This window comes from Bacteroides muris (ex Fokt et al. 2023), assembly GCF_024704895.1.
Taxonomy (GTDB): domain Bacteria; phylum Bacteroidota; class Bacteroidia; order Bacteroidales; family Bacteroidaceae; genus Bacteroides; species Bacteroides muris.
The window spans coordinates 57672-173014 of record NZ_JAMZEE010000001.1; the positions used below are offsets into that span (position 1 = coordinate 57672).

A 115343-nucleotide genomic window follows, 5' to 3' on the forward strand; every position below is an offset into this window, starting at 1 on the left:
AACGGACTGGGCATCCCAGATTAATCCCGCGAATGTGTTGCCCGAATATCCTCGTCCCATCATGGAACGGAGTGACTGGAAGAACTTGAACGGACTGTGGAATTATGCCGTTATAAATAAAGGTGAGCATCTTCCGGCAGAGTTTGAAGGACAGATACTTGTTCCTTTCGCCATCGAATCCTCCTTGTCCGGAGTCGGAAAAAGAATCAATCAAAATCAGGAACTGGTCTACCAGCGCAGTTTTGAAGTTCCTTCCTCCTGGAAAGGAAAACAAGTACTGCTGCACTTTGGCGCTGTCGACTGGAAAACGGACGTGTGGGTGAATGATGTGAAAGTAGGCAGCCATACGGGTGGATTTACCCCGTTCTCCTTCGACATTACTGCCGCCCTTTCCGCCAAAGGTGCCAATCAGTTGGTTGTAAAGGTTTGGGACCCGACGGACAAGGGACCTCAACCCCGTGGAAAGCAAGTCAACAATCCGGAAGGTATCTGGTACACTCCGGTAAGCGGTATCTGGCAGACGGTATGGATGGAGCCGGTTGCCGGAAAGCATATCGAGAACCTCCGTATCACTCCCGATATTGACCGTAACATGCTGACGGTGAAAGCTGAACTGAATGCCGGATGTCCATCAGACCTTCTGGAAGTGAATGTGTATGACGGCAGTCAACTGGTAGCTACCGGCAAAAGTATCAATGCAGAGCCGGTGGAGGTGGCTATGCCCGGGAATGCCAAGTTGTGGAGTCCGGATTCTCCCTTCCTCTATACACTGAAAGTGACGCTGAAAAGCGGAGGCAAGGTAGTGGACAAAGTGGATAGCTATGCTGCCATGCGTAAGTACTCCACCCGTCGTGACGCGGATGGTATCGTACGCCTGGAACTGAATAACGAGGCTTTGTTCCAGTTTGGACCGCTGGACCAGGGTTGGTGGCCCGACGGACTGTATACAGCTCCCACAGACGAGGCTTTGCTGTATGATGTACAGAAGACGAAAGATTTCGGTTTCAATATGATTCGCAAGCATATCAAGGTGGAACCGGCACGTTGGTACACACATTGTGACCGTTTGGGTATCATCGTATGGCAGGATATGCCGAGCGGTGACCGTAATCCGGAATGGCAGAACCGTAAGTACTTCGACGGAACGGAACTGAAACGCTCTGTCGAGTCGGAAGCAATCTACCGCAAGGAATGGAAAGAAATCATGGATTGTCTCTACTCTTATCCGTGCATCGGCACATGGGTGCCGTTCAACGAAGCTTGGGGACAGTTCAAGACGGTAGAGATAGCCGAATGGACAAAGCAATATGACCCGACCCGTCTGGTGAATCCGGCAAGCGGCGGTAACCATTATACTTGCGGTGACATGCTCGATCTCCACAACTATCCCCAACCGGAAATGTATCTGTATGATGCACAGCGTGCCACGGTTTTGGGTGAGTATGGTGGCATCGGCCTTGTCTTGAAAGACCATATCTGGGAACCGAACCGCAATTGGGGATATGTTCAGTTCAACTCTTCCAGAGAAGTGACTGATGAGTACGTGAAATATGCCGATATGCTGTATCGGATGGTGAAAAAAGGTTTCTCGGCAGCCGTCTACACGCAGACCACGGATGTGGAAGTGGAAGTGAACGGTCTGATGACTTACGACCGCAAGGTGATAAAGCTGGATGAGAAGCGTGTGAAGGAGATAAATACGCGTATTTGCAATGCGTTGAAAAAATAACCGGGCAATAATTTCATAATGATGAGTGATTGGCGTAAATTGCCGGTCACTCATCATTGTTGTTGGGCTTAAAGCATATTGTTGTTATGAAACGATTGATTATAAAGCTTTTCCTTTGTTTGTGTATGGGAGCGGTGTTACCGGTCTGTGCGCAGGATGCCGTTCATTACTATTTCAGAACGATGGATATCCGGAACGGTCTTTCGCAGAACACCGTGTATCAGATTTTGCAGGATAGAAAAGGCTTTATGTGGTTTGGGACCAAGGACGGTCTGAACCGTTATGACGGATTGTCTTTCCGTGTCTACAAGAAGGAGAATTCCGGTTTAGGAAAGAACTTCATAACTGCGCTCTATGAAGACTGCCGGGGCAATATCTGGATTGGTACCGATGGAGGAGTCTTTATTTACAATCCCGTACTGGATTTCTTTACCGCTTTCGATGAGGCCAGTGATAACGGCAGTGTTATCAGGGATTTTGTCACCATGATTGGAAGTGACGAGGACGACAATATCTGGATATCGGTAGAAAACCAAGGGCTGTTCTGCTATAGACTGGATGAAGGGAAACTTCTGAACCGTCTGCATGATTCGGGACTGCCCAACGTCACCCGCTTCTGGCTGAATGGGAATACTTGTTGGCTGGCTTTGTATGCGGATAATCTTTACTATACGAAAGCTGATTTTGAGACTCCTCTGCAGCCTTTCAAGGATGCGGAAGGAAATGAGATTTTCAAGAACGACATTATCAACTGGCAGGTCAGCGGACCCCATAACTGCGTATATATCGCTTCGCTGAACGGGTTGACAGAGATAAACCAGACTACAGGCAAGACGCGGAAGCTGCTGGACACCTATGTGAGGACTTTGCAGTTCAAATCTGACGACGAGCTATGGGTGGGTGCGGAGTCCGGTTTGTATATTTACAATCTGACGAATGACAAGATTACCCATTTGACCGTTCCCGACCAGGATGATTCGTATGCATTGTCGGACAAAGCCATTTATTCGCTCTGCTGCGACAAGGAGAACGGTATGTGGATAGGGTCTTATTTTGGTGGAGTGAACTATTGTCCTTATCAATGGACTTATTTCGAGAAGTTCTATCCGAGAGACAATCTCAGGCATTTCGGCCGTCGTGTACGGGAAATCTGTGAAAGCAATGACGGCACCTTGTGGATAGGCACCGAAGACAAAGGCTTGTTCAATTACAATCCGGAAAACGGAAAGATAGTGCCCTTTGAGCATCCGGGCATTTATCAGAATATCCATGGCCTTTGCCTGGACGGGGATGATTTGTGGGTAGGTACGTTCTCCGGTGGCTTGAACCGGGTGAATCTTCCTACCGGGCAGGTGAGACATTATGCCAAGGGTGAGAGTGAGAATTCCATGGCCGCCAATGACGCCTTCACCATTTGCAGGACTACTACGGGAGACGTGTGGATAGGCACTACATCCGGTCTGTTGAAGTACAATCGTTCCACAGACGACTTTGTCCGGATTCCTCAGTTGAAGAATCTGTTTACTTACGACATTCTGGAGGACTTCAACGGGAATCTGTGGTTTGCCACGTTCTCTAATGGAGTGTTCTGCTACAATGTAAGAAGTCGGCAGTGGAGGAACTATCTGTCTAATGAGAACGATTCGACCTCTCTTTCCTACAATAAGGTTATCAGTATCTACGAAGACAGTAAGAAGCGTTTGTGGTTCACGACGCTGGGTGAGGGCTTTTGCCGCTACAATCGGGAAACGGACAACTTTACCCGTTATGACATGTCGAAAGGTTTTCCGAGCAATACCATCTACAAGATGGTCGAGGACAAGCGGGGAAACTTATGGATTACTTCCAATTATGGCCTGGTCTGCTTCAATCCCGATACGGAGAGCAAACATGTCTATACCACGGCAAACGGGCTGCTGAGCAACCAGTTCAATTTCCAGTCCGGTTACATTGACAAGAAGGGGCGCATCTATTTAGGTAGTATCAACGGATTCATAGCCTTTGACCCGGAAACTTTTGTGGAGAACACTTTTCTCCCTCCCGTAGTGATTACAGATTTTTATCTGTTCAACAAACGGCTTTCGGTGGACAGTCCGGATTCTCCTTTGGAGAAGAGCATCACCTATGCGGATGAGTTAGAATTGGATGCCGACCAGAATTCCTTCTCTTTCCAGGTTGCGGCCCTGAGTTACCAGGCACCCGAAATGAATGGTCTTGAATGTAAGCTGGAAGGCTTTGACCGCGACTGGTATACGGTAGGACGGAATTCTATCATCAACTATTCAAACCTTCCATACGGAAGCTATACATTGCGTATAAAAGGTTCCAATAGCGATGGCAAGTGGAACGTGGCGGAACGTGTGCTCGACATCCATATCCGTCCTCCTTTCTATCTTTCCACTTGGGCGTATGTCGGTTATGCGGTATTGGTGCTGTGTTCGCTGGTTGGCATAGTTATCTATTTCAGAAAACGGACCCGGCAGAAGCACCAGCAGGCTATGGACAAGTTTGAGCGGGAAAAGGAGCGGGAGTTGTATACTGCAAAGATAGACTTCTTTACGAATGTAGCACACGAGATACGTACTCCGCTTACACTGATAAAGAGCCCGCTTGAGAATGTACTGGCTTCCCAGTCTGTTTCGGATGACATCAGGGATGATTTGGAGACCATGGAGTTGAACACCAACCGGCTGCTCGATCTGGTGAATCAGTTGCTGGACTTCCGGAAGACAGAGACACAAGGTTTCCAATTGAATTTTGTGGAATGTGACGTGTCTGAGCTCTTGCAGAAGACGTATAAGCGCTTCAATCCCCTGGCACGTGAAAGGGGGCTGGCATTGAGTATAGAGACTCCCGAAAGCTTGTATGCTTCGGTTGACAGGGAAGGGCTTACCAAGATTATCAGCAATTTGCTGACCAATGCGATAAAGTATTCGGAGACCTATATACGCATCAGGTTATATTCGGAAGGTGAAAGACTGCTGCTTTCCGTATGCAATGACGGCCTTGTCATTCCGGCAGAGATGCGCGAGGAGATTTTCAAGCCGTTCATCCAGTATAAAACCGGTACGTTGCGCTCTGTGCCCGGCACCGGTATCGGGCTTGCGCTTGCCCGTTCATTGGCCGAGTTCCATGAGGGTACGTTGTGCATGGAAGATTCGATGGAGAACAACTGTTTCTTGCTGTCACTTCCACTAAGGCACGAGCAGACGGTGGTCGTAGAGCATAAAGAACCGGTAACGTGCGGGGAACCCTCCGAGGAAAGTGGTGCAGGTACTGCCTTGGAACAGCACCGGTATACCCTTTTGGTGGTGGAAGACAGCCCGGAGATGCAGGCATTTGTTGTAAAACAGTTCTCTTCGGAATATCGTGTGCTGACTGCCATGAACGGAGTGGAAGCTTTGAAAGTGTTGAAAGAGCATACCGTAAATCTTGTCATTTCAGACATAATGATGCCCGAGATGGACGGACTGGAGTTGTGCGAGCATCTGAAGTCCGAGCTTGATTGTAGCCATATACCGATTGTCCTGCTTACGGCGAAGACGACCCTTCAAGCCAAGATAGAGGGAATGAAGCTGGGGGCTGACGTATATATAGAGAAACCTTTCTCCGTGGAATACCTGAAAGTTTGTGTGGCCAATCTGCTGAATAACCGTGAGAAGCTACGGGCTTCTTTTGTCAATTCTCCTTTTGTGCAGACGGGCAGTATGGCAATGACAAAGGCAGATGAGTCTTTCCTTAAAACATTGAAGGAAGTGGTGGTTGCCAATATGCAGAATCCGGATTTCTGTCTGGATGATATGGCAAGCCTGCTGAACATGAGCCGTTCGAGCCTGAATCGGAAGATAAAGGGCATATTGGATATGACTCCCAATGACTACATCCGCTTGGAACGACTGAAGAAAGCGGCGCAGCTTTTGAAGGAGGGGGAGTGTAAAATCAATGAGGTTTGCTATATGACCGGCTTCAATACTCCTTCCTATTTTACCAAGTGCTTTCAGAAGCAATTCGGCATTCTGCCCAAAGACTTCGTGAAATGATAGCATGGAATGCTTGCTAAATATAACAATCCAATCAAATGCCCCTGAGAGACATCTCAGGGGCATTTGATTGGATTTATAATTGCATAGATTGAAGCAATATTTGCATTAATTTTAGCTTTATGCGGATATATTTGCATCCGAAAATCAACAGTATCATAATACTATGACCCCTATGCCTATGACGTAACAAATCCTAATCAATGTTCTATGATTGGCAGAAGTGACTAATCACTTTCTGCGGTGTATTTAAAAGGCGGACGTTAGTTTTCGCATAGTTTTAAAATCTAATTCTATAAAAAATGATCAAGAAAATCTTATTCTTATTCTTTGTTGTGTTTGCAGCTACCGCTTATTCACAAGATGTGACCATAACGGGAACGGTGACGGATGCAAATAGTGAGCCTTTGGTGGGCGTGAATGTATTGGTGAAGGGTACTACCACGGGTGCCATTACCGATATTGATGGTAATTTCTCAGTGAGTGGAAAGAAAGGAAGTACACTCGTTTTCTCTTATATCGGTATGCTTACGCAGGAAGTTGTCTATAAGGGAACTGCCTTGCGCGTGGTGATGAAAGATGATTCGAAAGCACTGGAAGAAGTGGTTGTCATCGGTTATCAGACTGTGAAGAAATCCGACTTGACTGGAGCGGTTGCCGTTGTTGATACCAAGGAAATGAAGAAAAGCGCTGCAGGGACACTGGCGAGCCAGATGCAGGGCTTGGCAACCGGTGTCAATGTTCGCAGCAGTGGGCGTGCAGGCGAGGATGCCGATATTCAGATTCGTGGTGTAGGCTCGTTGAGCAACAACTCTCCGTTGTGGGTCATCGATGGAATGATTACCAATCCGGGCGTTGACTTCAATCCGGCCGATGCGGAATCTATTCAAATTTTGAAGGATGCTTCTGCTGCTGCCATTTACGGTTCGCGTGCTGCCAATGGTGTGATTATCGTTACTACCAAGAAAGGTACGAAAGGTCCCATGAAAGTGAATGTAAGCGTAAAGGAAACATTGGAGTGGAGCCCGAAATTTGATTTGATGAATGCGGCAGAATATATCAAGTATAATGATATTGCCTATAATGAAGCTATCAAAGATGGCATTGCTACTGTAAACAGCACTCAGAAACACTCACAGTATGACACCAACTGGCAGGATGAAGTGTTGAAGACCGCATTGGTGCAGGACTACAACGTATCACTCTCCGGTGGCGGCGACTCCGGTAGTTATTTTGTATCAGCCGGTTACTATAACAATGACGGTGTTTCTTATGGAAATACTTTCGACCGTTATAGCTTTCGTGTCAATACACAAGGTAAAAAGGGCTGGTTCTCTTTTGGTGAAAACTTGGCTTATTCACTCACAAACACAGACCCGAACCAGACAAATACCTACAATGACTTTTTGCGTATGATGCCTACCATTCCTATCTATGATGAGAATAATCCAGGTGGATATGGCTATGGTGATGCTGCCAAATACAATACTTTTGGTGTGAACCCGATTGCTCGTGAAGATTTGGAATATCGTCATTTCCGTCAGAATCGTTTGAATGGTTCTTTATGGCTGGAATTCAAGCCTTTCGAATTCCTTTCCTATAAATTCAATGGTGGTATTGACCTTTACTTTTATGAGAATTCATGGTTCCGTGGAGAAGGTAACTGGACTCAGAACCAGGAACACCGTGACCCGGAAAGCCAGAAGGCACGTGACAATACTTACAATATGCTGGTTGAACATACTTTGAACTTTAATAAGGATTTTGGCAAGCATCATGTGGATGCTGTAGTCGGTACTACTTACCAGCACCATGAGTGGGAAGGTTTGTGGGCTTCCCGTCTGAACTTCCCGATGTTGGGTAACGGTGATTACCTGACCGTATTGAATGCCGGACAGAGCAACCAGCAGAATACAAACAGCATCAGTGAAAATGCGATGATTTCTTATTTGGGACGTGCGAACTACATTTATGATGATAAATACTATTTGACCGCCACCTTCCGTCGTGACGGAACTTCCCGTCTGGCTAAGGAGAATCGTTGGGGTAATTTCCCATCATTCTCCGGTGCCTGGAGAATTTCAAAAGAGGAATTCTTTGATGTACCTTGGATTAATGATTTGAAGATTAGAGGTAACTGGGGCCGTCTTGGTAACTCTTCCATTGGCGATTGGGATTATATTGGAACTATCAATCAGAGTATTGTAACTGTATTCGGAGGTGCTATTGTTCCGGGTTCTACTCAGGTGAAACTTGCGAATGCAGGTCTTGTTTGGGAAACGAAAGAAACGGTGAATGTAGGCTTTGATGCCAGTTTCCTTAACCAGCGCTTGACTGTCAGCGCAGAGTATTACAACTCAAAGACCAGTGATGTATTGGCAGAGACTCCGATTGCCATTTCTACCGGTAACCAAGGAGGTTCTCCATGGAAAAATGCTGCCAGCTTGCGCAACAAGGGCTTCGAGTTTACACTTGGTTGGAAAGATCAGATTTCGGACTTTAGGTATAGCGCTTTGCTGAATGTGACTACTATGGATAACGAAGTATTGAGCTTGGGTCGTGATGGTACTAATAGAGATTATATTGATTCTGGTCAGGCAAGAACTAAACCGGGCAGATCTTTGGCTGAATTTTATTTGAGAAAAACAGACGGTATCTTCAAGACACAAGAGCAGATTGATAATTATGTGACATCTACGGGTACCCCCATTATGATTGAGGGAAAGCGTCCTCAATTGGGAGATGTGAAATACCTTGACTTGAATGATGATGGAGAGATTACTGATGCCGACCGTGATTATTGCGGTAGTCCCTGGGCCAAGATGCAAATGTCATTGGTATTCAATGCAGAGTGGAAGAACTTCGATTTCAGTATGATGTGGAATGGTCAGTTCGGCAATAAGATATACAACGTATCCCGCTGGCAAGGACGTCTGTTTGCAGACAACTCTAACTATATTCGCTTTGAAAAGGGTGAAGAACCTTACCAGGTAAATCCTAACTCCAATACCCCGCGTATCATTTACGGTGATTTCCGTAACTCCCGTGATGCCGACCGTTTCTTGGAGAATGGCTCTTATTTCCGCATGAAGAACATTTCTATCGGTTATAACTTCAAGCAGAAGTGGCTGACCAACCTGGGTGTTGAGAAACTCCGTCTGTTTGCTACCGGTAGCAATTTGATTACTATCACCGGATATTCCGGCTTGGATCCTGACTTCAAGGGCGCGAATTCCGTTTGGAACAGTGGTACGGACAGTTTTGCATATCCTAATACCCGTTCGGTAATGTTTGGATTGGATTTGACCTTTTAACTTATAAATCAGCTTATAAATTATGAAAAAGATATATTATGGATTAATGCTTGCAGGTGCCTTGACCTTGTGCACCGGATGCAGTTCGAGTTTATTGGATATTGATAATCCCAATGAAGCAACTAATGATACTTATTGGAATAAGCCGGAAGATGCGACAGCCGGTGTCAATGCTTGTTATAGCTTCTTCTATAAGGAAGGCACTTGGATGCGTTGGCTTTCTTTCCGCTATGATTTGACTTCGGACGAAGGATGGAGTTCTTCTCCTTGGATTGAATTGGGCGACTGGACACGTTTTCTCTATAATAACTATAATTTTTATGAAGGCAACAACATACATTGGGAACATTTCTATGTAGGTATTTTCCGTTGTAATCAGGTGTTGGCTCATGTTCCTTCTATCGAAATGGATGAGACGACGAAAAACCAGGTACTGGCACAAGCTTCTTTCTTGCGTGCATTGTGGTATTTTCAGGTAAATCTGTTGTGGGACAAAGGAACTATGCCGTTGGAGCCTAAAGATGATTCTTATATACCGGAAGATGCTTCCGAGCAGGAAATATGGGACCAGGTAGAGAAAGATTTGACTTTTGCCATGCAGTATCTGCCGGAATCTTGGGATGCTGCCAATCTGGGACGTGCTACCAAAGGTGCTGCCAAGGCATTGTTGGGCAAGGCCTATATGCAACAGCATAAGTATGACAAGGCAAAGGAACAATTGCAATGGTTGATTGATAAAGAGGGCTCTTTATACGGTCTTATCGCCAATCGTGAAGATAATTTCACTGACTTGAACGAGAACAACAAGGAAGGTATCTTTGAGATTCAGTTCGATGACCAGAACAAGGGTGGTACGGGTAATGATGCCAGTATGGCATTCGGTTTCCAGCGTACTCAGTTCTATGCTCCAAGTGGTATAGGTTGGGGAGATGGTAAGGCACGCCGCTGGTTGGTAGACGAGTTCTTGAAAGAGAAACGTGTGGATGGAAAGAATGACTTGCGCTTGTACGGCAGCATCCTTTATCGTGGATTTTCGCAAGACTTCCCCGACCAGCCGAAAAGTTACTATAGATTTGAAAATGCCGATTGGAATGACGGTTGGGGAACTGATCCGGAAGACTGCTATATCCGTAAATACAATACTTCGTACTATCGTAGTGCAGAAGATTATTTTGCCCGTAACAACTATCGTATCATGCGTTACGCAGATATCCTGATGAACTACGCAGAATGTCTTGTTGAAACGGGAACTAATCCTGCCGATGCTGCTGTTTATGTGGACAAGGTGAGAGAACGTGCCGGTCTGGCCAAGTTGAAAGACAGTCAGTGGAAAGATTGCTTGAGCTCTAAAGATGCCTTTATCAAGCGTCTGCAGATGGAACGTACTTTGGAACTCTGTTTCGAAGGTTGGCGTTGGGCCGACTTGAAGCGCTGGGGATTGCTTGATTCCCAGGCTGGAATTGATGAACTGAAAGCTCGTGACAAAGACTTTGATAACTTTATTGTCGGCAAGCACAGACGTCTGCCTATTCCAAGAGATGAGGTGGAAAACAGCACAGTAGGTGGTGTTGCACATCTTACTCAGAATCCGAACTATTAATAACTAAAGAAGGCTATGCCTGGAAGCCTGTTCTCGTTCAGGATGCTTCCGGCATAGCCTTTTCTTTCTTAAATCTTATACCATATGCTTGTCTGTAAAAAACTACTATTACCATTCGCTTTTGCCTGCTGCGGCAGCTTGTTTGCGCAGAACATCCAGAATCCGGTACTTCCGGGAGTGGCGGATGCCGGCGTAATGAAATATAACGGCAAATATTATATTGGCGGGGTCTGTACAAACGGGGATTTCTATGTATCCGATGACCTGGTTCATTGGGGGAAACCTATCCATGTCGTATCCATGGACAATGACTGGACCAGAGGCAGCGGAGCCGGAGATGACCAGATTCATGCCAATGACATGTTCTATCTGAACGGTGATTTTCATTTGTACTGGTCAGTCAATTATTGGGGGCAGGACAAGCATGCCGTTCACATTGTACATGCGCAGAGCAAAGATGTCTTGGGCGCTTATACAGAACCGAACAAGAAGACATGGATGGATAACCGTATCGACCCCAAAATATTCAGAGATGATGATGGACAACTATACATGTATATGGTACGTTTTACTGATGGAAATACCATATGGGGACGTAAAATGAAGAACCCGGCAGAATTTGCCGGCGAACCGGTGTGCCAGTTCGCCTCATTGCCGGATACATGGGAAACGATGGATAACAGAGTAGCGGAGGGACCGTGGGTCATGAAGTATAGAGACCGCTACTATATGATGTACAATGCCAACCACACCTCTACGGAGTGGGGCAATTATCAGTTGGGAGTTGCCGAGGCAGACTCTCCTTTAGGTTTTCAAAATGGTAATAAATATAGCTATCCGGTTGTAGGCTGCAATCAGACGCAACTGGAGGAGAAGCAAGTGGATTTATTGCGGTATGGCCGCACGTATGAGCCGTTGTTTGCTTATACGGAGAGCAAGCCGGAGGGCGACTGGACAAAAGTGACCTACGATGACTCCGGCTGGGCAAGGGGGGAGACCGGCTTTTCGTCGCGTGAAGTGAAAGGTTCCACAACCCGGCATCTGGGCACCTTGTGGGATACGCCCTCCCTATGGTTGCGAAAGACTTTCTCTGCCGGCAGCGAAACCGGCAATCTGGCACTGCGTGTCGCTCACGACGGAGATACCCGGATTTATCTGAACGGAACACTTGTCTACGAGAAGCAGGGGCGTGATTATTGTATCGTGAACCTGGACAAGAAGCTGCGTGCTGCTTTGAAGGAAGGCACGAATCTGCTTGCCGTAGAAACAAACAAGGGACGTTCGCAATTCTTCGACGTTTCTCTGTTCGATATGAAAGACGGCATTGCCGACGATATTCTGATGACTCCCGGCCAGCCCAATATCCTGAGAGGCCCCAACGGATTTGAATGGTGGCTGATTTATATGGCAAACAAGAACGATGAGCACCGCGGGCAATATATCAACCGTGTCCAGTTCTTCGACAAGACGTTGTTTGTGGATGGTATCACCGGCCCCCGCACGGCAGGTTATCATCCCGAACCTTCGATGCCTACCTTTGCAGGCAAAGGCGAGGCAGCTTCGTTCGGTGTGTTGCAACAAGTACAGCCGTCCGTGGATTACTTGTTCGAGACGGGAGTCAAGACCGAGGGTGGAGCCGGCGTCATTGCCTGGTGGAAGGATGCAGATAACTGTGCCTATGTAGGTTTGGATGCCGGGAACCGGAGTTGGTACCTGCGTACACTTGTCGGCGGTAAAGAAAATAAGGAATCCTATGCCCTGCCTGAAGATTTCCGTTGGGGTGTGTACCATCATCTGCGCATTGAGCGTAATGGCGGCTGTCTGAAGATTTGGCTGGATGAGATTCCCACACCGGGGAGACATGTCTTTGCAGAGGCTCTTCCGGCGGAAGAAGCGGGTGTTCCCGGAGTATTTGACGAGACAAAGTCTGCCTTGTTCGAAGGGGCTACCTATACCATCGGCTTCGATGATGTGCATTTCCAGCTTTCGGGGAATGAGGAGTTGGTGAAGGGCGATTTCTTGAACGATTATGAATTCAGCTTCCAGTTGTCCGGCTTGTCCGGACAAGACAAGGCAGGAAGCTATCCGGTTTATGTGGATAAGGATAACTATGTGAAGGCTCAGTTCGATGGCATCACCCGTATGCTTGAGGTGACAGCCGTGAAGAAAGGGAAAACTGCCTGGAAGAAGGAATTCCCGTTGGGATGCCTGCAAACGCTCTATCCGGATGTGAAGTATACCGACTTCATTGAGAAAGGTTATCGTTTTGCCGCACCTGCATGGTTGGATACACTTTACCTGAATCGTCACGAAGCAGGCAATAAATCCGAATTTGCGGATGACATGTTCGGCAAGTTCGACATAGAATACCTGAATGGCGGCGAATGGCATCCGATAGAAAACAAAGATAGGGGGATAGCAGAACATCCTGCATATAATTATTGTACCTTTACTCCGGTAAAGGCAGAAGGCATCCGCTTCATCAACAAGGAGGCGGAGGATTTGGAACGCCATATCTATAAGATAGGTGTACATGAATTGTGGAAGGAATCCTATAATTTCCGTGCCGTGCGTCGTGCAGACAAGCTGTATCTGTTTGTCGACGGCAGGGAGCTGGGAGCTTTGGATATACGCTACCCTGCATCCCGCATCGGATTCTGTTCGGAGGGCGGCTCTCCGGTTTATAGTGGTACGTTGTATTATCATGTAGGGCAGAGGCGCGATTAGACGCAATCGTGGGATGTGCCGTTCCGTATATATGTAATGAAAAATGTATATAGAAACCGGCGTTTGTATTTCCTTGTGAATCAGTGCGATGGACTGGGGGTGATTCAGTATACGACTGAATGTATTTCAGTATACGATTGAATAGGGTTCAGTATACGACTGAATAGGGTTCAATATACGGGTGTAACGGAACATCTTCTTGAAAGTAAATATTTATCATCATAACAATTGTTTAAGAAAGAATCATGAAAAAGAATTTTATATGTATGTATCTGTTTCTGTTGGCCACGCTGGCTTCCTGCCAGTCCTGCTCTTCAGACTATAAGGATGTGGACGATATTGTTGTCGAGGGAGTTGAAAAGGAGAAGACGGTTGTAGAATCGGACTATCTGCCCATTGCCGACCCCTACGTGATGCTTTACGAAGGCAAGTATTATGCCTACGGCACCGGAGGTACGGTAGAAGGGGAAGGCTTTGCCTGCTTCTCTTCCGATGACTTGAAAAACTGGACGCGTGAAGGCCAGGCGTTGTCGGCTGCCGACTCCTACGGCACGTGGGGATTCTGGGCACCGGAAGTCTACTACATCAAATCGAAGAAGAAGTTTTATCTGTTTTATTCCACCGAAGAGCATATCTGCGTGGCAACGGCAGATGCTCCCCAAGGCCCGTTCCGTCAGGAGGTGAAGCAGCCTATATGGGATGAGAAGAGCATCGATACCTCTCTCCTCATCGACCATGACGGCACGCCTTACCTCTATTTCGTGCGTTTTACGGATGGCAACGTCATTTGGGTGGCAGAGATGAACGATGATCTGACCGGCATCAAGCAGGAAACGCTGACGGAGTGCATTAAGGTGGGAGAGCCTTGGGAGCTTTCGCAAGACAAGCCCGCCAAGGTTGCCGAAGGCCCTTCCGTCTTGAAGAAAGAGGATGTATATTATCTGGTTTATTCGGCCAATCACTTTGAAAGCAAGAACTACGGAGTGGGCTACGCCACTTCGGACAGCCCGACGGGACCGTGGAAGAAATACGAGGGAAACCCGATTCTGCAACGTGCCGACGGCTTGATGGGCACCGGACACGGAGCGCCCTTCCGCTGCAAGGACGGCAGCTGGAAATACATTTTCCATGCACACTGGGATTCCACGAAAGTACAGCCGCGCACTTCGTATATCAAGGATTTTGCCATTTCCGACCGGGAAACGGTTTCTATCGGTGGCCCTCTTGTCCGTCCGCAGGTATTGGGCAGAGCATCACCCGAAAAGTAGAATGTAAATAATATATAGTATGAAACAATTTCTTGTGTTATCAGTGTTATGCTGTTTGGCAGCATGTTCTTTATCATCGGCTGCAAAGGAAGACAAACGGAATGACCGGCCGAAGAATGTCTACCGCAATCCGGTGATAAACTACAGTTTGCCAGACCCTTCTGTGATAAAGGGCGGTGACGGTTATTACTATTTGTATGCCACCGAGGACATACGCAATCTGCCGGTTCACCGTTCCGGGAATCTGGTGGATTGGGAATATGTAGGTACTGCCTTTACCGACCGTACCCGGCCTGACTTTGAGCCGAACGGAGGTTTGTGGGCACCGGACATCAACAAGATAGGTGATAAATACGTGCTCTACTATTCCATGTCCGTCTGGGGAGGCGAGTGGACTTGCGGCATCGGTTGTGCCACTGCTGATAAACCGGAGGGACCTTTCAAGGACCACGGAAAGATGTTCCGCAGCAATGAAATTAATGTGCAGAACTCCATCGACCCTTTCTATATAGAGGATGGAGGGAAGAAATATCTTTTCTGGGGCAGTTTTCGAGGAATCTATGCGATTGAACTGTCTGATGACGGACTCTCTCTGAAGGACGGCGCCACACCGCAGCAAGTGGCAGGAACCGCTTACGAAGGTACCTATATTCACAAGAAGGACGGGCATTACTACTTCTTCGCTTCCATAGGAAGTTGTTGTGAGGGATTGAAGAGTACTTACACTACTGTTGTAGGCCGTTCAGATAATCTTTTCGGCCCCTATGTCGACAAGAATGGCGGTAGCATGATGGATAACAAGCACGAAGTGCTGATTCAGAAAAGCAATTCCTTTGTGGGAACCGGCCATAACTCCGAGATTGTGACGGACAATGCCGGTAATGACTGGTTCTTCTATCACGCGGTGAGTACTAAGAACCCCGAAGGCCGCGTATTGATGCTGGATAGGATTAGCTGGGAAGACGGATGGCCGACGGTAGAAGACTCCGTTGCATCTACGGAAGCGGAGAAACCGAAATTCTGATTATCATGAAAGTAGCCCGTCGGAATGGAATGAATGATATTTTTTCTAACAACAATAAAACAGATGTAACCATGAGACTAAAAAGATTGTTTTTGGGAGTAATGCTCGTTGCGGGCATTACGGGTGCGGGAGCGGTGAATGTTGCTTCGGAAGACATCTCCGCCTCTATTTCCTTGAAAGTGCCGGGGAATGATGCCAGGCAATATCAGCTGGCTTTGCAGAAGATGCAGGAGGGTGTGTACGGTTGCCGGGCTTCGGAGAAGCTGCCGCTGGAAATCGTCCGCCGGGTGGTGGAGAAGGATGACAGACAGCGCATTACTGTCACACTGAAAGCGCTGGAAGATGTGTATTTCAACTACGGGGAACAGATCAAGACCGGTTACAAGCATTCAGACTGCCAGTTCTACATGCCGGGCTTCTGGTATCGACGCAACCTGCGTTCGCCGAAGGAAGCTCCTTCTTTCCACACATCGGACAGTTGGCTGGTGCGTGAGGACCGTTTGAGCACTCCGCTGACGGCAGCTTTCAATCCGGCAAGCGGTACGTCCATGTCGGTTATCCGTATTGACAAGTTCGACAAGGAAGCTTTGACCACGCATAAGGAGGGAGAGGTAATCTTGTCCGGCGAGACTTCCATCGGGTATACCGGCTTCCTGAATGTGGACGGTGTGACTGTCTTGGCATACGGTTTCCCCTATAAGGAAGCACCGAAGACATACATCCGCAAACTGACGCTGGCTCCTGCCGTTGAGGCTTTCCAACTGCTTCGCAAAGGCGACAGCATCTCCATGACCTGGGAGTTGTCCGAAAGGAATGCTGCCGATTTCTCGGAATGCGTACAGCGCACTTGGGAATATAGCTACGACACGAACCTCCCGAAACCGGTTGACACACCTTACACGGTAGACCGCATGAAGGAGGTGATGAGCAACTTCTTTGTGGAAAGCTATGTCAGCAATACTCCCACTCATTATTACTCCGGTGTAGAGTTGGAGACTGCCACTTGTGCCAATACGGACGTTGCCGAAGTGGGCTTTGTGGGACGTACGTTGCTGAACGCTTTCAATGCTTTGGAGTATGGCAAACAGCAGAATCGCCAAGACCTGGTGGACAATGCCAACCATATCTTTGACACTTATCTCCGGAACGGTTTCTCGCCTGCGGGTTTCTTCAACGAAGTGGTACACTACAACCGCGGCTTCAAGGAAACCAGACATAGCATCCGCCGTCAGTCCGAAGGCGTATATGCCATTCTGAACTATCTGAACTACGAGAAACAGCAGAAGCGTAAACATCCCGAATGGGAGAAACGCATCAAGAGCATGCTGGACAACTTCCTCAAGTTGCAGAACGAGGACGGCAGCTTCCCGCGTAAGTTCAAGGATGATTTCTCTATCGTGGATGCCAGCGGCGGCAGCACGCCTTCGGCAACCTTGCCTTTGGTGATGGCATCCAAGTATTTCAAGGACAAGCGCTATCTGGCAAGCGCCAAGCGTACGGTAGACTACCTGGAGAAGGAACTTATCTCCAAGGCCGATTATTTCTCGTCTACGCTGGATGCCAACTGCGAGGACAAGGAAGCCTCCTTGTATGCTGCTACGGCTGCTTATTATCTGGCTTTGGTTACCAAAGGAGAAGAGCGTGCACATTATGCCGGTCTGGCGAAGAAAGCAGCTTATTTTGCCTTGTCGTGGTATTATACCTGGGATGTTCCTTTTGCCGAAGGTCAGATGCTGGGAGATATCGGCTTGAAAACCCGTGGTTGGGGTAATGTGTCGGTAGAGAATAACCATATCGATGTGTTTATCTTCGAATTTGCCGATGTGCTGCATTGGCTTTCCTGGGAGTACAAAGAACCGCGCTTCTCTGACTTTGCCGAGGTAATTTTCACATCCATGCGTCAGTTGTTGCCCTATGAAGGGCATATGTGCGGCATTGCCAAAGCGGGTTATTATCCCGAAGTGGTGCAGCATACCAATTGGGATTACGGACGCAACGGAAAGGGATATTACAACAATATCTTCGCTCCGGGCTGGACGGTTGCTTCTTTGTGGGAGTTGTTCACTCCGGGACGTGCGGAGCAGTTCTTATTGAAAAAATGATAGTCTAAACAGTAACCAATATTGTATTTATGAATAAGATGATGACTTTGTTGGCAAGCGTGATGCTGTTGACATCGGCTTGCACAAGCAGGCAGGCGAGCGAGAAGACTGCCTCGGGACTGGAACCTGCCAACTTCCGTACGGAAGTGGATGGCAAGCAGACAGACTTGTTTGTTTTGAAGAATAAGAATGGTATGGAAGTTTGCATTACGAACTTCGGCGGACGTATTGTATCGGTGATGGTGCCGGACAAGGATGGCGTTATGCGTGATGTGGTGCTGGGCTTCGATTCCATTCAGGACTACATCAAGTTCCCTTCGGATTTCGGCGCTACCATCGGACGTTATGCCAACCGTATCAATCAGGGTAAGATTACGGTGGATGGGGTAGAGTATCAGCTGCCGCGCAACAATTACGGTCATTGCCTGCATGGAGGTCCCAAGGGATACCAATATCAAGTGTTCGATGCCCGCCAGTTGAGCAATCAGGTTCTGGAGCTGACTTATCTGTCGAAAGACGGAGAGGAGGGCTTCCCGGGTAACCTGACCTGCAAGGTCACTTTCTCGCTGACAGATGACGATGCCATCGACATTCGTTACAGTGCCGAAACAGACCGTACCACCGTCATCAACATGACGAACCATTCTTACTTTAACCTGGACGGTGACCCCTCCAAGTCCAATTCGGATTATCTGCTCACTATCGATGCAGATGCTTATACCCCCGTGGACAGTACCTTCATGACTACCGGTGAGATTGTTTCCGTAGAAGGTACGGATATGGATTTCCGCACTCCTACTGCTGTTGGCGCCCGTATCGACAATGACTTTGAACAGTTGAAGAACGGCAAGGGCTATGACCACAACTGGGTACTCAATACGAAGGGTGACGTCACCCGCCCGTGTGCCACCCTCGAGTCTCCCTCAACGGGTATTGTGCTTGATGTCTATACCAACGAACCGGGCATTCAGATTTATGCCGGTAACTTCCTGGATGGCACACTGACCGGAAAGAAAGGTATTGTGTACGGTCATCGTGCGTCCGTCTGTTTGGAGACGCAGAAATATCCCGATACGCCCAACAAGCCGGAATGGCCTTCGGCGTTGCTGAAGCCGGGAGAGAAGTATGACAGCCATTGCATCTATCGCTTTTCGGTGAAGAAATAAATATAAGGCAGGCGTAGCCTGCCTTATGGGATGGATATAAATATGACAAGAAGCCTGAAGTATTGAGGCGTACGTTTGTTTGTCCCTATATCTTTGGTGACGGAGAGGAACATTCCATTATTTCCCATTGGAAGTATAATGATGGTTATGGCAGTGTTGAACTTATTAGAGTAACTATAGATGGTGTGGATGCCCGCATCGAATCAGGAGCAGACAAATATCACCCGTTAGTTGTCGTTGTGTTGGCAAAGTAACCTGTTTTTCTTAAATACTCTGTCTTGGTAAAATCAGCACTTTATCAAGACAGAGTTTTTATTTTTTGGAATTACCGCATCGCCAGCGCCTTATTCTCCGCCTCTTCCATAATCTCCCGTTCTCCCGGCCCTTTGTCATTGATTCCGCAAAGGTGGAGGATGCCGTGGATGATGACCCGGTACAGTTCACGTTCGTAGTTGTTATCGGCGAACTGTTCCGCATTGGTGCGTACGGTATCGAGGCTGATGAAGAGGTCACCGCTAAGGCGGTTGCCTTCACAGTAGTCGAAAGTGATGATATCTGTGTAATAATCGTGTTGCAGATATTGGCGGTTCACTTCGAGTATCTTCTCGTCCGAGCAGAAGATGTAGGCGATTTCACCGACTCTTTTTCCGTAAGTGGCGGCTACGGATTTTATCCATTCCGTGGTTTCACGCTTCTTGATGGAGGGCATTTCAACGCCGTCTGTCTGATAACTAATCATTTTATTTACAATTTTACGATTTACGATTGAAATTACATTCCTGTGATTAAGACAGTTTCTTTAGAAGAAGAACATATAACTGATAATAATCGCTGCAATGATGCCGGAGAAATCGGCAATCAGCCCACACGTCACGGCATTCCTCGTTTTGGTGATACCTACGCTGCCGAAATACACAGCAAGGATATAGAACGTAGTATCCGAAGCACCGCGTGCCACGCAACTCATGCGTCCTACAAATGAATCGGCACCATATTGCTTCATGGTGTCAATCATCAGTCCGTTGGCACCGCTGCCGCTCAACGACTTCATCAAGGCAGTGGGCAGGGCGCCTACAAAACCGGTATCTACGCCGAACAGTCCTACTACGTAACCGATGCCGTTCACCAGTATATCCATGGCGCCTGAAGTGCGGAAAACGGCGATTCCAACGAGGAAGGCAACCAGATAGGGGATGATGCGTACGGCAGTGGTGAAGCCTTCTTTGGCCCCTTCGATGAAGGCATCGTATACATTTATCTTTTTCCATAGCCCCCAGAGGATGAACAGCAGGATGATGGAGAACAGCAGTATGTTGGCAATCAAAGTGGAATATACGCCCATTTCATCGCGGCTAATCTGTGTGAACAGGTAGACAAGCGCGGCAAAGAAAAGGCTGATGCAGCCAATCAGGATAAGTATGGGCTTGTTCAGCAGGTTGATGCGCTGTGCAATGCTGACGGCGATGACACCGACAACGGTCGAGATGGCGGTCGTTATCAGTGTGGGGATAAAGATGTCCGTGGGCTGGGAGGCACCCATCTGCGAGCGGTACATCATGATGCTGACGGGGATAAGTATCAGTCCCGAAGTGTTGAGTACAAGGAACATGACCATCGGATTGGTGGCGGTGTCCTTTTTCGGGTTCAGCTCCTGAAGTTCCTTCATGGCTTTCAGCCCCATCGGAGTAGCGGCATTGTCCAGCCCCAGCATGTTGGCAGAGAGATTCATGAATATGGAGCCCATGGCAGGATGTCCTTTCGGTATGTCGGGGAAGAGGCGGCAGAATACCGGGCTCAGCCAACGTGAGAGGGCGTTGATCATACCGCTGTTTTCGCCTATCTTCATCACGCCGAGCCAGAGGGCGAGTATTCCTGTCAGCCCCAGGGATATTTCAAAAGCTGTTTTGGAAGAGGAGAAGGTGGAGTTGACGAGTTCCGTGAATATCTCCACATCACCCATAAAAATGAGTTTGCAGAGGGCCACGATGAATGCGATGACGAAGAAAGCCACCCAGATGTAATTTAAAACCATTTTATTTTGAGTTTTTTAGTTTGCGAACTTTTGAGTTATGGACTGATGTGAAAACCGCAGGCTGCCAAAGGCAGCCTGTTGCGGTTAATACTTCTTTTCGTTGGCAAGGTTCCAGACATTGAGGAACGAGGCCTTGGTGATTTCCACAACCTTTTCCCAGTTCAGTCGGTCGGCATGGTCCGAGGGTTGGTGGTAGTCGGGGTGTCCGTCCGTGTGATACCAGATGATGGGAATGTCCAGCAAGGCAAAGGTGGCATTGTCGCTGCCACCCACTGGGCGGTCCCAGGCGCGGCTGTCGGGTTGCAGTTGCAGGTTGTAGCGTGCGATGTCCTGTTTCAGCCAGTCGCCGAAGGCGGGATGGGCGGCAGTGTAGAAGTAGACTACATGTTGCGGTTGTTCCGGCTTGCTGTTGCGTCCTATCATGTCGAAGTTGAGGTAACCTTTCACTTGGCTGATGAAAGGGCAGCTTTGCGCGAAGTATTTCGAGCCGAGCAGGCCTTTCTCTTCTCCGTCCCAGAAGGCGAAAATTACGTTTCTCAACGGTTTCTGACCGCTGGCCGCAAAGGCACGCGCTATCTGCAGGACGGCGGACACGCCCGAGGCATTGTCGTCCGCACCGTTGTATATCCGGTCGTTGACCAGTGTCTCGTCCGTGCCCAAGTGGTCGAAGTGAGCGCCTACAATGACATATTCGTCGACACGTTGGCCGGGAATGAATCCCAACACGTTGTCCATCTGTAAGGAGCGATGGGTGCCTTGCTTCAGGGCAGCGATGGAGTCGGGATGCACGTGCCATCGTCCCCGTTGCTGCCTCTCCTTGCTGCATGCTTCGAAGGGCTGGTAATACCCCTCCTTGTAGAGCGGTGCGATGCCGGCTTCTTTCAGGAGGGAGGCGATGTAGCGGGCTGCCACTCGTGCCCCGTGGGTACCGGCTTCGCGCCCTTGCAGCTCATCGTCGGCCAGAAAGCCGACAATGGCTTCGGCCGAAGCCCGGTTGATGCTTTGCAATCCTTTCTCGAGTGGTTGCTGCGCTTGTAGCGGCAGTGTGAAAAACAGGGAGCAGATGGCTCCTAAAACAGCTTTATACATGTTATATGTTTTTTAAAGGTCGTTTGGCATTCGGTTGCGGTGTCGGAGATTGCTCTTCTTGATACGAGGTCACTCTTGCTCTGTCAGCCTGAATGCTTTGAAATATACTTTCTGTTCGCTTCCGGAGGTGTTGATCAGCCTTATCTTCAGTACTTTTTGTCCTTTCACATCCGCTTTCTGCATGGTGTATCCTTTCCATACGCTCTGCAAGTTTGCGTTTCGCCACGTTTTGCCGTCAAGGCTTGTTTCCAGCCTGAAGTGCGTGTATCCTTCTTCCTTTGTCCCCAAGTCTATCCTTAGCGTGGCAAGCACGCGCGGACGGTCCATGGAGAGGGTCAGAGAGCCGCCTGCCTGCCAAAGGATGACTTCGTTGGAGGGTGCGATGCTGCCTTCTTTTCCCTTCTGCTGCGTGGGGAGCAGGGCGAGCTGTTGCACGTTGCTTTCCAGCGTGTAGGGCGAGTAGACGGCACGGGCGTTCAGTGCGGTATGGAACCGCTGGTTGTATTGCTTCGTGGAGGCCTCGAACAGGGCGTCGAAGGTGGGCATCAGTTGTCCGCTTCCGCTCTTCACTCCTTGCGGATAGCGGGCATCGTTGTCCGTCATCAGGGTTTGCAAGGCTTGTGCGTGGGCATGGCCGGGCAGGAAGGCTTTTTCCTGTTGTGGCAGGCGCATCATTTCCAGCACAGTCTTTCCGTATTCGCCCACCAGTTTGAATTGAGTGAGCCAAGGTCTGATTTCATCGATAAGAGGGCGGTTCTCGTTGCCGGAGGCAAGCAGCATATCGGCAGAGAGGATAATCTTGCGGCACTCTTCGTCTACTTGGTTGTAGGCGGTTTCGTCTATCTCGCCTTTCTCCAGATAGCTCTTCAGCAGTGCGGAAAGGGCAGGTTGCAGACGGATGGATTCCTCGCGTCGGAAGCCGTGTCCGTTCTTGCCCAAATCGGAGTTGTGGGCGGCAAATGTTTCCAGATATTCGGCATGGAGTGGCATCAGGTCTTTGATGGCGTGTCTCCAGGAGGTGTCGCTGTCAAATTTCTCCATGTTCCAGGTGTAATCGGCCACGCTGTAGAGGGAAATCTTGGAAGCTTCGGCATGTTCCATGGGGTTGGAGACAAAGGCGGACATGCCGTCTTCGATGTCGAGTCCGTTTCCGTAGACGGGCCCCATCAGCAGGTGGTCGCGTACATAGTCGGACACAGGGAAGTTCCACCAAATGTAGGCTTTGCGTTTTATCAGCGGATTGATGAAGTCCAGGGTAGGCCGGTCTATGGTGGCGATGACCCGGTTTCCGGTCCACATGATTTGGATGTCCTTGTTCAGCTTCTCGCCAAGAGTGGTGAGGTAGCCGCCTTCCACCTTGGTCCATGACTTGTTGTATTCCGTGGGGCACATCACCAGTGGGGCGACGTCTTTCTTGACCTGTACGAAATGGTTGTCGATGTAGTTCAGCAGTTCGGCTTGTTTGTCCGCTTTGGTTCCTTCGCCGGAGATGTCGTCGAAGAAAACGGCAAATCCGCGCACGCCCAGCTGGTACATGCTTTCAAATTTCTGCAACAGCAGCTCACGGTCTTCTTCGTTCCAGCGGATGTCCTGTCCCGGATGGATGGCCCAGTAGAAGATGACGTTGTTGTCGCGGGCTCTGTCCACGAGTTGTTTCAGCCGTTCGGCTTCTTGGGCAGGGTAGGGCTTGCGCCAGTGGGGTGTGCTGTGGTAGGGGTCGTCTTTAGGACCGTAGAGGTAGACATTCATCTTGTTCCGTCCGTAGAAGTCCAGTTGGCGTATGCGGTCTTCCTGGCTCCAGGGGGTTCCGTAGAATCCTTCTACCACACCCCGGTAGGGCACATCGGGATAGTCGGCCACTTCGGCAAGGGGCAGTTTGTCCAGAGTAAGCAGTTGGGCAAGTGTCTGCACGCCGTAGTAAGTTCCCCGTTCGTCGGCTCCGGCAATGATGATGCGGTCTTTTTCTATTTTCAGGAAGTAGCCTTCGGACTTTTGCGGAATCCGTTTCCGGTAGCTGCTTACCACCTTGTCGCCTTTTGTTCCGATGTAGATGCGGAATGCAGCATCGGGGGCTTCTTCCGGCATCAGCGAACGGAGCAGGGGCAGGGCGGTTCCGTTGTTCAAGGAGTTGCCTGCCATCAGCCGGTATTGCCGGGGGATGCTGATGGAGTCGTCCTGTTGTACGGTGTAGTTCTGGGGAGTGGGTTGCAAACGGAACTCTTGTGCATGGATGGTTGCAGTTGCCAGCAGGCTGATGATTCCGAGCAGCAATGGTTTTCTTTTCATAATGTTAAGTAGATTGAGAGGTGAATATTGCCGCAAAGATGGGAAAAATAATGGGAAATGCGGCATATGCTTTATTAACTTTTGAGCAAATATCGTATTTTTGCTTGCTGACGAGGGATTTCCTTTCGATGTTCCCTCTTCTTCCTGTTCCACGCCGCAAGGGGAACCGTGCCCCGGGTCGTAAAGCTGTGCGGCCGACATGCTGACGCCGTTCGGGCGGCTGATGGCTGATGCCCGAAGACAGAAAGTCCGGCAATGGCATCGCGTTTCTTGCCTGCGTGTTGGCAAGCTTTTGCCAGTTTGTTGGCAGGCCGTTGCCTTCGGACAGGCAAGGTGTTGCCTGTTTGTTGGCAATGTTTTGCCAATGGGTTGTCGTTGTCTTGGCAAAATAAGTCCAAGAGAACGAGTTTGTTACCATGCGTAGCCCTCTACGTAGGCATCAAAAGCCGATTCCATGTTTGCTTCAGGCTGTCCGATGATATTCAGCACGGTTCGTTGTTCGTCCGGCGACAGCAGGCGTTCTCCTTTGCGGATGCGGTAGTAGGTCCGTTGTCCGAAGCGGGCTATCAGGAGGCTGATGACGGTTCTTCGTTTGTTGTAGGGCAGGTTGTCCAGCAAGTTCATGAAGCCTTTGGCGTAGCGCACCTTTTCGCTGGTTCGGAAGAAAGGACAGTCTCCCTTCAGGGCGGCAAGCCGTTTGGGGCTGACGATGTTCCAGTAATCTTTATCAGCCGGCATGCTTTGCACGGACAGCTGGCGGAGGCAGTTGGCTGCCTTGGGGCATTCATGGTCGAGGCACAGGGCGTAGTCGAAGGGAATTTGGGAGAGGGCTGTTTCGGGGTTCATGGCATGTATGTTTTATAGGTTTTCATTTGGGCGTAAAGATAGGTTTTCTTTGGGGGAAGGGCAAATCTTTTTCTGTTTCCGTACTTTTTACGAAAAAAATCAGTTCTTTTGCAACAGGAACTACAAAATTGCCATGAAGCGGGTCGATTCGGTCATATCACTGATATATTCTATGTCCAAGGCAGAAAAGAAAGCTTTCTCCGTCCAGATGTTGAAGGATAAGGAGGAAAAAGACTATCTGGTGATATATGATATCATTACCAAAAGTAAGCAACCGGATAGTAAGAGTGTAAAGGGAGAATTTCATAAGCGCAGGCCTGGTGGTTCGTTCGAAGTCTCCATCCAATATCTGTATGAAAGGCTGACGGATAGTTTGCTCGCTTTGCGAAAGAAGAAAGACATCTATTACGACCTGCTGAACAATTTGTGCAAGGCCCGTATGCTTTACGAACGATCTTTGTTTGAAGAGTGTTTTGAGATACTTTCAGGCACGATAGAACAAGCGACATATTATGAAAACAATGAGGTGCTGACCATTGCCTTAAAGCTGGAGTTGGAATACTTGCTGAGGCTAAATTTCCCGAATCTGGCTGAATCGGAACTCTACCATAAACACTTTATGCAAAATGAAGCTTTAAAGAAAACCCGCAAGATTGTAGAACAGTCTTCTTTGCATAACTTGTTGAAGTACCGCCTTAGCCATATCGGTTCTATCCGAACCTCCCGACAGAGACAGGACATGAATGACCTTATGGTTAACGAACTTTCCATAGCCGCTTCTTCCGGAATAGAGGGAGATTTTGAATTGATGCGGAACCACAGACTTTTTCAGGCTAATTATTTGATGGGAGCTGGAGACTATAAAGCAGCCTTGAATTCTTATAAGGAGCTTAGCCGGCTGTTTGAGCAGAACCGGCAGTTCTGGTCTAATCCTCCTATCTACTATTTGTCGGCACTCGAGGGGATGCTTGGCAGTTTGAGGGTCTGTGGACAATATGACGAAATACCTTACTTTCTGGACAAGTTGAAAAAGCTTATCTCGGATGCTTCTTCGTTTGAATTTCAAGTGAATGCCGTTTGCCTTCTCTTTCAATATGAACTGTTTCCTTATTTGGATAATGGAGATTTTCCGGATTGCATAAAGCTGATGGCGTGTTACCGGAAGTCACTCTATGATAAGGAGGCATGGTTGAGTCCGGTGCGTAAAAGTGAATTGTTGCTCTATACCGCACTTATACATATAGGCAATCAGAACTACAAGGCGGCAAGGAAATACATCAGCAATGCGATTATCGATCACAATATCAAGTATCAGCCCTTGATGAGAACCATTCGTCTGGTGCGCCTCATTGTTTATTACGAGATGCATGAATACGAGTTTGTATGCCATGAATCACGTTCTGTCAGTCGGAGTCTTTCTTCTCCCAAAGAGCATACTTTCAAAACGGAACATATCATCCTGTGGTTTCTGAATCAGCAGAATCTCCCGATTTTGAGAAAAGACCGTGAGGCCTTTTGGAATAAACTCCTCCCTGAAATCCGGGCTTTGTATGATGATAAATACGAGAATCAGTTGTTGCGGCTCTTTGATTTCACAGCTTGGATAGAATCCAAGATATTGAAAGAAAATCTGTCGGATGTGCTTAAAAGGCATATAAAGGAGCTATATCAGAAATAACGCTGATGGCAGAGCAATGCCGTGGGAATCCTATGATTATTATATCTTTTCACCTCTTGTAATTATATAAACTACAGGAATAAACTTTCTTTAATTAGTTGTTCTGTAGGTGTTAAACCTTATCTTCTTTGTTTGTAATTATATAAATGGACGAATAATGAGGAAATTCCCTCCTTATTATTCGTTTTATTTGCATAGTCTTAATTTCTAATATTATGAGAGGAGAAGAAATTGTTTGTAAGTCAAAGATTGTAGTGATAGGAAGTTGCAATACTGATATGGTAGTGAAAGCCAGCAGGCTTCCGGTACCCGGCGAAACGATATTGGGAGGAACCTTTTATATGAATCCCGGTGGGAAAGGAGCCAATCAGGCTATTGCAGCTGCACGGTTAGGTGCCGAGGTTACGCTAATCTCTAAGATTGGTTATGATTTGTTCGGTTTGCAAGCTTTGGAAATATATCGTTCGGAGAAAATAAATACGGAATTCATATTTACCGATCAAAAGAGCCCTTCGGGGGTGGCTCTTATTTCTGTTGATTCTTTTGGAGAAAACAGCATCATTGTTGCCCCAGGTGCAAGCCGATCTCTTTCTGTTGAAGACATAGATAAGGCCCGGAGTAAATTGGAAGAAGCCGATATCATATTAATGCAGCTTGAAGTTCCGATTGAAACGGCGGAATATGCTGCGTCCATAGCCAAAAGTTACGGTAAGAAAGTGATATTGAATCCGGCACCGGCTTCTGTACTGAGCAATTCATTTCTGGGTAGTGTACATACCATATTGCCCAATCGTGTTGAGGCGGAAATGTTGTCGGGTATAAAAGTAGTGGATGCAGACAGTGCCCGGCGTGCTGCAATGGTTATAGGTGAGAAAGGAATAGAGAATGTAGTGATTACCTTGGGAAAGGATGGAGCCTATGTGAAGGAAAAGGAAGAATATACTATGATTCCTGCAAAGGAAGTAGAAACAATTGATACTACTGGTGCTGGAGATGTGTTTTGCGGAGCATTCAGTGTCTATTTGTCCGAGAACCATACGCTGACAGAATCGGTGGAATTTGCCAATGCTGCGGCAGCTCTTGCAGTGACACGTATGGGTGCACAGAGTGCCATTCCTTATAAACGGGAGATAGCTTTATGAGATAAACCAACCTGAGTTATATTTATAAATCTGATAAAAATGAAAATTGTAGTTGTTGGCAGTTCAAACATTGACATGGTTGCACAGGTAAAACATCTTCCTACACCCGGTGAGACGGTAGGAGATGCTTGTTTCATGCAGTTACTGGGAGGAAAAGGGGCTAATCAGGCGGTTGCGGCAGCACGGCTGGGAGCGTCTGTCACGTTTATCACCTCTTTAGGAAATGATATGTATGCGGATGTTCTGAAAAAGCAGTTCGAGAAAGAAGGCATTGTTACGGATTACGTTGTGGATGATGTACATCATCCTACAGGCACTGCCCTCATCCTTGTGGCCGATAGCGGTGAAAATTGTATTGCAGTGGCTCCTGGAGCCAATCATTCTCTGTTGCCTGATTCGGTCACGCGGTTTGAGGCGGTCATTGACGAGGCAGATATAGTTGTGATGCAGGCCGAGATTCCTTATGAAACGGTGAAGGCGGTAGCTTTATTGGCTAATGGAAAAGGGAAGAGGGTTTTGTTTAATCCAGCTCCCGCTTGTCCGATTGACAGGGAATTGATGAATGCCATTGATTTACTGGTGGTGAATGAAGTGGAAGCGTCCTTTATTTCGGGTCTCAGTTATACGGGAGATAATCTGGACGAGATGGCCACTGCCTTGATGGCATCCGGAGCACGTCATGTCATTATCACACTGGGCAGTCGTGGAGTATACATGAAGAATAAAAAAGAAACTGTCCGTATTTCCGGTTATAAGGTAAATGCTGTTGACACCACAGCAGCAGGTGATACTTTTTGTGGAGCCTTGGCCGTAGCCTACTCTCAGAGAGGTTTGGATAGAGAGGCACTGGAATTTGCCAATGTTGCGGCAGCGATTGCAGTCACTAGGATGGGTGCTCAGCCATCCATTCCTACACTTGAAGAAGTCGGACGTTTCAAACTTGAAAGGAAAATATCTTTATCGTTTAATCTTTAATACTTTGTACTATGTTTATTGTCAGCAGTTATACGTTAGCCGTTCTTTTCTGCTTTGTCACAATGATTTGCTGGGGTTCTTGGGGAAATACCCAGAAATTGGCAGGAAAGAGTTGGCGTTATGAACTTTATTATTGGGATTATACCATAGGCATCCTGCTGTTTGCACTTCTTTTGGTATTCAGCCTAGGGAGTTTCGGAAGTCAAGGAAGAAGTTTTCTTGAGGATATCCGGCAAGTCAGTACGGAAAATATGGTCAGTGCATTTATAGGAGGTGTGATTTTCAATGCTTCCAATATTCTTTTATCTGCTTCGGTTTCCATGGCAGGAATGGCGGTGGCTTTTCCGTTGGGTGTCGGACTGGCATTGGTCCTGGGAGTTTTTATCAATTACTTTGGTGCCCCGAAAGGTGATCCGCTACAGTTGTTTGCGGGAGTACTCTTTGTGGTGGTTGCCATTGTCTGCAATGGAATGGCTGCAGGTAAGAAGCAGAACAGTGGTACTGTGGGGAGCAGGAAAGGGATTGTTCTGGCAACGATTGCCGGTGTATTGATGTCCTTCTTTTACCGTTTTGTAGCTTCTGCCATGGACTTGAATAATTTTATCTCTCCTACACCGGGGATGGCTACTCCTTATACGGCATTTTTCATCTTTGCTGTCGGAATCTTCCTCAGTAATTTTATGTTCAATACTTTGGTAATGAAACACCCTTTTGTTGGGGCGTCTGTCACCTATAAGGAATACTTTGCGGGAAAAATAGGAACACATTTGGTTGGTATCTTAGGTGGATGTATTTGGGGGCTGGGAACGGCTTTGAGTTATATTGCCGCAGAAAAGGCGGGTGCTGCTATTTCGTATGCACTAGGGCAGGGAGCTCCTATGATTGCTGCTCTATGGGGAGTGTTTATTTGGAAAGAGTTTGCAGGAAGTCCGCGCACAACGAATAGACTTCTGGCAATAATGTTTGTCTTCTTTATTTTAGGACTTTCACTTATTATACTTTCGGGGGGTAACTGACCTCTATGGATGATTTGAATAGGCTTTATTAACTTTATCAAAATAATATGAAACAGAAAGGTGTAAAATGGTTACGGTATTTTTTTCTACTGTGTTTGATGGGAATATCAGTATGTACGTATGCTTCCGAAGGGAAAAGAACCTTAAACGGATTGGTGACAGATGTTGAGGGCGTGCCTGTTATTGGTGCTAACATTCTTGTTAAAGGCCAGGCTACCGGCGTGATTTCTGATGTTGAAGGTAAGTTCTCCATAACGGTTTCTTCTCCAAAAGATGTGTTGGTCATCTCATACATCGGTTATGATACCGTTGAAATGATTGTGGGCGAGAAAACAAGCATTAACGTCCAATTGACTGAAAGTTCTAATCTTCTAAATGATGTGGTAGTTATCGGGTATGGTTCTATGAAGAAGGGCGAAATTACAAGTGCCATTACGAATGTGAAGTCTGAGGACTTTATTCAAGGAGTTGTAAAAGATGCTACCCAATTGTTGCAAGGCAAGGTTGCCGGTTTGCAGATGGCAAGCCCATCGGGAGACCCGACAGCAGGGGTGGAAATCAATATTCGTGGTGTATCCACGATTTCTGCGTCATCAGCCCCTTTGATTGTTATTGACGGCATTCCCGGAGGAAGTCTGAATTCCATTGCTCCCGAGGATGTGGAAACCATTGACGTGCTGAAGGACGGTTCGGCTGCAGCAATCTATGGTACTCGAGGAACGAATGGTGTAATCATCATCACCACTAAAAAGGCGAAACAAGGAAAAGCCTCTCTGGAATATCACGGCTATGTGGCATTCGAGTCTATACAGAAGCAAACGGACGTGTTGGAGGCATCGGATTACAAGAGATTGGCACAAGACCCTTTGTTTAAAGATAAAATCAGTGATGAGGGTGCCAACTTGAATTGGATTGATGCTATTACGCGCAATCCGGTGAACCATACGCATAACTTATCGCTGCGCGGAGGGTCGGATAAAACGAATTACATCGCTTCAATAACTTATAGAAAACAGGATGGCATACTGCTGAATACTGGCAAAGAGGCATTGACATTCAAGATTGGGCTGAATCATTCAATGATGGATGACAAACTGAGGGTGCAGTTGAATGTAAATAACTCGACTATAAAGCAGGACGTTACTTGGTATAATGCTTATTTGCAGGCTTGTTTGATGAATCCGACGCGTCCGGTTTATAATGAAGACGGTTCTTATAAAGAATATGGAACTTCCTATAAACCCTATAATCCGGTAGCTCTTCTGAATGAGGAGACGGACCAGGAAAAATGGAATCAACTTCTGGCGAGTGGGAAAATCACTTTCTCACCCATTGAAGGGTTGAATCTGAGTGCGATGGCAGCCATGCAGCGATATGACTCCATGAGGGACAAATGGAATAATTTTAAATATTTCACCACTACTATTGAGAATAAAAACGCTGAAGTGACCAAGTGGGCTGCCGGAAGTATGGATCGGACTCTGGAACTGATGGCAGATTATTTTAAAGCGATTGGACAGCATGAGTTCTCAGGTTTAGTGGGATATAGCTATCAGGATTTTGAAAGACAAGGCAGTTCAATGTATGCTATGGATTTCCCTACTGATATATTTGGACCTTGGAATATCGGTACGGCCCAGTCTACAAAAGATGGCAAATCGACAATTAGCAGCTATAAAAACAGCAATAAACTGATCTCTTTCTTCGGTAGATTTACTTATAACTACGACAACAAGTATATGCTGATGGCTAGTTTGAGACGCGAAGGCTCTTCTAAATTCGGTGTAAATCATAAGTGGGGATGGTTCCCCGCTATTTCAGCCGGTTGGAGGATTAGTGAGGAGGGTTTCATGAAAAATATAAGTTTTGTAGATGACTTGAAGTTGAGAGTAGGATTTGGTGTGACGGGAACGGAATTGTCGAATTCTTATCAGTCGTTGGTTTTATTGAACTATTCCGGAGTAGGTCAGATGAACGGGCAATGGACGCAAGGAGTAGTACCGGCCTCCAACCCTAATCCGGATTTGAAATGGGAGACAAAATCGGAATGGAACTTAGGTATTGATTTTTCGCTTTTGAGTAGAAGGCTGAATGGTACAATTGATTTTTATCAACGGACAACTTCAGACCTATTGTCTGAATATCAAGTTCCCGTGCCACCTAATTTCATTAGTACGATGTGGGCTAATGTAGGCAAGATAAGAAATAGGGGAATTGAATTGGCATTGGATGGGGAGGTTATCCGAACCAAGGATCTCACTTGGAGGTTGGGAGGTAATTTTTCCTACAATGCCAACAAACTATTATCTCTTTCCAATGACAAATACCAGAGAGATTATTGGTATACGGGATGGACTAGCTCAGGTATCCAGCAGACGACGCATATTGTAAAAGAGGGTGAACCGATAGGGAATTTTTATGGTTGGAAAGCGGTAGGACTTACCGATGACGGATTATGGTTGGTTGAAGGTGCCGATGGTAATCCTAAATTGGCCAGTGAGGCCGGACAGGAAGACAAACAAGTGATAGGCAATGGTTTGCCAAGCATGTATGCAGGTTTGAACACAACACTTTTATATAAGAATTTTGATTTGGGAATATCTTTGAGAGGAGCTTTCGGCTTTGAAGTATTGAATGAGTATAGAATGCATTGGGAAACGATGAAGCGCATCAGTGAAGCTAACTTGCCGAAGTCTGTATTGAAAAAGCCTTTCGGAAGTCAGTCTTATGTTTTTGATTCTCATATGTATCATAGCTATTATGTAGAGAAGGGAGACTATGTGAAGTTAGACAATATTACATTGGGATATACTCTTAATCTGAACAATAAATATTTAAGAAGTATACGGCTATATGTGACGGGACATAATCTGCTAACTATCACTGGTTATGATGGTTTGGATCCTGAAGTCAGTATTAAAGGACTGGATCCTGGAGTTGAGCGTAAGGAACTGTACCCTACAGTCCGCTCGTATACAGTAGGTGCTATTGTTAAATTTTAAAACGAAGGATGATGAAAAAATATAGTTTATATATATTGTTCCTGATGGGGTTGGGGGCAATGGCCGGTTCTTGTACGAATCTTGATGAGAAAATCTATGATAGGTTGGTAGACAACAACTTCTATAAAAATGAGAAAGATATCATTGCCGCCATTACACCGGTATATACGGATTATAGAGGACTTTTGGAATGGCGTAAGTGGTGGGACTTTGAAGAAACGACTGATGTGGCCGTAACACCACGAGCAGCTTGGTTTGACGGAGGAATCTATATACGTCTGCATAAGCATACATGGAAACCGGAAGATCCCCATTTCTCAGATCTTTGGGGACAGGCCTACGGAGGAATCAGTAATTGTAATCGGGTAATTTATCAGCTTGACAATTTGGATTTCGAAGTTACTGGTAAGGAAAGTGTAATAGCTGAGTTGGAGGTAGCCCGTGCTTATTGGTATTACATACTATGTGAGGCTTTCGGTAATGTACCTATTGTAGACCGGTTTGATGTTCCGGAAGGTTTCTTGCCGGAAACCAGTAGCCGCGAAGAGGTGTTTGCATTTATAGAGAATAGTATAAAAAATAATGTTGATAAGCTGAGTGACGATACAAAGACTTACTATGGCAGATTCAATAAATGGAATGCCAAGATGTTACTGGCACGTCTTTATTTGAATGCAGAGTCATGGATAGGAAGGAATCTGTATACGGAATGCATGGCACTTTGTACAGAAATAATGAACTCCAATAAATATGCCTTGGAGAATGATTATAGTGCACCTTTCTATGCCCAGAATGAAGGCTCCCAAGAGATTATATTTGCTTATCCGGCAGATGAGGTGAAGACCGGAAGTACCATTTACATGGCTTTGCAGAAAACTCTTCATCCTTCAAATGTAAAAACCTTTAATTTGCAGACATGGTTGGATAATGGGGTGTGTGCTGTTCCTACTTTTATAGATACTTATGAGGAAGGCGATAAGCGTTTACCGAAAACCTGGAGAATGGGGCAGCAGTATGGCAGTGACGGGTCTATCTTATATTGCACTGGACTTGTTCCTGGTTGGGAAGGAAAACCCTTGATTTATACAAAGGAAGTCAGCAATCTTGAAAATGGAGGAGAGGCTGAAGGTTACCGTTGCGGTAAGTATGAAATTAAAATGGGAACCTCGCGTGCGTTGGATAATGATTGGGTGGCTATGCGTTATGCAGAGGTTTACTTGATGAAAGCTGAGTGTATTTTACGTACGAATGGCAATGCGGAAGAGGCGGCACAGTTGGTCAATGAAGTACGGAAACGAGCTTTTGACGATGAAAATAAACTCTCTGGAGCTGATTTGTTGAAGACCACTAATGTAAACGGCGTTCCTGTACGTTTTGGAATTTTGCTGGATGAATGGGGCCGGGAATTTGCTTTGGAAGGTTTGAGACGTAGCCAATTGATACGTTTTGATAACAATTATATAAAAGGGGAGTGGACTTTTCACGACCCTTCTAAAGAACCATATTTAAACTTATTCCCTATTCCTTTGTCAGAGATACAAGCTAATAATAAACTGAAACAGAATGAAGGATATAAATAAGACGGTATGTTTCATGGGAATACAAATGCGGGAAATATCAATTGAAAAGTTAATTATGAAAAAACTTAGAATTTTTGGAATATGTATGTGTATGCTGCTGGTGACTGTTATGGTTGATGCAGCTTCAAAATTACCTTCATCGGTAACGATGAGTAGGGCTCAATTAGAAAATAAGATAAAGGGAGGTTGGGCCGGTCAGACTATTGGGGTCAGCTTCGGCAGTTATACGGAATTCAGGTATCAAGGAACTTTTATTCAGGATTATCAGACGATTCCTTGGGAGGAAGGCTATGTGCAAAGATTGATGGATTCTTGGCCTGATTTATACGATGACATTTACATGGACCTTACTTTTGTAGATGTATTGGAGAAAAAAGGACTGGATGCTTCGGTGAAAGACTTTGCCGTTGCTTTTGCTACGGCGGACTATAATTTGTGGCATGCTAATCAGGCTGCGAGGTATAATATTGTCCATGGAGTGCACAACCCGGGACACTGGCTGAATAACCCACATGCTGATGACATTGATTATCAGATTGAAGCAGATTTTGCCGGACTGATGAATCCGGGTATGCCTAATTCTGCTTCTCAAATCAGTGATAAGGTGGGGCATCTTATGTGTTATGGTGACGGCTGGTATGGTGGGGTTTATGTGGGTGCCATGTATAGTCTTGCTTTTGTGTCCGATGATATCCGGTTTGTTGTTACCGAGGCTTTAAAAACGATTCCGGAGGAAAGCGGTTTTTATCAATGCATCGCCGATGTGATAAAGTGGTACGGAATGTATCCTGATGATTGGAAACGCACTTGGTTTGAAATTCAGAAACATCATGCAGAAGAGATTGGTTGTCCGGAGGGAGTATTTCATCCATTGGATATTGATGCCAAAATCAATGCTGCTTATATCGTTTTGGGATTATTGTATGGCAATGGTGATTTCACCAAGACAATGGAAATATCAACGCGGGCAGGTCAGGATTCTGATTGTAACCCGTCTTCTGCAGGAGGGATATTAGGCACAATGATAGGCTATGATGCCATTCCTGAATATTGGATGGAAGGTTTGAGAGGGGCAGAAAGCAAGAATTTCAAGTATACTTCACTCTGTTTGAATCAGATTTACACTATTAGCAATAAACATGCTTTGGAGATGATTCGCAAGAATGGAGGAAAAGTGGAAAAGGAGAATGTGACAATTGTTGTACAGAGGCCCAAAGCTGTACGTTTGGAGCAGAGTTTTACGGATATGTATCCAACGGCCAAGGTTGAATTGTCTGAACACGATATAGATACACTGATATTTGAGTTTGAGGGTACGGGATTTGTACTCCGTGGGGAGGCTGTTCGTAGGGACATGAATCGGCCGGATGCAGTACTGAAAGCCAATCTGTATCTTGATGGGGAGTTGGTTGAGAAGGCTGCCGCATTTCCGACTCACTTCCATGACCGGCGGTTAGATATATTCTGGAAATATCAGTTGCCTGTGGGTAAACATCAAGTAAAGGTAGAAGTCATAAAAGATGGTGCTAATGCTTTGTTGAAGTCTTGGGATTATATCGTTTATTCAAAAGACAAGAAATGATTGTGAAATACTATGCTGATTAGGAATCATATCATATCAAAAACAATGAATAGGTATTAATATATAACACAGTATTGCATAGAGTGAGGTAAGCATGATTAGCTTATGGATGATTTTAAGAACTGTATGAATGAGTTTTTCTTTCATGCAGTTCTTTTTTGGTAGGGGATATAGCCATGAAAAAAACAACTTCTGTCGCTTATCTCAAAATAAATTAGTTATTTTGCAGAAAACAAAGGAGTCTGGAATGGAACAAGAAGATTTTGACATACGCAATCAGCAACCCGTTACCAGCCGAGAGCGTGATTTCGAGAACGCTCTCCGTCCGTTGAATTTTGAGGATTTCAGCGGGCAGGACAAGGTGGTGGACAATCTGCGCATATTTGTAAAAGCTGCCCGCCTGCGTGGCGAGGCGCTGGACCATGTGCTGCTTCACGGCCCTCCCGGATTGGGAAAAACGACACTCAGCAATATCATTGCCAACGAACTGGGGGTAGGTTTTAAAATAACCTCCGGTCCGGTACTCGACAAGCCTGGAGACTTGGCGGGAGTGCTTACCAGCTTGGAGCCGAATGATGTGCTTTTCATCGACGAAATACACCGGTTGAGCCCTGTAGTGGAGGAGTATTTGTATTCGGCCATGGAGGATTACCGCATTGACATCATGATAGACAAAGGCCCTTCGGCCCGGAGCATACAGATTGACTTGAATCCTTTCACACTGGTAGGAGCTACTACTCGCAGCGGTCTGCTGACAGCTCCGTTACGTGCCCGTTTCGGTATAAATCTGCATCTGGAATATTATGATGACGACGTGTTGAGTGGCATTATACGCCGTTCGTCCGGCATTCTCGAAGTCCCTTGTTCGGTGAGGGCTGCCGCCGAGATTGCGAGCCGTAGCCGTGGCACGCCGCGTATTGCCAATGCACTGCTGCGCCGTGTGCGCGATTTTGCCCAGGTGAAGGGCACCGGAAGCATCGATACGGAAATCGCGCAGTTTGCTCTCGAGGCTCTGAATATTGACAAATATGGTCTGGACGAGATAGACAACAAGATACTCTGTACCATCATCGACAAGTTCAAGGGCGGCCCGGTAGGACTTACTACCATTGCCACTGCCTTGGGTGAAGATGCAGGTACGATAGAAGAAGTCTATGAACCGTTTCTGATAAAAGAGGGTTTCCTGAAACGCACTCCGCGCGGACGCGAAGTGACAGAGCTTGCCTACAAGCATCTGGGACGAAGCCTCTATAGTAGTCAGCGTACCTTGTTTGGCAATGAGTGATTCATTTAAAAAAACGAACACAGAGATACGGAGTCACAAAGTCTCTCTTTCCTCTTATCCTAAAAAGTTCTGTGCCTCGGTGCCTTTGTGTTCATAACAACCATTAAAGAAGTGGCCGGATTAAAATCATTGGCAAAAGAAACTGCCATTTATGGGTTGAGCAGCATTGTGGGGCGTTTCCTCAATTACCTGCTGGTGCCCGTATATACCATGGCGATGTCCGCACAGAGCGGAGGCTATGGCGTAGTGACGAATGTATATGCATGGGTGGCGCTCATGCTGGTGTTGTTGACGTGCGGCATGGAGACCGGTTTCTTCCGCTTTGCCAATAAAGGGGAAGATAATCCGATGCGGGTGTATTCCACGACATTGCTCAGTGTGAGTATGGGGGCGCTTGCCTTCCTTGCATTGGGGTTGTTGTTTCTCGAGTCCATTGCCGGATGGATGGAGTATGGTGACCATCCCTGGTACGTGGGCATGATGATGATTGTGGTGGCGATGGATGCCATCCAGAGCATTCCTTTCGCCTATTTGCGCTACAAGAAGCGTCCCATCAAATTCGCGGCACTCAAGCTGCTGTTCATCTTCCTGAACATTGCACTGAATCTGGTCTATTATGTAGGGATGAAAGGGGATGATGTGGGCTATGCCTTCTTTTTCAATCTGATATGTACCTCTACCATCATGCTTTGCATGATTCCGGAGCTGCGCGGATTTGCATACGTGCTGGATAGAAAACTGCTGAAGCGTATGCTTGCTTATTGTCTGCCGTTGCTGGTACTTGGCTTGGCAGGTATCCTGAATCAGGTGGCCGATAAGATAATTTTTCCTTTTGTCTATCCGGATGAGGCGGAAGCTTCCGTGCAGTTGGGCATTTATGGAGCTGCCAGCAAGATTGCTATGGTGATGGCGATGCTTACACAAGCCTTCCGCTATGCATACGAGCCTTTTGTCTTCGGGAAGAGCCGAGACAAGGATAACAAGCAGGTATATGCGCAGGCTATGAAGTTCTTCATCATCTTTACACTGCTGGCATTCCTGGCTGTCATGTTCTATCTGGACATCCTGCGTCATATTATCGGTCGCGACTACTGGCCGGGGTTGCGGGTGGTGCCCGTCGTGATGGCTGCCGAAATCTTTATGGGTATCTACTTCAATCTTTCTTTCTGGTACAAGCTGATTGATGAGACACGTTGGGGTGCTTATTTCTCCCTGATAGGTTGCACGGTACTGGTAGTGATGAACATACTTCTGATTCCCCGATACAGCTATATGGCTTGTGCCTGGGCGGGCTTTTGCGGTTATGGCATAGCCATGCTGCTGTCTTACTTCGTGGGGCAGAAGAAGTATCCCATTCAGTATGACCTGAAGGCCATCGGCTGTTATGTATTGCTTGCGGCAGTTCTCTACCTGGCTGCCGAGTATGTCCCGGTAGATAATATCTACCTGCGTATGGCATACCGGACTATATTGTTGCTGGTCTTTGTGACCTACATTGTGCGGCGTGATATGCCTCTCGGCAGTATCCCCGTCATCAACAAGTTGATAAGGAAACAGTAATCTCAATCATAAATCGTCAAATCGTAAATATTATGGATTCTGATAATAGAAATACCTTCGCCATCAAGACCTTTCTGAAAGAGTATCTTGATTTGCGCAAAGACAAGGACAATGAACTTGAAACTGTAGACTCCATTCGCAAAGGAGTGGAATTCAAGGGAGCTAACCTTTGGATTCTGATATTCGCCATATTCATGGCTTCGTTGGGGCTGAATGTGAATTCTACCGCTGTGATTATCGGTGCTATGCTCATCTCCCCGCTGATGGGGCCTATCATGGGTGTGGGGCTTTCCGTGGGATTGAATGACTTTGAACTGATGAAACGTTCATTGAAGAGTTTCCTGATTACTACCTTATTCAGTGTGACTACGGCTACCATATTTTTTCTGGTCAGTCCGGTTGCCGAAGGACAGTCTGAATTGCTGGCACGTACTTCACCCACCATTTATGATGTATTCATCGCGCTGATGGGTGGTCTGGCAGGGGTGACGGCACTCTCCACGAAAGAGAAGGGAAATGTGATTCCCGGTGTTGCCATTGCCACGGCGTTGATGCCGCCTCTCTGTACGGCAGGTTACGGGCTGGCGACGGGCAATCTGATTTACTTCCTTGGTGCATTCTACCTTTATTTTATCAATTCCGTATTTATCAGTCTCGCCACTTTCGTGGGGGTGCGTGTGATGCACTTCCAGCGCAAGGAGTTTGTGGACAAGAATAGGGAGAAGAAAGTGCGCAAATATATTGTCCTGATTGCAGTGCTGACCATGTGTCCTGCCGTGTATCTGACGGTCGGCATTATTCAGGATACCTTGTTTGAAAGCGCGGCCAACCGTTTTGTCAATGAACAGCTCTCTTTTGAGAATACGCAGGTATTGGACAAGAAGATTCACCGCGATGGCAAGGGCCATGAGATACGTGTAGTGCTGATAGGGCAGGAGGTGCCCGAAACCTCCATTGCCATTGCCCGTAGTAAGATGAAAGACTATAAGCTGGACGATACCAAGCTGATTGTGCTTCAGGGCATGAACAACGGAGCGGTGGACATATCTTCCATCCGTGCCATGGTGATGGAAGATTTCTACAAGAACAGCGAGCAGCGCTTGGTGGAGCAGAAACAGCAGATTGAAACTCTTGAACAGAGTCTGGAAAGATATAAAACCTTCGATGAATTAGGCAAAAAGATTATCCCCGAGTTGAAAGTGCTCTATCCGTCGGTAAAGACAGTGTCAATCTCTCATGCGATTGAACTGACAGTGGATTCGGCACGGGTGGACACAGTGACCCTTGCCGTATTGAAATTCGGTAGGCATCCGAATGCACACGAGAAGGAAAAGATTGCCGAATGGCTCAAGGCACGTACGGGAGCCAAACAATTGCGGTTGATTGCGGAATGACAACACCCCCTGAGGGGTAGAAATATATTTATTGGGCATGAAATTAAGATTTATACTGATAGCCGTCTGCTTCCTCTTCTCTCTGCCGGGACAAGCGGATGAGGGAATGTGGATGCTGGGAAATTTGAACAAGCAGACATGCCGGACTATGAAAGAACTGGGTTTGCAGATGCCTGTGAGTAAACTGTATAACACGAAACGTCCGTCGTTGAAGGATGCGGTAGTCAGCTTCGGAGGCTTTTGTTCCGGGGTGGTAGTATCCGGGGACGGACTGGTATTTACCAATCATCATTGCGGCTTCAGCAGCATACAGCAGCATTCGTCTGTGGAGCACGACTATCTGAAGGATGGCTTTGTGGCACATAGCCTAAGTGAGGAACTGCCCAATCCGGAGCTTTACGTACGCTTTCTCTTGCGCCAAGAAGACGTGACCCGCCGCGTGCTTGGGGCGGTAAGGCCGGATATGGATGAGGCTGAGCGTACAAGTGCGGTCGATTCGGTGATGCTGGCTATCGGTGAAGAGGTTTCCCGCAAGGACTCCACGCTGACGGGCATTGTGGATGTTTACTATGGAGGCAACGAGTTCTGGCTTTCCGTTTATCGCGATTACAATGATGTTCGTCTGGTGTTTGCGCCGCCTTCCTCGGTAGGCAAGTTCGGCTGGGACACTGACAACTGGGAATGGCCGCGCCATACCGGTGATTTCTCCGTATTCCGTATCTATGCCGATAAGCATAACCGGCCTGCCGATTATTCTCCCGACAATGTTCCCTACCGTCCCGAATATGTAGCCCCGATTTCCCTTGACGGCTACCGTGAAGGTTCTTTCTGTATGACGCTGGGCTATCCGGGCAGCACGGAACGCTACCTCTCCTCTTTCGGTATCGAAGAGATGATGAATACCACCAACCGGGCACAGATAGACATCCGTGGCGTGAAGCAGGCCATCTGGAAGCGTGAAATGGATAGCCGCGACAGCATCCGCATCAAGTATGCTTCCAAATATGACGAAAGCTCCAATTATTGGAAGAACAGCATAGGGGTGAACCGTACCATTAAAAAATTGCATGTGCTGGATAAGAAGCGTGCTCTGGAAACCGAACTCCGCCGCTGGATACAGCAGACTCCAAAAGAACGGGAACACTTGCTGCACCTTTTCTCCAATTTGGAGTTGAACTACAAGAGCCGCCGCGAAGCTTATCGCGCCAGAGCTTACTTTGCCGAGTCTTTCCTGAACGGTCCGGAGCTGATACAGCTTGCCTTGTCCATCCTTAACTTTGACTTTGAGGGAGAAAAGAAAGCGGTGGTTGCCAATCTGAAAGCCATTGTTGAGAAGTATGCCAATCTGGATTTGGGCATTGACAAGGAAGTGTTTGCAGCACTGCTGAAAGAATACCGTTCCCAAGTGGATTCAGCCTACCTTCCCGAACTCTATCAGACAATTGCAACAGAATACGGAGGCAACGAGCGTACCTATGTAGACAGCCTTTATGCCCGTTCGGAGCTGACCACGCCCCGTGGATTGAAGCGCTTCTTGGAGCAGGACACCACCTATCAGATATATAACGACCCTGCCATCGGCCTGGGCATCGACTTGATTACAAAACTGTTCGAGATGAACATGGAGGTCCAGCAAGCCTCCGGTGAAATCGAGCGGAATGAGCGCTTGTTCAATGCTGCCGTGCGGCGGATGTACGCATCCCGCAACTTCTATCCCGATGCCAATTCCACCATGCGCTTGAGTTTTGGAACTGTGTGCGGCTATGCCCCGTCCGACGGAGTGGAATATGATTATCATACCACTACGACGGGCATTCTGGAGAAAGTCAGAGCCCATGCAGGCGATGTGGATTTTGAAGTGCAGCCCGAATTGGTATCCCTTCTTTCCTCCGGTGACTTCGGCAGATATGCCGATGAAAAGGGCGAAATGAGCGTCTGCTTCATTTCCAACAACGACATTACGGGAGGCAATTCCGGCAGTGCCATGTTCAATGCCAAAGGGGAGCTTCTGGGACTTGCCTTCGATGGCAATTGGGAAGCCATGAGCAGTGATATTCTTTATGAACCGAAGATGCAGCGCACCATCGGGGTGGATGTGCGCTACATGCTGTTCATGATTGAGAAGTATGGAAAAGCGGGGAATCTGATTCGGGAATTGAAACGTGGCAACTAGCTGGATATTCCCCGCTTCTGCATATATTGCAGTCTTACTTCATAGGTTCTATACGGAAGACATATTGATAAGTGCTGTCAGACTTGATTTCATATTTCGGACGAGGACCCGGGCCGCAACTGGCGTTGCCCAGCGACCAGAAGATAACGGAAGGAGGGTTCTTGTCACGCTGTGCCATGCGCACACCACGATTTACGAATGCAGCTTCCCACGAGGGATTGTCAGTCAGCGAATGGTTGCCGTGGCACTCCTGGTCGGCTTCGTCCATCACATAGAGTCCGTAGTAATCATACAGCCCGTACATCTTGGGGTCGTTGGGGTAGTGGCTCGTGCGGACGGTGTTCAGGTTGTGGCGCTTTCAGTAACGAACTGTTTCAGTTGCTTTCCTTGGGCATCGAGCAACGAGATGCGCAGGGAAGCGTTCTTCATGGCTTTTCCATGGTTTCTTACCATACTCTTCACGTTCAGTTCTGCACGGTCGTAACGCGGGCTGAGGCCAGGTGCAGGTCGCGCAATTCGAACGGGTATTTCGGCCCATGCCGACACATCATATCCGGGCTTGTAGAACTCTTTCGGACGCTCTTCGGGTTGTTTCACCCAATGGAACTTCCAGTTACCGTTCAGCAGCTGGTAGCGGCTGGAGCGGGTACGTTCCCACGGGCGGCGATAGGCAGGGTCGGCTTTCATCTCTGCGGCATTGGCAAAGGGGATGAAGGTGGCGTGTCCGTCTTCCTTGTTGATGGCAAAGACGTGCTGGTTCTCCCACTCATTGTCGCTATGGGTCTTTAGCGGCTCTACCTTGATTTTCACGTCTGACTTCACCAATACCCATTGTTGCCTTTCCTGACCGGCATCGGGTTTCAGCTGAAAAATGGGCTCACCTACCAGTCCGGCATCGGGAAATCCCATGTTATATCCGTTGGCCTGGCAAGTGAAGACGTAGTTGCCGTTAGGAAGTTGCGTGACTTTCCAGTGCTGGTTGCCGTTGGAAGGGTCGCTGCTCCATTGGATGACGCTTTGTTCTTTCTCTTTGTCTCCACTGTTGTCTATGGCTTGTTGGGAAAGGGGACTGACGATGAGATATACGTCATCCTTCACCGGTACGAATTGCCATACTTGCGCTCGATACGTAGACGTACATGTTTGGCTGTGAGGATGGCGGCCGGGATACCTGCTGCTTTCAGGGTCTGCATCCATTGCCCGCCATCCAGTGCGGTGGGATTGAAGATGGCGGTTGGTGCTTTTCCGTCTCTTTCGTTGACGAAGTCTTCAAAAGTGTTGATGCCGAAGTGGAAGAAGGCTATCATTTCGCGGTTGTACCATTCTATTTGTCGGGCACTGGGTGTCAGTCCGCAGGGTTCAGGTGCTTTTTGGGCCATTGTTGATAAAGTAGCCGTGGCAGTGAGCCCGGCAGTCAGAAAAATTTTCTTTAATTTCATGGTTATGCTTGATTTAAAAAAATAATGGATAATAATAAAACTGTGTTTGTTTCAGAACCGAGACAAAGATTGGTATAAAAAGTTAGAATTGGAGAATGTGATGTTCGTCGAATGCGAATCGAATCTGAATGTACAGTCGTGCCTGAACGATGCGCAAGGTTATCAGGTAAGAAACATTCCCGTCACACTGACACCCAAAGATGCTTCGTACAAGGGCTCGCTTCGCAAAGAGCTTACTATCGTTTCATTACTGGAGTGCGTATGGTTCTCGACAACAACAATTACGCTAAAGTCATGCAAGAAGGACGGTCGGTTACAGACGTGCGCCGTCGCCGCGAGATTCTGAAGTTCGTAGAAGACTTCCGCTGTTATTACAACGAAAAGAACATCAACGCACTTGAGAAAGTTTTCAGTGAGGATGCCCTCATCATTACAGGCAGCGTAGTCATGAAGAAGAATATGGGAGATTTAAGTGGAGGTAATATGAAAATAAGATACAACAAGAAGACGAAGCAGGAATACATCACTTTTTTGTCAAGAACCTTCGATTCTAATGCATGATTTCGAACTGTAATGATAAAAGCTATGATACACAAAAGAATAGAATTGCTTCTCATCTGCATCAGTTTCTGCCTTTCAGTTTTCTCACAGGAATGGAGCATCCATCATTTTGAGAAAGTGACTCACGGTTTCTTATTTTTAAAAAATACAGAATGTATCCTGTGAATTGTATGAGCCGCTTTACTAAATTCAGACGGATTGATTGAACCTAAAGCTGAGACAAGAAAATTGATTCTTCCTTGTAAGAACTCTCCGATAACTCCTTTGAATAAAAGAGCTGTGGAGTGGGGGACTTGACTTTTTCTTATATCCCTGGCACATAAATCGCAATTTATATCTAAATTTGCGAAAATGAAATTCAACCGGACATGAAAATTCTTTGGATAGACCTCAATAGCTCGTATGCGCACTCTTCGCTGGCACTTCCTGCACTGCACGCACAAATGGTCAAGAACAATTCCATAAAATGGGAGAGTGTATCTGCCACCATCAATGAAAACATAGGAATGATTGTGGACGAAATATACCGGCATCAGCCCGATATCATTGCTGCAACAGCATGGTTGTTCAATCATGAACAGCTACTGCACATCACAGCAAGATTGAAAGCATTGCTTCCCGATAGCTGTTTCGTCTTGGGCGGGCCTGAATTCTTGGGAGACAATGAGGATTTTCTGCGTAAAAATCCTTTCATCAACTGCGTGTTCCGAGGAGAGGGAGAAGAAGTATTTCCTCAATGGCTGGCTTGCTGGAACCGGCCGGAAGAATGGGGTAATATTCCGGGGATTTGCTATATAAGTCCTCAAAAGCAATATATAGACAACGGCATAGCCCGTGTTGTTGACTTTGCCCGGCTGGTGCCGCCGGAAAAAAGCTGTTTCTTCAACTGGAGCAAACCATTCGTACAACTGGAGACTACCCGGGGATGTTTCAACACATGCGCATTCTGTGTCAGCGGTGGAGAAAAACCGGTGCGCACACTGTCCATTGAAAGTATTCGTGAACGCCTTCTGATTATCCACAGCCATGGAATAAAAAACGTACGCGTCCTCGACCGGACCTTTAATTATAATCCGCGCCGTGCTAAAGAATTGCTGCGGCTTTTTCTGGAATTCTACCCGGATGTATGCTTTCACTTAGAAATACATCCTGCACTATTATCCGAAGAGCTGAAAAATGAATTGAAAAAGCTGCCTGAAGGACTGCTCCATCTCGAGGCCGGTATTCAGAGCCTGCGCGAACCAGTCCTGCTGAAAAGCCGTCGGATGGGAGGTCTGGAAGATTCACTGCAAGGTCTTCGTTTCCTGTGTTCTCTGCCCAATATGGAGACACATGCCGACCTCATTGCCGGATTGCCTCTGTACCGCCTGTCCGAAATATTTGAGGATGTGCGTACACTTGCCGGATACAATGCCGGTGAAATACAGCTGGAATCCCTGAAGCTGCTTCCCGGCACAGAAATGAGAAGAAGAGCGGAAGAACTGGGCATCCGATACTCTCCCTTTCCTCCTTATGAAGTACTTCGGACGAATGAAATCAGTGTCAACGAACTTCAGACGGCCCGGCAGCTGTCACGTCTTCTGGACGGATTCTATAACACAACCGCTTGGCAAGCTATCACTCGCAGACTTATTTTAGACGACCCCGATTTCCTGCATCGTTTCTTGGAATTTCTGATTGATAAAAATCTTATAGACCAGCCCATGAGCCTGGAAAAGCGAGGTCTTGTACTCTATGAATTCTGTAGCATGCATTATCCGGCATACCAAATCATGGTGACCATTGCTTGGATAGAGGCCGGCATGTCATTAAAGAAAAAACCGGCTGAGAAGGTCAAGACCAAGCGCCAGACGCCACCGGAATATTGGGAAGTAATCTATGGAGACTACAAAGAAAGCCTCCGCTTATGTTTTCTGCCTATTGACGACGATACCTCAAATGGTTGTTGGTTCGGCTTCGAATCGGAAATACAAAAGGCAGAACCTGTATTCAAAGCTAAAGGAATGGCGAGGATATGACGGAAAACACAATTACTGCAGATTGCCACAGATAGAGTAATGAATGCCGACTAATCATTTATTGCCATTCCAGAGTTGAATGTCCTATTTCACATGAATAGAAGGTACTTTTCGATTATCCGCATTTTACCCGCCATATGAATTCGCGCTGAATGCAAACGCTATCCGTTTTTTGATTTTTCGTCATTTTGCCAGCACTCCAGCACCGACTGCCTGTATCGCCCTGTTCATTGGCATTACAGCAGTGACGGCAAGAGTGCTGGCAAAACGGTTGCCAGCACACTGTTATCTCTCCCTTGTCCGGATTCAACTATCTGACAACAAGAACTTAAGGGTGATTTCTTGTCCATTTCTTAATCATTCTGAAATAATATTTATTAACGTAGATATAGGGCCTCTTCTCTGCTTCCCTCGTACAAATTGGGGGCAAATCCCATTGCATGCAGTGCCGGAAGTGTGGATTTTGCCCTCTGGATGCAGGTACTTTTTCTCTTTATGCTTTATGTGTAATGCAGAGAAGCTTGATGCATAATTCCCGAATTCTTATTACAGAACCTCGTCCCACATACGTGGGATGAAGTTTTGCATGAACCTCTGTGATAAAAAGTATGGGACATACGCGGATTCTGCTTATGCCTGCTTCTGGTTTTGCCTTTATCCGGAGGACGGTCTACTCATTCATTGATGTATGGTCAGGACAAAACGAAACATCTCTTCTCTTTGTGAGTAGGAGAAGAGATGTTTCACTACGTTCTGTATGCCAGACTATGCATTTACTTTTTCTTCTTGCTTCTTTTTGCCCAACCTTCTTCGCTAAAGTTGGGTTCGGGATCTTTGAAGTCGTTGTTTCCTTGGAAGAACTGTTTCCAGTCATCTTTCTTGCCGCGGGCTTTGGTATAGCCGCGTTCTTCGCGTGTGGGCTTGCTCTTTTTGGCAGTAGGGGCGTTTTCGGGTTTCTCCTTGCGCCGTGAGGCAGGGGCTTCGTTTCGTTTTTTGCCTTTGCTTCGTGTGGTCTCTTTTCCTTCCTCTCCGGCAATCTCTACCGATACCTTGCGTCCGTTCCAGTTGGCACGGTTCAAGGCTTTCACTACATTACCGGCTTCCTTTTCCTCTACTTCGAAGAAAGAGAATTTCTGCATCAGGTCGATGCGTCCCAGTTCAATGCGTCCGCGGGTGTTCTTGTTCAGCAGGCTGATAAGCTCACTGGGGAAGAAGTTGTCCATCTTGCCCAGATTGATGAATAGGCGCTTGTAGCCCGGTTCGGCCTGGCGGTTTCCGCTGCTTCGGCGTTCACTCCGCTCACCCTTGCCGCGTTCACTTCCGGTGGCTGCCTCTATCTCTTCGCGGTCGCGGTAGTAGTCCAGAAAGCGGTTGAACTCATGCGATACCATGCGTTTTATAAGGTCTTCCTTGCTCAGCCAGTCCAGCTTGCGGTAGATGTCGGGCATGAAGTCGGCTATATCTTCCTCGTTCACCTTCACTTTCTCGAGGTCGTCTATCACCTTGAGCAATTGTTTTTCGCATATCTGCTTGCCGGTGGGCATTTCGCCTGCAACGAATTTCTTGCCGATGATGTGTTCTATGGCACGCATCTTGCCTTTTTCGCGCAGGTTGATGATGGCGATGGAAGTTCCGGTCTTGCCGGCACGTCCCGTGCGTCCGCTGCGGTGGGTATAGCTTTCGGTATCATCGGGCAGTCCGTAGTTGATGACATGGGTCAGGTCGTCCACATCCAGTCCGCGTGCGGCAACGTCTGTGGCAACCAGCAGTTGCAGGTTGCGGATGCGGAACTTCTGCATCACGGCATCGCGTTGCGCCTGGCTCAGTTCGCCGTGAAGCGAGTCGGCGTTGTAGCCTTCCTGCATCAGCTTGTCGGCTATCTCCTGCGTCTCCTTGCGGGTGCGGCAGAAGATGATGCCGTATATCTGCGGATAGTAGTCTACAATACGTTTTAGGGCTGCATATTTGTCTTTGGCATGCACGCAGAACACCACGTGTTTCACGTTGTTGGTACTTTCGTTTTTGCGTCCGATGGTAATTTCTTTGGCATCACGCAGGTATTTCTTGGAGATGCGTGCGATTTCCGGGCTCATGGTAGCGGAGAACAGCAAGGTGTTGCGTTCTTGCGGCACGTCGGCCAGGATGGCGTTGATGCTGTCCGTGAATCCCATGTTCAGCATTTCGTCCGCTTCGTCCATCACCACGTTCTGTATGGTGGCAAGCGATACGGTTTTGCGTTCCATCAGGTCCAGCAGTCGTCCCGGTGTGGCTACGATGATGTGTACACCTCGTTTCAGTGCACGTATCTGGCTTTCGATGGACGAGCCTCCGTATACGGGCAGCACTCGCAGGCCGTCGATGTATTTCGAGTAATCGTTCAAGTCGCCTGCTATCTGCAAACAGAGTTCGCGGGTGGGGCAGAGGATAAGGGATTGGGGGATTCTGTTGCCGACGTTAATCTTTTGTATGAGTGGCAGGCCGAACGCGGCAGTCTTTCCTGTTCCTGTTTGTGCCAGTGCCACTACGTCGTTGTTTTCTCCTAAAAGGTATGGGATTACTTCCTCTTGTACCGGCATGGGTTGCTCGTAACCCATTTCTTCGATGGCGCGGCGTATCTCCGGCGACACACCGAGCTCTTCAAATGTCTTCATTAAAATTCTGTCTATCTTTATATTTCGGGCGCAAAGATAGGGCTTTTCAGTGGATAATCGGTAATGGATGGTTGATAAGTTACCATTTGGGGTTGTTAATTTTATATGTTGCTTACATCAGCGAACCGGGAGGTGGTAATGGGGGGAGTTTTCCTTTGGGTTTCTGCATCCACGACAACATGATATGGTTGAGTTGTTTTCCTACTTCCCCTGGTTTGTATTGAATTTGTTCTTTCAGTTTTACTTCGATTTCTCTATAGACATACAGTGGTACTCTAGCGTATGGATTAAAGGTCGTAAAATTGAAATATACTTCGATTACTTTTCCTGTGTCTGGGCTTAGTAGCATGGTTATTGATAACTCATCTTTCCCAATTTCATCTGCCATGGCTTTGGTGAATGCTTGGTCTACAATGAAGTCTTCTTGCCAACTCATGGAGCTATCGTATTCAACCACCTTACTGTTCCAACTACCAATATATGCTTTTTCCGTGGCTTTATATACAATATCTTTGTATGTTAATTTGTTCTCCTTATTATAAAGAGTCACAAATTGGCTACCGTCATCTACATCGCATTGATACGTATAACCGTCTACATCGAAAGTAGTAGTCTTTTTATAAATAATAGTTTCCCAAAGTGATTCTTCTGTTCTGATAGGTTTGTCCTGTGCTACACAAGGGTAGATGTATCCTATAAGCAGTGTAATAAGCAATAGTCTTTTCATTCGTCACAATTTTTAGTTGTTAATTTTGTATGTTGCTTACATTAGCGAACCGGGAGGTGGTAATGGGGGGAGTTTCCCTTTAGGTTTTTGTCTCCATGATAGCATGATGTAATTGAGTTGTTTTCCCACTTCTCCGGGTTTAAAGTGTATTTGTTCTTTCAGTTTTACTTCGATTTCCCTATAGACATGCAGTGGCACTCTGGCGTATGGGCTAAAGGTTGTGAAATTGAAATTCACTTCTATTACTTTCCCCGTATCCGGACTGAGAAGCATGGTTATTGTGAACTCACGCTTTCCGAGTTCATCTGCCATGGCTTTGGTAAAAGCTTCGTCCACAATGCGGTCTGCTTGTTTACTCATGAAGCTATCGTATTCAATTACTTTTTTTTCATTCCAGCTACCGATGTATATTTTTCCTGTGGCTTTATATACAATATCTTTGTATGTCAACTTGTTCTCTTTGTTATGAAGAGTCACAAACTGGCTGCCGTCATCTACATCGCATTGGTACGTATAACCATCCACCCTAAAAGTGGTAGTCTTTTTATAAATGACTGTTTCTTCGAGCGTTTCTTCTGTTCTGATAGGTTTGTCCTGTGCTACACAAGGATAGATGTATCCTATAAGCAGTGTAATAAATAATAGTCTTTTCATTCGTTACAATTTTTAGTTGTTAATTTTATGTTGGGAAAAATATTGGTGATATCCGAATACTCTTTGAATGGATAATCTTCGTATCCTTCCTTACGGAAAGCATTAACAACATTATTAGATACATAGGTTTCAAAGAAATCCAAGAAAGAAGTCTTGACATGCCCTTGTTGATTTACGTACTCTCCTAGCGAGGCTGTCGCTCTTAAGCGTTGGCTTTCTGTATATTGCCTCTGTTTCTGTTCCGTCCACTCCACGCTCCTTTGTAAGAAAAGATATTGCGCGTAATGCGCTTCTATCTCTCTGTTCATCATAGAGCTTTTGAACGACGATATGGACTCTTGCGCGGTTTGGAAAACATGGAACATTTCATGCAGAAGGTTGTTTGCTTCCAATTCTTCCAATCCGATGTGCAAGGTATGCTCTTCCCAATTGTAGGAATACCCTTTGCCGAAATCGAATTCCAGATTGATTTTGTTGTTTTTGACTTTCTCTTTCAGTTGGCTGTATAGGTCTCCTCCCAAACAGTCTTCCATGATTCGGGCTGTCATGTTTTCGGTGATTACCCATAAAAGCGAGTCTTGGTCGGCTTCTTTCTTGAATATATTTCCTGCCGGAGTACCCGGTGAAGAGCCGGAACCTCCAGAACTTCCTCCTCCAATCCACACATCGCCACTTCCTCCTCCACCACTGTTCCAGTTGCTATTATTTATAAAGGCATCATCCACCCAATAGGAATGACTAACGCAGTTGGTATAGCTGTATTCCAGCTGGTCTTTAGGTCCGGTATATACATCCCAGCATTGGGTGACGGTTATTACCGAACGGGTCTGGGCATGAGGCTTGAATGTGAGTCCTTGCGCATTCTCTTCGCCAAATACTAGATAGCTTAACAAGTCGAATATGAACACTTGGTCGCTTTCTCTTATGAGTTCGTCATCACGCTTCAATGGAAAAAACTTCATCCATCCGTCTTTGATGTGCAACAGCCAGATGGCATCGATGCAGTGTGGCTTGTCAAGGCGGTAGAGGGGAACGAAGATACAGGTCTCTTCTCCAGTCAATTTATAGGTGAAGTTCCAGAGAGGAATGCCGTATTTCAACAGGAAAGAAGCGGTGAAATGCTTTTCTTCTTCCACTCTGCGTAGTGCGGAAATCACGGCTTTTAGGGTAGAGTCGGTGTAGGCAAAGAAGTTTTCCGGCTTGAATAACGCTTGTCGGGTCAACGGGACATCGTTTGCCGGTAATCGGGGTTGATAGAAGGATTCTTCTGTTTCGCAAGAGGCGAGTATTCCTAAAAGAATGCACAAGGCAAGGCAGATGTTTTGCCATTTCTGCTTAGGAGGGGTTGGAGAGTGCTGTCTGTTTCCTTTTCTATTCATAGCGCGAATGCTTAAGGTATAAAGGATAGACAAATAAAGCAAAAAAAAAGCAGAAATGAAAGGAAAAACAGGAGAATTTTGTTAATCCGGAAGCTGTTCTACCACAGATTGCATGGATTTTTAGACCGTGTAATCTGTGGTGAACACACCCTGCTGCAAGGGGCGGTTATGGCTGGAATTGCCGTGCTTCTGCAAATTCCTTGGATACGGAATTGCTGAAACTCCGGCATACCTCGGCGGCAAACTCGATGCCGCACCGGATGACCTTGTCCCAAGTAGTCTCGTCCATGGTATCAAGGTCCTCGTAGCGTACATTATATTTCAGCAGCCCGAAGATGATACCTGCATTGAAGTTGTCGCCCGCACCGATGGTGCTGACGGCTTCCAGCGGAGGAATGGAGTATTCCTTGGAGATGGTGCCGGTGCGCAATGACACTTGCTCTGCACCGGCCGTGCAGAGGAAGTTGCGGCAGTAGAACTTTACTTTGTCCTTGTATATCTTGTCGGCCTCTTGCAGGCCCCACATGTAGAAGAAGTCTTCTTGCGAACCACGCACGATGTTGGCGTATTCCAGATTCTCGATGATGGTGGGAGCCAGCTTGATGGCCTCCTCTTTATGGGACGAACGGAAATTGGGGTCGTAGTAGATAATGGCGTGCATGTCGTGGGCGCGTTCCAGCAATTCCTGCACTTTGTCGCGCAATACAGGGTTCAGGGCATAGTACGAACCTATGATGATGATGTCGTCTTCCTGAATCTGCGGATATTCCACGTCCAGACGCTGCTTGGGATAGTCTTTGTAGAAGATGTATTCCGCATCGCTCCGGTCGTTCAGGAAGGCGAGTGATACGGGTGACTTCCCGTCGGGGAACACGTTGACATGGTCTGTGGGGATATTGTTCTCGCGCATGAAGTTGAGGATGATATTACCCACGTGGTCATTGCCCGTTTCACTGATAAAGCAGATAGGGACGCCGATACGTCCCAGTGAAACGATGCCGTTGAATACCGAACCACCCGGAACGGCTGCTGTGGGCTGTTCGCCACGGAATATGATGTCCAGTATGGTTTCTCCGATACCTATTACTTTACGCATAATGATCTTGATTTTTCTCCGAGGTAACCACCATGATGGCGTTTGGAGTAGTCTTCAATGGTGAATCCGGTTTCTTTCATGGTCTGTACCACCAGTATATCGCCGATGACGGTCATGGCAGTGGTCGAAGTCGTGGGCGTCATGCCCAATGCGCATACTTCTTGGGGTTTCCCGGTGCTGAGGCATACGTCGGATTCGTGTGCCAGAGGGCTATCAGGGTTTCCGGTGATGACAATAAACTTCAGTTCCGGGTTCAGGTTATGTGCCAGCCGTGTCAGCTCCACAATTTCACGAGTTTTGCCCGAATTGGAGATGAGTAACAACAAGTCATTCTCCTGAAGGATGCCGAGGTCACCATGCTGTGCTTCGCTGGGGTGCAGGAAAACGGACGGAATACCGGTAGAGCAGAAGGTGGTAGCGATATTCATGGCTATTTGTCCGGCTTTGCCCATACCCGAAGTTACCAGTTTCCCTTTTTTGCGGTGCACTTGTTCTACGATGAGTTCTACAGCTCTTTCATAAGCGTCCGTCACTGGAATGTTCAGTACGGCTTGTGCCTCTTTCTGCAAAAGCTCTTGAATGGATGCAATCATACTTACTTAATGTGCTAATTTGATTAATGTACTTAAAATTATAGCAATTGCAAATATCTGCAATTTTCTATAAACGGCAATAAGTTTTATTGTATTTTTGTCGCCTCAAATAGTTTGAAACGTCAGAATGAAGAACTTAAAAGAAAATTTACCGTCCACCTTCAATCAATATATCCTGTCCAACGGCTTGCGCATCATTCATGAACCCTCAGCCTCTAAAGTGGCTTATTGCGGTTTTGCCGTAGATGCGGGTACGCGCGACGAGCTTGAAAACGAGCAGGGTATGGCGCATTTTGTAGAGCATCTTATATTTAAAGGTACCGCCAAGCGTAAGGCATGGCATATTCTAAATCGTATGGAGAATGTAGGCGGAGACCTCAACGCCTACACCAATAAGGAAGAAACAGTGATTTACTCTGCTTTCCTGACCGAGCATTTCGGTCGTGCCGTTGAGCTTCTGACGGATATTGTATTCCACTCCACTTTCCCGCAACGCGAAATCGAGAAAGAGACGGAAGTGATTATCGACGAGATACAATCCTACGAAGACAACCCTTCCGAGCTTATCTTCGATGATTTCGAAGACTTGATATTCAGAGGGCATCCCCTGGGACGCAACATCCTGGGCAATCCCGGGCAACTGAAGATGTTCCGCAGTGAGGATGCCGCTGCATTCACTTCCCGCTTCTACCATCCCGGCAATATGGTTTTTTTTGTTCTGGGCAATCTGGATTTCAGGCAGGTGGTGCGATGGGCGGAAAAACTCCTCGCGGATATACCTGCCGTGGCAGTGGACAACCACCGTACTCCACCGCCCCTTTATGTACCCGAGCATCTTGTAGTGCATAAGGATACCCACCAGGCACACGTCATGATTGGCAGCCGGGGATATAATGCGTACGATGACAAGCGTACTGCACTCTATCTGCTGAACAATGTCTTGGGCGGGCCGGGCATGAACAGCCGCCTGAACGTTTCTCTCCGCGAACGTCGCGGACTGGTCTATAACGTGGAATCCAACCTGACTTCCTATACCGATACGGGAACTTTCTGCATCTACTTCGGTTGCGACCCTGCAGATTTGGACTACTGCACCCGTCTGGTATACAAGGAACTGAAACGCTTGCGTGATGTCCGGATGACTTCGTCGCAGCTTGCGGCTGCCAAGAAGCAGCTTATCGGGCAAATCGGTGTAGCCTCGGATAATAATGAGAACAATGCGCTGGGTATGGGAAAGACTTTCCTGCATTATAATAAATGCGAAACTTCCGAAGCTGTGTTCCATCGCATTGAACAGCTTACTCCGGAGGCTCTGTTAGAGGTGGCAAACGAGATGTTTGCCGAGCACTATCTTTCGACGCTCATTTATCGTTGACCGTTTTCTTTTATTTGAAGACCTGCAACATAGGACGTCCTATCCATACTTGCGGTTGTTTCAGCCCGAAGATGTGGGCAATAGTGGATGCAACGTCATACTGCATCATGCTTTCGTGGAATTCGCCTCCTTTCTTTATGTTCTTTCCGGAGATGATGAAGGGAGTCTGCATTTCCTGCATGGTCTTGCCTCCATGTCCTTTTTCAATGCCGCCGTGGTCGGCAGTAACGATGAAGATGGTTTCTTTCAGTATGCCTGCCTCTGTAACGGCCTGGATGATACGGCCTACGTAACCGTCAAGCTCTTTCAGCTTGGCATAGTATTCAGGAGTATCGTGTCCGGCTTGATGGCCTACGTGGTCGGGGTTGTCGAAGCAGACAGCAAGCAGGGTCGGATGTTTCTCCTTGATATACTTTTCTGCCATGCCGCATAGGGCTTCGGGATGTTTGTTGTAGTCGGGTGCTTGTGCATGGTGGCTCAGAGAAAGGGTATCCGTCAGATACTTAATGCCGTCCCATTCATACAGGCAGCCTATTTCCGCTTCCGGCCGGGCGTCGCGCAGCAGTTGGAAGATGGTAGGAAATATGCCGTGCTGGTTCAATACGCGTGACGGAAGCTCGGGAGTCCTCGAGCCCCATTGCGTATATCCGTGCAATTCAGGACCGGCCCCCATAAACATGCTTGCCCAGTTGACGGCGCTGGAGGAGGGGAGTACAGTCCGTTTTTCTAATGTATAAGAACCGTTTGCCATCAGTTGCTTGATGTGGGGGATTTCTGCTTGGGGAACGCTATAGGCGCCCCAGCCGTCAAGACCGATGAAAACTACGTGTTTGGCTTTTCCCTTGGCATTGCAGGGAACTGAAAAGAGGCATGCCGCTGCCAGAGTGATGAGTAATGTAAAAGTCAGTTTCTTCATGTTATCTTTAATTTTCGTTTAACGTTATTTGTTCTTTTCCAGTCGTTGCATACTGAATTCGCAGCCACAATACTGCTGATTGTAGAAATCATACACTTTCAGCAGTTGGTTGCGCCGGTCTTGGAGCCCGCCTTTCCGCCAATTCTGTTCCCAGAAGAGGATACCCGGATAGAGCGCGGCGGCACGGTGTCCTGCTTCATTGATTTGTTCCAGGCTTTTCCAGCGCGAAGAGGCGAGGGTGGTGGTGAATACGGAGAAACCATGTTCGGAGGCATAACGCGCAGTCTCCGTGAGGCGCAGCGTGAAGCATTTCAGGCATCGCCCGCCGCGCTCCGGTTCGTTTTCCAATCCTTTTATAGAGTACAGCCAGTGTGCATAGTCATAATCTGCATCGATGAAATCGAGGTTTTTGGAGGTTACGAAACGGATAGCCTCGTTTTTCCTTATCTCATATTCTGCCTGCGGATAGATGTTGGGATTACAGTAGAATACGGTGGGGCGTATGCCGTTTTCCAGCATACACTCGATGATGGCAGAGGAGCAAGGTGCGCAGCACGAATGCAGCAGTACCTTGTGGTCACCGTTGGGTGTTTGAACTTTCAACATTATACTTTCAGTTTAATTTTTCCTTTCACCAGCAGGCCGGTCAGCCCCACAACGACAAGCGAGAACACGAGAGACTTGAGCAGCCCCGGTACACCGCTTCCCAATGCCTCGGGATAGTGCAGATGCAGCAATTGCTGGACAGCATACCAGATGTAAGGAATGATATAGCAGGTCAGCGTTGCCGTACCTGCAGGTTTGATGATATCGAACCGGTTGGCCTTGCCTTTCACGTCCGTCAGCCAGTAGAAGAAACCGAACAGTGGGAAGAACATGGCGAGGCAGTAGAACAGCCATGTCGGTGTGGCTTGTATCTTGGATATAATCCAGAACGGGTGTGAGACGAGGGCAAGGACAAGCATTCCTGCGCCGAGGGCACAAAGTATGCCGATGAACCGTCCCGGCCGTTCCCGGTCGGCATAGCGTTGCATAAGCAGGGAGGTCAGTACGCCGGACATACCGAAGGTATGCAGCGTCCAGTCGCTCGGAATGAAGGGAAGCAGAATAATCCGGCTGCCGTACTCTCCCGGTATCAAGTCCGAATGGCTGACTACGGCAAGCAATACAACCACAAACCAGACAACGGCATTCTTCCGCAGGTTCTCCCGGGTGAACAGGTAGATGCCTGCGCATACCGCATACGTCCAGCCGATAAGTCCGAGGATGCCCCACCAACCTATCTGGAAGGGTTTCCCGTTCATGTCCTTGTAGATGACGAGGAAGGCGAGCAGCAGCACGCCTGCCGTTTTCATTGCGGTGAAAAGGGTCTTTTTCGTTCCTTCCGCTTTGGGATATACCCCCCAGGTGAGGAAGAAACCGATGACCATCAGGATGGAGAACCATTGGTGCGATAGACCGCCTTCGATGCCTCCGCTGTTCAGTGAAAACAGTCCCATGGCAATCAGCGCCACTGTCCGCCGGAAGATATGGGTCACGACTTGCAGAGTGTTGTCTCCCTTCCTGTACCTGTTTTGTATGGCAAAGGATACGGACATTCCCATGCAGAAAAGGAAAGCAGGGAAGATGGTGTCGGAGAATCCCATCATGTCTTCGTCCATCTTGGCATGCATCAGCCAGTGTGGCACGTTTTTCAGCCCGGGAATGTCGTTGACGAAGAGCATGAGGAACATGGTGAGTGCGCGGAATACGTCTACCGCGACAACTCGTTGGGGGGGTGTTAAGCTTTTCATGATAGACAATCTGTTTGGGGGTTTTTAAATGCAAATATAGGGAACTATTCTTTCCGATGCTATTTCTTTGCAGGATTTCTTCGTATATTTGCATGAACTTTATGGTCATGGAAAGGAGATTATTTACTTTTTGTTTTCTTGTCGTCGTGATATGGCAAAGTGTGGCTTTGGCTGCCGGCACGCCCTCCTTTACTGCACTCACCTCCTCTTTGGATGAGGCTATCGAGGCGCACCGGCACTATGCCGCCCAGCGTGAAGGACGCATTGCCCGGCTGAGGCGTCGATTGCTGGATGCCGATACCACCAATCTCTCTTTTTTCCGATGGAATGGGGAAATCTACAAGGAATACAAGGCCTATGTCTGCGATTCGGCCATCCATTACCTCCACGTCAATCTGAATTGGGCAGAGCGCTATGGCCAACGGAATGCAGCGCTCGAGACAAGGCTGGAACTCGCCCACCTGATGGCTTCGGCAGGCATGTACGAGGAAGCCGCCGAACTCTTGAGGCAGATAGACAAATCCTCCTTTCCCGCTCATCTGCTGCCGGATTATTACAATTGTTATCATAAACTTTACACGGAGCTGAGTTTCTATACGCTGGACGATTCTTTCAAGAAGCGTTATCAAGCCTTGGCTGTCCATTATGACGACTCTCTGGTGCAGGTACTTCTGCCTTCGTCGCCCCTCTACCTGGAACGTATGGAGACGCGGGAGGCTGCTGCCGGCCATCTGGACGAAGCCTTAAGTATCAATGACGCGCGCCTGGCACATGCAGAACCCAATACTCCCGAATATGCACTGGTGACCTATCAGCGCTCATTGCTCTACCGACGGCTTGGCAACCGGGAGGAAGAGAAACGCTACCTCGCCTTGTCTGCACTTACCGATATCCGCCTGAGTATCACAGACCATGCTTCACTCTGGAATCTGGCGGAACTTCTCTATGAAGAAGGAGACATGGAGCATGCCTATCGCTACATCCGTTTCTCGTGGGACGAGACCAACCGCTACAACGCCCGTAGCCGCAGCCTCCAGACTGCGGGTATCCTTTCGCTGATAGACCTTACCTACCAAGCCATGCGCGAGCGGCAGAACGACCGGCTCCGCTTGTATCTCTGGTTCATCAGTACCCTGATTGTGCTGCTGGCTGTGGCGGTGGTCTTTATCTATCGGCAGATGCGTCGCCTCTCTGCTGCGAGGAATAATTTGGAGCAGACCAACGAGCAGCTGCAACTGTCAAACAATATCAAGGAGGAGTATGTGGGACGTTTCATGAACCTTTGCTCCATCTACATCAACCGCCTGGATACCTACCGGCGGATGGTCAACAAGAAAATCTCTGCCGGCCAGATGGACGAGTTGCTGAAAATGGTACGCTCCCGCGAAGTGCTGGACACCGGATTGAAGGAACTCTATGAAAACTTTGATATCGCCTTCCTGCATCTTTTTCCCGATTTTGTGGATAAATTCAACGACCTGCTGCAACCGGAAGAACGCATCGTGCTTCGTAAAGGTGAATTGCTGAATACGGAACTCCGCATTTTCGCCTTGATTCGTCTGGGCATCGACGACAGTTCGCAGATTGCAGAATTCCTTCGTTACTCCGTAAACACCATCTATAATTACCGCGCCAAAGTGAAGAACAAAGCGCGTATCTCGCGCGAGGATTTCGAAATGAGGCTGATGCAGATACGTTGACAATACGTCAGACAGATTATCCGAATCCACTTTTTAGCTTTCTCCATTCCAGTTTATATTTTTGGTTATTAGATGTTTATGCTCTTTCCTCCTTTTCAGCTCTCCACCTATTCCCAATTCGCCGGCATGGGATATTCTTATCTTTCCTAACTTTGGGGAAGTAAAAATAAATATCGCGACTAATACTATAACCCCAAAAAATAATTACCATGAAACATCTATTAGCTACAAGCATTTCCATCGCCTTGCTGTCTTTGGGCCTTGCGGGATGCAGTGAGAAACAAGCGGCAAAAGAAGTAACTCAAGATGCATTCGTAACCATTCAGGGCCAAGACCTGATAAAGCCCGACGGAACCAAACTCTTCATCATGGGCACCAACCTCGGCAATTGGCTGAATCCGGAAGGCTACATGTTCAGGTTCAGCAAGACCAACTCGGGCCGTTTCATCAACGAGATGTTCTGCCAGCTGGTGGGACCGGATTTTACCGCCGACTTCTGGAAGGCATTCAAGGACAACTACATAACGCGCGAAGACATCCGCTTCATCAAGAGCCGGGGTGCCAACACCATCCGTCTGCCTTTCCATTACAAACTGTTTACGGACGAGGACTATATGGGGCTGACCACCGCCCAAGACGGCTTTGCCCGCGTAGACAGCCTTGTAGACTGGTGTCGTGAGTCGGACTTGTATCTCATCCTCGACATGCACGACGCCCCCGGCGGACAGACGGGCGACAACATCGACGACAGCTACGGTTATCCCTGGCTGTTCGACAGCGAAGCCAGCCAGCAACTCTATTGCGACATCTGGCGCCGGATAGCCGACCGCTACAAGAACGAACCGGTCATCCTCGGTTACGAACTCTTCAACGAGCCCATTGCCCCTTACTTCGAGAACATGGAAGAACTCAACTCTAAGCTGGAAGATGTATATAAGAAAGGAGTAGCCGCCATCCGCCAGGTAGACAACAACCACATCATCCTGCTGGGCGGCTCGCAATGGAACGGCAATTTCAAGCCTTTCAAAGACTCCAAGTTCGACGACAAGATAATGTACACCTGCCACCGTTACGGAGGCGAACCCACCCAGGCTGCCATCCAGACGATTATCAACTTTCGCGACAGTGTGAACCTGCCCATGTACATGGGTGAGATAGGCCACAATACGGACGAATGGCAGGCCGCCTTCTGCCAGACGATGCGCGAGAACAACATCGGCTATACCTTCTGGCCCTACAAGAAGATGGACGGCTCCTCTTTCGTCGGCATCACTCCGCCGGAAAACTGGGCAAACATCGTGTATTTCTCCGAAGCACCGCGTGCCACGTACAAGGAAATCCGTGAGGCACGTCCCGCGCAGGCCATGGCCCGCAAGGCGATGACGGACTTCATCGAGGCATGCAAACTGAAGAATTGTGTGGTTCAGGAGGGCTATATCCGGTCATTGGGAATGAAGTAGCGGGTGCTGCCTCGCTCCAAACCGGTTGCAAGCAGGCTGCAAATAGGCTGTAAGCATATTGCAAGCATATTGTGAGCAGACTGCAAATAGGCTGTAAGCAGTACGTATCAAATCCCGGAGGTGAGATGCCGGGACTAGCTGCGCACACCATAGGACTGAGTACCCCAAAACACCCGGGCTTAAAGACCTCAGTTCCTATGTGGTAGGGGCTAATTCATATTCCCTTCTATATTGGGAATTATCAATAGTACGGACTGATAATGCAACAACCTGATAATACGGCAACTTGATTATATAACAACTTAATAATGCAACAACCTAATTATCCAACAATGAGAAAAGTATTATTCGGCTTGGCTCTGGCTGCTGCCGCGCTTCCTCTTTCGGCGCAACAGCAGCCCGTCTATCTGGACGCAAGCAAACCTATCGAAGAAAGAGTGGAAGACGCCTTGAGCCGTCTGACCCTGGAAGAGAAAGTAAAGCTGACCCATGCGCAAAGCAAGTTCAGCAGTGCAGGCGTGCCCCGTTTGGGCATTCCCGATGTATGGACGGACGACGGTCCTCACGGCATACGTCCCGATGTGCTGTGGGATGAGTGGGAACAGGCCGGGTGCACCAACGACTCCTGCGTGGCTTTCCCTGCCCTGACCTGCCTGGCAGCAACCTGGAACCCCGAAATGTCTCTCCTTTACGGACAGAGCATCGGCGAAGAGGCGCGCTATCGCAACAAGTCCGTCTTGCTGGGGCCCGGTGTCAACATTTACCGTACACCGCTCAACGGACGCAACTTCGAGTACATGGGCGAAGACCCCTATCTGGCCGGAAAGATGGTGGTGCCTTATATCCGGGGCGTGCAGCAGAACGGCGTGGCTGCCTGCGTCAAACACTTTGCCTTGAACAATCACGAAGTGAACCGCCATACCACCAATGTGATTGTAGACGACCGTGCCCTTTATGAGATCTATCTGCCAGCCTTCAAGATGGCCGTGCAAGAGGGTGGAGCGTGGAGCATCATGGGTGCCTACAACCTTTACAAAGGCCAACATCTTTGTCACAACCAATACACATTGAACGATATATTGAAAGGCGAATGGGGATTCGACGGTGTAGTCATCTCGGACTGGGGAGGCACGCACGACACCCGGCAAGCCATTACCAACGGACTCGACATGGAGTTCGGCAGCTGGACCAACGGACTCTCGAACGGTGCCAGCAACGCATACGATAACTATTATCTGGCAAATCCCTATCTGAACCTTATCCGCGAGGGCAAGGTAGGCACCAAGGAGCTGGACGACAAGGTGCGCCGCATCCTGCGCCTTATCTTCCGCACGGCGATGAATCCCCACCGTCCGTGGGGAAGCATGCTCTCTGCAGAGCATTACGAGGCTGCCCGCCGCATCGGCGAAGAGGGCATCGTGTTGCTGAAGAACAAGGGCAATCTGCTTCCGATAGACCTGAACCGCGCCGAAAAGATCCTGGTAGTGGGCGAGAATGCCATCAAGATGATGACCGTGGGCGGCGGCAGCTCTTCGCTGAAGGTGCAGCGCGAGCTCTCTCCGCTGGACGGCATCAAGCAGCGTGTGGCCGGCAAGGCCCGGGTGGTATATGCCCGCGGCTACGTGGGCGATGCAAGCGGCGAATACAACGGGGTGGTGACCGGACAGAATCTGAAGGATGACCGTACTCCCGAAGAGCTGATAGCCGAAGCCGTGAAAGAGGCCCGGGATGCCGATTACGTTATCTTCATCGGCGGCCTGAACAAGAGCAACGGCCAAGACTGCGAGGACTCCGACCGTAAGGGTCTGGGCTTGTCCTACGGTCAGGATGCCGTTATCTCCGCACTGGCCGGGGCCAACAAGAACCTGATTGTCGTCAACATCTCCGGCAACGCCATCGCCATGCCCTGGGTAGACGAAGTGCCTGCCATCGTGCAAGACTGGTATCTGGGTTCCGAGGCCGGCCACTCGCTGGCAGCCATTCTCATGGGCGATGTCAATCCCAGCGGCAAGCTTCCGTTCACCTTCCCCGCGAAGCTGGAAGACTGCCCCGCCCACAGCCTGGGCCAATATACCGGCAAGCGGAGCAGAGACATCATCGACATCAGGTACAATGAGAGCATCTTCGTGGGCTACCGTTGGGCCGACAAGCAGAAGAACCTCAAGCCCCTCTTCCCCTTCGGCCACGGTTTGAGCTATACCACTTTCGAATATGGCAAGCCGACGGCCGACGCCACCACCATGCAGACCGACGGCAAGCTGACCGTGAAGCTGACCGTAAAGAATACCGGCACGCGCGAAGGGCAGGAAGTGGTGCAGCTCTACATCAGCGACAAGAAGTCCTCTCTGCCCCGTCCCGTCAAGGAGCTGAAAGGCTTCCGCAAGGTGAGGCTGGCTCCGGGCGAAGCGAAGGAAGTCACCTTCACCATCGACAAGGAGGCGCTTAGCTTCTTCGACGATGCCCGCCATGCCTGGGTGGCCGAGCCGGGCAAGTTCGAGGCTGTCATAGCAGCATCGGCGGCCGATATAAAGGGAGTGGTTCCTTTCGAATTGAAATAAGGCAGGTTGCTTTTGGGTATATAATACCGGAGTAATTGAACGCGGAGACATTAGGGTACAGAGTCCCTTTGTGTCTCTGCGTTTTTCTTTTCTGCATCTCGTCTGCATTTTAGAGAGAAAGATGATTCTATTGAAATCCGAACCATATTAGGTAAAGAAACAGATGGGTTATAGTAGGTAATTACTAAAATTCCTCTAATTTTGCATGCTTCGTCTATGATGACTAAAGGTTGCACTTATATAAAATCAAAAAAAATCTCATGGTTAGTAACATGAATTGTAACAGTTGTCCGGAAAAAAATGCGCTGCCGTATGATGCTGCAAATGCTACCAGTATATTCGAATATAGCAAGGGACTGTTAGGCAAAACACTGCGTGAATTTGCTGACAAGGGATATGAACGTAGAAAAGGTAAGGGGGGAATTGGTCAAATGGTTGAGAACCTTTATTTTTTACTTGAGACCAATAATAATCCCGAAGCGGATTTTTCGCAGGCTGGAATGGAATTGAAATGTACTCCCTTGAAGCTCGGAAAGAATAAGGACTATCTTGTCAAGGAACGCCTTGTTTGTAATATGATAAACTATTGTGATGTTGTAAATGAAGATTTTGAACATTCGCATTTTTATCTCAAATGCCAATTGATGTTGTTATTATTCTATCTATATCGCAAGGGTTATGATAATCTGGATTTGGAGTTTGTCTTTTCTGTATTATGGAAACTTCCGGAGAAGGACTTGTTGATTATTCGACATGATTATGAGTTGATTGTAGATAAGATTAAACGTGGTGAGGCACATTTGTTATCCGAAGGTGATACGATGTATCTTGGAGCTTGCAGGAAAGGACAAAAAGGAGATAGCCTGATGGCACAGCCGAATTCGGAGGTTAACGCTCCACGACGTGCTTTCAGTTTGAAGATGGCCTATATGCGTACTGTTTTGCAGTATGTCGTGAATGTAGGCGAAAAGGCTGTGGCAAATTTCGGATTGTCTGAGAATCCATTGCTTACTTCTCAGGATTTGAGTAAAAATAGCTTTGATGAGATTGTCTTAAAACGTTTCAAACCGTATATGGGTAAAAACTATGAGGCTATTGCCAAAGATAAAAAGGTGGACATTTCAAATAATCCAAAGAATAAATTTGCAATGATTGCCAATGCTGTCGTTGCATCTGGCAAATGCTCGAATGTCAATCGTTCTGAAGAGTTTCTGAAAGCCGGGCTTATGATGAAAACTGTCCGAGTGCAGGCCGATGGTATTATTAAAGAAGCCATGTCGTTTGAGAATATTGACTATATGGAGGTTGCCGAATGTGGGAATTGGTATGAATCCAGGCTCTATGAGTTATATTCAAGTCGATTTTTATTCGTTGTTTTCAGAGAACGGCATAAAGGGAAAGGGGACTATGAGCTTGATGACGCATTTTTTTGGACTATGCCCCAATCCGACCTGGAATGTGCTGAGGTATATTGGGAACATATCAAGAAGAATATCTTGGAAAGTCATATCTCAGAGGACTATTGGTGGAAAGCTTGCGATAGAAAGAAGTTCCATGTACGGCCAAAAGCCCAGAAAGCAAAAGACATTGCACCTACGCCTGACGGGAAAGGTGCAAAGAAGTTTTGCTATTGGTTTAATAATGACTACGTAAGAGAGATTGTAGAACAAAGACAAGACGAAAAACGGTAAAAATGAGTAATCAGATACGTGTTGTAGAACTTTTTGCAGGTGTAGGAGGCTTCCGGATTGGCTTGGAAGGTGCGTCGGATGCTTATCAAACCATTTGGAACAATCAATGGGAACCATCGACCAAACGTCAAGATGCTTCATTGGTGTATAAGGCCCGTTTCGGCTGTAAAGGGCATTCGAATCGTGATATAAATACAGTGCCGACAGAGGAGATTCCCAATCATGACCTTTTGGTAGGCGGTTTCCCTTGTCAAGACTATTCTGTAGCTGCCACTTTGAGCCGCTCCGGTGGTATTGAGGGGAAAAAGGGGGTATTGTGGTGGCAAATCTATCGTATTCTTGAAGAGAAAGGCGAGAGTCGCCCTGATTATATTTTCTTTGAGAATGTAGATAGGCTGATAAACTCTCCGGCAACCCAACGTGGCCGTGATTTCGCTATTATTCTTGCATCGTTGTCCGACCTTGGCTATGTGGTGGAATGGCGGGTAATCAATGCTGCCGATTATGGAATGCCGCAACGTCGGCGCCGGACTTATATTGTGGGGTATCGTAAGGGTTCGGTCGTGGCAAACCGGATTGAAGGAATGGAGGATTGGGTACTATATGATGGAGTAATGGCTCAATCTTTTCCTTTCAAACAGAAAGAGAAGACATTGTCCGCCTTTGATATAAAGGGGAGTGTCCAGGAAGTTTCTGCAACTTTCAATCAAGGAAAGAGAGAGAGTCCTTTTGGCAATGCAGGTATGATGATGGACCGGCATGTGTTTTCTGTAGATGCTGTAGCTATGTATGAGGGTACTTTCCAGACATTAGGCGACAATTTGGTCAGTGAAGAATTTGTTCCGGAAGACTTTTTTATTTCTGAAGAAGAATTGCCTAAATGGCAGTACGAGAAAGGGGCGAAGAAAATAAACCGTGTTTCCAAGGAGGGATATGAGTATGTTTTTTCTGAAGGTGGAATGGCTTTTCCCGATAGTTTGGACAAACCGTCGCGTACGATGATTACCGGTGAAGGAGGAGCTGCCCCGTCCCGTTTCAAACATGTGGTGCAGACTCCGTCCGGGAGGTATCGTCGTCTTATCCCCATTGAATTGGAACGGTTGAATATGTTCCCCGATAATCATACGTTTCATCCTGAAGTTTCGGATGGACGTCGCGCTTTTCTCATGGGGAATGCACTTGTATGTGGTATCGTTGAACAAATAGGAAAAAGCCTTTATCGGTTCATTTATAATGAAGCGCCTGTATCTTCACGTCCTATTCATATACAACGTGATGCACATCCGACGTTGGATTTGAATTTATTCACTGAGGAAACGAAAAAAATTGCTGCAAATGCTCCAAGGAAAACATATATCCTTGATGGAACGAAACGGCTTCTTATTGGGCTGGTCAAATTAGACAATCAAGATTATTTCTTGAATGGAACTCCCACAAAGATATACTATACGGGGAAGGCAAAATCTTTTCCGTCCACTATTTCTTTGAATAAGCTTTATTATTTTATGCCTTATATAAAAGGTAAGGGGGTTCGTGATCTCTATCTTATCCGTATAGCCCGGATTGGAAGCAAGGCGGAAATTTATAAAGAGAGTGGGGATACTGAACCGAGATTGGTATTGGAATTGGAATTTCTGGAAAGTTTGCCCGAATATAAGCTTATCAGGCTTGCTATATTCAATACATATACAGATACTATCTTAAACCGAGTGATTGAATGATTTGAAGTTCTTGCTATTTACTCCCTCTTGTTGTTTCGTTCCTGATATATTGGGGATTGAACGCAGAGATACAGAGGAAGCTGCTTCATGCTACGTTCAAGGCTGCCTCAGTATGTTTGAGAAGACGTTTAATCCCTTACACCTGATATTACCTTCCAAGTAGGATGAGAGTGCCTCGTACCCTATCTTAAGCATTTTTGATGCCATAGGTTTGCCTGTTGTTGTCTTGTTCATTTTCCGGTAGCTTCAGACAAACAAGAAAAGGTATTTGTTTATATAAAGGAACCGTTGAACTACAATATTGTTTGCAGTTCAACGGCTTCTTGCAGAGTATATAAGAAAAGAAATCTTATTCCTCCATCGACTTTGCAATGCCCATCTCCAGTCCGCGCAGCTCTGCCAGTCCGCGCAGGCGGCCGATGCAAGAGTATCCGGGGTTGGTCTTCTTCTTCAGGTCGTCCACCATTTGGTGTCCGTGGTCGGGACGCATCGGGATGGAGACGCCACGGCATTGTTGCAGTTCAAGGAAAGCCTTCATCACGTGATACATGTCCACGTCGCCTTCCAGGTGATTGGCCTCGTGGAAGTTGCCTTCGGCGTCGCGTTGCGTGCTGCGCAGGTGCACGAAGTGGATGCGGTGGGCAAACTGCCGCATGATGGCCGCACAGTCGTTGGCGGCGCTCACGCCGAGCGAGCCGGTGCAGAGGCAGAGGCCGTTGCTCCTGTTGGGGACGGCGTCGACCAGTGCCTGAAAGTCGGCAGCGCAGCTCATGATGCGCGGCAGGCCGAGGATGGAGCAGGGCGGGTCGTCCGGATGGATGACGAGCACGACGCCCGCTTCGTCGGCCACCGGGGCGATTTCCTTCAGGAAGTAAATCAGGTTGGCGCGCAGACGCTCCGGAGTGATGTCTCTGTAGCGGTCCAGTTCGTGCTGAAACAGCTCCAGGGTGAAGCTCTCTTCCGAGCCGGGAAGCCCGGCAATGATGTTGCGCACAAGCAGTTGCCTGTCTGCCTCCGTCATCTCCTCGAAGCGGGCACGGGCCTTGGCCTTTTCTTCGTCGGTGTATTCGGCCTCGGCACCGGGGCGGCGCAGCAGGAAGAGGTCGAAGGCGATGAAGGCGGCGCGTTCGAAGCGGAGGGCGCGGCTGCCGTCGGGCAGTTCGTAGGCAAGGTCGGTGCGCGTCCAGTCCAGCACGGGCATGAAGTTGTACGTGACGGTGTTGATGCCACACTTGCCCAGGTTGCGCAAGCTTTCCTTATAGTTGTCGATATACTTCCGGAAGTCTCCGGTTTGGGTCTTGATATGCTCGTGCACGGGCACGCTCTCTACTACAGACCATCGCAGGCCGACGGACTCAATCATTTCTTTCCGTTTCCCGATCTCCTCTACCGTCCATATCTCTCCGTTTGGAATATGGTGCAAGGCGTTCACAATGCCGGTGGCTCCGGCTTGTTTTATGTCCCAAAGGCTTACCGGGTCGTTGGGACCGTACCAGCGCCAGGTTTGTTCACAAAGTATCATAATGTATGTAAGTTTGCCTCCCCGCCCCCTTGAGGAGGAGGGGTGAGTGTATGTTTTCTCGGTTCTGTTCATGTATTCTTCAAAACGGACTCTCGAAAGAGCGCTGAAAAGAATTTCCGTTTCCCTCCGGGGGGATGCTACATGGCGAATGCGTTGAATCCTCCGTCTACTACGGCCACCGTGCCTGTGACAAAGGCCGAGGCATCGCTGATGAGGTATTGTATCGTTCCGCAAAGCTCCTCGGCACGGCCCATGCGTCCGAAGGGAGTTTGGCGAATCACATCTTGCCCGCGTTCCGTGTAGCTTCCGTCCGGGTTCGTCAGCAGGGCGCGGTTTTGCTCCGTGAGGAAGAATCCGGGGGCGATGGCATTCACGCGGATGCCTTCGCCAAACTTCCTGGCAACTTCGGCAGCCATGAAGGCGGTGAAGTTCGAGATACCCGCTTTGGCGGCGGCATATCCGGCCACGCGCGTCAGGGGGCGGAAGGCTGCCATGCTGGAAAAGTTGACGATGGCGCCGCGCTTCTGCTCCACCATCGGGCGGAGGAAGACTTGTGTGGGCAGCACGGTGCCCGTCAGGTTCAATTCCAGCACCCGTTGAAACTCCTCTGTCTTCAAGTCGAAGATGGTGCCCGTGGGGGCGATGGTGGCGCCCGGCATGTTTCCGCCGGCGGCGTTCAGCAGGGCGTCTATGCGGCCGTAGGCGGCGAGTATGTCGCTCAGGTTCTGCTCCAGGCGTGCGCGGTCGGTCACGTCGGTGGTCAGGAAGAGGGCTTCGCCGCCGGCTGCCTTGATGTCTGCCGCGAGGGCGTGTCCCACTTCTGCTTTGCGGCCCAGGATGACTACTTTGGCGCCCTCCTCTGCGAGGTGCAGGGCGATGGCCCTTCCCAATACGCCCGTTCCGCCGGTGATGACCACTACGCGGTGTTTGATGTCGAATAGGTTTTTCATACGATGTTTTGTCTACTGATTTTGTATTTTTTCGGTTCGATATTGCAAAATTATGGAATTCTCTTTAGAGTTCTCCTTATTTTCCGACTGAAATGAAGGCGGTGCCGCATATTTCTTCCTTGCAGCGGGCGCTTACCACTACCGGAACGTGGCTCTTGACGTAGATGCCTGCCCGTCCGCCCGTGGCTTGCAGGAGTTGCGACCCGTGGGCGGTTCCTTGGTTTCGGAGCAATGCTTCGCTGTCCGTGCAGCCGAATTCGATGAAGTGGCAGGCGTCGAGGCAGGGGATGCCGTCCTTGTCCAGCAGTTCGGCCTGTACCAGTATGGTTTCTTCGTCCACCTTGGCCTGTGTCAGGCGTACTTGGGCGGGGGCACCCCAAGGCTGTGTCTGGTAGGTCTGGTGTATCTTGTCGCGCAGGCAGGGCTTGTTGTCGCGGTAGGCGATGGCTTCAATTTCGTTTTCTCCCTCCTTCAGCACGGCGTTCCAGTGGAATCCGGCGGCAGGATAGTCTTGGCTGTCGCGCTTTTTCCGTCCTAAGGAGATGCCGTTGACGAAGAGTTCTGCTTCGGGGCAGTTGGAGTAAACGAGGATTTCCTTCGCCTCGCCCGCCTTGCCCCACCGCACAGGCCAGGAGTGCCCGTAGATGTGCAGCATCGGTTCGTGGCTCCAGTAGCTTTGGAAGACGTAGTAGCTCTCTTTGGGTGTGCCGTCGCGCTGCACTACGCCCTTTTGGTTGACGTAGGGGATGGGGTTCAGCGGGCGTAGCGGGGTGGAGAAGTCCTTGAAGGTCCAGAAGGCGCTTCCGGTGAGCCAAGGCATCTGCTCCTGCTCTTTCAGGTGCCAGTCGAAGAGGCGGACGATGTACGATTCGCTCCAGTCGCCGTTGCGGTCGCCCGCTTCGATGTCGAAGGAGGAGCCGTGTTTTGTCATTTGCTCCTCGGCGTGGCGTCCGGCGTGGCTGTCGCCGCCCCATTCGGCATGGATGAAGCGGGGCACGCTCTCGAAGCCCGCTTGTACCATCTCGCGGTAGTTGCGGAAGCGCCGCCCGTACCAGCCTGCCCAGATGCTGGGCGAATACACGTCCACGATGTCGCGGCAGAAGTCGCAACGGCGGATGACGGTGGGACGGGTGGGGTCAAGTCGGTGCGCGAGGTCGTTCAGTTCGCCCATAAAGGTGCGGATGCTGTCCGTGTCGAACTCCTCGAAGTCGCCCGGCCAGTCGTTTTCGTTGCCCATGCCCCAAAGGATGACGCAGGGGTGGTTGCGGTGCTGGCCGATCATATTGGTGAGCATGCGGCGTGCCTGTTCGCGGTACTTCTCGCCGCCCAGTCCGCCACGGCACCACGGAATCTCTTCCCACACCAGAAGCCCCAGCTTGTCGCAGAGGCGGAGGATGATTTCCGACTGCTGGTAGTGCCCCAGGCGGATGAAGTTGGCGCCCATTGCCTTGATTTGCTTCATTTCGGCAATCATCATCTCTTCGGTGAGGGCGGCACCTACCCCGGCGTGGTCTTCGTGGCGATGGGTGCCGCGTAGCAACAGCCGTTGCCCGTTGAGGTAGAAGGGTCCTTTCTCCTCGAAGCGGATGTGGCGGAAGCCGAAATGCTCCGTGTGGGTCAGCAAGGTGTCGGTGCCTCCCGCAATGAGTTGGGCCCGGAAGGTGTAGAGGGCGGTGCTGTCGGGACTCCAGAGCGTGGGGCTTTTCAGGGCGAACCAGGCGCGGCAGGTGTCTTGCAGCGGGTAGCAGTCTTGGTAAATCTTCCTTCCTTCGGGCGAGAGGACGGTAATCATCAGTTCAGGCACTTCTTCGGACGGGGAGGCGGAGAGGGGACGTTCGGTAGTGACCTGCCACTCCACCTTGCCCAGCTTGTCGCCGGGAGTTGTCCGGGCGTTTATCTGCACTTGCCCGATGGAATGTGCGGGGGTATAAACCAAGTTGACATAGCGGTAGAGACCTCCGTAGAGGTTGAAGTCGGACATGTCGGAGGGAATTGTTTCCGTGTCGCGGCTGTTGTCGCAACGGATGGCGACGGGTATCTTCCCACCGAAGCGTTCGCGGCAGGCGGGGTTGGAGCGGAACTGTTCCACAGCTTCCGTGATGTCGGCTTTCCATTCGTCGTATCCGCCGGTGTGCGAGGCCACAAGGGTGGTGTAGACGTAGACTTCGGTGTTCTGTCCCGCGCCTTCAAACTCCAGGTAGATGCGCCCGTCTTGATAAGGGCTGTTTATATGGAGGGTGGTGCGATACCATCCGGCGCCTTGGTAGTAGTTCGTGTAGGGGTCTACCGCATCTTCGGCGTTGAAGCAATGGGGCAGGGTCACCTTCTGCCAGAGGGGGACGGCTTCGGGTTTTCCGGTTCCGGGCACGGGGCGCATCACTTCCCAGATGCTGCCCATGTCCTGACGGATGAACTCCCAACCCGTCGTAAGACGTTGTTTGCGGTCGGTGGGGATGAGGGCGGAAATGCTGTTTGCCCATAGGCAGGCAAGCAACAGGCAGAGTAGGTTTTTGAGTGTCTTCATATAGGGTATATTGTATGAATTGTCAGACACCGGACTTTGTCGTGTCAGAATCCAGTGTCTGACGGCTCAAACACCGGACTCTGACGGCTCAAGGTCCAGTGTTTGATAAATGATGTTAAGTGGTTGATAATCAGAGGTGGTTATTCCGCGTCCAGTGCCCTTTTCCGTGCCAGTGCCTCCAGATAGTAGTAGTCGGCATAGTTCAGCGGCACGTCTATCTCGCTTCCGCCGGGGTGGTGTCCGGTGGAGTGGAGAAGGAGGAAGCCGTAGTGCGTGCCCGGCTGTGCCTGGTAGTGGCTGTTGAGGCTGGCAACAATCTTGTCGGCTGTGGCACGGTAGTGGCGGCCCTTCTCGGGAGCCACGTAGGTGCAGAGTTCGTACAGACCGGAGGCGATGAGTGCGGCCGCGGAGGCGTCGCGCGGCACGTCGGGGTTCACGTTGTCGGGCGTGAGGTTGTTGATGTTGTCCATCTTCATGTCCCAGTAGGGCACGCCGTCGGCAGGCATGTGGGGCAGTGAGAGGAAGAAGTCGGCTATGTTTTCGCTCTGCTTCAGGTAGGCGGGGTTGCGTGTGAAGCGGTAGCACATGGCGTAGCCGTAGAGGCCCCAAGCCTGTCCGCGGCTCCAGAAGGAGTCGTCCGAGTGTCCCTGATGCGTGCATTTCAGGCGGACGTCGCCCGTTTCGGGGTCATAGTCCACTACGTGATAAGACGAGTGGTCGGGCCGGAAGTGGTTCTTCATCGTGGTGTTGGCGTGGTCCACTGCCACCTTCCAGTAGACGGAGTCGCCGGTGAGCTGGGTGGCGCGGAACAGCATTTCGAGGTTCATCATGTTGTCGATGATGACGGGATACTTCCACTTGTCGCGGTTGTGGTCCCACGAGCGGATGCTCTTCACCTTGGGGCTGTAGCGGGTAATCAGCGTGCGGGCGCTCTGGATGACTACATCCTTATAAGACTGCTCACCCGTCAGTTCGTAGGCCTTGCCGAAGCTGTCGTACATCATGAAGCCCAGGTCGTGCGTGCCTTTGTGCCATTTGGCCTCTTCGATGGGCCAGGTCCAGGAGATGGCCGACTGCCGCCAGAAGTCGCTGTGTGTGTAGGCATACATCTGCCACAGGGAGCCGGGGAAGAAGCCCGAGCACCAGTCGTGGGGGTGTATCATGGCCAGCGAGCCGTCTTTGGCAATGGTACGTGGCACTACGCGGCGGCGTGCGGCGTTCTTCTGCTCCTTGCGTGCCTTGTCGGCGCACTGCATGGCGAGTTGCAGCTGTCCGGCGGCGAAGGCGTAGGCGTGGTCCGCTTCGGTGGCTTGCACGTAGAGCAGGTTGAAGCGGTCGCTCAGGTCCAGCGTGCGGCAGTCGTTGTACAGGCGCAGGTAATCCTTGCGTGTGGGGTTGAGCCAGGTGGCGGTGCGGTAGAGGTCGCGGCAGAAGTTCTGTTGTGCTTCTTCCCATCCGCTTATCTGCCGGTAGGGCCATGTGCCCGAATCCTTGCCCATGTATTGTGCCAGAAAGTCCATCGCCTTGTAGAAGCTATGCCCGTCGTGTGCGGCAAGGGCTTCGGTGTCCATGTTCAGGTTGCGTGCCATGGTGAGGAGGTCGAGGATGTGGGTCAGGTTGTACTGTGAGTAGTGGAAAGCCAGTGTGCGGGTCAACTCGTGGGGCTGCTTGCCGTCCGTGTCAATCTGCTTGGCGATGCGGCGTGCGGGCAGGGCGTTGATGATGTCGATGGCTTGCTGCTGTTTGCCTCCGTAGAGCGAGAAGGCGGCTATCTGCACGTCGTAGGCGATGCTGTGGTTGTTCTTGCATTCCGCCTCTTCCTTGCCTTGCGGGCTGGAGAGCATCCAGTGGGTCAGTTGGGCGAACCAGGCCTTGAGTTGTTTGCTGTCTTTGGCGGTGAATGCTTTCGATGGTTCCAAGAGGGCCACGGCATCCAGCATCTCTACAAAGGAGTAGGTGTCTATCAGGCCGTAGGAGCGTCCTTTGTCGTTGTTGTGGCCCGGTGTCACTTGGGCATATTCCAGATTGGGGTTCATGCGGGTCTCTTTGTTGAGGAACCACACGCGGAGCAGTTCCGTAGCCTTTTGTGCGTAGCGCTCTTCTCCGCTGAAGTACCAGGCGAGGGCAAGGGTGGTGACACGGTTGGCGGTGGCTCCCAGACGGTTGCGGTCCAGCTTGTTCAGTTCGGGGTTCGATATGCCGTCGCGGTTGATGTAGGGCAGTCCGTGGGGTTTGGCGGGGTCGGGCCAGTAGTAGCGGGCCTGGCTCATGTAGTCGTGCTTGTCTCCGCTGGCAGGAGTCTTCTCCTTCATCATCACGGAGAGGGGTTCGGCATCCAGCAGACGGGTGGCTTCGGCTTTCAGTGCCTGGTAGGAGTGGGCATAGAAAGGCTTGTCGATGGATTGCTTCACGCTTTGCAGGTGGTCGGTGTTCCAGATGGACTGGGCTTGTGCGCCCGGCATCCAGAGGAGGAGGGCAAGTGCCCATTTGGTTGCTTTCTGTTTCATGGGTTTATGGGTTTTGTTATAAGTTTGTTTTCTGTGGGCGGCGCGGGTTCTTGATGTTTAATTCCTGTGCCTTATCTTGATTCCGTTCAGGAAGCTGTTTCCGCTTCGGGCATGGAATTTGATTTCGAGATGGTCTGTATCGTTGTCGACGATGTATTTCTTTCGCAAGGCGCGGAAGTAGCCGCTTGTGCGGCAGGGGGAGAGGGCATCTTCCACGGTCTTTCCGTTGATAGTGATGCGGAAGGCGTTCTCGCGGTTCTCTTGCTGTCCCTCGCGGCCCAGCAGGTAGGCTGTGGAGCTGTTCCGGCGGTAGATGTCGGTGAAGAGCAGTTCTACTTCGTAAACACCTTGGGGCACGTCGAAGCGGTAGCCTTCAAGGCCGTTGCGCAGGGTCTGGAACAGCGGGCCGTCGGTCGTCAGGCCGATTTCGGTCTGCGTGCCCGCTTCCTTGCCGCCGAGATAGCCCCAGCTGCCCGGAGTGTAGGGCTGGTCGGGAACCCAGGTCAGGTGACTCTCGTCGGAGGTGAAGAAGCAATGGCTGCCTACGTTGACGGCAAGTTCCAATCCGTTCAGATTGGTTTTGTCCAGCCTGTCGGGGATGGGGGTGAAACCTACCCGCAATCCGTCCGTCACCGGCTTGCCCTGATAGGTGGCGTGTGCCGAAAGGAAAGGTTCTTTCCGGAGGAACGGCACCTCGAAGAGGGCGGTGAAGTTCTCCGTCTTCTTCTTGCCTACGGATGTCCCGTCGATGAAGAGCTCCACTTCGGGACAGTTGGAGTAGACCTTGACGGGCAGCATCACCGGCTTGCCTTCCTGTTGCACACCGCTACGGCGTGTCCAGTCGCGGCTGGCAATGTGCAGCACGGGGATGTCGCTGCGCCATGCCGCTTTATAATAATAGTAAACGTCCTTCGGCGTGCGGTCGGCATAGACCAGCCCTTTGTTGTTGATGCGTGGCATGGATTCGTCTCTCAGTGCGGATGAGAAGTCGATGAAGTTCCAGTGCGTGCCGCCGCAGACGTAGGGCGTCTCTTCAAGCACGGGGAGGTAGTGCTCCAGGTATTTCTGCTGGTACTCGATGCTGAAGTCGAAGGCGCGGGGAGCGAGTGTGTGCAGCCGTCTGTCCGAACCGGCACCGTACTCGCTCACAATCATCGGGCGAGCGGGGTAGTTGCGGTGCTGTTCGGCGAGGAACTTCTCGAAGCCTGTGACGTCGCCTCCGTACCAGCCCTGGTAGAGGTTCCAGCCTACGATGTCGGTAATCTGGCTCAGTCCGGTTTCGTTGTAGCTGTTGCTGCCGTGGAAGGCCATGGCGCTGATGCGTGTGGGGTCTTCCTGCTTCAAGGCATTCTCCAGCCGGCGGGCAAGGGCGAGGGTACGTTCCAGTACCGGTTTCAGTGCGTCGCCTTTGTGCTTGCGCTGTGCTACGAGGAGGATTTCGTTCATATATCCCCACGTGATGATGCTGGGGTGGTTGTAGTGCTGGCGAATCATCTCGCGCAGGTTACGTTCGCAGTTTTCCGCATACTCCGGTGTGTCGGGCACGATGTCTATGACGGGAATTTCTTCCCAGGCCAGCATTCCCAGCTTGTCACACATCTCTATGATAGCGTCGTCTTGTGGATAATGGGAAATTCGGATGAAGTTGGCTCCCATCTCTTTCATTAGTTTCATGTCACGGCGGTGCATTTCGTCCGTCAGGGCTACACCGATAGGTTTCTGGTCCTGGTGGCGGCAGATGCCGCGCAGCTTGTAGGGCTTGCCGTTGAGGAAGAAACCTTTGTTGGATTCGAAATGGAACCAGCGGAAACCGGTATGGTGGTTGCTTTGGTCTACGACGGACTTTGTTTTGCAGTTGAACAAGGTGGTTTCTACTCTGTAGAGGTAGGGCGTTTCCGGAGTCCATAGCAGTGGTTGGAGGATAGGAGATATATTGCTGTCAAAGTTTCGTGTCTCTCCGGCTTTGAGCTGTATAAACTGCTTTTGCGTTTGGAGGAGGGTTCCATCAGGGTGGTAGATGGAGTGTACCAGTTCGAGTGCTGCTTTTTCCCGGGCATCATTCCTTATTTCGCCATGGATGGACAAGGTGGCTTGTTGCTCGGATACCCGGGGAGTGGTGATGAAGATACCGTCGGAACCATGATTTGTCAGATTGAAATGTTGGCTGGGTACGGCGATGAGCCATGCATCTCTATAAATACCGCCGAAGAAGGTAAAGTCACCCGAAATAGGCGGAATGTCCATTCTGGCATTATCCACGCGGATAACCAGCATGTTGGGTGAGTTGAAGGAGAGAAATGGAGTAATGTTGAGTGTGCTTGCAGTGTAACCTCCAGTATGTTCACCGACTTTCTTTCCATTGATATAGATACAAGTTGCTTTGCTGGCAGCATCCAGTTTCAGAAAAACTTGTTTTCCTATCCAGTCTTGTGGCAGGATTATTTGTCTACGGTACCATCCCATACCCCGATAATAATCCTTCTCGGTATATGCGTCGGTATTCCAAGTATGGGGCAGGTAAATATCCTCCCATTCGTCATCCTTGAAAGTGCTGTCTAAGGCAGCGGTACATTCGCCTTTTCGGAACTTCCAACTGTCGTTGATGGTTTGGATTTCCCGTTGTGCATAAAGACTGGACGGAGCCAGGATAGAAAAAATAATTATTGTAGCAATTGCCCGACAGACCGGTTTGTGTATATGCTTGAAGATTCTCATGACAAAAGATAAAGTGTTATAGAACTGTGATGCTGACAAAGATAATGAAGGGGGAGGCGAAAATAAAGATAAATGTGATATTTTCGCCTCCCGGTTTAGAAAACAACCTTTTTATTCCAGAGGCATGTGGTTATCTGTCAGCGGATTCGTTAGCTTTGATTGGCCATCCCGGATTCTGGTAAATGGGGGAGGTGCTGGTGGTTTCACCGTCTGAAGCTGTAATCAGGAAATGACTTTCGGCTATCGGGCTGAGGTAGTGTGCCTGGCAGAAGTTCAATCCATTGTAGTACAGTCCGGTAGACGCTACTTGGTAGGGGCGTACATATTTGCTTAATTCCGGTGATGAGATGGTGTTTTCTTTATCGCTTTTACCGTAAATTAGTTTGTCGGTCAGTCCTGCTGTTTCATAGTCTTTAATCATGGGACCCCACAGCTTGATTCCTTCTATCTGGAAACCATTCAGCTGGTCCATGGCACGCCAACGGATCAAATCGTTGTAACGGTAGCCTTCTCCTATAAATTCATTGCGGCGTTCGCGGCGGATATTGAACAGTGTTTTGTCTATTAATTGTCCGGTGGAATAGGCTCCCCAATCATATAGTTTTTCTTGCTCCATGTCGGTAGCGGCAATGGTCTTGTTGTAATCGGGATCAATACCGGCACGAGTACGCAAGGCACGCCAGTATTTGTCGGCTTTGTCATCCAGTTTATGGTTCTTTTCGTAGTAGGCTTCAATGTAAGTAATGTAGGCTTCTGCTGCCCGGAACATGATGGCGGCAGTCTGGTCTTTGTTCAGATTCTGGTCTTTCAAGTCGTGGGAGTAACCTTTACCCAGCAGGTATCCTGTGGCAGTAGAGTACTTCACGTCATCGGAATAGACCATCGGGGTAGTGGAGAAGTATTCGGGACTGGTAGTGTTGATGAATGTTTTTACTTCACCCGGAGCCTTCATGAAGAGGCGCCAACGGTCATCGCGGTCTATCTTGGTATCACCGATGTAGTCGTCGCCTTTGTAACCGCTACCTTCTGCATAGACGGGCAGACCGTTTTTCATGAGAAAGGAATGTTCCATCTGGTGTGTATAGCCACGGGCATACCCGTAGTAAATGTGATGGTTGTAGTCGGTACCTATGCTCAAGTCACGGTTATAGGAGCGGTACATCAGGACTTCGGGATATCCGTTCGGGTTCTGGGTAGCGAACATGTCATAGTAGTCGTTGGCGGCATCGGCAGCAGATTGCTGTATACTGCCGTTGTTGGCGGTCAGTGCCACGGCATCTGCTACGGTCTGGGAGGCGTTGATAGCCTGGTCGAGGAAGAAGTTCACTTCCGCTTCGGGGCTTCCACTGGGGAATTGATATCCTTTATTATAATCTTTTTCAGCTCCTGGCCATCCCTTACCGTTTGGAACTAGTGCAGTCCCGGCATGGTATTTTTCCCAGGTTGCTTCGAACAAGGCTACACGGGCTTTCAGCACAAGTGCGGCATTTTTTGTAATGCGCGCTTTGCCTCCGTCAGGATTGTTGGTCAAATATTCGGTTGCTTTGTCCAGGTCTTGCAGAATGAAGCGGGCTACTTCATTGCGTGGCCGCCGCTTGGAAGCTTCGATAAGTGCTTCTTTGTTATCGGGCAATACTTCTTTGATGATGGGGAAATCGCCCAATTTGCGTAAACGGTAGAAATATTGGTAGGCCCGTAGGAAATAGCCTTCACCAATGTAGTGCTTGATGTTGGTTGAGTTTCCTTTGATACTTCTGGTTTCCAGATTCTTCTCGGCAGATTGGATGAAATAATTCAAGGTATAAATGTTGTTGAAGTTCCATTCGCCGCCACTTGCCGGAGTTTTCCATTCGCCAATTAGGTAACGGTTGCTGGAGTTGCGGGTGGTGGCGTTGTCCGTAGCCATTTCGTCATCTCCATATAAGCTGTTCAGTGAAGGGAAGTTATCCGTGTAATAACGGATAGTATAGGCAGCTAATTGACTCTCTTCCACCAGATAGTTTTCGGGAGCTACGTTAGAGGGAGGGGTGATATCCAAGAAATCATCACAACCGGTTCCGGTCATGAGCATGCATCCCAAAACGATTCCTTTTACGATATGTTTATACTTTAATGTTTTCATATTCTTTTTTTTGTTTTAGAAGTTAACACTTAATCCGAATGATATTGTCTTTGCCAGTGGATATACCGTACCGTTTGCTTGTTCGTTGCTTTGGTATCCGGCACCACATGTTTCCGGGTCCATGGTGTCGCTGAGGCTGGTAATGGTCAATAGGTTTTCGCCGGAAACAAAGATGCGCAGATTCTGTAGCATAAGTTTGTTTATCCATACTTTGGGGAAAGTATAGCCAACCTGTATGTTTTTCAGACGCATGTAGGCTGCATTCTGCAGATAGCGGGTCTGGCTTTTGTTGTTTTTTGTATTAAAAATCGGTCGTGGGTAATAGGAATTTAGATTCTCTCCCAGTGGATTTTCGGATGTACGGAAGTAGTCGAGATGCTCTTTGAACGAGGTAGACCACCATTCACCGTCCGTTACACCCCAGAAAGTCATGTTTTTATCGCCCGGCCACCAGTCGCGCTTCAGTACGCCCTGCCAGAACATTTGTAAGTCCCATCCTTTGTAGGCAGCATCCAGGTTGATGCCCGTCATGAAACGGGGGGTACTGTTACCGATTTTTTTCATGTCACCCATATCATTGATGGTATAACTTCCGTTATTGATTTTACCATCTCCGTTGAGGTCGGCATACATGATGTCTCCGGCCGCCCATTGGCTGCCTAACGCACTTTGTCCACCGTTGGGTAGTGAAGCGAGATGCTGCTGCATTTCTTCATCGGTCTTGGCAATGCCGATGGTTGTGTAACCGTAAATATTACCGATGAGTTCGCCTTCCACATATTTGGAAAGGGAACCGGTAGGGTTACCATAGCGTAGAATCTTGCTTTGCGAGTCGGAAAGACTTAGTTTGGCTCCATATTTGAAGTCACCGATTTGGTCACGCCACCCGATTTGAATTTCCCAGCCATAGGTCTTCATATCGGTATTATTGGTAGGGGGAACATTGGTACCAAGTGCGGCGGGTAATTCAATGCCGGGTCCCATCATGTCTTCTGTTTTGCGTATGAAATAGTCGAAAGAACCGGTCAGACGATTGTTGAGAGCAGCTATATCCAGACCGATATTGGTACTTTTGATCTTTTCCCAAGTAAGTGAAGAAGAAACCAGTTTCGGAGCTTCGGCAGTATTGGGCTTGGCATTGTTGATAAGCCAGTTGCCATTTGATGCTTTTACATTCATTGTCTGATAAGTGGGATACCAGTTATAGATGTTGGCATTGGCCAGTGTGCCGTAAGATACTCTTAACTTTAAGGTAGAAATTTTTTCTGCCAGAGATTCGAAGAATGCTTCGCGGGCAATATTCCAGCCGAGTGAGAAGGAAGGAGTTAGAATCCAGCGGTTACCACGGCGGAAGCGGGAGGAACCGTCGTAGCGGAGGTTACCTTCTACCAAATAACGCCCGGCATAATCATAGTTGATGCGGCCAAAAAAACCTGCACTGGCCCACTCTTGCACAACACCTGAAATGCCGTAAGATTGTGAACTGGTAGTCAAGTTGAGAACTGGAAGGTCGGTAGAAATCATGTCAGCGCGTTGTGCGCTTACATCACGATATTTTTGCCGTTCAATCTGCATACCGGCTGTGGCTGCAATGGTGTGCTGCCCCAGGGTGATGTCGTAGTTGGTATAAACATTGGGATTCAGGAAGAGCGATTTGTAGGCGTATTCGTACACCTTGTCTTCACTTGGCCCGGTCATGGTAGCTACATATGTTTTCTCTGGATTGTTGGCCATGTGTGAGTATACACGCTTGTGTTCATAATGTGTCCAATTATTGTCGGTCTTGATGTTGAGTTCACCGATGATATTCCAGTTTTTCAGTGGGGTAATGGTAATACGTACTTGTTGGGAAAGCCCATCGTTGATTTCGTTCTGACGACCGCCGTTTTGCAAGGCCTCGATGTAGTTGATGTCGGACATGTAGTAGCCGTTGGGGTCTTTCAGGGGACGTACCGGACGGCAGCGACGGAGTACATTGTTATAGAAATCATTCCATAGTATACTTGGGCGGTCATAATCGGTGCGTGAATAACGGGTGGAATAGTCTACCTTTACATAATCTGTAATTTGGGCGGAAATTTTTCCTGTCAAGTTATAGCGCTTGTTGTGGTCTGTGCCGTAGCGCATGAAGCCGCTTTGTCCCAAATAATTGGCTGACATGTAGTAAGTAAACTTTTCTGTACCTCCACTGATACTGGCATTATGTTCTTGTGCAGTAGACCAGTTACGGTAGTATTCTTGTAGCCAGTCTACATTGCCCCAGGTATAGTCATAATTCCATTTACCGTTGCCTTGTGCTTCGGCGACGTCATTAGGGGCAAGTTTACCGTCAACATAGTCTTTCACTTTCTGCTTGTACTCTTCTGTATAGTAGTGTGTGCTGTTTTTGTTGAACATGGCTTCATCGTAATAGTTAACGTATTCCCATGCATTCATCATTTTGGGCATCTTGATGGGGGTGTTGAAACGGAAACTGTTGTTGTAGTTAATTACCGGGCGACCGGATTTACCGGATTTGGTGGTTACCAATACGACTCCGAAAGGCGCGCGTGAACCGTAGATGGACGAGGCTGCTGCGTCTTTCAATACGGAGATACTCTCAATATCTTGTGGATTAATGGTATTGAGGTCTCCTTCCATACCATCAATCAAGATGAGCGGTGAACCGCTGGCATAGTCATTATTATTAGCGTCTTTGCCTACGGTACCATTGCCACGAATGTTGATGGATTTGCTGGCATTCAGTTCACCACCATGCCCACTGTTTGAGATATTCAAGCCAGGGATAACACCTTGCAGTGCTTGTACGGCACTGCTCACGGGGCGGGCTTCGAGATCTTTGGCTGAAGCAGTAGCCACAGAACCGGTGAGGTTTACTTTCTTTTGTGTACCGAATCCTACAACAACCACCTCATCCAGTGTTTGTGTGTCCTCTTTCAGTCTGATGGTTCCTTTTACATGGTTGACGGAATTTCTTGAGTAACATACCCGATGTAAGAAATTACAATAGTTGAATTGAGGGAAGCCTGGAGACTGAAATTACCGTCAATGTCGGTAATGATTCCATTATTTGTCCCTTTTTCAAGGATTGAAACCCCGATAAGGGGCTCATTGGTAGTTTCATCTACCACTTGTCCTTTAATAGTAATACTACTTTGGGCAAAAGTTCCCAAACTGGTAAGAAGCATACAACAGAAGAAAAGTAGCTGTACCAGCTTTCGGAAAAAGATCTTTTTTCTCATAATACGTAGATTTAATTAATTGTAAGTTATGTATTTTGTCAGGGGCAAAAGTAGTCTTCTCTTATATTCACTAAGGCAAAAGGGCTACATCAAAACTTTCTCAATCATGTGTTATGACTACATCAAAGCTTTCTCTTCCATGATATAAAATTTTTATAATCAGTTGAATAAAATGTAAAAATGGTACATCTTGCGATTTTGCTATATGCTCTTATTTTTATATATATAAATGTCTTTACTGCAAAAAGGTATTATCTTTGTGTTTGTAAAGAACAAATATTAACCGCTATGAATCGAGTGTTTATTCTGACTTGTATTTTTCTGCTGTTGTTTTCGATTTCCTTGAGGGCCGATTGGCAACGGCCTATCATGAATTATACGAGGCATACTTATAAAGCTGGTAATCAGAATTGGAATATTCGGCAACATGACAATGGTTGGATATATATAGCCAATAATAAAGGCTTGTTGGAGTTTGATGGTGTAGCCTGGAACACGTATCCCATTAGGAACGCTAAAACACGTGCTCTGGAAATTGGAAGTGATAATCGGATTTATATCGGTGGAATGGGGCAGTTTGGCTATTTTTGTCCAAGTCCTTTAGGTGGTTTGGATTACACATGCTTGTCGGACAGTTTGCCGTCGACGGTATCTGTAGGGATAATCTGGAATATTCTGTCGGATAAAAATCGAATTTGTTTTCAGTCAGATCGTCGTTTCTTTTGTTTGGAAAATGGCAAGATTAGCCAGATAGATGTTTTTTCGGATATTTATTCTTCATTGGTAGTCAGGAATAAATTCTATATGACTTCTTCCAAAGGATTGATGATATTGAACGGTACGGAGTTTATACCGGTAGATAACACTTCTGACATAGGAAGTACGGTGAAAACTGGTGGTTTACTGTCCTATCAGGATAAATTGATTGTTGTAAGTAGGGATAAAGGATTGTTTGTTTATGATGGTTCCGTTTTGCGGAAGTATGCAACGGCGGCTGATGACTTTTGTAGTCGGAACCAGCTTTTTTGTGCTGCTTTGAAAGACTCCTTGTTGGCATTAGGGAGTGTTCAGAATGGAATTTGTTTGCTGAATTTGAAGACAGATGAAGCGGAAGTCATATCTACAGGTAATGGATTGCAAAACAAGACTGTACTAAGTATGATGTTTGATGAGGCTGGACATCTATGGTTGGGCTTGGACAATGGAATTGACTGTATTCATCTGAATGCACGTGTTGCTTCATTGTATGGGGGCAGGTCTGTTATAGGTTCAGGTTATGCGTCGTGTCATTATCAGGGACGTTTTTATTTGGGAACCAATCAGGGACTGTATTGTACAACTTTTCCCAGGCGGTTGAATAAGGAATATCCGGTGGACTTTGTACCCGGTACAGGTGGGCAGATATGGTCACTTCGTGAATATGACAACAAGATGTTTTGCTGTTCGGACAACGGTATATTCATTGCAGATGATAAACGGATAGAACATCTTGACGGTCTTAAGGGAGTATGGGATATTGTAAAGCTGGCTGGGCATGAAGATGTATTGTTGGCAGGTACATATAGTGGGTTGTATCTTCTTGTGAGAAAAGGTACACATTGGAGAGTAGAATGCAGGATTCAAGGATTTCCTCGTTCATGCAAAGATATGTTGCCGGAAAAGTTAACGGCGAATACTTTGTGGATAGCCAATAAGGAAAACGGAGTATCTAGGGTTACTTTATCCGAGGATTTGAGGCAGGTAAAGAAGTTCAAAGACTATAACAGCAATGCTTTCCCGCTTGGTTATGATGCTTGTTTGTCGGAGGTGGATGGTGAAATCGTTGTAACTTCCCATCACGGTTTGTGGAGTTATGACCAGACGCGTGATTGTTTGGAGAGATTTACACGTCTAGAGAATCTGTTGGATGGAAAAGTTTACACTTATCTGAAGGCAGACTCTTTGAGGAATATATGGTACGTAGCGGATGGCCGGTTGAAGGTTTTACGTTATGACACCGCTGAAAAGAAATATTATCGGATAGAACATGAAACGTTCCTGCGTGAATCACTGATTGAGAATTTCGAAGATGTCTATTTCTGTAATCAGGGGCAGATTGTGGCCGGTACCGAAGAAGGTTTTTCACTCATTAGGCTGGATAATCAGCCACCGTACCGTTCTCCGTTTACTTTGCAAATCAGGAAAGTATATATGACGGGACAGCGTGATTCGCTTGTTTATGGCCGGAGTTATTCATATGATGATAGCCCGGTGATAATTCCCTATGCTTATAATTCTCTTCGTATAGAGTATAGTGCCAATAACTATAGTAAAATGCAGACAGTCCTTTATTCTTATAAGTTAAGTAATGGCAGTGAGGAAGGTGAGTGGAGTGAGTATAGCGAAAATACCAAGAAAGAGTTTACTGGTCTGCATGAAGGAAAGTATATATTCAGTGTAAAGTTGTTTACGGATAAGGACACGGCTCCTATAGTGACATCTTTTGCTTTTGAGGTATTGCCTCCATGGTATCGCACTTGGTGGAGCTATCTGGCATATAGTATAGCTCTCGTTCTATTATTGTATTATATGTATTATCGCATTGCTGCCAGTCGTAAGCATTTGCTGATGCAAAAGGAGTTGGAACTTTACCGGCAGAAGCAGGCGTTCGAGGAGGAGCGTGATTTGAAAGACAGAAAGATTGATTCATTGAAGGAGGAGAATTTGCGTTCCGAATTGCATCATAAATCGGAAGAGTTGATTCGTACGACATTGAACATAGTACGTAAAAATGAGATGTTATTGGGAATTAAGAAGGAAGTTTTGGGCATTTCCCATTCCATCAATGAAGCGAATTTGGTTTCTCTTCGTCGTAAAACGCTCCGTCTGTTAGGACAGATTGAAACGAACATAGAGCACGATGATGATTTGCAGGCATTCCAAAGTACATTTGATTCGGTACATCATAACTTCTTCAGCAGGCTGGAAGAGGCTTATCCCGAATTGAGCAATAAGGAAAAATTGCTGTGTGCCTATCTGAAGATGAATCTGCTCTCCAAAGAGATAGCCCCGTTGATGAATATCTCTTTGCGCGGGGTTGAAATCAGCCGTTACCGCTTGCGGAAAAAGTTAGCTTTGGGTGAGGGGGAGAATCTTGCAGAGTTCTTGCAAAAGTTTTCTAAATGAATATCTTAAATAATTCGTTACGGAATAAATCCCTCTTTTCTTGTACCGGAGTCTGAAACATGCCTGCTCCGTATAAAGTGACTCATGTGGAGAAAATACAATATTACTTTATTAGGATTACAGTATTACTTTATTTTGAATAAAGAAGCGTAAAGCGTGAATCCGTTGATTATTAGTATAATGCAATTCTCTAGTAACCTTTGTACATAAGCATGATACTCCCTGCGATTTATCTTTGCTGCAACACCAGCAGGCTTTCCGGCCCCATATTGAACAGCAGGTCTATGATGCTCAGGTTGGGCAGAAAGCCAAGTCTTTCCTGAAATACCTGATAATAGGGCTGTGGTGAGAACTCCGTGTCTTCCAGCCTGAAGTTCTTTTTGGGGTGGATTCGCTCGCGGAAGTCCACCTCGTCTGTGGCAAATTCGGTACGGTATTCCGCAGTGCGTTCCATGTCAGGCTGTATATCTATGAGCGAGCAGACGAGACGGCACAACTCTTCGTTGAAGTCTATCAGAAACTCATACTTCTTTTCATAGAAAGGACGGAAATCGTCTTTATAATATTCAAAGAAAGGGGTATGGTTATAGGCCGACTCTATGGCATTCCAATGCAGGTGCCGCCAGTTGCCGTGGTCGGAAATGCGTATATCCCGCATTGGACATTTCAGCGTGTCCGGCTTGACGGTGGGAATGGAAAGTGCCAATTCACCGTCCGGTGCGGCAATGGTGCAACGGTTGCGGTAGGTCTGCTTCATATAGTGGTCGTGCTGCTCGATAAACACTTTGTCGTATGCCAGCAATTTGGTGTAATACTCTACGGGGGCCAGATAGGCGGAAGAAAGAAATACGGTTCTCATCAGTATATTTAGGATTGGGCGATTTATGATTTGCAGTTGAAGTTACTGTTCATTGTTTATTCTTTCATTTGTGTCATTCCACTCTTTTCCACATTCTGTCCCAGCGGTAGCCGTTGAAGAGTCCTGTTCCTTTCTTTTTTGAAAACCAGATGACGCTTGCCTTGCCTATTATATGGTCTTGGGGTACAAAGCCGAAGAGGCGGGAATCTGAAAGGTTGATGGAATTGTTGGCGTTTACCCAATAGTAATCTTTGCTGAAGTAGCAGTGTTGCACGGGCTTGCCTTCTATAAAGAGGGTGTCGTTCTTTATTTCAGCCTGCTTCTTTTCGTGAAGTACCAATGTGTTTTGCAGCAAAGTTCTGTTCCACGGATATACGCGTATGGCTTTGCCTTTGCTGGGGATTATCAGCGGTTTCAACGTTTCCATGGAGTCTTCCTTGACAATCGGTTCTATCCAGCAATTTCCGTTCATGGCTTGTTCCAGCAAGTAGTGTTCATAGCGGCTGAAACTACGTATATTCTTTATTAAGTCCTGTCCCAATAGTTTGCCTCGAGCGATGGAGAGAATGGAAAGCAATGAATCCAACTGTCGTTCCCGTTGTCTGGGATAAGAGTAAAGGAACTTCTGGTCGGGCGCATTCTTCTCGGAAGGAATCACCGAAAAGAGCGAATCTATCAGTAAAGTGTCTCCGGGAGTGCCGATGCAACGGCCGATAAAGACTTCCCGCTGGTCAATCATGGGTTCTGAAAGATTGGCCGGGTTGTTGAATACGAGAATATCTTCTTTCCGTACCGGACTGTCTGCCCAGCGATGATACCCCCATAACTTCATAAAAGGAAGTCGCAGACCGTAGCTCCACTTGTTCACAAGAATACGCTCACCTTGGTATAGTGAGTTTTCCATACCGGAAGAAGGGATAAGATAGGAAGTTGCAACACAACCTCGAAGCAGCACTACGACGAGTGTCACTCCAACTATTGCAATTGCTATTTTCCAGCCTTTCATTCTATCGTTCGAAATTAAAGAATGAAGAAACTAAAGAATTAAAGAACGAAAGGTTTGCAATTGTTTCTCACCCTCCCCTTTAATTCTTTAGTTTCTGATTATTAATTCATTTAATGCCGTCCACCCACTTGAATATCCGGTTCCAGCGTATCTTGCCGTCAAACCAGTTGCGGTCTTTGTCTAGTGACAACCATACTACGATAGGCTTTCCTACGACATGGTTTTCCGGTACAAAACCCCAGTAACGGGAGTCGGCGGACTTGTCGCGGTTGTCGCCCATCATCCAATAATAGTCCATATTGAAAGTATAGGAGTCGGTCTTTTCACCGTTAATGTAGATGCCGTCTTCCTTGACCTCCAGCTTGTTGCCTTCGTAAGCAACGATGCAGCGTTCGTAGATGGGCAGGTTGTCTTCGGTCAGCTTGATGGTGGCGCCTTTGGCGGGAATCCAGATTGGGCCGTAGTTGTTGCGGTCCCATTTGGTGTAAAGGTTCAGCGGATACATCTGTCCCGAGAACTCTCCCGGCTCAATGATAATCTTGCTGATTAGCTTCTTGTTGCCCGTAAGGGTCTCGTACATCTTTTTGGTAAGCGGGAGATGATAGACCGGCGCCAGCCTGCCTTGGGCATCCCGGTGGTCCAGTCCCATTTCAATCAGATTCTCTTCCCAGCCCAGACCGTCGGTCATCAGAGTCTGGTCTTCTTTGCTGATGCCCAGTTCACGGAACATACCATCAGTGATATAAGGTCCCGTAGTTTGTACAAAGTAGTTGAACTGCATTTCCGTAGGGTTTTCGGTAGCCTTGCCGTCAATGTATACTTGCCCTTTCTTGATTTGCAATGTATCTCCGGGCAGGCCTACGCAGCGTTTTACATAGTTTTCACGACGGTCGACGGGGCGTATGACAATGTCACCGTACATTCTCGGGTTGGAACGGATAAGGTTACGCCCGGCATTGTAGTACAAATCATAGACAGTACGTTGCTGCTTGCGTGTCAGGCTGTCCATATTCACCTTGTTGGGATACACGCGTTTTCCTTCTTCGTAAGCAAGGGTATAGAAATCTGTCTGTTGGAAATTGGTGGCTACCGTGTCGCCTGCCGGGAAGTTGAACACCACAATATCGTTCAGTTTCACTTTTCCGAAGCCCGGCACACGTTTATATTCCCATTGAGGCCATTCGATGTATGATTTGGTGTTGAATACCGGCAGCGTATGCTGTGCCAGCGGCATGGAAAGCGGCGTATTCGGCACGCGCGGACCATAGCTCATCTTGCTGACGTAAAGGAAATCGCCTACCAACAAGGATTTCTCCAGTGAGGAAGAAGGTATCTGATAATTCTGGAACACATAGATATTTACGAAGTAGACGGCTACCAGCGCAAACACGATGGCATCTATCCAGCTCATGATGCTGCGTACGGCAGCGTTCTCCGATTTCTTCCAGAATCCCCAAGGTATCTTCTTGCTGATGTAGATGTCAAAAATGAAGGGGAGCACAATCAGTCCCAGCCAGCTTTTTACCCAGACCAGAAAGGCAAGGTAAAGTAGGGTGACTATGCTGAATTTAATCCATTGGATACGTGTTGCTTTTCTCATGATGTTTTAGTCTTTTAAGAATGGAAACAGGTCACTCATTCCCAAAGCACCTTCGTGCTTGGCGGTATATTCGGCGGCAAGGACGGCTCCCAGGGCAAATCCCCTGCGGTTCTTGGCATCGTGGGTGATAGTGATGCTGTCGGCCTCGGAGTCGTAGCGGATGCTGTGGATGCCCGGTACTTCCCCTTCGCGGATAGAGTTTATTGGCAGTTCATCGGCCGTACATTCTGCAGAGCCCGAAACAGTCCCGTCGGGAGCTTGGAAAGTTCCTTCTACCCATTTGTCTTTGCGGTCGAGATTCTCCAGAATACCTTCGGCAAGCGTGATGGCCGTACCGCTCGGGGCATCCATCTTATGGATGTGATGCGTTTCGCTCATCCTCACGTCGTAGGCAGGGAATTGGTTCATTATCTTTGCGAGGTACTTGTTGACAGCAGAGAATATGCTTACTCCCAGACTGAAGTTGGACGACCAGAACAGCGTTTTGCCACCTTCGGTGCAAAGCTTCTTCACTTCGTCTCCATGTTCTGCCATCCATCCCGTACTGCCGGATACCAGTTTGACTCCGGCTTGGAATGTTTTCATATAGTTGTTGTATGCAACCATGGGATTGGTGAACTCTATGGCAACGTCGGCGCTCTTGAAAGCTGCCGATTCAAAGTCTTCCTGATTGTCGACATCGATGATGCTTACAATTTCGTGTCCGCGGCTGAGGGCTATCTTTTCGATTTCCTTGCCCATTTTTCCATAGCCGATTAATGCGATTTTCATTATTTCTATCTGTTTTAATTTAGTTTATCAACAAACTATAGGTTGCAAAGATAATCTTTTTCTTACATTTGTGCTCAACATTAACGTCTTGTTAACATGGAACAACTACTGCATTACGTTTGGAAGCACAAAATATTTCCTTTGTCGGCACTCCAAACAACTTCCGGACAGCCGGTAGAAGTGATAGATCCCGGTTTGCCGAACATCAATGCAGGCCCCGACTTCTTTAATGCCAAGCTGAAAATAGACGGTACGCTCTGGGTGGGCAACGTTGAAGTGCATACACGGGCATCAGACTGGTTGCTCCATAGACACGACCGCGACAAGGCATATGATAACGTCATTCTGCACGTAGTGGGCGAATCTAATTGTGATGTGTATCGCACGAACGGTGAATTGATTCCTCAAATGGTGCTCGCTTGTCCCGAAACTGTCAGCCGGCGTTATGAAGAGCTCCGTCAGACGGAGATTTATCCTCCCTGCTACTCCATCCTTGCATCCCTTCCGAAGCTCACCGTCCATTCCTGGCTGTCCGCCTTGCAGGTGGAGCGCTTCGAGCAGAAGGCACGCGCCATATCCTGTCGGCTCGAACGCTGTAATCATCATTGGGAAGATGTTTTTTTCATTACTCTTGCCCGTAACTTCGGTTTCGGGCTGAATGGAGACGCTTTCGAGGCATGGGCAAACCGTCTTCCGTTCCGCGCCGTAGACAAGCATCGGGACAGTCTGCTTCAGGTGGAGGCTTTCTTCCTGGGGCAGGCAGGACTGCTGGAGGAAGACTCGGCAGGGATGGATGATTACTATTTGAAACTTCAGAAAGAGTTCCGCTACCTGCAGCACAAGTTCGGGCTGGCAGCTCCTATGTCTGTTGAACAGTGGCGGTTTCTGCGTCTTCGTCCCGATAACTTTCCGCATGTACGTCTGGCCCAGCTTGCCAAGCTGTATCACAAGGAGCGGGCACTCTTCTCGCGCGTCATGGAAGCTGAAACGCCGGAAGCAGTGAAGAAGATACTGGCTGCCGATACTTCCGTATATTGGGAGGAGCACTTCAACTTCAGAAAGGTTTCACCCCGGAGGGAAAAGCGGGTAGGGGACGGCGCCTTGAATTTGATTGTCATCAATACGGTCATCCCGTTTCTTTATGCATACGGCATGCACAAGGCCGATGACGCTTTGTGTGACCGTGCCACCCGTTTCCTTGAATCCTTGAAGGCTGAGAATAACCACGTGACCCGTCTGTGGGACGGTGCCGGCCTGCCGGTATCTACCGCTGCCGATTCGCAGGCATTGCTCCAACTTCAAAAGGAGTATTGCGACAAGAAGGACTGCCTGTGCTGCCGGTTCGGTTACGAGTATCTGAAGCATAACGGATGATAATAATTATCACCCCATAGCCTTAGCAGTTTATCACTTTTATATTATCTTTGCGCCTTGAAAAATAATCCGAGTATATGAAGGCTATCCGCTTTGTTCTTTGTCTGTTTGCGGCACTTATGCTGACCATTCCCAATGGTCTGGCTGCCGAAGAGGAGGATTTCAAGACATTTCTCAGGAAATTCACGTCCAGTGCTTCATTCCAGTATTCCCGAATCAAGTTTCCTTTGAAGTCTCCCATCGCCCTTTTGAAGGATGACGGTGAGACGGAACAGACTTTTCCCTTCACCCGCGAGAAGTGGGCATTGCTGGACGAGGAAACGCTGAAGGAAGGGCATATTGCCGAAGAGGAGGGAGGCACCTATATATCTCGTTTCACAGTCAATGAACCTGCCCATAAGGAGTTCGAAGCAGGCTATGATGAATCGGAACCTTCCCTTCGTGTGGTCTTTGAACTGGCAGACGGCAAGTGGTACGTCACCGACTGCTATAACGACTGGTACAACTTCGACCTTCCTATCTGTGAACTGGAAGAAACCATTCAGGCTGTACAAGAGGAAAACAAGGCTTTCGAAGAACTTCATCCTTGAGAAAGTAGGGGCAGAAATTCGCCTCAATCATTATTTTATCCTTCTTCTGTACGATTTATGCCCCTCTTTTTCCAAAAAGAGGGGTTTCTTTGTACCGTACTAATACATTGAAATATGCGGTTACGACTTCTTTTGCCGATTTTCAAGCGGTGAATATCAATAACCTTAAATAAACGGACATGATGCAATTCAGTAAATGGAAAATGGGAGCGGCAGCGCTCGTTTGCATGTGGCTGCCGGGCAGTGTACATGCACAAATCGTGAAGAATGAGCGTTTGCTTTCTTTTGAGGAGAAGCTGGTTCCGGCGTTTGTCACTACGGCAGCCGGTTCGCAGTTGGGCATTAGCGATGAACATTATAGGGACGGCGACCACAGCTTGAGCTGGACTTTCGAGCCGGGTGCCGCACTGTCCATCAAGAAAGACTTGAAGTTTGAGAAGAAAGACCCGACGGGGAAAGACACCTATCTTTCGGCTTTCATCGTATGGGTGTACAATGAGCAGGCCCAGGACAAGCAGATTCAGTTCGAGTTCCTGAAGGATGGCAAGGTATGCACCTCTTTTCCTTTTGGCATCAACTTTACCGGTTGGCGCGGAGCATGGGTATGTTATGAACGCGATATGCAAGGCACCCCGGAAGAAGGGATGGACGAAATCCGCATTGTAGCCCCCGACGTGAAGGGGAAGCTCTTTTTCGACCATCTGATTACTGCCGGCAAGGTAGATGCCCGCCAGCAGACTGCCGACTTGCAGGTGCCGTTCGTAAATAAGGGAACCACCAACCACTGGCTGGTTATCTACGAACACTCCTTGTGGAAACCGGACATCCCCTTGACAGACGTGACCGAGGCGCAGAAGCAGGATATACGGGTTATGGAGAAGCGTTTCCGCGACATGCTCTACACGCCTTCCGCGCTTTCGGACAAGGAGATGCAGTCCATCCGTACGAAGTATGATTTTTACCGGATTACCTACAAGAACGGCAAGGTGGCAGGACGTCCTATCTATTTCGTACGTCACTCCGAGGCATACGAACGTATGATACCCGATTGGGACAAGGACATGTTTTCCAAACTGGGGGTAGAGATAAGCGACTACTTCAATCTGATGAAACGCATTGCCATTGCTTATAACAATACGCAGGACGTGGCCCTGAAACACGAGTTGAAGCAGAAATTCATCGCTATGTACGATAACGCCACCGACCAGGGCATTGCCTACGGCAGTTGCTGGGGGAATATCCACCATTACGGATATAGTATGCGCGGCCTTTTTGTGGCTTATTTCTTGATGAAGGACGTGTTGCGTGAGGCAGGTAAGCTGGAAGAGGCGGTACGTACGCTCAACTGGTATGCCATCACCAATGAGGTATATCCCGAACCTGCCGTCAACGGTATTGATATAGATACGTTCAACACCAAGTTGCAAGGGCGCGTAGCCAGCATTCTGATTATGGAGGATACACCGGAGAAACTGCAATACCTGCGTTCCTTCTCCCGCTGGCTGAACAAAGGCTGCCTTCCGGCGCCGGGACTGGCCGGTTCTTTCAAGCCGGACGGTGCCTGCTTCCACCATTGCAATAACTATCCGGCATACGCTGTGGGTGGCCTGGACGGTGCCACCAATATGATTTACTTGTTGAGCGGCACCGAGTTCCGTCTGTCCGAGCAGGCGCACGAGACGGTGAAGAAAGTGCTTCTCGCCATGCGTTTCTATTGCAACCTGAAGCAATGGCCGCTCTCCATGTCGGGCCGTCATCCCAACGGGGGAGGAAGTCTGATACCTATCCAATATGCCACGATGGCCATTGTCGGTACGCCGGATGGCAAGCAGAAATACGACCCCGAAATGGCCGCAGCCTATCTGCGTCTGGTTGCCTATACGGAAGCTCCGGACAAGAATGCGCCCGATTATCTGCCGAAGGCTTCCACCCGCCACGAATTGGAGATGAAGGAGTTGCTCGAAGCCCAGGGCTTCCGTCCGGAACCCGACCCGCAAGGCAATCTGGCTTTGGGTTACGGTTGTGTATCCGTGCAGCGTCGTAACAACTGGGCTGCCGTAGTACGCGGACATTCCCGTTATCTTTGGGCTGCCGAGCATTATCTCCCCGCCAACTTCTATGGCCGTTATCTGGCGCATGGCAGCATGCAGATTCTTACCGGAAAACCCGATGAGACGGTTACTTTTGCCACCAGTGGCTGGCAGGAAGCCGGTTTCGACTGGAATCGTATTCCGGGTGTCACGAGCATTCATCTGCCTTTCGACCGGCTGCGTGCCCGGGTATTGAATGTCGATACCTTCTCCGGCATGGAGGAGATGCTCTATTCCGACGAGGCTTTTGCCGGCGGTTTGTCCCAGGCACATCTGAACGGTAACTTCGGTATGGTGCTGCATGAACATGATAAGTATAACGGTTCTCACCGTGCCCGCAAGTCGTTCCACTTCTTCGACGGCACCATTGTATGCCTCGGTACGGACATCGAGAACCTGAATGACGAGTATCCGACGGAAACTACCGTGTTCCAGCTTGCCGCCACCACTCCCGAAACCCGCCGGTACTGGGAAGCTTATCAGAGTGACGGACAGACCTATATCGACCCCAACGGCGTGGGCTATTACATCTCCAAAGCTTCACGCCCGGATGCCCGTTACGAGAAGAACTTTTCGCAAGTGACCGTAGGCGAGCGTAGCACCAAGCCTACTTCCGGCGACTGGGTGTCCTTGACATTGCAACATGGCAAAGCCCCGAAAGGCGCTTCCTACGAATATGCAGTGCTTCCCCACACGGATGCCGCTGCTTTGAAGGCATTCGCCAAGAAACCCACTTACAAGATTCTGCGGCAAGACCGCAACGCCCACATTGTGTCTTCTCCGGCCGACGGTCTTACTTCTTACGTCTTGTTCGAGACTCCGCAGGCGCTGCCCGACGGCGGATTGTTGCAGAAAGCCGATACATCGTGCCTTGTCATGATACGCGAATATGAGGACAAGCTTCTGCTGACTGTCTCCCAGCCCGACCTGGCCTTGTATCGTGGCCCGAGCGACGAGGCTTTCGACAAAGACGGAAAACGTATTGAGCGCAGTATCTATTCACGCCCGTGGATAAAAAATGTCAGTGGTGAAATTCCCGTGACCATTACGCTGAAAGGTTTGTGGAGAGTGACCGAAACTCCATATTGTCAAGTGGTGGTGGCCGACCGGAAGCAGACAGTACTTCGTTTTACCTGTCGCGATGCAGTGAGCCTTGACGTGGAATTGAAAAGGTGAACCTTAGAAATCGATTTTTAAATCCGATAAATTTGTACCATGATGAAATTCAAAGACGTACTATTTTGTACCACAGCTTTTGTTCCAGTTTTGTCGGGAGCCAAGGAGTTGCCGAATATTATCTATATTGTGACCGATCAGCAAACGGCTTCTGCCATGAGCTGTGTGGGAAATACGGATGTGCATACCCCGAATATAGACCGTTTGGCGCAGGCGGGTGTCTTGTTTACCAATGCTTATTGCTCTGCTCCCTTGAGCGGTCCTTCTAGGGCATCCATGTTTACGGGACACACATCCCATGAAATAGGTCTTGCGAGAAACAATGTGCCTATGCCCGATTCCTTGCGGGCAACGACCTTGGGAGTTCTGATGCAGCATGCCGGATATGAATGCGCATATGCCGGAAAGTGGCATGTACATACCGCTTCCATACCGGATCGGGAGTTTGGTTTTTCTGTCCTTCATCCGCACACCGACCACGGATTGGCTGAGGCTTCCGTTGCCTTTCTTGAACGGGAACACACCCGGCCCTTCTTTCTTGTAGTTGGCTTCGATAATCCCCACAATATCTGTGAATATGCACGTGGGCAGAATCTGCCATACGGCAATTTGCCTGAACTTTCTCAAGACGAATGGCCTGGATTGCCCTTGAACTTTTCCCGCCATCCTTACGATGCCGATGTGATAACCTATGAACAATCGCTGAACTATTCGACCTATCCCACGCGTCATTATTCCCCGGATGACTGGCGTCGCTATCGCAGTCTTTATTTCCGTTTGGTAGAAAAAGTGGATGCTGAAATCGGAAAGATTGTCGACATCATTGATCGGCGGAATCTATGGAAGAACACGGTAATTATCTTCACGAGCGACCACGGTGACGGTGTGGGAGCACATCAATGGAATCAGAAGTCTGCTCTTTACGAAGAAGTGGTGAACATCCCTCTGATAGTGACTCTACCCGGAAAGAAGAATGCCGGAAAAGAGATGCCGCAGCTCGTCAATGCAGGTGTTGACTTCTTTGCTTCCGTATGCGACTGGGCAGACATTCCTCTGCCCGGAGGTTTGTATGGCGTTTCTTTTAAATCCTTGGTTGAGAGTGCCGACCCAGAACAGGCACACCAACCTTATGTGGTCATAGAAACCACCTTCGACAAAGGTATTACCCGTGGTTGGGCTTTGCGTACTCCGCGTTATAAGTATGTGTTGTATGATAAAGGAAACTATCGTGAACAGCTTTATAACATGGAGGACGACCGCGGAGAGATGCGTAACTTGGCTCTTGAAAAGAATTATCGGGAAGTGTTGCAGCAGCATCGCGCCTATTTGGGCGAATGGATGAGACGGCATCGTGTGGCGCAGATACGGCCTGAGGTACATCTAATCCCAGAGTAATGTTCTTTCCATTTTGTAACTGTTTGCATCGCTTGTGAAACTTCGGTAAGCTCAAAATCGGTTTCTCAAAGTTCTGCAAACAGTCGAGCGACGGCTACTTCGTAGTTGCTTAGCTTCGTTGTCTTATGGATGATTTTCTTTGCTTTCCGGTCGGCATTGGGAAGCAGGTATTCCCAAAAACTTTTCATTTTTGTCAGCAGTTGTAGGTCACCACCTTGTAGGCGTTCCTTGTAGGCATTGAACACTTCGTTGTGTAGTAGTCTCACTTTTTTTGCCATTTCATCGGAAGAAAGAGGATGTCCTTGCTGGTACTCCCAGGCCAAAGCAGGGTTGGCGAGCAATCCACGTCCTATGACAACACCAACCAATCGGGGAAAGCGGGCGACTATGCTTTCGATGTCATCTGGCGTGTGTATGTCACCGTTGTACAACAGTGGTTTGTCACATCCCTTGTAGAAGGCTTCAAAGCCATTCCAGTCAACAGTACCTTTATACTGCTGGATGCCTAAGCGCGGATGGAGAGTGACATGTGAAAGTGGCAGTTCGTTCAGTAGAGGGAGCAGGGCGAGGCACTCGTCCGCATGTTCCCATCCCAATCGCAGTTTTACTGAAAAGCGGATTTCCGGGAACTTCTCTACAGCGGTTTTCAGCAGCGCCTCTACCTCCTTGGGGTGGGGCAACATACCTGCTCCGTTGTGCCGCTTGACCAACATGGGAAACGGACAGCCAAGGTTGATGTCGGCTTCCCGATAGCCGTATTCGATGAAAAGGGCCATTATCTGCTCTAATTTATCGGGAGTCGGGGCTATGAGTTGCGGAATGAAGTGCATTTCCCTGTTGTTGTCGGGATGGATTTCGCGTATGTCCTTGCGACGGATTTCGCCGTGTTCCACACGTACAAACGGAGAATAGTAGGTGTTGATACCTCCGAAGATTCGGGCATGTGCCAAGCGGTAGGCCGAATCAGTGTAGCCTTGCAGTGGGGCGAAGTAGATGAGTAATCTGTTTTCGTTCATATCGGCAAAGATACATGTTTTCTTGCGAAACAGCACTTGCTTTGCCGAAATTCTATATTTTCCCCACTACTTTCTCCGGCTTTTTATCGCTTGCTAACTATTTGTTCAGCAGGATAAATTCTATAGGCTGCCCGTGTCTGCAAGTCACGGTGAGTACTGTTTCTGTTTGTCCTACTTCTACGGTTACGTCCTCCTGCAGTGTTTTACATTTCCATTGACCTTTCAGTATCAACTTCTTCTCAATGGGGCGGCTTGGCTCTTTGGTGGTAAAAGCCTTTTCAGAGATATTCAGATTGGGGTCGCATACGCTGAGCAAGAGGTTGGAACCAGATTGCTTTTGCATTACCATCGTTTCTGCAGGGATGGAAAGGAACAGTTCGTCTTTTTGGGGAAGATAAGTTTCAAAAGCTGCGTATGCAGTGATACCTGTCTGTTTATCGATAACCACATGGGCGATACTGTCTTTGTGGAGTATCTGGTAAGGTGCTTTCCGTCGGGCGGCATCCAGTTCTTTTGGACTGGGCTGTATCAATACCATATATTCGTATTCGGCATTTTGTGGCGCTGCCCCATGATTGATATAGGCAGAAGCAAAAGTTCCTTGTGTCTTGGCACGGGTTTTTTCATGGTGGGAGTCTTGCCGGGCAATCTGTATCTGCACGTTATCTCCATTCACCAGATAGTAATTGTTATATCCATCTTGGATGCAATGACGTTTGCCATCGTTTAATTCTTGGTGGAAAGGCACGTCCTTTAGTTTGCCGTCTACATAGATGTCGCTTTTCCCCTTTTGGAAGGTACTTTGAAAGAGCGTTGTTTCCGTTGGGAAAGAAGCATTGCTATTGCTGATACCCGTACCCAGACATATCATACGGTTATTGAAACAGAACACAGATTTGCGGGCAACGAAATCGGGTGTGAAGTTTTTCAAGTTACGTTCCATCAGCTTCATGGCAAACATACCGTTCTTACCTTCAAGGGAACTGCTGCCGGAGAAGTTCTCTTTGGAATGTGCCATGGTGGTACCGGGCAGAGGACTGTCTAGTAAGTCGAACGGTAAATGTATTGTGGTGGTTCCGGGCAGACGGTTCCAGTCCCATCCGTTTTCATCGAAACCGCTGGCTTTGCGCGACGGATAACCCATGATTTGGACGGAACCATAACTTTGGTAACGTCCGTAACGATTATCTTTCCTATAGATTTCGGATCCCCATACATCGGTAGTATAGCCTTTCAAGGTTACCATCCAGTCGTTTCGGCGGAAAATGCCTGCCGAACCATAATTGTATACAAAAAAGCCTTGCGGAGCTTTTGCGGGGGTAATTCCTTCTTTTCTGAAATAGATGGCTTCGGGAGTATCATTGTTGCAAAGCCGCATATAGTCTGCTGCTAAGTGGTGGTCGAAGGTATTGCTTTCTCCTGATAAGTCTCCGGCAAGGGCAAGATAGGCAAAGGCAGCTACGTCATTTTCTTTCATGGAACCTCCGAAAGGGTGTCTTCCGCTGATACCGATACCCCATTCATAGATGTTGCAATAATTGCGCATAGATATGAATGCGGATTTCAGCACCTGGCGTGCTTCCATGGTAGGCACGTACCGGGTATGGCTGGTGAGTGCTATGAACTGCCCTACCATGGCGAGCACTCCGGTGGTATAGGCAGGATAGAATCCTCCGTGGTGGAAGGTTGTTCCGTCTACCTTGATACCGCCAATGGTTCCCGGACTGTATTGCAAGGAACCACTCAGCCATCTGGAGAGTCCGGCAAGGGCCCGTGCTCTTTCCCTTTCGTCCACAAACAAGAGTGCAGATACGGTTTTTGCCATCAGCAGGGTGTGCCAGCTATCCAGTAATTCGTCCCGTCCGTATTGGAAAGGTATCCTTGTTTCTTGTAATGCTGACCAGAAGATAAGTGCTGAGAGAATATTATCCCTATTGGGAGCTTTCCAGATAGCGTCGCGCATCAGCCATGCCGTAGTATATATTTTTCGTACCTGATAACCGTAGTGATGGTTGGTGCCCATGCCACTGCCAAAAGCGAAACCTTGGTTGATAGCGTAGTCCCAAACGAGGAAGTAATTCTTTGCCGATTGGGCAGAATGGTTGTAGTAGGCATCGTATGCAAACCCCGAGAGCATATCTTCCAGATTGTTCCAAGAGAGTTCGCCTTTTCGACGGTTTAGTTCATCGGGTGCTACAACGGGAGCACCGGTGAAACCGTTACTGGATGGACGGATATTGGCCGCCTTGAATGTGCTGTAGGCTTTTGATATTCCTTTTTTAGGTGCTTTTGGGGTGTCGAGTATTGCGGTCAGCCGTGCTTCTACAGTGGCCAGTTCTTGTTTCTCGTCGGTGGTTAACGATTCGCTCAGAGGTAGGTCGTATTGATATTGTTCCCATTGCCAGACGCGGCACCAATGCCACAGGTCGCGATAGGTCAGCGAGTTATTGGTCGGCATCTGCAAATCGGGGGTAGTACGGTCATTGATTTTTTTTACCGGGAAGGTCAGTCGGTCTATAAAGACTCGTCCGGTGCGGTTGGGGGCAATGATACGGTAACCGGCAATTTTCTTATCTTGTTTGTCTCCTTGCATGTGCTTGAAGCTTATCCAGCAGGCGCGCCATCCGGCAGCGTATAGTCGGAATCCGAAGTGATGGGAAACATGTCCGTTGGGAGAGTAAAATTCAAAACGCAGGGAGTCTTGCTGAGGCTTTTCATTGTATATCCACAGAGTGATTCCGTTGTCGCCCTCCAGGGTAAAAACAGATTCGGATGGAATGTCCAATATGCTGTTAGGAGAGAATTTCCACTCCAGGCTCTTGCTTCCTTCTTTATAGTATGATGATGATAACGCCAACTCTTGTTTATCGGAACTTTTGAAGTTACAGGGGATTTCTTCTTCGAAACTTACGAATTGTGCAAAAGCGGATGAACTAAGATAGGTCAAAATAAATAGCAACTGAAAAAACTTTCGTGTCATAACTATCAGGTTAAATAAGGTAATTAATTGATTGTGTTACAAAATTACGGAATATTGTTTTCATAAGATGTGTGGATTGTACAAAACAAGTGGTAAAATCATTCATTAAAATGAGGAGAGTAATCTCTCGATTACCCTCCTCTGCACAAATAAAATTAATTAAGGTCTATTTGATTATTTGTGATATAGAGATAATAAGGTTAGAAGTCTTGCGGTTTTATTACCACCATTTGTTCTGTTTTAGTTTAGTATTCACGGACAGTTCTTTGTTGGGAATGGGATAGAACTGATGTTTTTCTTCTGTTTTGGCTGCTACAGTAGCGGCGAAGTCATATTTGCCACCGGTCTTGTCGGCCTTGGCTTCATTTTCACTCTGTGAGTTCCAGCGTTTGTCGGCTGCTGCCGTACCCAGTGTATTCTGCATTCTTTCCAAGTAAATTCCCCAACGTACCAAATCGAACTTACGTATGGACTCGAAGCAAAGTTCGCGGGCGCGTTCATCACGTAATTCTTGTTGGAACTGGTCGTATGACAAGTTTTTGAGTTCCGGAATGCCGGCGCGCTTGCGTACAAGATTTATTGCTGTATAAGCCAGGTCCGTAGGTTGCTTGTTCACTTCATTTTCGGCTTCGGCCAGCATTAGCAATACGTCGGCATAGCGCAGAATCGGATAATTCTCGGGAGTCCAGTTCTTGTTCTTGTTTTCGGCTGTTTCCCACTCACGGCGGAACTTACCACAACGGCGCATGGTGATTTCATGGTCTTTCCATTTTACTTGCACGTCTTTCGCATTCAAGTAATAAGGTGCCATGGAAAGGTCACGACGTTTGTCTGTACTGTTCTTTTCAAATAAATCCCAAAGGACTAATGTACCTGCATAGAAAGCATAGGTATAACCTTTACCCGTGGCGTTACCATTTCTTTGGGCGTTACCGATGGTATTACCAATACGGCTTTCGGTATAATTATTGTCAAGGCGAGTACCTATAAATTCTACTTCCCAGATGGATTCGTTATATTCAGTGTCATATTTATCTGTTGCCATACACTTCCACATGGCGTACACATCAGGGTTTAAGTCATGTTTCTTGGATTTGTAGACTTCATTGGCATATTGAGCCGCTTTTTTATAATAGGCTTCTCCACCGTCGGAAGGTTTTCCTGCTCTCCATAAGCATACGCGTGCTAGGATGCCATATACAGAAGTTTCTTTCACGTGGGATGGGCTTTTGTCATATTCTTTTTTGTCAACCAAGGGAATGCAATCTTCCATTTCTTTGATAATCCAGTCTAATGCTTCCGCATTGGAGGTGGCAGGCATACTGGCGGCATTGATGTCATCTAAAGATTGTTTGCGGATAGGCACCTCATAGAAAGCCTGTACAAGTAAGAAGTGATAGTAAGCACGGAGGAACTTAGCTTCCCCTTTGATTCTATCTTTGGCGATTTGACTCATTTCTGCCTTGTCTATGTTCTCAAGCAAACCATTGGCGTTTTTAATGCCGGTGTATAGTGCTTCCCAGATATTCCATATTTCTTGAGTGGTGCTGGTATAGTCGTTTGCCCATAGCTTACCGGAAAAGTTGCTGTTGCGCGTATAGTAGCTCAGGTCATCTATATTGGTCATTTCTGTGGAATAGAAATTACCATATAAGTTGGCGGTTGCCATTGGGTAATATACTGCGGCAAGTGCCATGGTACATTCAGACTCGTTTCTATAGAATGTGGTTGGTGAAACGAAATCGTATGGTTCGGTTCCTAAGAAGTCACATGAAGTCATAGAGACTACTCCTATGAGGACAAGGGCTTTTTTGAATATATTATAGAACTTTTTCATCATTGTTTTTGTTTTATACGTTTGTTGTTAGAAAGTAAGGTTCACTCCGATAGATGCGTTGAAAGAGCGTGGATATGCAGACCAGTCGAATCCGGGAGTCAATACCGAATTACGTGTAGATACTTCTGGGTCTGAGCCGGAATAGCCTGTAATGGTAGCGATGTTTTCAGCGGAAACAAATACTCTGGCAGAGCTGATGAATGCTTTTCTCAGCATCTGTGCCGGAAAATTGTAACCTAAAGAGATGGATTTCAGTTTCAAGAACGAACCATCTTCCACATAGAGAGAACTATACTCGTTGGAGCCGAGGGCATTTGCACGGGGCATGTTGCTATACGGGTTTTCGGGAGTCCAACGGTTGGTATAGGATGCAAACATGTTAGTGTTCTTCTTCTTGGCGGGATTTTCAAAGACCATTCGGTTAGCGTTCAGAATATCATTTCCTAAACTCCATTGCAAGAAGATACTGAGGTCCCAATTCTTATAGGTAAAGCTATTGGTGAAACCGCCGGTGCATGTGGGCAGGCCGTTACCGATGGTGGTACGGTCTTTGTCATTGATGATACCGTCGCCTGTATCAGGAATACCGTCGCCATTGGTATCTATCGTAGGCATGTCTTTATATTTGGGGTCACCGGGTTGGCAGCCTTTCACGTAAGAAGCGATACCCTCTTTCAGGGTGTACACTTTCTTGCCTTTGTCGTCCGTAGTGATGTTGAAGTCCGATTCTTTGTAGGTACCTTCATAAATGAAACCATACATCTTGCCGGCCGATTCGCCGATACGGCTGACGTATGCGGGCATGGTTTTGTACTTGTTGTCCCAGCTTACATAACTTGTAATTTCACCTTTTCCTTCCGTCAATGCGGTAATCTTGTTGGAGTTGAATGCTATATTGAAGTTGGAAGTCCATGAGAACTTCTTATTCCTCAGGTTGATAGTTTCCAAAGTAAGCTCGAAACCTTTGTTCTTGAGTTTACCGACATTGAGCGTTGCACTGGAGAAACCGGAACTGCCTGGAACATCAGCTCTGAGTAACAAATCCTTAGTGGTTTTTATATAATAATCGGCAGTCACGTTGATACGTCCGTCGAAGAAACCTAAATCCAGACCGAAGTCTATTTGTTCGGTAGTTTCCCACTTGAGTTGTGAATTGGCTTTATTGGCAATATGGAAACCTGGGGTAAATGAACCATTCCAAGGATATTTATACACGTTGTCGCTTGTAATCAGTTTGGCCATGTAGTCAAAGTCGCCCACACGGTTGTTACCTGTCTGGCCGTAGCTGAGGCGTAGTTTTCCATTAGACAGCCAAGAAGCATTTTCCGATACAAAAGCTTCGCGACCGAAAGCCCATGCCACAGATGCAGAAGGGAAATATCCCCAGCGGTTGTTTTTCGGGAATTTAGAAGAACCGTCGGCACGCATGGTGGCGTTAAGGTAGTATCTTGAATCATAGTTATAGTTGATACGACCGAAATAGGACATCATCTTGCTTTCTCCCTGGTTGCTCTCTATGGTTTGGTTGGTACCTTTATCTAGTCCTGCCATACCGAAAGACTCATTACTGATATGTTCGGTTGCTACGGAGTGGGAGTAATTGCTGTTCTTCTGTAAACTTAAACCTGCCAGTACATTCATGCTGTGAAGTTTTTTATTGAACTGATAGGTCAATGTGTTTTCGTTCAGATAGCTTCTGAATTCATATTGGTACAACTTAGCATTGATACCTTTACTTTGTGTATTGGAAGGGTGAGAATTACCGGTACGGGTATTAGGACCATTAAACTCTTCTTTCTTTATGTCACGGCTCGAATAGCCTGCTGCAACTTTAAACTTCAAGTTCTTGATGATTTCATACTCTGCACTCAAGTTGGCTTGCAATGTGTTGGTAGTGTTCCTGCGATATTCGTTCTTGGCCGACAATACAGGGTTGAAGCGATAGTCTTCTGCCATGTCTATATCGGTATCGTAAATTTCGTCTTTTAAGTCGGCGCCTGACGGAGATACGGGACGGTAAGCCCATACACTGTACATGAATGCGGTAGACATGGCGCTGGTGTTGTTCGAGGGATTGGGCCCGTTCTGTGTTGTACTGGCAAAGTTGGCGTTGGCATCTACCTTCAGTCTCTTGTTGAATTGCTGGCTGAGATTGACACGTGCCTGGTATCTGTTTAAGTCAGAATTGATGATGACGCCTTCCTGGTCATTGTAGGATACGGAAGTAGAATATTTCAAGTCGCCGGCATTGCCATTCAAAAGCACGTGATGGTTATGGCTCATGGCTGTGCGGTAAATCTCTTTCTGCCAATCGTAGGATTTGAATTTGCGGTAATCCTCCAGTGTATTTCCATCTTTCAGATACATGTTCTTGAAATCCTCTGCACCCATGACTTCTTGTTGGAGTTTCACAAATTCATATCCATCCATCATTTCGGGGGTATTGTTCACCAGTCCTACCGTGAAACTTCCGTTGTAGGAGATGGTCGGTTTTCCAGATTTGCCTTTTTTCGTAGTGATGATAACTACACCATTAGCACCACGCGAACCATAGATGGCGGTGGCGGAAGCATCTTTCAAAACGTCAATGGATTCGATGTCATTCGGGTTTAAAGAACCCATGTTAGAGGTTTCTTGCGGGAAACCGTCGATAACATATAGAGGCGCTGTGCTTTGGGTCAATGAACCGGCACCACGAATCACGATGTTGAAGTTGTCACCGAGTCCGCCGTCCGTCGATGAAACCTGCACACCTGCAATACGTCCTCCTAAAGACTCAGCAACATTGTTTACCGGAGTTTTGACTAATTCCTTGATGTCTGCTTTCGCGATGGAACCTGTCAGGTCTTTGCGGCGGACATCGCCGTAACCCACTGCCACTACCACTACTTCTTGCAGTTGTTGTGAGTCTTCTTTTAAATTGATGGAAAGTTTCTGCTGATTGTTTACCTGAATTTCTTGTGTCTGATAGCCGATGAATGAGATAACCAGAGTTCCTTTGGCTGGTACACCGGACAAAGTGAACTCTCCGTTCATATCGGTGATACTGCCATTGCTTGTACCCTTCACGAGGACTGACGCACCGATGATCGGACCGAAGTCATCATTCACCGTTCCGGAGACGGTCAGTTCCTGTGCATTGGCCTGCGTGGCAAATAGGACAAGTAACATAATACCTAATGCTTTAAAGAAGCTGGATTTTTGTTCCATAAATATTAATTTAATTAGTTAATAATAAAGGTTGTTTCTTCGTCTTGTACTCACTTTGGGGTGAAATCACATCGCAAATGTAGGGGATGGAATATACAAACATATCCGTTAATAGTTCGCAAAAAGTACGAATTCGTACAAAACCCGCGGACGGCAACACTCTTGTACTTTTATCTCCCTCCGTTTCACGGCTCTTTCATTTGAGGGAGTTAGAAGGAGTTATCGCCCTTTAACTCCTTTAAATGAAAGGGCCGTGCCTCCGTTTTAGTCCTTTGCGCTCTTAACCTTTTCCAGCAGGGCGGAGAGCGCTTCTATCTTTTCCGGATGGGCATCTGCCACATTGTCTTTTTCAGACGGATCGACGGAAAGATTGTACAGTTGGGGCTGCGGGGCGTTTCCCATTTCCGTTTGGGTCCAATACTCCAGTGCGGGTTTGTCGCTGGGCTCTATGTATTTCCAGTCTCCTTGGATAATGGAGAGTGTATTGTCCAGATTCTGTTGTACAATATAGTCACATCCGGCAGTATCGGTTCCCAGGAAGTTGTTGAGCTGGTCGCGGCTGTCGGGAGCGATGCCTGCTTCCAGCGGATGGTTCAGCAGGGCGGCGAATGAAGCGTATACATCAATCATGGAGAAGGGGGCTTGTTGTTTGCCGGGCTTGATGCCGCCGGGCCAGCGTACGATGAAAGGGATGCGTGTGCCGGCATCGAAGGCGCTGTATTTCCCGCCGCGGTAGTGCTTCATGGGAGTGTGGCCGTTCAGCAGTTCGCGTGCCCGGTCTTGATAACCGTCGTCTATGACGGGACCGTTGTCACTACAGAATACGAAAATGGTGTTGTCGGCAATGCCGAGGCTGTCCAGGGTATGCATGATTTCGCCCACGGTCCAGTCCAACTGGAGGATGACATCGCCGCGCGCACCCAGACCGCTCTTGCCGGCAAACCGCGGGTGCGGTACGCGGGGAACATGTACGTCCTGTGTCCCCATATAGAGAAAGAAAGGTTCGTCTTTATGGGCGGTGATGAAGTCCTTCGCCTTGTCTGTTATCACGTCGGCGATGTCTTCGTCGGTCCAGAGGGCGGATTTGCCGCCGGTCATCCAGCCGATGCGGGGAATGCCGTTGATGATGGTATTGTTGTGTCCTTGGCTGGGCTTCATTTTGACGAGTCCGGGATTTTCGAGGCCGGTAGGCCAGTCACCTACTTTGTGGTCGTAGCTCACGGTGATAGGGTCGTTGGGGTCGAGGTTTACCACGTGCCCGTTCTCTACAAAGACGCAGGGGACGCGGTCGACGGTGGCGGGGATGATGTATTCATAATCAAAGCCGATGTCTTGGGTGTTCGGTTTAATCCGGCGGTTGAAGTCCGTACCGCCTTCAGGGCCCAATCCGAGGTGCCACTTACCTACTGCGCCGGTTGCATAGCCTTCTTCCTTGAACATATCGGCCATGGTGACGCAGGCGGTATCGATGATGAGTTCGGAATTGCCCGGAGCAATGCCGGTATTCTTCTGCCGCCAGGGATACATGCCTGTCAGCAGGCCGAAACGGGAAGGGGTGCTGGTGGAAGAAGTGGCATAAGCGTTGGTAAACTGCATGCCTTGTCCGGCAAGGCGGTCAATGTTGGGAGTGCTTACTTTGGTGGCACCGTAACAGCTCAGGTCGCCGATACCCAGGTCATCAGCAATCAGATATACTACATTGGGCTTCTGCGGCGAGTGCTCCGAAGTCTTGTCTTTAGGTTGGCTTCCGCATCCCGCTATCAGGGCTGCACCGGGAATCAGAGACCACAAGGGGGAAAAATGCTTCATAGTTCTTTGACTTTAGATTGTAATTCTGAGGTCAAAGGTAAGAGGTTTTATGGAATCGGGTGTATAAGGAAGTACAAGGGAAGGGAGAAAAAGTACAAACCGTATCATGCGATGGCTTGATGTACAATATTAAGATGTCTCTTCACTGTCTTCCGTACTTTCCTCTCCTCCATTCTCTCCTTTGCGGTAGGCCAGTGGGCTGACATGGTAAATGTCCTTGAAGCATTTGGAGAAATAGCGTGAAGAACTGAAACCGATCCGGTCTGCAATTTCAGTAATATTCAGCTCCGGATTGTTGCGCAGCATCAGAGCGCCTTTCTTCAGGCGGATGGTCAGGATAAAGTCGTTCGGAGTTTGTCCGGTGATAGCCTTTAGCTTGGTGAACAGATTGGTGCGTGCCATTGCCATCTCACGGGCAAAGACGTTGACGTTGAATTCCGTATCGTCCAGATGTTGCTCAATGACTGCCATGGCGCGGTCCAGAATTTCCTTGTCTATGGGGTTGGTGGCAAGCATCTGTACAAAGGCTTGCGGCTGCTTGCTGAACTTTTCCTGCAGAAGGATGCGCGAGTTTACGAGGTTGTTGCAGCGCGAAATCAATAGATTGGTGTTGAACGGCTTGGTGATATAATCATCCGCACCGATGCGCAGTCCCTCGATGTTCTGTTCGATGGCAGTACGTGCCGTGAGCAGTACCACGGGAATGTGGCAGGTGTTGAAGTCACTTTTTATCTGTTTGCACAGTTCCGTTCCCGACATGTTGGGCATCACTACGTCGCTGACTACGATATTGGGCATTTCGCTGCGTACCAGTGCAAGTCCTTCCGCTCCGTCGGCCGCAGTCAGCACTTCGTAGAAGGGCTTGAAGATACCTGCCAGCATGTCGCGGATGGAGTCGTTGTCTTCCACTATCAGGATTCTTGCATCCGGCAGTCGTTTGATGGGAGCATTCTCTTCCAGTTCCGCCTTGAGCAGGGCATCGTTTTCCGGTTTGGGAATCTCTATCTGTTGCACGCTGTCTGCATTCTTGTTTATTTGCTCTTCGTCAAACAGTGCGTTCCCCAATTGCAGGTTTACGATGAAGCTGGTGCCTTTGCCCAATTCGCTTTCCACACGGATGGTGCCGTGATGGAGCTCCACGATACCTTTCGTCAATGCCAGGCCGATGCCCGTACCCGTCTTGCTTGCATCCGTAGAGTCCGTCCGGTCTATTTGGTAGAAGCGGTCGAATATCTTGTCCACTTCCCGGGCATCTATGCCGCTGCCGGTATCGGTCACGCGGATGACGGCATTGCTGCCTTCGGTCTTGATGCCGAGGGTGATGCTGTCTTCCGCCTTGGTATGCTTGATGGCGTTGGACAGCAGGTTGTTGATTACTTTCTGCATCTGTTTTTGGTCATACCATACTTCGAGGCTGTCTGTTTCCTTCTCGAAGCGGAGGCTGATTTGTTTGGCGCTGGCATATTCCAGGAAAAGCAGATAGTTCTCGTATAGGAAGTTCACGATGTTGTGCGGACTGACCTTTATCTTCATGTGCCCTTGTTCCTGCTTGCGGAAGTCGAGCAGTTCGGTGATGAGTTCCCGTAGCTGTATGCTGTTCTTGTAGATGCCCAATACTTTGTTATATATGGCAGGCGTGAAGTTCTGGAGTTGCATCAGCGTTTCCACTTGTGCCACGATGAGTGTCAGCGGGGTGCGGAATTCATGGGAAATATTGGTGAAGAAACGCAGCTTCGACTGGTTCAGGGCCTCTACGTCGCGGATGTGCTTCTGTTCGTACTTCAGCGATTCGCGCAGCTTGATTCTCGACTTGTAGGTACGCACTAGATACCAGAGCAGGCTTCCCGTCACTATCAGGTAAATAAGATAGGCAAGGGGAGTCTTGTAGTAGGGAGGCAACACGTGAATGGTCAGGCGGACTTGCGGACAAAGGCTCTCGTCTTTTCCGTTGGGCCTTATAATCAACTTATAGGTTCCGGCGTTCAGGTTGGTATAGGTGATGTTGTGCAATCCACGGGCACTGTTCCAGTCGTTGGAGAAGCCTTCCAGCTTATAGATGATGTCGTCTTTGTTGGCGGCTACATAGTTGGAAGTGGCGAACTCTATGCTGAACATGGACTGATTGGCGTTGAGCGTAATCTCGGGGGTGCAGTACAAGGCTTGTTGCAGGATGCCGGTCTCATCTCCCACTTGTATTTCCGTTCCGTTCACAATGAGGCGGGAGAGGATGATTTTGTAGGGCTTCGGCGTGAAGTTCAGCTCCATTTCATGGAAGGAAATCATTCCCTGCGTGCCTCCCAGGAATATCTCTCCGTCACGGGTCACGCAAAGGGCATTCTCGTTGACGGCAGTCGTCGGGAAACCGTTTTCGGCGCTGTAGTTTATGAATGCCTTTTGCCGGTAGTCGAAGATGGAGAACCCTTCGTTGGTGATGAGCAGCAGTTTGCCGCTGGTGGGAGATTCCCGGGTTTCATAGATGCAGTCGCTGGAAAGGCCGTTTTTCGCCTGGTCAAAGTTCTCGAAGTCGTTGCTTGCAGGATGATATAAGTCCAGCCCGCTGCCCGAGGTGGCGAACCACAGATTGCCCTTGCTGTCTTGGGTAATGTTGTTTACATTGTTGTTGCTGATACTGTGCGGGTCGGCAGCGTCATGCCGGTAGTTGGTCAGTTCGTTCGTATCGAAGCGGTAGCTGAACACACCTTCGCCCGTGGCTGCAATCCAGAGTGTGCCATTGTTGTCAAAGGTAATGTCTGCCACCATCTTGATTTTTTTGCCTTCTTTACTGTCTTGGAACAATAGCCGGCATTTCCCGTCAGCCGGATCGAAAAGGCAGATGCCGTTTTGGGTGGCTATCACCAGTTGGTCTTGGTAGGGGGCGATGTCACGGATGATGTCCGACGGCAGTGTTTCCGGATCATTGACTTTCATGCGGTAGTGTGTGAAGCGTCCCGAACGTATGTCCAGCTTGTTCAGTCCTCCCAGATGTGTTCCTATCCAGATGACATCTTTGGCTGCATCGTAGTAGAGGGCTTTGATATTGTTGTGTGAGATGCTGTTCGGGCTGTCTTCCGGACGGAACCATCTGAACCTGCGGGTATGCCGGTCGTAGTAATTCAGTCCTCCCCCTTCGGTTCCTATCCACAGGTTGCCGTCCTTGTCTTCTACGGTGCGGCCCACTACCGGGTTGCTTAATCCTTTTTCTTCGACGGAGGAATAAGAGTACCGGGTATATATTTCATATTCCGGATTGAAATAGTTGACCCCTCCGAAATAGGTGCCCAGCCACAATGTGCCTTGGTTGTCCTTCACAATGCACCAGATGGAAGAGTGTGTCAGTCCGTCGTTCTGGGCATCACTGGCAGTATGGTTCTGGAAGAGTCCCGTACTTTTGTCATAGCGGTTCAACCCGTTGAATGTTCCAATCCAGATGTTTCCCAGATTGTCTTCACAGCAGGCTCTCACGAAGTTGGAAGAGATACTGCATGGATTCTTTGCGTCGTACTCAAAGACTTCGATTTCCCCGTCGGCCTTTACGTGGTGCAGCCCTTCTTCCCAGCTGCCAATCCATAACTCGCCTTCGCTGTCTTGGTATATGCTGGTGATGTTGCCTTTTTGAATGGGGTGTGTCAGTTTCTTGTCAGTCAGGTTCAGCCGGTACACTCCGTCGCTGGTAGTACCTATCCATAGGTATCCTTTATCCAGGTGCATACAATAGATGTCCAGATTCTTGTCGGCCAGTTGGTAGTATAGGTCGAAGTTCCCGGTTTGTTCGTTATAACGATAGATTTCGTTCTTTTTTCCAATAAAAAGAACCTTGTTGTAGTAGATGCTGTTGACGTTTCCTTGCAGCAGGGTGGTGAATCTTTGGGTGGCGAGATTGAACTCGGCTACTCCTTCCGTGCAGAGCAGGTAGATTTTCCCGTTATGGTTGCCGGTCAGTCGCAATACGGTATTGCAGAAGAGGCTGTGCGGGTCGTTCTTCCGCAGTTTGTAAGTTTGTATGTCTTTCCCGTCGTAGCGGTTCAGTCCTTCGCGGGTTCCAATCCATAGGACACCGTTTTCGTCGATATAGAGGCTGTTTACGGAGAATTGCGACAGTCCGTCGTCGGTCGTCAGATGATTGAAAGTAATGTTTTGACCTTGCAGGGTTGTGGCAACCATGCTCAGTAATACAAGAAGCAGCCGGATGGTAGACTTTCGCACTTTTTCTGGTGGTTTTTAAGGTTTCAGTTACAAATATAGGTATATTTTATGCAAGACTTCTTATTTATCCGGAGCTTTTTGAGGTTATGTCCGTTTAAATGTATAATTTTGGATGCTCGGTGAACCATACTTGCCTTTTGGCATAAGGCAAAAGAGCATTTTTGTAAACTAATTAATCCATAAATTGTCATGAAAGACCTTTTATCTATTGTATCTCATTTTCGACTGAAAGGTACGGTCGTTGAAATCAAGCCCTTAGGTGCCGGACTAATTAACGACACGTACAAAGTGACCACCTCCGAAGCCGATGCTCCGGATTATGTATTGCAGCGTATCAACCATGCCATCTTCCAGAATGTGGAGATGCTGCAGGCCAATATCGGGTCAGTGACCGGACATATACGCAAGAAACTGGAAGAAAAGGGCGAATCCGACATCGAGCGGAAAGTGCTTCATTTCGTTCCCGGGGCGGATGGAAAAACCTATTGGCATGACGGTGAGAGCTACTGGCGCGTGATGACCTTCATTCCCCGTGCCAAGACTTACGAAACTGTAAATCCTGAATATTCCTACTATGCAGGAGCGGCCTTTGGCAATTTCCAGGCTATGCTTGCCGACATTCCGGATACACTGGGCGAGACTATTCCCGATTTCCACAACATGGAGTTCCGCTTGAAGCAATTGCGTGAGGCGGTGGCAGCCGATGCGGCCGGACGGGTGAAGGAAGTGCAGTATTTTCTGGATGAAATAGAGAAGCGTGCCGAGGAAATGTGCAAGGCAGAGCGCTTGCACCGTGAAGGCAAGTTGCCCAAGCGCGTCTGCCACTGTGATACGAAAGTGAACAACATGATGTTCGACGAAGACGGTACGGTGCTCTGTGTCATCGACCTGGACACGGTGATGCCCAGCTTCATCTTCTCCGATTATGGCGATTTCCTCCGCTCGGGTGCCAACACGGGGTTGGAAGACGACAAGAACCTGGACAATGTGAACTTCAATATGGAAATATTCCAGGCATTCACCAAGGGTTATCTGGAATCGGCCAAGTCCTTCCTGCTGCCGATAGAGATTGAGAACCTGCCGTATGCGGCTGCCTTGTTCCCGTATATGCAGTGCGTACGCTTCCTGGCAGATTATATCAACGGTGATACTTACTATAAGATTCAGTATCCGGAGCATAACCTCGTCCGTACCAAAGCTCAGTTCAAACTGTTGCAGAGCGTGGAGGAACATACGCCGGAGATGAAAAAGTTCATTGACTCATGTATCTGAAAAAGTATCTGATGATGATAGCGGCCGCCCTTTGCATGCTGCCGCTGTCTGCAATTAATCCCCAAAATGGTAAAATGAAAGAATTGAATGTAAAGAAGGTGAGTGTGGCCAACATACCGGTGGAATCGGTTCCTGCCCTTCTGGATAAAGAGAAAGTGGCTTTTCAGCCTGTCAATACGGTGAACTGGGCGGACTTTTCCTATTGCCCCGATGTGGAGTTCCGCATAGCGCATACGGAAGATGCCGTTCTGCTGCATTTCAAGGTAAAGGAAGCGAGTGTGCGCGCCGTTGCAGGGCACGATAACGGTCCGGTCTGGGAAGATGCATGCGTGGAGTTCTTCTCTGTGCCCGCCGGTGACGGAGTGTATTACAACATGGAGTGCAATTGTGCCGGAACGCTGCTTATCGGTGCAGGTGCCGGACGTGAAAACCGCCGGCATGCCCCGCAGGAGGTGCTCGACAAGGTACAGCGTTGGTCTTCTCTGGGGCGCGAGGCCTTTGAGGAAAGAGTGGGAGAGTGCAGCTGGGAAGTGGCCCTGGTCATCCCTTATTCCGCTTTCTTCCTGCATGACATCACTTCGCTGGACGGCAAGGCAATCCGTGCCAACTTCTATAAGTGCGGCGACAAGCTCCGGACTCCTCACTTCCTTTCCTGGAATCCGATAGGGCTGGAGAAGCCGAACTTCCATTGTCCGGAGTTCTTCGGTGCACTGCATTTCGAGTAAGGAGGCGGTATTTTCCGTGTGAACCCGGTATTCGGAATCAGATCTTCAGCAAGTTCAAAAGAGAAAGTTTGCAAACCTGCCCTCACTACCCTCACCGCTTTCCTGAAACGCCCTGTTCATCGGCATTGCGGTGGTGAGTGAGAGCAAATAAAAAGGGTGAGGGCAAAATTTGCCCTCACCCTTTCGGCTTTATCCTGTTGCTTACTATCACTCCCCTCAAGACGCACGGGCTTTCGTCCATCTCTCCCCCGTCCTTTATTGAGAAAAGCATATATATTTCTTGTGCCAAACGCAGTGTATTGACAACGGCTCACCTTAGTGGTCTGCTTTGTTCACCTAAGTGAGCTGATTTGTTCACCTTAGTGGTCTGACTTGTTCACTATAGTGGAGCATTGGCAAATCAAAAGGTTTCTCGGGAGAAACACGTATGCGGAACACAAAGAAACCCTGTACAGCACACGATGAATATGGTTCAAACGGGAATGCATCCTTTGAAAAAAACACGACCGGACAAGGATAAGCTAAACAAAAAACATTATTTTTGCAGTATATCAAGCTGCAAACTGCATGAGAAAACGAACCATAGCCCTCATAGCCATACTGACCGCACTATTGGCAGCCTGCACAGAAACGACAGGCTACAATACAACATTGGTACAAGCAGACTCGCTGATGGCATCGCATCCGGACAGCGCACTGCACATGCTGCAAGGCATCCCAGCCGAGAGCCTGAAAACAAAAGCAGACCGTGCCTACCATGCACTGCTGCTGACGCAGGCACGGGACAAGAATTACATAGTGCAGACGGATGATTCACTGATTTGTTCTGCTATGGCTTATTATAACCAGACTAACAATACTAATTTGCAAGCTCGTAGCTACTATTATTGCGGATGTGTTTACAGAGATATGAAGAGAACAGAGGAAGCTGTTTCCTGTTTTTTAACAGCCAACACTTTAGCAAAAGAAATAAAAGACATCAGTTTGCAAAGCCGTATCTGCAATAATATAGGTTACTTGTATTATGCACAAGATTTAAATGAGCAAGCAGATTCCATATATCGGGAAGCGGAGCAAATGGCTGTCCTGCTGAAAGATTCGCTGCTTCAGGCAGAAGCTTTGTCACAGCAGGGAATGATTCGGATGGAAAAAGGGAAGTCATTCTATCCGAAAGCTGAAAAACTGATGCTGCAAGCACTGTATATGGCTAAAATGACAAACAACAAAACTCTGAACAGAACCATACTGTCTGCACTAAGCACATTGTACTACAGAATGGAGAATGGAAAGAAAGCAGTGGAGTTTGCCAAGCAAAACTTTGCCCTGCAGGAAGATACAACTTTCTGCTACAATGCTTTCTATATATTAGGAAATGCCTATTACGAGAACCGGCAATATGACTCTGCCTCCTTCTATCTAAACAAAGCCCTTCCTGATAAGAGTCATGCCATAAAAGCAGGAGTTTACAAGTTATTATCAGATATAGCAAAAGCTTCCGGAGATTTTAAAACATCATTGGACTTGGAACGAACCGGCTCCATCTACACGGATAGTTTGCGGAACAACCGTAACAGACAAGCCTATTCCGTGATTGATGCCGAAAAGAGTGCCCAGATAGCCCATCAACAGAAGAAACACGATTCAGTCATCAGTAAATATAACGGTCTCCTGCTGTCTGTTGTAGCGGCAGCGTTCTTGGCCTTGTACATGCTGAAAAGATACCGGAGAAGAACCTTCCTTT

At 48.3% G+C, this 115343-nt stretch carries 70 protein-coding genes and 2 pseudogenes (2 of these 72 cut by a window edge); 37 read left to right on the forward strand and 35 right to left on the reverse strand.

Features of this window, described 5'->3' with window-relative positions; genetic code table 11:
• The 10 genes from M1B78_RS00175 to M1B78_RS00220 form a co-directional block, all read left to right on the forward strand.
• Window positions 1-1729 carry the 3' portion of a glycoside hydrolase family 2 protein gene (locus tag M1B78_RS00175; RefSeq protein ID WP_257939562.1) on the forward strand. Its footprint begins 89 nt before the window's first position, so 1729 of the gene's 1818 nt are visible here — the last part of the coding sequence; the start codon falls outside the window, past its left edge; the stop codon is at window positions 1727-1729.
• Window positions 1730-1815: 86 nt separating this feature from the next.
• Window positions 1816-5769, forward strand: coding sequence for a hybrid sensor histidine kinase/response regulator transcription factor (locus M1B78_RS00180; protein WP_257939563.1), 3954 nt, complete (start codon window positions 1816-1818; stop codon window positions 5767-5769).
• A gap of 302 nt (window positions 5770-6071) precedes the next feature.
• Window positions 6072-9083, forward strand: coding sequence for a SusC/RagA family TonB-linked outer membrane protein (locus M1B78_RS00185; protein ID WP_257939564.1), 3012 nt, complete (start codon window positions 6072-6074; stop codon window positions 9081-9083).
• Between the two features lie 22 nt (window positions 9084-9105).
• Window positions 9106-10683, forward strand: coding sequence for a RagB/SusD family nutrient uptake outer membrane protein (locus tag M1B78_RS00190; RefSeq protein WP_176468627.1), 1578 nt, complete (start codon window positions 9106-9108; stop codon window positions 10681-10683).
• A gap of 84 nt (window positions 10684-10767) precedes the next feature.
• Window positions 10768-13410: a family 43 glycosylhydrolase gene (locus M1B78_RS00195; protein WP_257939565.1), complete on the forward strand. Its 2643-nt coding sequence runs from the start codon at window positions 10768-10770 to the stop codon at window positions 13408-13410.
• Between the two features lie 245 nt (window positions 13411-13655).
• Window positions 13656-14678 (forward strand): glycoside hydrolase family 43 protein, encoded by a 1023-nt coding sequence (locus M1B78_RS00200; protein WP_257939566.1) that lies wholly within the window; start codon window positions 13656-13658, stop codon window positions 14676-14678.
• A 19-nt stretch (window positions 14679-14697) separates the two neighbouring features.
• The gene (locus M1B78_RS00205) at window positions 14698-15702 is read left to right on the forward strand and encodes a family 43 glycosylhydrolase (RefSeq protein WP_257939567.1); all 1005 of its coding nucleotides are present in this window, start codon (window positions 14698-14700) and stop codon (window positions 15700-15702) included.
• Between the two features lie 71 nt (window positions 15703-15773).
• Window positions 15774-17804 (forward strand): hypothetical protein, encoded by a 2031-nt coding sequence (locus tag M1B78_RS00210; RefSeq protein WP_257939568.1) that lies wholly within the window; start codon window positions 15774-15776, stop codon window positions 17802-17804.
• A gap of 29 nt (window positions 17805-17833) precedes the next feature.
• A complete protein-coding gene (locus tag M1B78_RS00215) occupies window positions 17834-18970 on the forward strand; it encodes an aldose epimerase family protein (RefSeq protein WP_257939569.1) in 1137 nt (378 codons plus the stop codon).
• Between the two features lie 62 nt (window positions 18971-19032).
• Complete coding sequence (locus M1B78_RS00220) at window positions 19033-19224, forward strand: hypothetical protein (RefSeq protein WP_257930492.1); 192 nt, start codon at window positions 19033-19035, stop codon at window positions 19222-19224.
• Window positions 19225-19295: 71 nt separating this feature from the next.
• Here the strand turns inward: M1B78_RS00220 and ybeY are convergent, their stop codons facing one another.
• The 6 genes from ybeY to M1B78_RS00250 form a co-directional block, all read right to left on the reverse strand.
• Window positions 19296-19709: an rRNA maturation RNase YbeY gene (gene ybeY / locus M1B78_RS00225; RefSeq protein WP_005826129.1), complete on the reverse strand. Its 414-nt coding sequence runs from the start codon at window positions 19707-19709 to the stop codon at window positions 19296-19298.
• Between the two features lie 60 nt (window positions 19710-19769).
• The gene (locus M1B78_RS00230) at window positions 19770-21002 is read right to left on the reverse strand and encodes a nucleoside recognition domain-containing protein (RefSeq protein ID WP_257939571.1); all 1233 of its coding nucleotides are present in this window, start codon (window positions 21000-21002) and stop codon (window positions 19770-19772) included.
• A gap of 84 nt (window positions 21003-21086) precedes the next feature.
• Complete coding sequence (locus M1B78_RS00235) at window positions 21087-22091, reverse strand: M20/M25/M40 family metallo-hydrolase (protein WP_257930494.1); 1005 nt, start codon at window positions 22089-22091, stop codon at window positions 21087-21089.
• 69 nt (window positions 22092-22160) lie between these two features.
• Window positions 22161-24377, reverse strand: coding sequence for a beta-N-acetylglucosaminidase (locus M1B78_RS00240; protein WP_257939572.1), 2217 nt, complete (start codon window positions 24375-24377; stop codon window positions 22161-22163).
• Window positions 24378-24381: 4 nt separating this feature from the next.
• Window positions 24382-24795 carry a hypothetical protein gene (locus M1B78_RS00245; protein ID WP_257939573.1) on the reverse strand — a complete coding sequence of 138 codons (414 nt, stop codon included), beginning with the start codon at window positions 24793-24795 and terminating at the stop codon, window positions 24382-24384.
• On the reverse strand, window positions 24789-25223 hold the full coding sequence (locus M1B78_RS00250) for a DUF6078 family protein (RefSeq protein ID WP_257939574.1): 435 nt from the start codon (window positions 25221-25223) through the stop codon (window positions 24789-24791). Before M1B78_RS00250 ends, M1B78_RS00245 begins: the two co-directional genes overlap by 7 nt.
• A gap of 133 nt (window positions 25224-25356) precedes the next feature.
• On the opposite strand from M1B78_RS00250, the gene M1B78_RS00255 reads away from it, so the two are divergent.
• From M1B78_RS00255 to M1B78_RS00305, 11 genes are all read left to right on the forward strand, one after another.
• The gene (locus M1B78_RS00255) at window positions 25357-26901 is read left to right on the forward strand and encodes a hypothetical protein (protein WP_257930498.1); all 1545 of its coding nucleotides are present in this window, start codon (window positions 25357-25359) and stop codon (window positions 26899-26901) included.
• 215 nt (window positions 26902-27116) lie between these two features.
• Window positions 27117-28043 (forward strand): ribokinase, encoded by a 927-nt coding sequence (rbsK, locus tag M1B78_RS00260; RefSeq protein WP_257930499.1) that lies wholly within the window; start codon window positions 27117-27119, stop codon window positions 28041-28043.
• Between the two features lie 39 nt (window positions 28044-28082).
• Window positions 28083-29018: a ribokinase gene (gene rbsK / locus M1B78_RS00265; RefSeq protein ID WP_257930500.1), complete on the forward strand. Its 936-nt coding sequence runs from the start codon at window positions 28083-28085 to the stop codon at window positions 29016-29018.
• 11 nt (window positions 29019-29029) lie between these two features.
• The gene (locus M1B78_RS00270) at window positions 29030-30034 is read left to right on the forward strand and encodes a GRP family sugar transporter (RefSeq protein ID WP_257930501.1); all 1005 of its coding nucleotides are present in this window, start codon (window positions 29030-29032) and stop codon (window positions 30032-30034) included.
• A gap of 47 nt (window positions 30035-30081) precedes the next feature.
• Window positions 30082-33036: a SusC/RagA family TonB-linked outer membrane protein gene (locus M1B78_RS00275; protein WP_257939575.1), complete on the forward strand. Its 2955-nt coding sequence runs from the start codon at window positions 30082-30084 to the stop codon at window positions 33034-33036.
• 8 nt (window positions 33037-33044) lie between these two features.
• Complete coding sequence (locus M1B78_RS00280) at window positions 33045-34616, forward strand: RagB/SusD family nutrient uptake outer membrane protein (RefSeq protein ID WP_257939576.1); 1572 nt, start codon at window positions 33045-33047, stop codon at window positions 34614-34616.
• A 55-nt stretch (window positions 34617-34671) separates the two neighbouring features.
• Window positions 34672-36198: an ADP-ribosylglycohydrolase family protein gene (locus M1B78_RS00285; protein ID WP_257939577.1), complete on the forward strand. Its 1527-nt coding sequence runs from the start codon at window positions 34672-34674 to the stop codon at window positions 36196-36198.
• A gap of 247 nt (window positions 36199-36445) precedes the next feature.
• The gene (gene ruvB / locus M1B78_RS00290; RefSeq protein ID WP_136008746.1) at window positions 36446-37483 is read left to right on the forward strand and encodes a Holliday junction branch migration DNA helicase RuvB; all 1038 of its coding nucleotides are present in this window, start codon (window positions 36446-36448) and stop codon (window positions 37481-37483) included.
• Window positions 37484-37594: 111 nt separating this feature from the next.
• Window positions 37595-39043 (forward strand): lipopolysaccharide biosynthesis protein, encoded by a 1449-nt coding sequence (locus tag M1B78_RS00295; protein WP_257930504.1) that lies wholly within the window; start codon window positions 37595-37597, stop codon window positions 39041-39043.
• A gap of 32 nt (window positions 39044-39075) precedes the next feature.
• On the forward strand, window positions 39076-40437 hold the full coding sequence (locus tag M1B78_RS00300) for a TIGR00341 family protein (RefSeq protein ID WP_136008744.1): 1362 nt from the start codon (window positions 39076-39078) through the stop codon (window positions 40435-40437).
• Between the two features lie 37 nt (window positions 40438-40474).
• On the forward strand, window positions 40475-42610 hold the full coding sequence (locus tag M1B78_RS00305; RefSeq protein WP_257939578.1) for a S46 family peptidase: 2136 nt from the start codon (window positions 40475-40477) through the stop codon (window positions 42608-42610).
• Between the two features lie 105 nt (window positions 42611-42715).
• On the opposite strand, the pseudogene M1B78_RS00310 reads toward M1B78_RS00305, so the two are convergent.
• Both M1B78_RS00310 and M1B78_RS00315 read right to left on the reverse strand, forming a co-directional pair.
• Window positions 42716-43771, reverse strand: a pseudogene (locus tag M1B78_RS00310) (glycoside hydrolase family 2 TIM barrel-domain containing protein); the annotation flags it as partial.
• Window positions 43750-44049: pseudogene (locus M1B78_RS00315) on the reverse strand (alpha-L-fucosidase); the annotation flags it as partial. The pseudogenes M1B78_RS00315 and M1B78_RS00310, both read right to left, overlap by 22 nt.
• A gap of 261 nt (window positions 44050-44310) precedes the next feature.
• Between M1B78_RS00315 and M1B78_RS00320 the strand changes: the two are divergent.
• Together M1B78_RS00320 and M1B78_RS00325 are read left to right on the forward strand one after the other, a co-directional pair.
• Window positions 44311-44610: a hypothetical protein gene (locus M1B78_RS00320; protein WP_148356337.1), complete on the forward strand. Its 300-nt coding sequence runs from the start codon at window positions 44311-44313 to the stop codon at window positions 44608-44610.
• A gap of 368 nt (window positions 44611-44978) precedes the next feature.
• Complete coding sequence (locus tag M1B78_RS00325) at window positions 44979-46628, forward strand: B12-binding domain-containing radical SAM protein (RefSeq protein ID WP_136008737.1); 1650 nt, start codon at window positions 44979-44981, stop codon at window positions 46626-46628.
• Between the two features lie 773 nt (window positions 46629-47401).
• Here the strand turns inward: M1B78_RS00325 and M1B78_RS00330 are convergent.
• From M1B78_RS00330 to M1B78_RS00355, 6 genes are all read right to left on the reverse strand, one after another.
• Window positions 47402-49279 carry a DEAD/DEAH box helicase gene (locus M1B78_RS00330; protein ID WP_136008736.1) on the reverse strand — a complete coding sequence of 626 codons (1878 nt, stop codon included), beginning with the start codon at window positions 49277-49279 and terminating at the stop codon, window positions 47402-47404.
• Between the two features lie 112 nt (window positions 49280-49391).
• A complete protein-coding gene (locus M1B78_RS00335; protein ID WP_136008735.1) occupies window positions 49392-50006 on the reverse strand; it encodes a DUF5043 domain-containing protein in 615 nt (204 codons plus the stop codon).
• A 36-nt stretch (window positions 50007-50042) separates the two neighbouring features.
• On the reverse strand, window positions 50043-50660 hold the full coding sequence (locus tag M1B78_RS00340; protein ID WP_117878322.1) for a DUF5043 domain-containing protein: 618 nt from the start codon (window positions 50658-50660) through the stop codon (window positions 50043-50045).
• Window positions 50657-52039, reverse strand: coding sequence for a hypothetical protein (locus M1B78_RS00345; protein WP_257939580.1), 1383 nt, complete (start codon window positions 52037-52039; stop codon window positions 50657-50659). The genes M1B78_RS00340 and M1B78_RS00345 overlap by 4 nt, the downstream gene beginning before the upstream one ends.
• 166 nt (window positions 52040-52205) lie before the next feature.
• Window positions 52206-53135 (reverse strand): carbohydrate kinase family protein, encoded by a 930-nt coding sequence (locus M1B78_RS00350; RefSeq protein ID WP_257930509.1) that lies wholly within the window; start codon window positions 53133-53135, stop codon window positions 52206-52208.
• Entirely contained in the window at window positions 53123-53728 is a 606-nt protein-coding gene (locus M1B78_RS00355) for an SIS domain-containing protein (RefSeq protein ID WP_257930510.1), read from the reverse strand. The genes M1B78_RS00350 and M1B78_RS00355 overlap by 13 nt, the downstream gene beginning before the upstream one ends.
• Before the next feature lie 127 nt (window positions 53729-53855).
• On the opposite strand from M1B78_RS00355, the gene M1B78_RS00360 reads away from it, so the two are divergent.
• Window positions 53856-55103 (forward strand): M16 family metallopeptidase, encoded by a 1248-nt coding sequence (locus M1B78_RS00360; RefSeq protein ID WP_176467955.1) that lies wholly within the window; start codon window positions 53856-53858, stop codon window positions 55101-55103.
• 10 nt (window positions 55104-55113) lie between these two features.
• Here M1B78_RS00360 and M1B78_RS00365 read toward each other — a convergent pair whose 3' ends face one another.
• The 3 genes from M1B78_RS00365 to M1B78_RS00375 are packed head-to-tail and all read right to left on the reverse strand — an operon-like array spanning window position 55114 to window position 57812.
• A complete protein-coding gene (locus tag M1B78_RS00365) occupies window positions 55114-56019 on the reverse strand; it encodes an alkaline phosphatase (RefSeq protein ID WP_257930511.1) in 906 nt (301 codons plus the stop codon).
• 24 nt (window positions 56020-56043) lie between these two features.
• Window positions 56044-56625 (reverse strand): epoxyqueuosine reductase QueH, encoded by a 582-nt coding sequence (locus M1B78_RS00370; protein ID WP_257930512.1) that lies wholly within the window; start codon window positions 56623-56625, stop codon window positions 56044-56046.
• A complete protein-coding gene (locus M1B78_RS00375; RefSeq protein WP_257939581.1) occupies window positions 56625-57812 on the reverse strand; it encodes a DUF5009 domain-containing protein in 1188 nt (395 codons plus the stop codon). The genes M1B78_RS00370 and M1B78_RS00375 overlap by 1 nt, the downstream gene beginning before the upstream one ends.
• A gap of 56 nt (window positions 57813-57868) precedes the next feature.
• Here M1B78_RS00375 and M1B78_RS00380 point away from each other — a divergent pair, with 56 nt between their 5' ends.
• The 5 genes from M1B78_RS00380 (at window position 57869) to dcm (ending at window position 66942) form a co-directional block, all read left to right on the forward strand.
• Complete coding sequence (locus M1B78_RS00380; RefSeq protein ID WP_257930514.1) at window positions 57869-59512, forward strand: DUF6377 domain-containing protein; 1644 nt, start codon at window positions 57869-57871, stop codon at window positions 59510-59512.
• Window positions 59513-59721: 209 nt separating this feature from the next.
• Window positions 59722-60972: a glycoside hydrolase family 5 protein gene (locus tag M1B78_RS00385; protein WP_257930515.1), complete on the forward strand. Its 1251-nt coding sequence runs from the start codon at window positions 59722-59724 to the stop codon at window positions 60970-60972.
• A gap of 332 nt (window positions 60973-61304) precedes the next feature.
• Entirely contained in the window at window positions 61305-63530 is a 2226-nt protein-coding gene (locus M1B78_RS00390) for a glycoside hydrolase family 3 C-terminal domain-containing protein (RefSeq protein ID WP_257939582.1), read from the forward strand.
• 260 nt (window positions 63531-63790) lie between these two features.
• Entirely contained in the window at window positions 63791-65221 is a 1431-nt protein-coding gene (locus M1B78_RS00395; protein WP_136008726.1) for a Sau3AI family type II restriction endonuclease, read from the forward strand.
• 2 nt (window positions 65222-65223) lie between these two features.
• Window positions 65224-66942, forward strand: coding sequence for a DNA (cytosine-5-)-methyltransferase (gene dcm, locus M1B78_RS00400; RefSeq protein WP_136008725.1), 1719 nt, complete (start codon window positions 65224-65226; stop codon window positions 66940-66942).
• A gap of 349 nt (window positions 66943-67291) precedes the next feature.
• On the opposite strand, the gene uxuA is transcribed toward dcm, so the two are convergent.
• The 8 genes from uxuA to M1B78_RS00440 all read right to left on the reverse strand — a co-directional run bounded on the left by uxuA (window position 67292) and on the right by M1B78_RS00440 (window position 82524).
• Window positions 67292-68464, reverse strand: a complete 1173-nt coding sequence (gene uxuA, locus M1B78_RS00405) for a mannonate dehydratase (RefSeq protein ID WP_257930547.1) — start codon at window positions 68462-68464, stop codon at window positions 67292-67294.
• A 137-nt stretch (window positions 68465-68601) separates the two neighbouring features.
• Window positions 68602-69414, reverse strand: a complete 813-nt coding sequence (locus tag M1B78_RS00410) for an SDR family oxidoreductase (protein ID WP_136008723.1) — start codon at window positions 69412-69414, stop codon at window positions 68602-68604.
• A 76-nt stretch (window positions 69415-69490) separates the two neighbouring features.
• A complete protein-coding gene (locus M1B78_RS00415; protein ID WP_257939583.1) occupies window positions 69491-71938 on the reverse strand; it encodes a glycoside hydrolase family 2 protein in 2448 nt (815 codons plus the stop codon).
• 140 nt (window positions 71939-72078) lie between these two features.
• A complete protein-coding gene (locus M1B78_RS00420; protein WP_257930518.1) occupies window positions 72079-74445 on the reverse strand; it encodes an alginate lyase family protein in 2367 nt (788 codons plus the stop codon).
• A gap of 57 nt (window positions 74446-74502) precedes the next feature.
• Window positions 74503-77160 (reverse strand): glycoside hydrolase family 2 TIM barrel-domain containing protein, encoded by a 2658-nt coding sequence (locus M1B78_RS00425; protein ID WP_257930519.1) that lies wholly within the window; start codon window positions 77158-77160, stop codon window positions 74503-74505.
• A 130-nt stretch (window positions 77161-77290) separates the two neighbouring features.
• A complete protein-coding gene (locus tag M1B78_RS00430; RefSeq protein ID WP_257939584.1) occupies window positions 77291-79282 on the reverse strand; it encodes a RagB/SusD family nutrient uptake outer membrane protein in 1992 nt (663 codons plus the stop codon).
• 15 nt (window positions 79283-79297) lie between these two features.
• Window positions 79298-82192 carry a SusC/RagA family TonB-linked outer membrane protein gene (locus tag M1B78_RS00435; protein ID WP_257939585.1) on the reverse strand — a complete coding sequence of 965 codons (2895 nt, stop codon included), beginning with the start codon at window positions 82190-82192 and terminating at the stop codon, window positions 79298-79300.
• Between the two features lie 44 nt (window positions 82193-82236).
• Window positions 82237-82524, reverse strand: a complete 288-nt coding sequence (locus M1B78_RS00440) for a carboxypeptidase-like regulatory domain-containing protein (protein ID WP_257939586.1) — start codon at window positions 82522-82524, stop codon at window positions 82237-82239.
• A 288-nt stretch (window positions 82525-82812) separates the two neighbouring features.
• Here M1B78_RS00440 and M1B78_RS00445 point away from each other — a divergent pair, with 288 nt between their 5' ends.
• Window positions 82813-85689: a ligand-binding sensor domain-containing protein gene (locus M1B78_RS00445; protein ID WP_257939587.1), complete on the forward strand. Its 2877-nt coding sequence runs from the start codon at window positions 82813-82815 to the stop codon at window positions 85687-85689.
• Window positions 85690-85918: 229 nt separating this feature from the next.
• On the opposite strand, the gene M1B78_RS00450 is transcribed toward M1B78_RS00445, so the two are convergent.
• The 4 genes from M1B78_RS00450 to dapB form a co-directional block, all read right to left on the reverse strand.
• Window positions 85919-86548, reverse strand: a complete 630-nt coding sequence (locus M1B78_RS00450) for a WbqC family protein (RefSeq protein ID WP_257939588.1) — start codon at window positions 86546-86548, stop codon at window positions 85919-85921.
• Between the two features lie 73 nt (window positions 86549-86621).
• Window positions 86622-87554 carry a signal peptidase I gene (gene lepB, locus M1B78_RS00455; protein ID WP_257939589.1) on the reverse strand — a complete coding sequence of 311 codons (933 nt, stop codon included), beginning with the start codon at window positions 87552-87554 and terminating at the stop codon, window positions 86622-86624.
• Between the two features lie 106 nt (window positions 87555-87660).
• On the reverse strand, window positions 87661-89154 hold the full coding sequence (lepB, locus tag M1B78_RS00460; protein ID WP_136008716.1) for a signal peptidase I: 1494 nt from the start codon (window positions 89152-89154) through the stop codon (window positions 87661-87663).
• A 6-nt stretch (window positions 89155-89160) separates the two neighbouring features.
• On the reverse strand, window positions 89161-89925 hold the full coding sequence (gene dapB / locus M1B78_RS00465) for a 4-hydroxy-tetrahydrodipicolinate reductase (protein WP_136008715.1): 765 nt from the start codon (window positions 89923-89925) through the stop codon (window positions 89161-89163).
• Between the two features lie 96 nt (window positions 89926-90021).
• Here dapB and M1B78_RS00470 point away from each other — a divergent pair, with 96 nt between their 5' ends.
• The 4 genes from M1B78_RS00470 (at window position 90022) to M1B78_RS00485 (ending at window position 96550) form a co-directional block, all read left to right on the forward strand.
• Entirely contained in the window at window positions 90022-91299 is a 1278-nt protein-coding gene (locus M1B78_RS00470; protein WP_257939590.1) for a DUF2851 family protein, read from the forward strand.
• Between the two features lie 77 nt (window positions 91300-91376).
• Window positions 91377-91889 carry a DUF4348 domain-containing protein gene (locus tag M1B78_RS00475; RefSeq protein WP_176467934.1) on the forward strand — a complete coding sequence of 171 codons (513 nt, stop codon included), beginning with the start codon at window positions 91377-91379 and terminating at the stop codon, window positions 91887-91889.
• Window positions 91890-92068: 179 nt separating this feature from the next.
• Entirely contained in the window at window positions 92069-95155 is a 3087-nt protein-coding gene (locus M1B78_RS00480) for a chondroitinase family polysaccharide lyase (RefSeq protein WP_257939591.1), read from the forward strand.
• A gap of 42 nt (window positions 95156-95197) precedes the next feature.
• Window positions 95198-96550 carry a sulfatase family protein gene (locus M1B78_RS00485; RefSeq protein WP_369904470.1) on the forward strand — a complete coding sequence of 451 codons (1353 nt, stop codon included), beginning with the start codon at window positions 95198-95200 and terminating at the stop codon, window positions 96548-96550.
• Window positions 96551-96615: 65 nt separating this feature from the next.
• Here M1B78_RS00485 and M1B78_RS00490 read toward each other — a convergent pair whose 3' ends face one another.
• From M1B78_RS00490 to M1B78_RS00515, 6 genes are all read right to left on the reverse strand, one after another.
• Window positions 96616-97566 carry a tRNA-dihydrouridine synthase family protein gene (locus M1B78_RS00490; RefSeq protein ID WP_257939592.1) on the reverse strand — a complete coding sequence of 317 codons (951 nt, stop codon included), beginning with the start codon at window positions 97564-97566 and terminating at the stop codon, window positions 96616-96618.
• Between the two features lie 97 nt (window positions 97567-97663).
• On the reverse strand, window positions 97664-100546 hold the full coding sequence (locus M1B78_RS00495; protein WP_257939593.1) for a chondroitinase family polysaccharide lyase: 2883 nt from the start codon (window positions 100544-100546) through the stop codon (window positions 97664-97666).
• A 220-nt stretch (window positions 100547-100766) separates the two neighbouring features.
• Complete coding sequence (locus tag M1B78_RS00500; protein WP_057281930.1) at window positions 100767-102383, reverse strand: RagB/SusD family nutrient uptake outer membrane protein; 1617 nt, start codon at window positions 102381-102383, stop codon at window positions 100767-100769.
• A gap of 27 nt (window positions 102384-102410) precedes the next feature.
• Entirely contained in the window at window positions 102411-105593 is a 3183-nt protein-coding gene (locus tag M1B78_RS00505) for a SusC/RagA family TonB-linked outer membrane protein (RefSeq protein WP_430732558.1), read from the reverse strand.
• A 264-nt stretch (window positions 105594-105857) separates the two neighbouring features.
• Window positions 105858-107402: a sulfatase family protein gene (locus tag M1B78_RS00510; RefSeq protein ID WP_257939595.1), complete on the reverse strand. Its 1545-nt coding sequence runs from the start codon at window positions 107400-107402 to the stop codon at window positions 105858-105860.
• 129 nt (window positions 107403-107531) lie between these two features.
• The gene (locus M1B78_RS00515; protein WP_257939596.1) at window positions 107532-111605 is read right to left on the reverse strand and encodes a hybrid sensor histidine kinase/response regulator transcription factor; all 4074 of its coding nucleotides are present in this window, start codon (window positions 111603-111605) and stop codon (window positions 107532-107534) included.
• Between the two features lie 189 nt (window positions 111606-111794).
• Here M1B78_RS00515 and M1B78_RS00520 point away from each other — a divergent pair, with 189 nt between their 5' ends.
• The 3 genes from M1B78_RS00520 to M1B78_RS00530 form a co-directional block, all read left to right on the forward strand.
• Window positions 111795-112877, forward strand: coding sequence for a phosphotransferase enzyme family protein (locus M1B78_RS00520; protein WP_257939597.1), 1083 nt, complete (start codon window positions 111795-111797; stop codon window positions 112875-112877).
• A complete protein-coding gene (locus M1B78_RS00525; RefSeq protein WP_257939598.1) occupies window positions 112868-113602 on the forward strand; it encodes a carbohydrate-binding family 9-like protein in 735 nt (244 codons plus the stop codon). Before M1B78_RS00520 ends, M1B78_RS00525 begins: the two co-directional genes overlap by 10 nt.
• Before the next feature lie 567 nt (window positions 113603-114169).
• Window positions 114170-115343, forward strand: partial view of a hypothetical protein gene (locus M1B78_RS00530; protein WP_257930529.1) — the 5' portion only. 575 nt of this gene lie beyond the right edge of the window; only the first 1174 of its 1749 coding nucleotides appear in the window; its start codon is at window positions 114170-114172; its stop codon lies beyond the right edge, outside the window.

What these genes read in the sequence shown, in the direction of transcription:
- M1B78_RS00180 (WP_257939563.1), top strand. Translation starts at nt 1,816, where the DNA reads ATGAAACGATTGATTATAAAGCTTTTCCTTTGTTTGTGTATGGGAGCG.
- M1B78_RS00185 (WP_257939564.1), top strand. Translation starts at nt 6,072, where the DNA reads ATGATCAAGAAAATCTTATTCTTATTCTTTGTTGTGTTTGCAGCTACC.
- M1B78_RS00190 (WP_176468627.1), top strand. Translation starts at nt 9,106, where the DNA reads ATGAAAAAGATATATTATGGATTAATGCTTGCAGGTGCCTTGACCTTG.
- M1B78_RS00195 (WP_257939565.1), top strand. Translation starts at nt 10,768, where the DNA reads ATGCTTGTCTGTAAAAAACTACTATTACCATTCGCTTTTGCCTGCTGC.
- M1B78_RS00200 (WP_257939566.1), top strand. Translation starts at nt 13,656, where the DNA reads ATGAAAAAGAATTTTATATGTATGTATCTGTTTCTGTTGGCCACGCTG.
- M1B78_RS00205 (WP_257939567.1), top strand. Translation starts at nt 14,698, where the DNA reads ATGAAACAATTTCTTGTGTTATCAGTGTTATGCTGTTTGGCAGCATGT.
- M1B78_RS00210 (WP_257939568.1), top strand. Translation starts at nt 15,774, where the DNA reads ATGAGACTAAAAAGATTGTTTTTGGGAGTAATGCTCGTTGCGGGCATT.
- M1B78_RS00215 (WP_257939569.1), top strand. Translation starts at nt 17,834, where the DNA reads ATGAATAAGATGATGACTTTGTTGGCAAGCGTGATGCTGTTGACATCG.
- ybeY (WP_005826129.1), bottom strand. Translation starts at nt 19,709, where the DNA reads ATGATTAGTTATCAGACAGACGGCGTTGAAATGCCCTCCATCAAGAAG.
- M1B78_RS00230 (WP_257939571.1), bottom strand. Translation starts at nt 21,002, where the DNA reads ATGGTTTTAAATTACATCTGGGTGGCTTTCTTCGTCATCGCATTCATC.
- M1B78_RS00235 (WP_257930494.1), bottom strand. Translation starts at nt 22,091, where the DNA reads ATGTATAAAGCTGTTTTAGGAGCCATCTGCTCCCTGTTTTTCACACTG.
- M1B78_RS00240 (WP_257939572.1), bottom strand. Translation starts at nt 24,377, where the DNA reads ATGAAAAGAAAACCATTGCTGCTCGGAATCATCAGCCTGCTGGCAACT.
- M1B78_RS00245 (WP_257939573.1), bottom strand. Translation starts at nt 24,795, where the DNA reads ATGGTAACAAACTCGTTCTCTTGGACTTATTTTGCCAAGACAACGACA.
- M1B78_RS00250 (WP_257939574.1), bottom strand. Translation starts at nt 25,223, where the DNA reads ATGAACCCCGAAACAGCCCTCTCCCAAATTCCCTTCGACTACGCCCTG.
- M1B78_RS00255 (WP_257930498.1), top strand. Translation starts at nt 25,357, where the DNA reads ATGAAGCGGGTCGATTCGGTCATATCACTGATATATTCTATGTCCAAG.
- rbsK (WP_257930499.1), top strand. Translation starts at nt 27,117, where the DNA reads ATGAGAGGAGAAGAAATTGTTTGTAAGTCAAAGATTGTAGTGATAGGA.
- rbsK (WP_257930500.1), top strand. Translation starts at nt 28,083, where the DNA reads ATGAAAATTGTAGTTGTTGGCAGTTCAAACATTGACATGGTTGCACAG.
- M1B78_RS00270 (WP_257930501.1), top strand. Translation starts at nt 29,030, where the DNA reads ATGTTTATTGTCAGCAGTTATACGTTAGCCGTTCTTTTCTGCTTTGTC.
- M1B78_RS00275 (WP_257939575.1), top strand. Translation starts at nt 30,082, where the DNA reads ATGAAACAGAAAGGTGTAAAATGGTTACGGTATTTTTTTCTACTGTGT.
- M1B78_RS00280 (WP_257939576.1), top strand. Translation starts at nt 33,045, where the DNA reads ATGATGAAAAAATATAGTTTATATATATTGTTCCTGATGGGGTTGGGG.
- M1B78_RS00285 (WP_257939577.1), top strand. Translation starts at nt 34,672, where the DNA reads ATGAAAAAACTTAGAATTTTTGGAATATGTATGTGTATGCTGCTGGTG.
- ruvB (WP_136008746.1), top strand. Translation starts at nt 36,446, where the DNA reads ATGGAACAAGAAGATTTTGACATACGCAATCAGCAACCCGTTACCAGC.
- M1B78_RS00300 (WP_136008744.1), top strand. Translation starts at nt 39,076, where the DNA reads ATGGATTCTGATAATAGAAATACCTTCGCCATCAAGACCTTTCTGAAA.
- M1B78_RS00305 (WP_257939578.1), top strand. Translation starts at nt 40,475, where the DNA reads ATGAAATTAAGATTTATACTGATAGCCGTCTGCTTCCTCTTCTCTCTG.
- M1B78_RS00320 (WP_148356337.1), top strand. Translation starts at nt 44,311, where the DNA reads ATGGTTCTCGACAACAACAATTACGCTAAAGTCATGCAAGAAGGACGG.
- M1B78_RS00325 (WP_136008737.1), top strand. Translation starts at nt 44,979, where the DNA reads ATGAAAATTCTTTGGATAGACCTCAATAGCTCGTATGCGCACTCTTCG.
- M1B78_RS00330 (WP_136008736.1), bottom strand. Translation starts at nt 49,279, where the DNA reads ATGAAGACATTTGAAGAGCTCGGTGTGTCGCCGGAGATACGCCGCGCC.
- M1B78_RS00335 (WP_136008735.1), bottom strand. Translation starts at nt 50,006, where the DNA reads ATGAAAAGACTATTGCTTATTACACTGCTTATAGGATACATCTACCCT.
- M1B78_RS00340 (WP_117878322.1), bottom strand. Translation starts at nt 50,660, where the DNA reads ATGAAAAGACTATTATTTATTACACTGCTTATAGGATACATCTATCCT.
- M1B78_RS00345 (WP_257939580.1), bottom strand. Translation starts at nt 52,039, where the DNA reads ATGAATAGAAAAGGAAACAGACAGCACTCTCCAACCCCTCCTAAGCAG.
- M1B78_RS00350 (WP_257930509.1), bottom strand. Translation starts at nt 53,135, where the DNA reads ATGCGTAAAGTAATAGGTATCGGAGAAACCATACTGGACATCATATTC.
- M1B78_RS00355 (WP_257930510.1), bottom strand. Translation starts at nt 53,728, where the DNA reads ATGATTGCATCCATTCAAGAGCTTTTGCAGAAAGAGGCACAAGCCGTA.
- M1B78_RS00360 (WP_176467955.1), top strand. Translation starts at nt 53,856, where the DNA reads ATGAAGAACTTAAAAGAAAATTTACCGTCCACCTTCAATCAATATATC.
- M1B78_RS00365 (WP_257930511.1), bottom strand. Translation starts at nt 56,019, where the DNA reads ATGAAGAAACTGACTTTTACATTACTCATCACTCTGGCAGCGGCATGC.
- M1B78_RS00370 (WP_257930512.1), bottom strand. Translation starts at nt 56,625, where the DNA reads ATGTTGAAAGTTCAAACACCCAACGGTGACCACAAGGTACTGCTGCAT.
- M1B78_RS00375 (WP_257939581.1), bottom strand. Translation starts at nt 57,812, where the DNA reads ATGAAAAGCTTAACACCCCCCCAACGAGTTGTCGCGGTAGACGTATTC.
- M1B78_RS00380 (WP_257930514.1), top strand. Translation starts at nt 57,869, where the DNA reads ATGCTATTTCTTTGCAGGATTTCTTCGTATATTTGCATGAACTTTATG.
- M1B78_RS00385 (WP_257930515.1), top strand. Translation starts at nt 59,722, where the DNA reads ATGAAACATCTATTAGCTACAAGCATTTCCATCGCCTTGCTGTCTTTG.
- M1B78_RS00390 (WP_257939582.1), top strand. Translation starts at nt 61,305, where the DNA reads ATGAGAAAAGTATTATTCGGCTTGGCTCTGGCTGCTGCCGCGCTTCCT.
- M1B78_RS00395 (WP_136008726.1), top strand. Translation starts at nt 63,791, where the DNA reads ATGGTTAGTAACATGAATTGTAACAGTTGTCCGGAAAAAAATGCGCTG.
- dcm (WP_136008725.1), top strand. Translation starts at nt 65,224, where the DNA reads ATGAGTAATCAGATACGTGTTGTAGAACTTTTTGCAGGTGTAGGAGGC.
- uxuA (WP_257930547.1), bottom strand. Translation starts at nt 68,464, where the DNA reads ATGATACTTTGTGAACAAACCTGGCGCTGGTACGGTCCCAACGACCCG.
- M1B78_RS00410 (WP_136008723.1), bottom strand. Translation starts at nt 69,414, where the DNA reads ATGAAAAACCTATTCGACATCAAACACCGCGTAGTGGTCATCACCGGC.
- M1B78_RS00415 (WP_257939583.1), bottom strand. Translation starts at nt 71,938, where the DNA reads ATGAAGACACTCAAAAACCTACTCTGCCTGTTGCTTGCCTGCCTATGG.
- M1B78_RS00420 (WP_257930518.1), bottom strand. Translation starts at nt 74,445, where the DNA reads ATGAAACAGAAAGCAACCAAATGGGCACTTGCCCTCCTCCTCTGGATG.
- M1B78_RS00425 (WP_257930519.1), bottom strand. Translation starts at nt 77,160, where the DNA reads ATGAGAATCTTCAAGCATATACACAAACCGGTCTGTCGGGCAATTGCT.
- M1B78_RS00430 (WP_257939584.1), bottom strand. Translation starts at nt 79,282, where the DNA reads ATGAAAACATTAAAGTATAAACATATCGTAAAAGGAATCGTTTTGGGA.
- M1B78_RS00440 (WP_257939586.1), bottom strand. Translation starts at nt 82,524, where the DNA reads ATGAGAAAAAAGATCTTTTTCCGAAAGCTGGTACAGCTACTTTTCTTC.
- M1B78_RS00445 (WP_257939587.1), top strand. Translation starts at nt 82,813, where the DNA reads ATGAATCGAGTGTTTATTCTGACTTGTATTTTTCTGCTGTTGTTTTCG.
- M1B78_RS00450 (WP_257939588.1), bottom strand. Translation starts at nt 86,548, where the DNA reads ATGAGAACCGTATTTCTTTCTTCCGCCTATCTGGCCCCCGTAGAGTAT.
- lepB (WP_257939589.1), bottom strand. Translation starts at nt 87,554, where the DNA reads ATGAAAGGCTGGAAAATAGCAATTGCAATAGTTGGAGTGACACTCGTC.
- lepB (WP_136008716.1), bottom strand. Translation starts at nt 89,154, where the DNA reads ATGAGAAAAGCAACACGTATCCAATGGATTAAATTCAGCATAGTCACC.
- dapB (WP_136008715.1), bottom strand. Translation starts at nt 89,925, where the DNA reads ATGAAAATCGCATTAATCGGCTATGGAAAAATGGGCAAGGAAATCGAA.
- M1B78_RS00470 (WP_257939590.1), top strand. Translation starts at nt 90,022, where the DNA reads ATGGAACAACTACTGCATTACGTTTGGAAGCACAAAATATTTCCTTTG.
- M1B78_RS00475 (WP_176467934.1), top strand. Translation starts at nt 91,377, where the DNA reads ATGAAGGCTATCCGCTTTGTTCTTTGTCTGTTTGCGGCACTTATGCTG.
- M1B78_RS00480 (WP_257939591.1), top strand. Translation starts at nt 92,069, where the DNA reads ATGATGCAATTCAGTAAATGGAAAATGGGAGCGGCAGCGCTCGTTTGC.
- M1B78_RS00485 (WP_369904470.1), top strand. Translation starts at nt 95,198, where the DNA reads ATGAAATTCAAAGACGTACTATTTTGTACCACAGCTTTTGTTCCAGTT.
- M1B78_RS00490 (WP_257939592.1), bottom strand. Translation starts at nt 97,566, where the DNA reads ATGAACGAAAACAGATTACTCATCTACTTCGCCCCACTGCAAGGCTAC.
- M1B78_RS00495 (WP_257939593.1), bottom strand. Translation starts at nt 100,546, where the DNA reads ATGACACGAAAGTTTTTTCAGTTGCTATTTATTTTGACCTATCTTAGT.
- M1B78_RS00500 (WP_057281930.1), bottom strand. Translation starts at nt 102,383, where the DNA reads ATGAAAAAGTTCTATAATATATTCAAAAAAGCCCTTGTCCTCATAGGA.
- M1B78_RS00505 (WP_430732558.1), bottom strand. Translation starts at nt 105,593, where the DNA reads ATGGAACAAAAATCCAGCTTCTTTAAAGCATTAGGTATTATGTTACTT.
- M1B78_RS00510 (WP_257939595.1), bottom strand. Translation starts at nt 107,402, where the DNA reads ATGAAGCATTTTTCCCCCTTGTGGTCTCTGATTCCCGGTGCAGCCCTG.
- M1B78_RS00520 (WP_257939597.1), top strand. Translation starts at nt 111,795, where the DNA reads ATGAAAGACCTTTTATCTATTGTATCTCATTTTCGACTGAAAGGTACG.
- M1B78_RS00525 (WP_257939598.1), top strand. Translation starts at nt 112,868, where the DNA reads ATGTATCTGAAAAAGTATCTGATGATGATAGCGGCCGCCCTTTGCATG.